The sequence below is a fragment of the Sphingomonas endophytica genome, from assembly GCF_001476895.1.
In the GTDB taxonomy this organism is placed as follows: domain Bacteria; phylum Pseudomonadota; class Alphaproteobacteria; order Sphingomonadales; family Sphingomonadaceae; genus Sphingomonas; species Sphingomonas endophytica_A.
Genome location: NZ_LDTB01000010.1, coordinates 114,100 through 204,088 on the forward strand (window position 1 = coordinate 114,100; position 89,989 = coordinate 204,088).

At 68.2% G+C, this 89,989-nt stretch carries 110 protein-coding genes and 2 tRNA genes (1 of these 112 cut by a window edge); 36 read left to right on the forward strand and 76 right to left on the reverse strand.

Going from position 1 to position 89,989, the window contains the following annotated elements:
- Together NS334_RS04630 and NS334_RS04635 are read left to right on the forward strand one after the other, a co-directional pair.
- Nucleotides 1-630, forward strand: the 3' portion of a protein-coding gene (locus tag NS334_RS04630) for a hypothetical protein (RefSeq protein ID WP_058754807.1). It extends 57 nt beyond the left edge of the window; the window shows 630 of its 687 coding nt (coding positions 58-687); the start codon falls outside the window, past its left edge; it ends in the stop codon at nucleotides 628-630.
- Nucleotides 631-657: 27 nt separating this feature from the next.
- Complete coding sequence (locus NS334_RS04635) at nucleotides 658-1,458, forward strand: hypothetical protein (RefSeq protein ID WP_058754808.1); 801 nt, start codon at nucleotides 658-660, stop codon at nucleotides 1,456-1,458.
- A gap of 393 nt (nucleotides 1,459-1,851) precedes the next feature.
- Here NS334_RS04635 and NS334_RS04640 read toward each other — a convergent pair.
- Nucleotides 1,852-1,928: transfer RNA gene (locus tag NS334_RS04640), tRNA-Arg, on the reverse strand.
- A gap of 83 nt (nucleotides 1,929-2,011) precedes the next feature.
- Between NS334_RS04640 and NS334_RS04645 the strand changes: the two genes are divergently transcribed.
- Nucleotides 2,012-2,512, forward strand: a complete 501-nt coding sequence (locus tag NS334_RS04645) for a hypothetical protein (protein WP_058754809.1) — start codon at nucleotides 2,012-2,014, stop codon at nucleotides 2,510-2,512.
- Nucleotides 2,513-2,516: 4 nt separating this feature from the next.
- Here NS334_RS04645 and NS334_RS04650 read toward each other — a convergent pair whose 3' ends face one another.
- The 4 genes from NS334_RS04650 to hemB are packed head-to-tail and all read right to left on the reverse strand — an operon-like array spanning nucleotide 2,517 to nucleotide 6,748.
- Nucleotides 2,517-4,712, reverse strand: coding sequence for a fused MFS/spermidine synthase (locus NS334_RS04650; protein WP_058754810.1), 2,196 nt, complete (start codon nucleotides 4,710-4,712; stop codon nucleotides 2,517-2,519).
- On the reverse strand, nucleotides 4,705-5,241 hold the full coding sequence (locus tag NS334_RS04655) for a GNAT family N-acetyltransferase (RefSeq protein WP_058754811.1): 537 nt from the start codon (nucleotides 5,239-5,241) through the stop codon (nucleotides 4,705-4,707). Before NS334_RS04655 ends, NS334_RS04650 begins: the two co-directional genes overlap by 8 nt.
- Nucleotides 5,238-5,759 carry a GNAT family N-acetyltransferase gene (locus tag NS334_RS04660; RefSeq protein ID WP_058754812.1) on the reverse strand — a complete coding sequence of 174 codons (522 nt, stop codon included), beginning with the start codon at nucleotides 5,757-5,759 and terminating at the stop codon, nucleotides 5,238-5,240. Before NS334_RS04660 ends, NS334_RS04655 begins: the two co-directional genes overlap by 4 nt.
- Nucleotides 5,756-6,748, reverse strand: a complete 993-nt coding sequence (gene hemB / locus NS334_RS04665; RefSeq protein ID WP_058754813.1) for a porphobilinogen synthase — start codon at nucleotides 6,746-6,748, stop codon at nucleotides 5,756-5,758. Before hemB ends, NS334_RS04660 begins: the two co-directional genes overlap by 4 nt.
- A 78-nt stretch (nucleotides 6,749-6,826) precedes the next feature.
- On the opposite strand from hemB, the gene NS334_RS04670 reads away from it, so the two are divergent.
- Nucleotides 6,827-7,708, forward strand: coding sequence for a diacylglycerol/lipid kinase family protein (locus NS334_RS04670; RefSeq protein ID WP_058754814.1), 882 nt, complete (start codon nucleotides 6,827-6,829; stop codon nucleotides 7,706-7,708).
- Between the two features lie 205 nt (nucleotides 7,709-7,913).
- Here the strand turns inward: NS334_RS04670 and NS334_RS04675 are convergent, their stop codons facing one another.
- The 3 genes from NS334_RS04675 to xseA are packed head-to-tail and all read right to left on the reverse strand — an operon-like array spanning nucleotide 7,914 to nucleotide 10,416.
- On the reverse strand, nucleotides 7,914-8,798 hold the full coding sequence (locus tag NS334_RS04675) for a M23 family metallopeptidase (RefSeq protein WP_083500253.1): 885 nt from the start codon (nucleotides 8,796-8,798) through the stop codon (nucleotides 7,914-7,916).
- Complete coding sequence (locus tag NS334_RS04680) at nucleotides 8,798-8,998, reverse strand: DUF2093 domain-containing protein (protein WP_058754905.1); 201 nt, start codon at nucleotides 8,996-8,998, stop codon at nucleotides 8,798-8,800. The genes NS334_RS04675 and NS334_RS04680 overlap by 1 nt, the downstream gene beginning before the upstream one ends.
- A 14-nt stretch (nucleotides 8,999-9,012) precedes the next feature.
- Nucleotides 9,013-10,416, reverse strand: a complete 1,404-nt coding sequence (gene xseA / locus NS334_RS04685; RefSeq protein ID WP_058754815.1) for an exodeoxyribonuclease VII large subunit — start codon at nucleotides 10,414-10,416, stop codon at nucleotides 9,013-9,015.
- Between xseA and purD the strand changes: the two genes are divergently transcribed.
- From purD to NS334_RS04700, 3 genes are read left to right on the forward strand one after another with little or no spacing between them, the layout of a single operon-like run.
- Nucleotides 10,415-11,674, forward strand: coding sequence for a phosphoribosylamine--glycine ligase (gene purD, locus NS334_RS04690; protein WP_058754816.1), 1,260 nt, complete (start codon nucleotides 10,415-10,417; stop codon nucleotides 11,672-11,674). The two genes, xseA and purD, sit on opposite strands and share 2 nt — an antisense overlap.
- A 31-nt stretch (nucleotides 11,675-11,705) precedes the next feature.
- Entirely contained in the window at nucleotides 11,706-12,374 is a 669-nt protein-coding gene (locus NS334_RS04695) for a hypothetical protein (protein ID WP_058754817.1), read from the forward strand.
- Entirely contained in the window at nucleotides 12,371-12,835 is a 465-nt protein-coding gene (locus NS334_RS04700; RefSeq protein ID WP_058754818.1) for a GreA/GreB family elongation factor, read from the forward strand. Before NS334_RS04695 ends, NS334_RS04700 begins: the two co-directional genes overlap by 4 nt.
- 689 nt (nucleotides 12,836-13,524) lie before the next feature.
- Here the strand turns inward: NS334_RS04700 and NS334_RS04705 are convergent.
- A complete protein-coding gene (locus NS334_RS04705) occupies nucleotides 13,525-14,820 on the reverse strand; it encodes a hemolysin family protein (RefSeq protein WP_058754819.1) in 1,296 nt (431 codons plus the stop codon).
- Nucleotides 14,821-14,965: 145 nt separating this feature from the next.
- On the opposite strand from NS334_RS04705, the gene NS334_RS04710 reads away from it, so the two are divergent.
- Entirely contained in the window at nucleotides 14,966-15,649 is a 684-nt protein-coding gene (locus tag NS334_RS04710; RefSeq protein ID WP_058754820.1) for an OmpA family protein, read from the forward strand.
- Between the two features lie 174 nt (nucleotides 15,650-15,823).
- Here the strand turns inward: NS334_RS04710 and NS334_RS04715 are convergent, their stop codons facing one another.
- Complete coding sequence (locus NS334_RS04715) at nucleotides 15,824-16,252, reverse strand: nucleoside deaminase (RefSeq protein ID WP_058754906.1); 429 nt, start codon at nucleotides 16,250-16,252, stop codon at nucleotides 15,824-15,826.
- Nucleotides 16,253-16,311: 59 nt separating this feature from the next.
- On the reverse strand, nucleotides 16,312-16,539 hold the full coding sequence (locus NS334_RS04720) for a hypothetical protein (RefSeq protein ID WP_058754821.1): 228 nt from the start codon (nucleotides 16,537-16,539) through the stop codon (nucleotides 16,312-16,314).
- A 138-nt stretch (nucleotides 16,540-16,677) separates the two neighbouring features.
- On the opposite strand from NS334_RS04720, the gene rpmB reads away from it, so the two are divergent.
- The gene (rpmB, locus tag NS334_RS04725) at nucleotides 16,678-16,974 is read left to right on the forward strand and encodes a 50S ribosomal protein L28 (RefSeq protein WP_058754822.1); all 297 of its coding nucleotides are present in this window, start codon (nucleotides 16,678-16,680) and stop codon (nucleotides 16,972-16,974) included.
- A gap of 69 nt (nucleotides 16,975-17,043) precedes the next feature.
- Here the strand turns inward: rpmB and NS334_RS04730 are convergent, their stop codons facing one another.
- On the reverse strand, nucleotides 17,044-18,006 hold the full coding sequence (locus tag NS334_RS04730; RefSeq protein ID WP_058754823.1) for an esterase-like activity of phytase family protein: 963 nt from the start codon (nucleotides 18,004-18,006) through the stop codon (nucleotides 17,044-17,046).
- A gap of 147 nt (nucleotides 18,007-18,153) precedes the next feature.
- On the opposite strand from NS334_RS04730, the gene NS334_RS04735 reads away from it, so the two are divergent.
- On the forward strand, nucleotides 18,154-18,507 hold the full coding sequence (locus NS334_RS04735; protein WP_058754824.1) for a glycine zipper 2TM domain-containing protein: 354 nt from the start codon (nucleotides 18,154-18,156) through the stop codon (nucleotides 18,505-18,507).
- 173 nt (nucleotides 18,508-18,680) lie between these two features.
- Here NS334_RS04735 and phbB read toward each other — a convergent pair whose 3' ends face one another.
- From phbB to NS334_RS04755, 4 genes are all read right to left on the reverse strand, one after another.
- Nucleotides 18,681-19,403, reverse strand: a complete 723-nt coding sequence (gene phbB, locus NS334_RS04740) for an acetoacetyl-CoA reductase (RefSeq protein WP_058754825.1) — start codon at nucleotides 19,401-19,403, stop codon at nucleotides 18,681-18,683.
- A gap of 58 nt (nucleotides 19,404-19,461) precedes the next feature.
- Nucleotides 19,462-20,466, reverse strand: coding sequence for a ferrochelatase (gene hemH / locus NS334_RS04745; RefSeq protein WP_058754907.1), 1,005 nt, complete (start codon nucleotides 20,464-20,466; stop codon nucleotides 19,462-19,464).
- Complete coding sequence (locus NS334_RS04750; RefSeq protein ID WP_058754826.1) at nucleotides 20,466-22,682, reverse strand: xanthine dehydrogenase family protein molybdopterin-binding subunit; 2,217 nt, start codon at nucleotides 22,680-22,682, stop codon at nucleotides 20,466-20,468. Before NS334_RS04750 ends, hemH begins: the two co-directional genes overlap by 1 nt.
- A 124-nt stretch (nucleotides 22,683-22,806) precedes the next feature.
- On the reverse strand, nucleotides 22,807-24,486 hold the full coding sequence (locus NS334_RS04755) for a class I adenylate-forming enzyme family protein (RefSeq protein ID WP_058754827.1): 1,680 nt from the start codon (nucleotides 24,484-24,486) through the stop codon (nucleotides 22,807-22,809).
- A 65-nt stretch (nucleotides 24,487-24,551) separates the two neighbouring features.
- On the opposite strand from NS334_RS04755, the gene lgt reads away from it, so the two are divergent.
- From lgt to NS334_RS18540, 5 genes are read left to right on the forward strand one after another with little or no spacing between them, the layout of a single operon-like run.
- Entirely contained in the window at nucleotides 24,552-25,439 is an 888-nt protein-coding gene (lgt, locus tag NS334_RS04760) for a prolipoprotein diacylglyceryl transferase (protein ID WP_241491807.1), read from the forward strand.
- Nucleotides 25,439-26,461, forward strand: a complete 1,023-nt coding sequence (locus tag NS334_RS04765) for a class I SAM-dependent methyltransferase (RefSeq protein WP_058754829.1) — start codon at nucleotides 25,439-25,441, stop codon at nucleotides 26,459-26,461. The genes lgt and NS334_RS04765 overlap by 1 nt, the downstream gene beginning before the upstream one ends.
- The gene (locus NS334_RS04770; protein ID WP_241491808.1) at nucleotides 26,461-26,973 is read left to right on the forward strand and encodes a GNAT family N-acetyltransferase; all 513 of its coding nucleotides are present in this window, start codon (nucleotides 26,461-26,463) and stop codon (nucleotides 26,971-26,973) included. Before NS334_RS04765 ends, NS334_RS04770 begins: the two co-directional genes overlap by 1 nt.
- 38 nt (nucleotides 26,974-27,011) lie before the next feature.
- Nucleotides 27,012-27,734 (forward strand): peptidoglycan editing factor PgeF, encoded by a 723-nt coding sequence (gene pgeF / locus NS334_RS04775; protein WP_058754909.1) that lies wholly within the window; start codon nucleotides 27,012-27,014, stop codon nucleotides 27,732-27,734.
- Nucleotides 27,735-27,786: 52 nt separating this feature from the next.
- Nucleotides 27,787-27,936 carry a hypothetical protein gene (locus NS334_RS18540; RefSeq protein ID WP_193753001.1) on the forward strand — a complete coding sequence of 50 codons (150 nt, stop codon included), beginning with the start codon at nucleotides 27,787-27,789 and terminating at the stop codon, nucleotides 27,934-27,936.
- A 9-nt stretch (nucleotides 27,937-27,945) separates the two neighbouring features.
- On the opposite strand, the gene NS334_RS04780 is transcribed toward NS334_RS18540, so the two are convergent.
- The 5 genes from NS334_RS04780 to hslV all read right to left on the reverse strand — a co-directional run bounded on the left by NS334_RS04780 (nucleotide 27,946) and on the right by hslV (nucleotide 32,387).
- On the reverse strand, nucleotides 27,946-28,188 hold the full coding sequence (locus NS334_RS04780; RefSeq protein WP_193753002.1) for a hypothetical protein: 243 nt from the start codon (nucleotides 28,186-28,188) through the stop codon (nucleotides 27,946-27,948).
- A gap of 112 nt (nucleotides 28,189-28,300) precedes the next feature.
- Complete coding sequence (locus NS334_RS19035; protein ID WP_058754831.1) at nucleotides 28,301-29,143, reverse strand: PEPxxWA-CTERM sorting domain-containing protein; 843 nt, start codon at nucleotides 29,141-29,143, stop codon at nucleotides 28,301-28,303.
- Nucleotides 29,144-29,244: 101 nt separating this feature from the next.
- A complete protein-coding gene (locus tag NS334_RS04790) occupies nucleotides 29,245-30,354 on the reverse strand; it encodes a helix-turn-helix transcriptional regulator (RefSeq protein WP_058754832.1) in 1,110 nt (369 codons plus the stop codon).
- A 37-nt stretch (nucleotides 30,355-30,391) separates the two neighbouring features.
- Nucleotides 30,392-31,693, reverse strand: coding sequence for an ATP-dependent protease ATPase subunit HslU (hslU, locus tag NS334_RS04795; RefSeq protein ID WP_058754833.1), 1,302 nt, complete (start codon nucleotides 31,691-31,693; stop codon nucleotides 30,392-30,394).
- Nucleotides 31,694-31,844: 151 nt separating this feature from the next.
- Nucleotides 31,845-32,387 (reverse strand): ATP-dependent protease subunit HslV, encoded by a 543-nt coding sequence (gene hslV / locus NS334_RS04800; RefSeq protein WP_083500255.1) that lies wholly within the window; start codon nucleotides 32,385-32,387, stop codon nucleotides 31,845-31,847.
- A 155-nt stretch (nucleotides 32,388-32,542) separates the two neighbouring features.
- Here hslV and NS334_RS04805 point away from each other — a divergent pair, with 155 nt between their 5' ends.
- The gene (locus tag NS334_RS04805; protein ID WP_058754835.1) at nucleotides 32,543-32,728 is read left to right on the forward strand and encodes a hypothetical protein; all 186 of its coding nucleotides are present in this window, start codon (nucleotides 32,543-32,545) and stop codon (nucleotides 32,726-32,728) included.
- A 139-nt stretch (nucleotides 32,729-32,867) separates the two neighbouring features.
- Here the strand turns inward: NS334_RS04805 and NS334_RS04810 are convergent, their stop codons facing one another.
- The 5 genes from NS334_RS04810 to folE form a co-directional block, all read right to left on the reverse strand.
- On the reverse strand, nucleotides 32,868-33,275 hold the full coding sequence (locus NS334_RS04810) for a holin family protein (protein ID WP_058754836.1): 408 nt from the start codon (nucleotides 33,273-33,275) through the stop codon (nucleotides 32,868-32,870).
- Between the two features lie 4 nt (nucleotides 33,276-33,279).
- Entirely contained in the window at nucleotides 33,280-33,819 is a 540-nt protein-coding gene (locus tag NS334_RS04815; RefSeq protein ID WP_058754837.1) for a glycoside hydrolase family 108 protein, read from the reverse strand.
- Between the two features lie 203 nt (nucleotides 33,820-34,022).
- Nucleotides 34,023-34,376, reverse strand: a complete 354-nt coding sequence (locus NS334_RS04820; protein ID WP_058754838.1) for a dihydroneopterin aldolase — start codon at nucleotides 34,374-34,376, stop codon at nucleotides 34,023-34,025.
- Nucleotides 34,369-35,100, reverse strand: coding sequence for an SDR family oxidoreductase (locus tag NS334_RS04825; RefSeq protein WP_058754839.1), 732 nt, complete (start codon nucleotides 35,098-35,100; stop codon nucleotides 34,369-34,371). The genes NS334_RS04820 and NS334_RS04825 overlap by 8 nt, the downstream gene beginning before the upstream one ends.
- 5 nt (nucleotides 35,101-35,105) lie before the next feature.
- A complete protein-coding gene (gene folE / locus NS334_RS04830; protein WP_058754840.1) occupies nucleotides 35,106-35,732 on the reverse strand; it encodes a GTP cyclohydrolase I FolE in 627 nt (208 codons plus the stop codon).
- Nucleotides 35,733-35,834: 102 nt separating this feature from the next.
- On the opposite strand from folE, the gene NS334_RS04835 reads away from it, so the two are divergent.
- Both NS334_RS04835 and NS334_RS04840 read left to right on the forward strand, forming a co-directional pair.
- Nucleotides 35,835-36,041 (forward strand): DUF2945 domain-containing protein, encoded by a 207-nt coding sequence (locus NS334_RS04835; protein WP_058754841.1) that lies wholly within the window; start codon nucleotides 35,835-35,837, stop codon nucleotides 36,039-36,041.
- 46 nt (nucleotides 36,042-36,087) lie between these two features.
- Entirely contained in the window at nucleotides 36,088-36,348 is a 261-nt protein-coding gene (locus tag NS334_RS04840; protein WP_058754842.1) for an SWIB/MDM2 domain-containing protein, read from the forward strand.
- Between the two features lie 117 nt (nucleotides 36,349-36,465).
- On the opposite strand, the gene pncB is transcribed toward NS334_RS04840, so the two are convergent.
- Nucleotides 36,466-37,770: a nicotinate phosphoribosyltransferase gene (pncB, locus tag NS334_RS04845; protein WP_058754843.1), complete on the reverse strand. Its 1,305-nt coding sequence runs from the start codon at nucleotides 37,768-37,770 to the stop codon at nucleotides 36,466-36,468.
- Between the two features lie 6 nt (nucleotides 37,771-37,776).
- Nucleotides 37,777-39,081 carry an Hsp70 family protein gene (locus tag NS334_RS04850; protein WP_058754844.1) on the reverse strand — a complete coding sequence of 435 codons (1,305 nt, stop codon included), beginning with the start codon at nucleotides 39,079-39,081 and terminating at the stop codon, nucleotides 37,777-37,779.
- A gap of 157 nt (nucleotides 39,082-39,238) precedes the next feature.
- On the opposite strand from NS334_RS04850, the gene mgrA reads away from it, so the two are divergent.
- Entirely contained in the window at nucleotides 39,239-40,315 is a 1,077-nt protein-coding gene (mgrA, locus tag NS334_RS04855) for an L-glyceraldehyde 3-phosphate reductase (protein ID WP_058754845.1), read from the forward strand.
- A 1-nt stretch (nucleotide 40,316) separates the two neighbouring features.
- Nucleotides 40,317-41,351: a Gfo/Idh/MocA family protein gene (locus tag NS334_RS04860; RefSeq protein WP_058754846.1), complete on the forward strand. Its 1,035-nt coding sequence runs from the start codon at nucleotides 40,317-40,319 to the stop codon at nucleotides 41,349-41,351.
- Nucleotides 41,352-41,358: 7 nt separating this feature from the next.
- Here the strand turns inward: NS334_RS04860 and NS334_RS04865 are convergent.
- Nucleotides 41,359-41,435, reverse strand: a tRNA-Arg gene (locus NS334_RS04865).
- Between the two features lie 494 nt (nucleotides 41,436-41,929).
- Between NS334_RS04865 and NS334_RS04870 the strand changes: the two genes are divergently transcribed.
- Together NS334_RS04870 and NS334_RS04875 are read left to right on the forward strand one after the other, a co-directional pair.
- Complete coding sequence (locus NS334_RS04870; RefSeq protein WP_058754847.1) at nucleotides 41,930-42,928, forward strand: ATP-binding protein; 999 nt, start codon at nucleotides 41,930-41,932, stop codon at nucleotides 42,926-42,928.
- Complete coding sequence (locus NS334_RS04875; RefSeq protein ID WP_153002589.1) at nucleotides 42,925-43,872, forward strand: helix-turn-helix transcriptional regulator; 948 nt, start codon at nucleotides 42,925-42,927, stop codon at nucleotides 43,870-43,872. Before NS334_RS04870 ends, NS334_RS04875 begins: the two co-directional genes overlap by 4 nt.
- On the opposite strand, the gene NS334_RS04880 is transcribed toward NS334_RS04875, so the two are convergent.
- The 40 genes from NS334_RS04880 to NS334_RS05075 form a co-directional block, all read right to left on the reverse strand.
- The gene (locus tag NS334_RS04880) at nucleotides 43,851-44,198 is read right to left on the reverse strand and encodes an arsenate reductase (protein WP_058754849.1); all 348 of its coding nucleotides are present in this window, start codon (nucleotides 44,196-44,198) and stop codon (nucleotides 43,851-43,853) included. The two genes, NS334_RS04875 and NS334_RS04880, sit on opposite strands and share 22 nt — an antisense overlap.
- A gap of 90 nt (nucleotides 44,199-44,288) precedes the next feature.
- Nucleotides 44,289-44,864, reverse strand: a complete 576-nt coding sequence (locus NS334_RS04885; protein WP_058754850.1) for a hypothetical protein — start codon at nucleotides 44,862-44,864, stop codon at nucleotides 44,289-44,291.
- A gap of 253 nt (nucleotides 44,865-45,117) precedes the next feature.
- Nucleotides 45,118-46,671 carry a glutamine-hydrolyzing GMP synthase gene (gene guaA, locus NS334_RS04890; RefSeq protein WP_058754851.1) on the reverse strand — a complete coding sequence of 518 codons (1,554 nt, stop codon included), beginning with the start codon at nucleotides 46,669-46,671 and terminating at the stop codon, nucleotides 45,118-45,120.
- 119 nt (nucleotides 46,672-46,790) lie between these two features.
- A complete protein-coding gene (map, locus tag NS334_RS04895; protein WP_275044673.1) occupies nucleotides 46,791-47,576 on the reverse strand; it encodes a type I methionyl aminopeptidase in 786 nt (261 codons plus the stop codon).
- The gene (locus NS334_RS04900) at nucleotides 47,573-47,755 is read right to left on the reverse strand and encodes a ParD-like family protein (RefSeq protein WP_058754852.1); all 183 of its coding nucleotides are present in this window, start codon (nucleotides 47,753-47,755) and stop codon (nucleotides 47,573-47,575) included. The genes map (NS334_RS04895) and NS334_RS04900 overlap by 4 nt, the downstream gene beginning before the upstream one ends.
- 174 nt (nucleotides 47,756-47,929) lie before the next feature.
- Nucleotides 47,930-48,355: a 50S ribosomal protein L17 gene (gene rplQ, locus NS334_RS04905; protein ID WP_058754853.1), complete on the reverse strand. Its 426-nt coding sequence runs from the start codon at nucleotides 48,353-48,355 to the stop codon at nucleotides 47,930-47,932.
- A gap of 258 nt (nucleotides 48,356-48,613) precedes the next feature.
- Entirely contained in the window at nucleotides 48,614-49,678 is a 1,065-nt protein-coding gene (locus tag NS334_RS04910) for a DNA-directed RNA polymerase subunit alpha (protein ID WP_058754854.1), read from the reverse strand.
- A 94-nt stretch (nucleotides 49,679-49,772) separates the two neighbouring features.
- Nucleotides 49,773-50,162, reverse strand: coding sequence for a 30S ribosomal protein S11 (rpsK, locus tag NS334_RS04915; RefSeq protein ID WP_019516037.1), 390 nt, complete (start codon nucleotides 50,160-50,162; stop codon nucleotides 49,773-49,775).
- 106 nt (nucleotides 50,163-50,268) lie between these two features.
- Nucleotides 50,269-50,637, reverse strand: a complete 369-nt coding sequence (gene rpsM, locus NS334_RS04920) for a 30S ribosomal protein S13 (RefSeq protein ID WP_056637528.1) — start codon at nucleotides 50,635-50,637, stop codon at nucleotides 50,269-50,271.
- Between the two features lie 182 nt (nucleotides 50,638-50,819).
- The gene (locus NS334_RS04925) at nucleotides 50,820-51,056 is read right to left on the reverse strand and encodes a hypothetical protein (RefSeq protein WP_058754855.1); all 237 of its coding nucleotides are present in this window, start codon (nucleotides 51,054-51,056) and stop codon (nucleotides 50,820-50,822) included.
- A 380-nt stretch (nucleotides 51,057-51,436) separates the two neighbouring features.
- Nucleotides 51,437-52,093, reverse strand: a complete 657-nt coding sequence (locus NS334_RS04930; RefSeq protein ID WP_058754856.1) for an adenylate kinase — start codon at nucleotides 52,091-52,093, stop codon at nucleotides 51,437-51,439.
- Nucleotides 52,094-52,136: 43 nt separating this feature from the next.
- Entirely contained in the window at nucleotides 52,137-53,483 is a 1,347-nt protein-coding gene (secY, locus tag NS334_RS04935; protein ID WP_058754857.1) for a preprotein translocase subunit SecY, read from the reverse strand.
- A 221-nt stretch (nucleotides 53,484-53,704) separates the two neighbouring features.
- Nucleotides 53,705-54,226 (reverse strand): 50S ribosomal protein L15, encoded by a 522-nt coding sequence (rplO, locus tag NS334_RS04940; RefSeq protein WP_058754858.1) that lies wholly within the window; start codon nucleotides 54,224-54,226, stop codon nucleotides 53,705-53,707.
- 110 nt (nucleotides 54,227-54,336) lie between these two features.
- Complete coding sequence (rpmD, locus tag NS334_RS04945; RefSeq protein ID WP_022687048.1) at nucleotides 54,337-54,516, reverse strand: 50S ribosomal protein L30; 180 nt, start codon at nucleotides 54,514-54,516, stop codon at nucleotides 54,337-54,339.
- Nucleotides 54,517-54,522: 6 nt separating this feature from the next.
- Nucleotides 54,523-55,290: a 30S ribosomal protein S5 gene (gene rpsE, locus NS334_RS04950; RefSeq protein WP_083500256.1), complete on the reverse strand. Its 768-nt coding sequence runs from the start codon at nucleotides 55,288-55,290 to the stop codon at nucleotides 54,523-54,525.
- A 3-nt stretch (nucleotides 55,291-55,293) separates the two neighbouring features.
- Nucleotides 55,294-55,644, reverse strand: a complete 351-nt coding sequence (gene rplR / locus NS334_RS04955) for a 50S ribosomal protein L18 (RefSeq protein ID WP_058754859.1) — start codon at nucleotides 55,642-55,644, stop codon at nucleotides 55,294-55,296.
- Nucleotides 55,641-56,174, reverse strand: coding sequence for a 50S ribosomal protein L6 (rplF, locus tag NS334_RS04960; protein WP_058754860.1), 534 nt, complete (start codon nucleotides 56,172-56,174; stop codon nucleotides 55,641-55,643). The genes rplR and rplF overlap by 4 nt, the downstream gene beginning before the upstream one ends.
- Entirely contained in the window at nucleotides 56,174-56,569 is a 396-nt protein-coding gene (rpsH, locus tag NS334_RS04965; protein WP_028966610.1) for a 30S ribosomal protein S8, read from the reverse strand. The genes rplF and rpsH overlap by 1 nt, the downstream gene beginning before the upstream one ends.
- Nucleotides 56,570-56,578: 9 nt before the next feature.
- Nucleotides 56,579-56,884 (reverse strand): 30S ribosomal protein S14, encoded by a 306-nt coding sequence (gene rpsN, locus NS334_RS04970; RefSeq protein ID WP_028966611.1) that lies wholly within the window; start codon nucleotides 56,882-56,884, stop codon nucleotides 56,579-56,581.
- Nucleotides 56,885-56,902: 18 nt separating this feature from the next.
- Nucleotides 56,903-57,493, reverse strand: a complete 591-nt coding sequence (gene rplE / locus NS334_RS04975) for a 50S ribosomal protein L5 (RefSeq protein WP_058754861.1) — start codon at nucleotides 57,491-57,493, stop codon at nucleotides 56,903-56,905.
- A complete protein-coding gene (rplX, locus tag NS334_RS04980) occupies nucleotides 57,486-57,803 on the reverse strand; it encodes a 50S ribosomal protein L24 (protein ID WP_058754862.1) in 318 nt (105 codons plus the stop codon). The genes rplE and rplX overlap by 8 nt, the downstream gene beginning before the upstream one ends.
- Nucleotides 57,803-58,171, reverse strand: a complete 369-nt coding sequence (gene rplN / locus NS334_RS04985) for a 50S ribosomal protein L14 (RefSeq protein WP_007406105.1) — start codon at nucleotides 58,169-58,171, stop codon at nucleotides 57,803-57,805. Before rplN ends, rplX begins: the two co-directional genes overlap by 1 nt.
- A 225-nt stretch (nucleotides 58,172-58,396) precedes the next feature.
- Entirely contained in the window at nucleotides 58,397-58,669 is a 273-nt protein-coding gene (gene rpsQ / locus NS334_RS04990) for a 30S ribosomal protein S17 (protein ID WP_028966614.1), read from the reverse strand.
- A 13-nt stretch (nucleotides 58,670-58,682) separates the two neighbouring features.
- The gene (gene rpmC, locus NS334_RS04995) at nucleotides 58,683-58,889 is read right to left on the reverse strand and encodes a 50S ribosomal protein L29 (protein WP_058754863.1); all 207 of its coding nucleotides are present in this window, start codon (nucleotides 58,887-58,889) and stop codon (nucleotides 58,683-58,685) included.
- 1 nt (nucleotide 58,890) lies between these two features.
- Nucleotides 58,891-59,325: a 50S ribosomal protein L16 gene (gene rplP / locus NS334_RS05000; RefSeq protein ID WP_022687059.1), complete on the reverse strand. Its 435-nt coding sequence runs from the start codon at nucleotides 59,323-59,325 to the stop codon at nucleotides 58,891-58,893.
- A 12-nt stretch (nucleotides 59,326-59,337) separates the two neighbouring features.
- Complete coding sequence (gene rpsC / locus NS334_RS05005) at nucleotides 59,338-60,045, reverse strand: 30S ribosomal protein S3 (protein ID WP_058754864.1); 708 nt, start codon at nucleotides 60,043-60,045, stop codon at nucleotides 59,338-59,340.
- The gene (rplV, locus tag NS334_RS05010) at nucleotides 60,045-60,422 is read right to left on the reverse strand and encodes a 50S ribosomal protein L22 (protein ID WP_058754865.1); all 378 of its coding nucleotides are present in this window, start codon (nucleotides 60,420-60,422) and stop codon (nucleotides 60,045-60,047) included. Before rplV ends, rpsC begins: the two co-directional genes overlap by 1 nt.
- Entirely contained in the window at nucleotides 60,422-60,697 is a 276-nt protein-coding gene (rpsS, locus tag NS334_RS05015; protein WP_028966618.1) for a 30S ribosomal protein S19, read from the reverse strand. The genes rplV and rpsS overlap by 1 nt, the downstream gene beginning before the upstream one ends.
- Entirely contained in the window at nucleotides 60,697-61,530 is an 834-nt protein-coding gene (gene rplB, locus NS334_RS05020) for a 50S ribosomal protein L2 (protein ID WP_058754866.1), read from the reverse strand. Before rplB ends, rpsS begins: the two co-directional genes overlap by 1 nt.
- A gap of 1 nt (nucleotide 61,531) precedes the next feature.
- Complete coding sequence (locus NS334_RS05025; RefSeq protein ID WP_022687064.1) at nucleotides 61,532-61,846, reverse strand: 50S ribosomal protein L23; 315 nt, start codon at nucleotides 61,844-61,846, stop codon at nucleotides 61,532-61,534.
- Nucleotides 61,839-62,453, reverse strand: coding sequence for a 50S ribosomal protein L4 (gene rplD, locus NS334_RS05030; protein ID WP_058754867.1), 615 nt, complete (start codon nucleotides 62,451-62,453; stop codon nucleotides 61,839-61,841). Before rplD ends, NS334_RS05025 begins: the two co-directional genes overlap by 8 nt.
- Nucleotides 62,454-62,456: 3 nt before the next feature.
- Nucleotides 62,457-63,188 carry a 50S ribosomal protein L3 gene (gene rplC, locus NS334_RS05035; protein ID WP_058754868.1) on the reverse strand — a complete coding sequence of 244 codons (732 nt, stop codon included), beginning with the start codon at nucleotides 63,186-63,188 and terminating at the stop codon, nucleotides 62,457-62,459.
- A gap of 295 nt (nucleotides 63,189-63,483) precedes the next feature.
- Nucleotides 63,484-63,792 carry a 30S ribosomal protein S10 gene (rpsJ, locus tag NS334_RS05040; protein WP_007406109.1) on the reverse strand — a complete coding sequence of 103 codons (309 nt, stop codon included), beginning with the start codon at nucleotides 63,790-63,792 and terminating at the stop codon, nucleotides 63,484-63,486.
- A 215-nt stretch (nucleotides 63,793-64,007) separates the two neighbouring features.
- Complete coding sequence (gene tuf / locus NS334_RS05045; protein ID WP_058754869.1) at nucleotides 64,008-65,204, reverse strand: elongation factor Tu; 1,197 nt, start codon at nucleotides 65,202-65,204, stop codon at nucleotides 64,008-64,010.
- A gap of 220 nt (nucleotides 65,205-65,424) precedes the next feature.
- Nucleotides 65,425-67,518, reverse strand: a complete 2,094-nt coding sequence (fusA, locus tag NS334_RS05050; RefSeq protein WP_058754870.1) for an elongation factor G — start codon at nucleotides 67,516-67,518, stop codon at nucleotides 65,425-65,427.
- A gap of 108 nt (nucleotides 67,519-67,626) precedes the next feature.
- Nucleotides 67,627-68,097, reverse strand: a complete 471-nt coding sequence (rpsG, locus tag NS334_RS05055; RefSeq protein WP_058754871.1) for a 30S ribosomal protein S7 — start codon at nucleotides 68,095-68,097, stop codon at nucleotides 67,627-67,629.
- A gap of 43 nt (nucleotides 68,098-68,140) precedes the next feature.
- Nucleotides 68,141-68,512, reverse strand: coding sequence for a 30S ribosomal protein S12 (rpsL, locus tag NS334_RS05060; RefSeq protein ID WP_022691828.1), 372 nt, complete (start codon nucleotides 68,510-68,512; stop codon nucleotides 68,141-68,143).
- Between the two features lie 202 nt (nucleotides 68,513-68,714).
- A complete protein-coding gene (locus NS334_RS05065; protein ID WP_058754872.1) occupies nucleotides 68,715-69,062 on the reverse strand; it encodes a DUF3140 domain-containing protein in 348 nt (115 codons plus the stop codon).
- Between the two features lie 44 nt (nucleotides 69,063-69,106).
- On the reverse strand, nucleotides 69,107-70,384 hold the full coding sequence (locus tag NS334_RS05070) for a metal-dependent hydrolase family protein (RefSeq protein ID WP_058754912.1): 1,278 nt from the start codon (nucleotides 70,382-70,384) through the stop codon (nucleotides 69,107-69,109).
- Nucleotides 70,385-70,585: 201 nt separating this feature from the next.
- Nucleotides 70,586-71,473, reverse strand: a complete 888-nt coding sequence (locus NS334_RS05075; RefSeq protein WP_058754873.1) for a LysR family transcriptional regulator — start codon at nucleotides 71,471-71,473, stop codon at nucleotides 70,586-70,588.
- A 99-nt stretch (nucleotides 71,474-71,572) separates the two neighbouring features.
- Here NS334_RS05075 and NS334_RS05080 point away from each other — a divergent pair, with 99 nt between their 5' ends.
- Both NS334_RS05080 and wrbA read left to right on the forward strand, forming a co-directional pair.
- Nucleotides 71,573-72,313: a pirin family protein gene (locus NS334_RS05080; RefSeq protein ID WP_058754874.1), complete on the forward strand. Its 741-nt coding sequence runs from the start codon at nucleotides 71,573-71,575 to the stop codon at nucleotides 72,311-72,313.
- A 24-nt stretch (nucleotides 72,314-72,337) separates the two neighbouring features.
- Nucleotides 72,338-72,940: an NAD(P)H:quinone oxidoreductase gene (gene wrbA / locus NS334_RS05085; protein ID WP_058754875.1), complete on the forward strand. Its 603-nt coding sequence runs from the start codon at nucleotides 72,338-72,340 to the stop codon at nucleotides 72,938-72,940.
- A 93-nt stretch (nucleotides 72,941-73,033) separates the two neighbouring features.
- Here wrbA and NS334_RS05090 read toward each other — a convergent pair whose 3' ends face one another.
- On the reverse strand, nucleotides 73,034-73,789 hold the full coding sequence (locus NS334_RS05090; RefSeq protein ID WP_241491810.1) for a M15 family metallopeptidase: 756 nt from the start codon (nucleotides 73,787-73,789) through the stop codon (nucleotides 73,034-73,036).
- Between the two features lie 46 nt (nucleotides 73,790-73,835).
- Between NS334_RS05090 and NS334_RS05095 the strand changes: the two genes are divergently transcribed.
- Nucleotides 73,836-74,489, forward strand: coding sequence for an RluA family pseudouridine synthase (locus NS334_RS05095; RefSeq protein WP_058754876.1), 654 nt, complete (start codon nucleotides 73,836-73,838; stop codon nucleotides 74,487-74,489).
- Between the two features lie 85 nt (nucleotides 74,490-74,574).
- Here NS334_RS05095 and arfB read toward each other — a convergent pair whose 3' ends face one another.
- Together arfB and NS334_RS05105 are read right to left on the reverse strand one after the other, a co-directional pair.
- Nucleotides 74,575-74,997 carry an alternative ribosome rescue aminoacyl-tRNA hydrolase ArfB gene (gene arfB / locus NS334_RS05100; RefSeq protein ID WP_058754877.1) on the reverse strand — a complete coding sequence of 141 codons (423 nt, stop codon included), beginning with the start codon at nucleotides 74,995-74,997 and terminating at the stop codon, nucleotides 74,575-74,577.
- 91 nt (nucleotides 74,998-75,088) lie between these two features.
- Nucleotides 75,089-76,324 (reverse strand): DUF1996 domain-containing protein, encoded by a 1,236-nt coding sequence (locus tag NS334_RS05105; RefSeq protein WP_193753003.1) that lies wholly within the window; start codon nucleotides 76,322-76,324, stop codon nucleotides 75,089-75,091.
- Between the two features lie 308 nt (nucleotides 76,325-76,632).
- Here NS334_RS05105 and NS334_RS05110 point away from each other — a divergent pair, with 308 nt between their 5' ends.
- Nucleotides 76,633-77,112 carry a GAF domain-containing protein gene (locus tag NS334_RS05110; protein ID WP_058754879.1) on the forward strand — a complete coding sequence of 160 codons (480 nt, stop codon included), beginning with the start codon at nucleotides 76,633-76,635 and terminating at the stop codon, nucleotides 77,110-77,112.
- A gap of 25 nt (nucleotides 77,113-77,137) precedes the next feature.
- On the opposite strand, the gene NS334_RS05115 is transcribed toward NS334_RS05110, so the two are convergent.
- Both NS334_RS05115 and NS334_RS05120 read right to left on the reverse strand, forming a co-directional pair.
- The gene (locus NS334_RS05115) at nucleotides 77,138-78,421 is read right to left on the reverse strand and encodes a M20/M25/M40 family metallo-hydrolase (RefSeq protein WP_058754880.1); all 1,284 of its coding nucleotides are present in this window, start codon (nucleotides 78,419-78,421) and stop codon (nucleotides 77,138-77,140) included.
- A gap of 44 nt (nucleotides 78,422-78,465) precedes the next feature.
- Nucleotides 78,466-78,918: a universal stress protein gene (locus tag NS334_RS05120; protein ID WP_058754881.1), complete on the reverse strand. Its 453-nt coding sequence runs from the start codon at nucleotides 78,916-78,918 to the stop codon at nucleotides 78,466-78,468.
- A gap of 141 nt (nucleotides 78,919-79,059) precedes the next feature.
- Here NS334_RS05120 and NS334_RS05125 point away from each other — a divergent pair, with 141 nt between their 5' ends.
- The 8 genes from NS334_RS05125 to NS334_RS05160 all read left to right on the forward strand — a co-directional run bounded on the left by NS334_RS05125 (nucleotide 79,060) and on the right by NS334_RS05160 (nucleotide 86,847).
- Nucleotides 79,060-80,337, forward strand: a complete 1,278-nt coding sequence (locus NS334_RS05125) for a pyruvate dehydrogenase complex dihydrolipoamide acetyltransferase (protein ID WP_058754882.1) — start codon at nucleotides 79,060-79,062, stop codon at nucleotides 80,335-80,337.
- A gap of 11 nt (nucleotides 80,338-80,348) precedes the next feature.
- Entirely contained in the window at nucleotides 80,349-80,561 is a 213-nt protein-coding gene (locus tag NS334_RS05130) for a hypothetical protein (protein WP_058754883.1), read from the forward strand.
- Complete coding sequence (locus NS334_RS05135; protein ID WP_058754884.1) at nucleotides 80,558-80,944, forward strand: acyl-CoA thioesterase; 387 nt, start codon at nucleotides 80,558-80,560, stop codon at nucleotides 80,942-80,944. The genes NS334_RS05130 and NS334_RS05135 overlap by 4 nt, the downstream gene beginning before the upstream one ends.
- Before the next feature lie 67 nt (nucleotides 80,945-81,011).
- Entirely contained in the window at nucleotides 81,012-82,406 is a 1,395-nt protein-coding gene (gene lpdA / locus NS334_RS05140) for a dihydrolipoyl dehydrogenase (protein WP_058754885.1), read from the forward strand.
- A gap of 697 nt (nucleotides 82,407-83,103) precedes the next feature.
- Entirely contained in the window at nucleotides 83,104-84,525 is a 1,422-nt protein-coding gene (locus NS334_RS05145; protein ID WP_058754886.1) for a hypothetical protein, read from the forward strand.
- A gap of 78 nt (nucleotides 84,526-84,603) precedes the next feature.
- On the forward strand, nucleotides 84,604-85,722 hold the full coding sequence (locus NS334_RS05150) for an AI-2E family transporter (RefSeq protein ID WP_058754887.1): 1,119 nt from the start codon (nucleotides 84,604-84,606) through the stop codon (nucleotides 85,720-85,722).
- Nucleotides 85,723-85,822: 100 nt separating this feature from the next.
- Nucleotides 85,823-86,518: a response regulator transcription factor CtrA gene (gene ctrA / locus NS334_RS05155; RefSeq protein ID WP_058754888.1), complete on the forward strand. Its 696-nt coding sequence runs from the start codon at nucleotides 85,823-85,825 to the stop codon at nucleotides 86,516-86,518.
- A gap of 68 nt (nucleotides 86,519-86,586) precedes the next feature.
- A complete protein-coding gene (locus tag NS334_RS05160) occupies nucleotides 86,587-86,847 on the forward strand; it encodes a DUF6356 family protein (RefSeq protein WP_241491811.1) in 261 nt (86 codons plus the stop codon).
- 325 nt (nucleotides 86,848-87,172) lie between these two features.
- Here NS334_RS05160 and NS334_RS05165 read toward each other — a convergent pair whose 3' ends face one another.
- Entirely contained in the window at nucleotides 87,173-87,943 is a 771-nt protein-coding gene (locus tag NS334_RS05165) for a competence/damage-inducible protein A (RefSeq protein ID WP_058754890.1), read from the reverse strand.
- A gap of 51 nt (nucleotides 87,944-87,994) precedes the next feature.
- Here NS334_RS05165 and map (NS334_RS05170) point away from each other — a divergent pair, with 51 nt between their 5' ends.
- Nucleotides 87,995-88,819 carry a type I methionyl aminopeptidase gene (map, locus tag NS334_RS05170; RefSeq protein ID WP_058754891.1) on the forward strand — a complete coding sequence of 275 codons (825 nt, stop codon included), beginning with the start codon at nucleotides 87,995-87,997 and terminating at the stop codon, nucleotides 88,817-88,819.
- A 27-nt stretch (nucleotides 88,820-88,846) separates the two neighbouring features.
- On the opposite strand, the gene NS334_RS05175 is transcribed toward map (NS334_RS05170), so the two are convergent.
- Nucleotides 88,847-89,689, reverse strand: a complete 843-nt coding sequence (locus tag NS334_RS05175; RefSeq protein ID WP_193753004.1) for a CAP domain-containing protein — start codon at nucleotides 89,687-89,689, stop codon at nucleotides 88,847-88,849.
- Here NS334_RS05175 and NS334_RS18110 point away from each other — a divergent pair.
- On the forward strand, nucleotides 89,679-89,975 hold the full coding sequence (locus tag NS334_RS18110; protein ID WP_193753005.1) for a hypothetical protein: 297 nt from the start codon (nucleotides 89,679-89,681) through the stop codon (nucleotides 89,973-89,975). The genes NS334_RS05175 and NS334_RS18110 overlap by 11 nt on opposite strands.
- The last annotated feature ends 14 nt before the right edge of the window (nucleotides 89,976-89,989 follow it).

Genomic DNA, 89,989 nt, shown 5'->3' on the forward strand with positions numbered 1-89,989 from the left:
CCTGCCCTGGGACAATCCGCCGCCTCGCAGGCGGAGCCCGCCGCCACCGCCCCGTTGACCCCGGAGATGCTCGGCGATGCGCTGTCCTGCCGGTCGCGCGACGCGCTCTGGGCCTTCGCCGACGCGCTATTCCGCGATCCCGGATCGCCAGCCTGGATGCAGGAGATGCCGGACGACCCCGCGACGAAGGGGATGCTGGGCGTCGCGGGATACAAGCTCGCCATGCCGGTCCTGCTGCTGGGGCAGCGGGTCGATCGCGTCTACTTCCTGAACGACTGGATCGTGACGCTCTGGCCGCGCAAGGTCGCGGAGGCGTTCGTCGCGGCGCAGTCGATGAAACGCGCCCCGATCACGGTCACCGAGCAATATTATCGCTTCATCGATCCCGACGACGGCCCGATGCTGGGCGCGTTCGCGCCGACCGGCAACACCACCGCCGCGTTGCTGGCCAAGGCGCTCGGCGCGAAGACATCCCCGCCACCGCCCGCCACAAGCCTGTTCGTCGGCTGCAATTACGCCGCGGTGTCGGAGGCGAAGTTCCTCGATCTCGCGCGTCGCGCATCGGGGCTGGCCACGGACGCAAGCCGCGACGTGGCCGACGACGTCCGTGCGATCGTGCCGCCGAAGTAACCGCACCTTCATCTCCGGGATACAGGGATGACCGACGGCAATTCCCAACTGGCCAGCCGCTATGCGGACCGCGTCCTGGCGCTCGTCCGTCATTGCCCCGCCGGCAAGTCGCTGAACGTGCGCGACAAGGACCGCTTCGTCCAATGCGTGCGCCGGGGCGACCGCGCGGTACTGGACCTGAAGATGGGGCTGCGTTCCGACGTATCGGGGGCGGCGCTGCTCCATGCGCGGTTCCGCCTCCACATCCCGCCGGACGGTGAGCCCAGCCTGTCGCTGCACCATCTCGAAGGGCGACGGGAGACCGCGCACCTGACCGGACGGCAGGAAAAGTATCTCTCTGCGCTGATGGCCTGGGCCGGGCAGGCTCTGCCCGGAGCGTCGCCGGTGGCGCAAAGCCCGCGAGTACCGCTTTGGCAGCGGCAGTTCGCCGACCTCTACCACCTGTTGTCCGATGTTCCGGTCGCGCTCGCCCGACGACGGCTTCGCGAGGCGTTTTTCGTCGATCAGCAGGATGCGACGGAATCGACGCGCATGGAGGCCTTCCTCGACATGATGCGCGACGAGGGCTGGATCGCGCTGGTCGACGGGAAAGAGGAAACCGTCGACGACATCATCCTCCAGCTCGTCGAACAACGGCTTCCAGGGTCGACGGACGCGTGCGATTCCACCGCGCTGGCGGAAAGCGGGCACGACCTCGTCCTGCTGGACGACGGTAGCGACCAGTCCGCGATTGCCGTTCTGGCGCGCGGGAGCGTCACGACCGTCGGACAACTGCTGGCCGACCTTGCTCCGCAGATGACCGTTCGGAGGTTCGACGTCCCCGCCTAGACGTTTGACGGCGCCCCGGCATCGGCGATGAGAGGAGGCGCTCCGCACCGCCGGGTCCCGAGAGCCAAAACCACGCCGCTCGACAGCCGCCGATCATCGGCACGCGACCGGCCAGGGCTCCGCGATGACGGATGCCGCCTGTCCCGCCTGGCGCCATCACGCGGGTAGACGATCCCGCGCGGCGCCGACCGGCGCTGCTCGCTGCTATCCTGACGGACAGCAAACCACATGCCCCCGACGCGAACGCGCGCTTCGACAGGGAAAGGGCATAATGTTGGGAGCACGCCAAGCGCCTCACCGAAGACGTCGCGCGAACGAACGCCAGATGTCGAAACAAACCACCAAAAACAAACCCCCGCCAGCACTTGGCTGGCGGGGGTTGGTGTTCCACAATGGCGCGCCCGGAACGATTCGAACGTCCGACCCTCAGATTCGTAGTCTGATGCTCTATCCAGCTGAGCTACGGGCGCGTTGTGGAGCGGCGCTGTTAGCCGGCGAATCGGAGGCGTGCAAGTGCATTGCGTCATTTTTTTCGGCCCTCTAGGCAAAAAACATGATCCGCCCGCTTTTCCCGCTCGTCCTGCTGACGCTCGCCACCGCCTGTGCCGCCGATCCGACCGTCTATCCGTCGCTGGCGCCGCGACCGGTGGAGAAGCTGGGGTTCGAGGAACCGGCGCCTCCGCCCCCGCCCCCGGCCGTGGCCGACCCGGCGCTCGACACCCGGCTGGCCGCGCTGCGGGCGACGGCGGGGGCGGCAGCGCGCGATTTCGACCGGGCGGCGGAACGCGCCGCGACCCTGGCGACGGCGGCACGTGGCGCGGCCGTCGGCAGCGACCGCTGGATCGCGGCGCAGACCGCGATCGCCGAACTCGACGCGCTCCGCTCCGCCTATGGCGACACGGTCGGGGAACTGGACGAGCTGGCGAGCGCACGCGCGCAGGCGTTGCAGCCCGGCTACGCGCCGCTGGAGCGCGCGCTGGCAACCGCGCGGGAGACGGCCGCCGCGCAAAGCCGCCGGATCGACGCGCTGACCGCGATGCTGAAGACTGCCTGACCGCTCAGAGCGTCAGCAGCGGCACGATGCTGGCATAATCGTCGGTCCATGGCCGAAAGCCGGGGCGCGGTCGTAGCGCGCGCCAGTCACCGCGCCCGGTCGCGATCGCCAGCGCCCACGGATCGCGCGTCATCACCACCCAGGACGACGGCGTCTCCTCCTCCTGCAACAGCGACGGCGCGTGATCGAGGACCAGCGCCTGCCACCCGCCGGCCCGCGCCGCCGCCGCGATGACCGGGCGCAGATTGACGAAGCGGTTGGAGATATGGACCGCCAGCACGCCATGCCGCGACAGTACGCGCGCATAGAGCGCGAACGCCTCGCGGGTCAGCAGGTGCATCGGCACGGCATCGGACGAAAAGGCATCGAGCGCGAGCAGGTCGAGACTGGCGGCGGGCGCGCGTTCCAGCGAGCGGCGCGCATCGCCCAGCACGATCGCGGCGTGCGGCGCACAATCGGCCAGGAAGGTGAAGCGCCGCGCGCGGCTGAGCGCCGCCATCGCCGGATCGATCTCGTAGAAGGTCCAGTGCTGCCCCGGTTGCGCGTAACAGGCCAGCGTCCCGGTCCCCAGCCCCACGACGCCGATCCGCGCACCCGGACCGAACAGCAGGGGCGCGGCGCGCATCGCGTGACCCACGCCGGAATCGGGCGTGTAATAGGTGGTCGGCCTCCGCTCTCGCGCCGGGGATCCGGTGAGCTGCACGCCGTGCAGCGTGGTGCCGTGGGTCAGCGTGCGACGCCGCGCTTCCTGCGCGACGGTATAGACCCCGAAATAGCTCCGCAGCCGTGCGCCCGGCTCCAGCGACAGCGACACCGACCGCAGCCCGCCGAACAGCAGCAGCCCGCTCGCCAGCACCAGCATGTACGGCGCGCGCGCGCCGAGCGTCAGCAGGCCGGCCAGCGCGATCGCCGTGAAGATCGGGACCGGATGCCGCAGCTCCCGCCATCCCCCCGGCTCCCCCGCCGTGATCGATGCTGCGATCACCAGCACGACCGCGATCGCGATCGACGCGCCGACGATCACGCCGCGCCGATGCCAGAACGCGCGCAGCCCCGCGCTCAGATAGGTTTGCGGCACCAGCAACCCGCTGGCGAGGATCAGCAGCGGATATTCCCACGTCCAGTCGAACAGCGCCGGCGCGATCAGCCCCGCGAACACGCCGCCCAGCGCCCCGCCGAACGACATCGCCAGATAGAAGCCGGTCAGCCGCGCCGGCTCGGGGCGCAGGCGATACAAGCGCGTGTGGAGCGCGACCGCGATCATGAACAGCAGCAGCAGCGCCATGATCGCGCTCAGCGTCGCCCGATCCGCGAAGCCGCCCATCATGACGCCGCCGAACAGCACGATCGTGATCGGCGCGGCGGAGGTCAGCATGTCCGCCAGATCGCGCCGCGCGGCAAAGGCGATCGAGAAGCTGAGCAGGTACAGGCCGAGCGGGATCACCCAGAGCAGCGGCATCGCGACCAGATCGGTGCTGACGAACGTGCTGGTCGCCAGCATCATCCCCGACGGCACGAAGCCGAGCACGATCCAGCGCGCGACCATCGCGCGGGTCGGCGCCGGTTGTCGCGCCGCCGCGATCGCCGGTGCGCGCCCTGCCGGCAGCCGCAGCGCGCAGCCGACGACCAGCGCGATGAGCAGCACATAGCCGCCGCTCCACGCCCAGCGCTGCCGCGTGACGCTCAGCATCGGCTCCATGAGCAGCGGAAAGGCGAGCAGCCCGGCGAAGCTTCCCAGATTCGACGCCGCGTACAGCGCATAGGGGTCGGCCCCCGGCCGCACCGTCGCGAACCACCGTTGCAACAGCGGCGCCTGCGCGGAGACGGCGAAGAACAACGGCCCGATCGAGATCGCGAACAGATACGGCACCCATAGCGCCGGCTCGGCATCGGCGGGCAGCACCCGGTCGGTCAGCCCGATCGGCAGGAAGGCGCAGGCGGCGAGCAGCACGCCGAGATGGACGATGCCCTGCCGCCGCGGCGCGACGCGGCCGAGCAGATGCGCATAGCCATACCCGCCGAGCAGCAGCGCCTGATAGACCAGCATCGCCGAATTCCACACCGCCGGCGCGCCGCCCAGCCGTGGCAGCGCGATCCGCGCGATCATCGGCTGGACCAGGAACAGCAGGAACGATCCGGTCAGGATCGTCAGCACGAACAGCGCCCGCATCCCGCCGCGTGCGGGTCCGGCGTCAGTCATCCGCCGGGCGGGCGATTCGGTAGAGGATGTGGCGTCGCAAGGCGCTGTCCGGCGGGAGGTCGGGGTGATCGAAGTCGCCATCGTGAACGCGCGACATGCCCAGCCGCTCCATCAACCCCCGGCTCCGCCGATTGGCGGGAACGGTCACCGCGAACACCCGATCGGTGCCGCGCCGCCATTCGTCGGCAAGCACGGCGCGCGCCGCCTCTTCGGCATAGCCCTGTCCCCAGGCATCGCGCACCAGCCGCCATCCGATCTCCGGCAGGCCGGCGATCGGGCTGCGCGCTGGGCCGGGCTCGACCCCGCAGAAGCCGAGGAACGCGCCATCGTCGCGCCGCTCGACCACCCAGAAGCAGCGCCCGAAGCGCGCCGCCGTCCCGCGCTGTTCGCCGACCATCGCCTCGGCGCCGGCCATGCTGGTCAGGCCGCCGAGATAGCGCATGACCTCCGTATCCTGCCCCATCGCGTGGAAGGGCGCGATGTCGTCATCCCGCCACCCGCGCAGCCTCAGCCGCGTCGTGTCGATCACGCGCGGTCGAGCCGATAGGTGACGGTATCGGCCCCTTCGGACCCCGCAGGATATTTCGGATGCTGGAAATCCATTGCGGCGATGTGCCGCATCCCCAGCCGCTCCATGAGCGCGCGACTGGCGACGTTGCGCCGCGCGGTGATCGCGTGGATCGCGGGTTCCGGGCGATGCGCCCACGCCCAGTCGCGCCACGCGCTCGCCGCCTCGCGGGCATAGCCGCCGCCCCACCACGGGCGGCCGATCATCCAGCCGATCTCCAACAGGCCCTCGATCGGCGTACCGGGCGCTCCCGGCTTCAGCCCGACATGCCCGATCACCGCGCCCTCGCCGCGCAATTCGACCACGCCGAAGCCCAGCGGCGCATAACCGGCATGGCGTTCCAGCACCGCCAGGCACGCCGCCTCATCCTTCGGCCCGCCCAGATCGGCGGTGACGAGCGGATCGGCCCACATCGCGAACAGCGCCGCATGATCCGCCGCCACCGGCGGACGCAGGATCAGGCGTTCGGTTGCGATCACGCGGCCAGCAACCGCGCGGCATGCGCGGCATGGTACGTCAGCACGCCCGAACAGCCCGCGCGCTTGAACGCCAGCAACGTCTCCAGCACCATCGCGTCGCGGTCCGCCGCGCCGGCCGCGACCGCCGCCTCGATCATCGCATATTCGCCCGAGACCTGATAGGCGAAGACCGGCACTGCGAACGCCTGTTTCACCTTCGCGACGATGTCCAGATACGGCAGACCCGGCTTGACCATCACGCTGTCGGCGCCCTCGGCCAGGTCGAGCGCGACCTCGCGCAGCGCCTCCTCGGCATTGGACGGGTCCATCTGATAGGTGGTCTTGTCGCCCTTCAGCAGCCCGCGACTGCCCACCGCATCGCGGAACGGGCCGTAGAAGGCGGAAGCATATTTGGCGGCATAGGCCATGATCTGGGTGTTGACGAACCCCTCGCGCTCCAGCGCGGCACGGATCAGCCCGACACGCCCGTCCATCATGTCGCTGGGCGCGATCACATCGGCCCCGGCGCGCGCCTGATTGAGCGATTGTTCGACCAGCAGCTCGACGGTCGCGTCGTTGCGGACATAGCCGCGATCGTCGACCAGCCCGTCATGCCCGTGCGCGGTATAGGGATCGAGCGCGACGTCGGTCAGCAAGCCGATCTCCGGCACCGCCTCGCGGATCGCGCGCAGCGCGCGGCACATGAGGTTGTCGGGGTTCAGCGCCTCCGCACCGTCGTCGCTGCGCCGGTCGCGCGGCGTGTTGGGGAACAGCGCCAGGCACGGAATGCCCAGATCGCGCGCCTCCTTCGCGCGGTGGACGATCATGTCGACCGACCAGCGCGAGACGCCCGGCAGGGTCGCGATCGGCTCCTCGACGCCCGCGCCGTCGGTGACGAACAGCGGCCAGATCAGGTCGGCGGGGGTGAGGACATTCTCGGCATGGAGCCTGCGGCTCCATGCGGCGGCACGGGTGCGGCGCAAGCGCAACGCGGGAAAAGCAGCGTGCATGGCCGCGTATCTCCCGCAAAGCGCACGACGACGCAAGCGTTACGGAAGCGGAACGCCCTGTCGTGCGTTAAGGCGCGCATGAGAGAGATCCGCTCCGCCGCCCTGATCGTCAACGCCCGTTCACGCCGGGGCCGCAAATTGTTCAAGCGTGCGTGCCTGCGCCTGCGCGACCTGCCGTTCAGCGTCGTGCCCTATGCGGTGAAGGATCCCGCGCACCTCGACCGCACGGTCCGCAAGGCGCTGGAGCGCAAGCCCGATCTGGTGATCCTGGGCGGCGGCGACGGCACGATCAGCGGGCTGGTCGACCTGCTGGTCGGGCACGACGTGATCCTCGGCGTCCTGCCGCTCGGCACCGCGAACAGCTTCGCGCGCTCGCTGGGGCTGCCGCTCGACATCGACGGGGCGATCGACGTGCTGCGCGACGGCGTGCCGAAGCGGATCGACCTGGGCATGATCGACGACGATTATTTCGCCAATTGCGCCGCGATGGGGCTCAGCCCGCAGATCGCCGAGACGGTGCCGCACAATCTGAAGAAGGTGCTGGGGCGCGTCGGCTATCTCGGCTGGGCGGGGTATCAGCTGTCGCGCTTCAAGCCGTTCACGCTCTACGTCGACAATGGCGAGGGCGAGAAGAAGCTGCGCGTGGTCGAGGTCCGCATCTCCAACGGCCCCTACCACGGCGGCACGTGGCTGGTGGACGAGGCGGGAATCGCGTCGGGCGAGATCGTCGTTCAGGCGGTACGCGGCCATTACAAGCGGCGGCTGGTCCGCAACTGGGCGTACAGCTTCCTGGGCCGCAGTGAGCGGCATCACGATACGGTCAGCTTCTCGGGCACGTCGATCAGGATCCGCACCGATCCGCCGCTGCCGATCTCGATCGACGGAGAGGTGCTGGCGCAGACCCCCGTCACCGCGCATGTCGCGCCCGGGGTGATCGAGGTAATGGTGCCGAAGGGGTGATCGCCCCCGCGACGGTCCGAACTACCGTCGCCGTGCCGGACGTGATCGCAACCTCTGAGGAAGCCGGATCCTCTGCCGTGCTCCATACGTAACCCCGGCGTAGGCCGGGGTGACGTATGGAAAAGAGGCGGGAACACCGACCTTCGCACACGCCTCAGTAAAGCTCCGCGCCACGGAGCAACCGGCGCGATCCCACCCGCAGCCCCTATCGCATCGCCCCCGCTACCGGCTGTGGATCGATCCGCGCGCCGTTCCAGGTCATCGCCCAGTGCAGATGCGGCCCTGTCGCCCGCCCGGTCCGCCCGACCAGCCCGATCGGCTCACCCTGCCGCACATGCTGCCCGACCGCCACATCGATCCGCGACAGATGCAGGAACGCGCTGGTCAGCCCGTGCCCGTGGTCGAGGATCAGCAGCCGCCCCTCCAGCGTGAACGGCGGATCGGCGGCCAGCGTCACGACCCCGTCCGCCGGCGCGATCACGCGCGCGCCCTCCGGCTTAGCGACGTCGACGCCGCCGTGATAGCTGCCCGGCTCCCCGGCGTAGATCCGCTGCGCGCCGAACAATCCGGAGATGCGCCCGGTCGCCGGCCAGACGAAATGCTGGCGCCAGCCGTCGGCATCACTGCCGACGTTCCGCGCCGCGACGATCCGCGCCATTTCGCCGGCCCGGCGACGCGCGAACTCCGCGCTGGGCACCGGCACCTTGCGAAGCGTCGGCAACCGCTCGATCCGCCACGTCCCCGGCGCGACCGGCAGCGTGGCAGCCAGCGTTGTCCCGTCCGCCGATTCCGCGACCAGCAGCGCCCGCGGCCCCGCGTCCCGGTCGAAGGCGATCACGAACCGTCCATCCGGCGCGACCGCGACCGGCTTGCCGTCGAGCGTCAGCGACCGCGTGCCCGCCGGCACCGTTCCCAACGCCAGTCCGCCCTGCCGCATTCCGTCGCCCAGCCCGAAACGCTCCGGCGGCACGGCCGGCGGCGGCGGTGTGGTCAGCATCGGCGCGGCTGCCGCGACGGCCGGCGGCGCGACGACCAGCGCGTCCACGCACGCCACCGCCAGCGACGACCACGCCATCTTCACCGACCGCATCACCGCGGCGCCATTTCCTCCATCGCCACCGCACCGCTGGCGAACGGGCGTTGCGTGGTGACGTCCCAATAGCGGAGGTCCTCCAGCGCGATCCGCGCGCCCGTCACCGCGCAGACGACATGATCGCCGGGCGACAGGACCCGGAAGCCATTGGCCATGTAATGCAACTTGGCGGCACGGTCGGTATGGGACATCAACATCGGGCTCGGCACTTTCAGATCAGGCGCGGCTGTTCGGGCTTCTCAGGATAGGCGCGGCGCGGCTTCGGCTCAACCTTCGGCGCGGGGGCGGGCGCATCCTCGACCCGCACCCCGACCGCCCCGTCGCGGAAGCGAAGCGTCAGCGCACCCGCCGCGCGCGCCGCATCGGCGGTGGTGACGGTGCCGCCGCCCGCCGCCTCGACCCGCGCATAGCCGCGCTCCAGGATGCGATCCGGGTTCAGGCTGTCGATCAGCCGCCCGGTATCCGCCAGCCGCCGCCGCGCCGTCTCCAGCCGGCGCTCCAGCGTCGCCGGGCGGATCGCGCCCGCCGCGTGGTGTAGTTCACCGCGCGCACGCGCCACGCGCCGCTCCAGCGCACGATCGCCGCGCATCCCGAGGTCATCGAGCCGCTGCCGCTGCGGCCCCAGCAGCCGGTCGCGCGTCGGCATCACCCGCACCAGCGCCGCCAGTCGCTCGCGCCCGCGCTCGACATAGCGGCGCGCGCAGCGCTGCGTCCGGTTCGCCATCACGTCCAGCGTCAGCCGCAGTTCGGCCAGCACCGGCACCGCGATCTCCGCCGCCGCCGTTGGGGTCGGCGCGCGCAGATCGGCGGCATGATCGCAGAGCGTCGTGTCGGTCTCATGCCCGACCGCCGATATGATCGGGATGGAGCAGCCCGCGACCGCGCGCACCACCACTTCCTCGTTGAACGCCCACAGATCCTCGATCGAGCCGCCGCCGCGCGCGACGATCACCAGGTCGGGGCGCGGCACCGCGCCGCCCGGCGCCAGCGCGTCGAACCCGCGCACCGCCGCTGCCACTTCCTCCGCCGCGCCCGCGCCCTGCACCTTCACCGGCCAGACCAGCACATGCGTCGGGCAGCGATCCTCCAGCCGGTGCAGGATGTCGCGTATCACCGCGCCGGTCGGCGAGGTGACGACCCCGATCACGCGCGGCATGAACGGCAGTGGCTTCTTTGTCGCGGGGTCGAACAGTCCCTCCCCCGCCAGCTTGGCCTTCAGCTTCTCCAGCAGCGCCATCAGCGCGCCGGCGCCCGCCAGCTCCATCTTCTCGATGACGATCTGATATTTCGACCGCCCCGGATAGGTCGTCAGCCGCCCCGTCGCGACCACTTCCACGCCGTCCTCGGGCCGGAACGCCAACCCCGCCGCGCTGCCCTTCCACATCACCCCGTCGATGACCGCGCTCTCATCCTTCAGACACAGATAGACATGGCCGGAGGTCGCGCGCTTGTACCCCGAAATCTCGCCGCGCAGCCGGACGTGGCCGAACTCGCCCTCCACCATCCGCTTCAGCCGGCCGGAGAGTTCGCCGACGCTCAGCGCCATCGCATTGTCGCCGGGCGTCGGCTCGGCTACCAGCCGCCCCGCCTGGGTATCGAAGAAGGGGTCGGCCATGAACATCCTGCTGGTGGGTTCGGGGGGGCGCGAACATGCGCTCGCGTGGAAGCTCGCGCAGTCGCCGACGCTGGATACGCTGTTCGCCGCGCCGGGCAACCCCGGCATCGCGCAGCATGCGACGATCGCCGACCTGGACGTGACGGATCACCGCGCGGTCGTGGATTTCGTGCGTCGTCAACAGATTGCGCTGGTCGTGATCGGTCCGGAGGCGCCGCTGGTCGACGGGCTGGCCGACAATATCCGTGCGATCGGCGTCGCGGTGTTCGGCCCCGGCCGCGCGGCGGCGCAGCTGGAAGGGTCGAAGGGCTTTACCAAGGATCTGTGCGCGCGCGTCGGCATCCCGACCGCGCGCTACTTCCGAGTCACGTCGAAGGACGGCGCGCTCGCCTGCCTCGACGATTTCGGTGAGCGGTGCGTCATCAAGGCCGATGGCCTCGCGGCGGGCAAGGGCGTGGTCGTCGCGACGACCAGCGCCGAGGCGGAGGCGGCGATCGACCACCTCTTCGCGGACGGCCCCGCCGAGGCGGTGATCGAGGAGATGCTCGAAGGGCCGGAGGCCAGCCTGTTCGTCCTGTCGGACGGCACCACCACCGCCGCCTTCGGCTCCGCGCAGGACCACAAGCGGGTCGGCGACGGCGACACCGGCCCCAACACCGGCGGCATGGGCGCGTACAGCCCGGCATGGGTGCTGACGCCCGATCTGGAGGAGCGCGCGCTGGGCGAGATCGTCCGCCCGACGATCGATGCGCTGGCCGCGGCGGGCACGCCCTATGTCGGCGTCCTCTACGCCGGGCTGATGCTGACCGCCGAGGGGCCGAAGCTGATCGAATATAACGTCCGCTTCGGCGATCCCGAATGCCAGGTGCTGATGATGCGCTACACCGGCGACCTCGCCGCGCTGCTGCTGGCGGTCGCCGAGGGGCGGCTGGCGGACGAACCCGCGCCCGCGTTCAGCGACGACGTCGCGCTGACGGTGGTGATGGCGGCGCAGGGCTATCCGGGCACGCCGCGCACCGGCGGCGCGATCGGCGCGCTGGACGCGGCCGAAGCGGACGGCGCGGTCGTCTTCCAAGCCGGAACCGCGCTGAAGGACGGGCAACTGGTGTCCAGCGGCGGGCGCGTGCTGGCCGTGACCGCGCGTGGCGCCGACGTCGCCGCCGCGCAGCGCGCCGCCTATGCCGCCGTCGAACGGGTCGATTTCCCCACCGGCTTCTTCCGCCGCGATATCGGAGCCAAGGCGCTCATCGACGGTTGATCCCCCCGATAACGAACACAGGATAGCGCTCATGGATTCAGGCTCGGGCGGATTCACGCTGGAACCGATCTCGCAGGACAATCTGCTCGTCACGCTGTCGCTGGCGCTGGTCGCGGTGCTGGCGATCCTGACCGTGATCGCGATGATCTGGGGCGCGCGGCTGAAGCGCCAGCGCCGCGCCGCCGAGGAGGAGGAACAGCGCCGGATCGAGGCGCTGAAGGCCGACGGGGTCGAGATCACCAACACCGGCGACGGGATCCCCCCGCTGGTGAGCGAGCGCCGGGCCGAGGTCGCCGCTCCGGCACCGCGCCCGGCACCGTCGCCCGCTTCCGCCCCCGCCCCCGTCGAAACGGATCATCAGGCCGCGATGCCTGACGAACCGATCGCCGCCGCCGCGCCGATGGACGCCACCCCCGCCAGCGTGGCGGCTGATGCCCCGTCCGGGGACGCGGCTCCCGGCGCCGAGTCGGTGACGATCCTCAAGGGACTCGGCCCGAAGATCGCGACGCGGCTGGCCGAACTGGGCATCACGCGCCTCGACCAGCTCGCCTGGCTCGACGATGCCGAGGCCGCGCAGCTCGACGCGCAGCTCGGCGTATTCCAGGGTCGCATGGAACGCGACCGCTGGCGCGAACAGGCGCGTCTTCTCGCGAAGGGCGATCGCGCCGGCTACGAGGCGCAATTCGGAAAGCTGGGATGAGCGTCGCCTTCCGCCGCGAGAGCGACGACGAACATCTCGAACCGCGTTTCGAGCTGCCGATCCCGCCCGGCCCGAATCTCGTCACCCCGCGCGGCCGCGCGCTGATCGAGGAGCGCATCGTCGCGCTGGAGGCGGCGCTGGCCGCCGCCGCGGACGATGAAGCCGCCAAGCCGATCGCACGCGACCTGCGCTATTGGAAGACCCGCCGCGCCACCGCAATCGAAACCGCGCCGCGCGCCGATGGCGTCGTCGGCTTCGGCAGCCATGTCCGGTTCGCGCTCGGCGGAAAGGAGCGCGCGGTGACGCTGGTCGGCGACGACGAGGCCGATCCGGCGGCGGGGCTGCTGTCCTTCTCCGCCCCGCTCGCCCGCGCGCTGATGGGCGCGGAGGCGGGCGAAGCGGTCGCCTTCAACGGCAAGGAGGATGCGATCGAGGTGCTGGTGGTCGGCAAGGAGGGCTGAGGCACACCTACGCCATTCCCCGTCACCCCGGCGCAGGCCGGGGTCCAGCCACGCAACGGCAACGACGACACGCATCGCCTCCCACGCCGCTCCGTCATGCCGGGCCCGTTCCGGCATCCACCGCGCCACACACCCACCGGCCACCGCTCGTGCGGAAACGCGGAAAGGAGGATGCGGTCGAGGTGCCGGTGCCGACGAAGGCCACTGACGCACCCTCACCCCCTCTCCCGTCACCCCGGCGCAGGCCGGGGTCCAGCCACGCAACGGCAACGACGACACGCATCGCCGCCCACCCCGCTCCGTCATGCCGGACCCGTTCCGGCATCCACCGCGCCACACACCCACCGGCTACCGCTCGTGCGGAAACGCGGAAAGGGGGATGCGGTCGAGGTGCCGGCGCCGACGAAGGCGACTGACGCACCCTTACGCCATTCCCCGTCACCCCGGCACAGGCCGGGGTCCAGCCACGCAACGGCAACGACGACACGCATCGCCGCCCACCCCTATCCGTCATGCCGGACCCGTTCCGGCATCCACCGCGCCACACACCCACCGGCCACCGCTCGTGCGGAAACATGGACCCCGGCCTGCGCCGGGGTGACGATCTGACGGCGTAACGCAGGGTCACGACACCGGAAGCCCGCAAAACTGCCGTTTGCAGGCCGCCAAAACCAAATGTCGATCCGGCGCTAAACCTCGCTCACCAGCAGCTTGTCGATGCGCCGCCCGTCCAGGTCGACCACCTCGAACCGCCAGCCCTGCTCCTCGAAACTTTCGCCTTCCGCCGGCAGCTTGCGAAACGCCGCCAGCGCCAGGCCCGCGACCGTCGCGTAATCGCGGTCCTCGGGCAGATCGATGCCCAGCCGCTCAGCCAGCGCGTCCGCGGCCATCGTACCGGCGACCAGCAGCGAGCCGTCATCGCGCTCCACGACGTTCGGGCTTTCGTCGGGATCGGCGTCGGAGACGAACTCGCCCGCGATCGCCGCCAGCAGGTTCGCCGGGGTTACGATCCCCTCGAAATGGCCATATTCGTCGTGGATCAGCGCCATCGGCACCTCGGCGCGGCGCAGCGCGTCCAATGCGTCCATCGCGTCGATCTGGTCGATCACCACCGGCGCCTTGCGCACCAGTCGCGTCAGGTCGAGCGTCTCGCCCCGGAACAGCGCCGCCGCGACGTCGCGCGCCTGCACCACGCCCACCACCGCGTCGATCGATCCCTGCGCCACCGGCAGCCGGCTGTGCGGCGTGTCGAGCAACTTGGCGCGGATCGCGGCATCGTCGAGCGCGATGTCGAGCCAGTCGACCTCGGTACGCGGCGTCATCACCTCGCGCACCGGACGATCCGCCAGCCGCACCACGCCGGAGATGATCGAGCGCTCATGCTCCTCGATCACGCCCGATTTGCTCGCCTCCGCGACGATCAGGTGCAGTTCCTCGGCCGTCACCTGATCCTCGTTCTCGCGATTGAGGCCCAGCAGCCTGAACAGCAGCGCGCTGCTGGCGTCCAGCACCCAGACGATCGGCTTGGTCAGCTTCGACAGCCACAGCATCGGCACCGCGACCAGCGCGGCGACCGCCTCCGGCTTGCGCAGCGCGAACTGCTTGGGCACCAGTTCGCCGACGATCAACGAGGCATAGGTGGTCAGCGCGATCACCAGCGCAAAGCCGATGCTCTCGGCCGTGGCATGAGTGACGCCCAGCGCCTCGATCCGCGCGGCGACCGGCGTGCCCAGGCTCGCGCCCGAATAGGCACCGGTGCCGACGCCGATCAGCGTGATGCCGATCTGGACGGTGGACAGGAACTTGCCGGGGTCGGCCGCCAGGTCCAGCGCGGTGGCCGGGCCGCGCCGGCCGGAACGCGCCATCGCCTCCAGCCGCGCCTTGCGGGCGGACACGATCGCAAGCTCACTCATCGCGAAGACGCCATTCAGCGCCACCAGCGCCAGAATGATGACGACGTCGATCCAGGGGAACGGCGGTAACATGGTTCGGAAACCCTCTTGGCGGCAAAGCGCCACCGCGACAATCCGCAAAATGACGCCCGCCCGCTTCATCCCCGATTCAGTCCGGTTGCGGAACAATCCACATCAGGATCGGGTTGACCGGTCGAATGGTACGAGAGGGAAGACAATGAAGGTTTCGTCCAAGCTGGCGGCCGCTCTGGCCTGCGTATCGCTGGTCGCGGTGTCGGCCTGCACCACCGATCCGGAGACGGGCGACCGCCGCCTGTCGAAGACCGCGATCGGCGGCATCGGCGGCGCACTGGGCGGCTACCTGCTGGGCGATCTGGTCGGCGGCCGCCGCGATCGGGCCGAAAAGATCCTGGGCGCGGGCATCGGCGGCATCGCGGGCGCGGCGGTCGGATCGTACATGGACAAGCAGGAGCGCGAGCTGCGCGAACGCACGCGCGGCACCGACGTGCAGGTCACGCGCCAGGGCGACGACCTGCTGCTCAACATCCCGTCGGGGATCAACTTCGCCTACAATTCGGCGACGGTGCAGCCGCAGTTCCGCGCGACACTCGACAAGGTCGCGTCGATCCTGTCCGAATATAACCAGACCTATATCGACGTGTACGGCTTCACCGATTCGACCGGCAGCGAGGAATATAATCTCGACCTGTCGCAGCGCCGCGCGCTGGCGGTGGCCGATTATCTGTCGAGCCGTGGCGTCCAGCCGGCGCGCATCGCGACGCGCGGCTTCGGCGAGGCCGAGCCGATCGCTTCGAACGAGACCGATGCCGGTCGCGCGGCGAATCGCCGCGTCGAGATCAAGATCGTGCCGGTGTCGCAGAACGACCTGCCGCCGCGCTGATCGCCGCTCCGACCGCGCACGCCGCCGTTGGGCGATGCGGGGCACGCGGAGATGACGGGGGCGCGAAGGCGCCCCCGTTCCTGCCTCCATCGACATCGGCAGGCGAGGCCTTCGGCGGCCACGACACCTCCGCGTCGTCCCGCGACCCTATCGTCCACTGCGGCGCTAACGCCGCTAACGGCGCGCGGCGAAGAACGCCCGCAGCAGCGCCGCTGCCTCCGTCGCCCCGATGCCGGCGAACAATTCCGGCCGATGATGACAGGTCGGCTGCGCAAAGAAGCGCGGACCGTGTTCGACCGCCCCGCCCTTCATGTCATCGGCGCCATAGTATAGCCGGGCGATCCGCGCATGGGCGATCGCGCCCGCGCACATCGCGCAGGGCTCCAGCGTGACCCACAGATCGCAATCCTCCAGTCGGTCGCGTGCCAGCGCCGTCGCCGCCGCCCGCAACGCCAGGATCTCGGCATGGGCGGTCGGATCGCACAAGGTGCGCGGCGCATTGGCCGCGACCGCGATCACCTCGCCCCCGCGCACCACGACCGCGCCGACCGGCACCTCGCCCGCCGCCGCCGCCGCTCGCGCGGCATCCAGGGCGGCACGCATCGGGGACGGCAGCGGGATCATCCCCGCCGCCTAGCCCGCTGCTCCCGGCGATGCCAGCATCAGCGCTGCTCGCCGGGCTTCTGCACCTTGATATCCGGCACCGCGACGGTCTTGTTCTCGGTGCCGACCGACACCTTCGCCACATCGGCGTCGAATTTCGGCGCGCGCCCGCCCTCGAGTCGCGGCAGCTGCGCCGTCTGCGTCTGGTCGAACTTGACGAAACCCAGCATCATGGCGGCCAGCACCACCAGCGCCACCACCCCGATCAGCACCAAAAGACTACGCATCCTCTGTCTCCCGCCTTGATTCGCTGCCGGAACAACGCGTGCTGGAGACGGCGGTTGCAGCAGTCGCGACTTGACCGATCGGCCGTGGGGGGTTATCGGCGCGCACTTTCCGGGCAACCGAAATCAGGATTAGTCACCATGTCGCGCATCTGCGAGCTGACCGGCAAGGGCCGGCAGGTGGGAAACAACGTTTCCCACGCCAATAACAAGACCAAGCGCACGTTCCTGCCGAACCTGCAGAACGTCACGCTGCTCTCGGACGCGCTGGAGCGTTCCATCCGCCTGCGCGTGTCGACGCACGGCCTGCGCTCGGTGGAGCACAATGGCGGCTTGGACAACTGGCTGGTCAAGACCTCGGACGACAAGCTGTCGCTCAAGGCGCGCCGCCTGAAGCGTGACGTCGTGAAGAAGCTGTCGGCCGCCGCCGCGGCCTGACACCTTCATCCTGCCCGTACCGATACGGCCCGCCGTCCATGACGACGGCGGGCCGCGTCGTGTTCTCGGTCAGTCGATCAGACGGAACTTGGCGAGGATCGTCTTCCGCCACGCATATCCGTCGTTGTCGGTGATCAGCCAGATCATCGTCACGCCCCGCTCTCGCGACACCGCCACGCCTTCGGCATTTTCATTGCCCAGCGTCGCCCCGAGTCGCGCCACGACCGGTCCGTGAAGCAACGCGCCCGGCCGGATGCTTGCTGCGGCGATTCGCACCAGCGCGGCCTCGAATCGCAGCGGCACCCGCCAGCGCCGGTTCAGCACCAGAACGTCTCCATCCGGCAGCACCGCCGCGTCGCTCGGCGCAAAGCCGGCGGGGGGCAGGTATCGCAAGGTGGCGACAGCCGTGCCCGGTTGGGTGGGGTCGCCCGCGAACAGCAGCGCCGGCCGCGCGCCGACCTGCCGCAGACCGCCCTCACGCAACGTCAGGAAGCGCCCGTCGACGAGTCGCACCAGCGATTCAGGCCCGCTGTTCTCGCCCCACCCCCGCATCGCCGCCGGGCGCGCCCAGCCTTCCGCGTGCGCAAGCCCGGAAGCATAGCGCCAGATCTCGTTGACCCGCTCATAGCCGATCCACGTCCGGCCGCTCGCGGGATCGACAACCATCGATTCGGTATCGCGCGCCTGTCGCCGCCAGCCGGTTTCCGGTCCGTCGTCGAGCATGCTGCCCGGCAACGTCCGGACTGTGCCACCCGCGATCCGCAGCCGCACGACCAGCCCGCCATCGGTCAGCAGAACCGCCTGCCCACGATGCAGCGCCAACGCTGAGAACCCGCCGAAACCGGCCTGATCGGCGCTGAGCACTACCGCCCCGACCGGCCGGAGCACGCCGATCCGGCGCGGCCATCCGCCGGGTGGTACGAAGCGGGTGGCGCGCACCGTCAGGTCGTGACGGTACAGCGCGCGTCGCGGCTCACCGCTCCACGGCGGTACCAGCAACACCGTCATCATCAGCGCTATCGGCCATCGCATGCCGCGTCCGTAGCCCGCTTTACGGCCGCCGCCAGCATGAACCCCCGATAACGGACGCATTCAGGCTCGGCTCAATGCGAATCACCCATAAGCCTAGTCATCGACGGGAAGCCCCGCCGACCGGAACAGCAGAACGGGAGATAGATGATGTTCAAGAATCTCGCCCTTGCCGGTGCCGCGCTCGCGATGGGTGCCGCCGCCATGGCTCCGACCGCCGCCCAGGCGCAGCGTTACTATGGCAGCCGCTATGATCGCAGCTATGACGATCGCGGCTACTATGACCGGCGCGACTATCGCGGTTCGGATCGGCGCTACAATTACAACCGCCGCTGCTCGAACGGCACGACCGGCACCGTGGTCGGCGCGATCGCCGGCGGTCTGCTTGGCCGGGTGATCGACTCGCGCGGCGACCGGACGCTCGGCACGGTGCTGGGCGGCGTCGGCGGCGCGGTCGCGGGCAATGCGATCGAGAAGTCGAACAACCCTCGCTACTGCCGCTGACGCGGCGGGGCCGGGAGTCAGGGCTTCCGGCGAGCGACAGAGTTCCCTCGCGTAGCGTTTGAGGGCGCGGGCCCGGTGCCAAATGGCGCCGGGCCCGTGTTTGGTTGCGGCAACTCGCTTCGAAATTTGTACGAAAACAAGGCGTCGCGGACTTCAGGGCGGCCCCGCGGCCGTCAGTACATGTGCTGCCCGCCGTTGATGCTCAGCGTCGATCCCGTCACGAACCCCGCCTCTTCCGAGCACAGGAACGCCACGCCGCGCGCGATCTCCTGCGCCTGGCCCAGCCGCCCGACCGGGATCTTGGCGACGATCTTCTCCAGGACCTCGGGCGGGACCGCCGCGACCATGTCCGTGTCGATATAACCCGGCGCGATCGCATTCACGGTGACGCCGGCCCGCGCCCCTTCCTGCGACAAAGCCTTCGTGAAGCCATGGATGCCGCTCTTCGCCGCGGCATAGTTCACCTGCCCGTACTGGCCCGCCTGGCCGTTGATTGAGCCGATATTGACGATTCGCCCCCATTTGCGGTCGCGCATGCCCGCAAACACGGCCTTGGCCATGTTGAAGCAACCGCCCAAATTGGTGTCCATGACCTCCTTCCACATCTCGTAGGTCATCTTCAGGATCGTACCGTCGCGGGTGATGCCGGCGTTGTTGACCAGCACGTCGACCGGCCCCAGTTCGGCCGCCACCTTCGCGACACCCTCCTGACAGGCATCATAGCCCGCGACGTCCCATTTGAACGCGGCGATGCCCGTCCGCGCGGTGAAGTCGCGCGCGCGCTCGTCGTTGCCGGCGTAATTGGCGGCAACGGTCATTCCCGCCTCCTTCAACGCGACGCTGATCGCCTCGCCGATGCCGCGCGTACCACCCGTGACGATCGCCACCCGTGCCATAAGACCCTCTCCCGAACGCCGGCCCGGACATGGGACGGTTTACAAAAACGCAATCAGCCTATTCGGCACGGCGCCAGCCTTCAAGTTCACGTGCAAGTAATGCACGCAACATCGCGACGCCTTCTGCACTATCGTTCAAACATGGCAGGTACGTGAAATGCGTCCCGCCCGCCGCCAGGAAGCTCTCCCGCCCACGGATCGCCAATTCCTCCAGCGTTTCCAGGCAGTCGGCGGAGAAACCGGGCGCCAGGATCGCGACCTTGCGGATCCCCTGCGCCGGCATCGCCTCCAATGTGGTGTCGGTCGCCGGTTCCAGCCACTTCGCGCGGCCGAAGCGCGACTGGAAGGCGACCGTCAGCGGCCGCTCCAACGCCTCGCCCAACAATCGGGCGGTCTTGCGACAATGGCAATGATAGGGGTCGCCCAGTTCCAGCGTCCGTTGCGGCATCCCGTGGAAGCTGGCGATCACCGCATCCGGCGCGAAGTCGAGTGTCTCCAGCGCGCCGCGAACGTTTGCCGCGAGCGCCGCGATATAGGCCGGATCATCATAATAGGGCGGCAGTGTGCGGATCGCCGGTTGCCAGCGCATTCCGGCCAGCGCGACAAACGCCTTGTCGTTGGCGGTCGCGGTCGTCGCCGCGCAATATTGCGGATAGAGCGGGGCGAGCAGGATACGCTCGCATCCCGCGGCCTTCATCGCGCGCAGGCGATCGTCGATCGACGGATTGCCATAACGCATCGCCCAGTCGACCAGCACGTCGGCGCCGAATGCCTCCTTCAGCGCCACCGCCTGCGCGCGCGTCACCGCCGCCAGTGGCGAGCCGTCGTCGGTCCACACCTGCTGATAGGCATGCGCGGACTTCTTCGGACGGGTGGTCAGCACCACGCCGCGCAGGATCGGCTGCCAGAGCAGCTTCGGAATCTCCACGACGCGGGGATCGGACAGGAACTCCGCCAGATAGCGGCGGACCGCGCGCGTGTCGGCGGCATCGGGCGTACCGAGGTTGATGAGCAGCACGCCGATCGTCGGGCGCGGAACGGTGGGGTGGTCGGGGGGTAGCATCACGCGCTCCTGAACGGCAGGTTGCGCCACCGCGTTCCGCCGGCGGCGAACAGCGCATTGGCGATGGCGGGGGCGACGGCGGGGACGCCCAGATCGCCGACCCCGCCGGGGTCTTCGGTGGAGGGGATCAGTTCGATCGTCACCTCCGGCACATCGGCCAGTCGTGGCAGATTGAGCTCGCCATAACGGCGCAGGCTGGCCAGACCGTCAGCGAAATGCGCCGCCGATCCGCGCGCCATCGCGACACCGAACAGCAGCCCGCCCTCGATCTGCTGGCGGACGACATCGGGGTTGATCGTCCGCCCGACATCGACCGCCGCGACCAGCCTGTCGACGCGCGGACGTCCGCCGGCATCGACCCCCGCCTCCGCCAGTACCGCGATCGCGCTGCCGGCCATGCGGTGACAGGCGATCCCCTGCCCGCTGCCCGGCACGCCGCCACTCCATCCGCCCAGTGCGGCGACCGTGGTCAGGCAGCGCGCCAGCCGCACGTCGCCGCCCAGCATGCCGATGCGATACGACATCGGCTCGCTGCCGGCCGCGCGCGCCACTTCGTCCAGGAAGCTCTCGGTGAAGAACGCATTATACCCGTCCGCCCCGCCGCGCAGATGCCCCGTCGACAACTCGATCGCGAGCGGATGATGATCGATCGCGAGCGCCGGCAGGCGATAGGGCGGCGTCGCGCCGCGCATCGCATAGGTGTCCGCCCCAGCCGGCAGCACCGCCGCCATCCGCCGCAGCGGGTCGTCGGGCAAGAGCCGCGCCGACAGGTCGCGCCCGGTTCGCGCGGCGGCGATCCGTGCCCGCCAGCCGAGGATCGCACCGTTGACCGCCAGCCGCGCGCTCATCCGCGCCCTGGCGGGAGAGCGCACGCGATCGTGGAGCAGCGCCTCGCCGCGCGACCAGCAAAGCTGCACGGGGCGGCGCAGTTCCTTCGCGAGGATCGCGGCCTGTCGCACCACCTCCACCTCCAGCGCGGCGCCGAACGAGCCTCCGACCAGCATCGGATGGATCACCACCTGATCCGCCGCGACACCGATCGCGTCGGCGGCCGCCGCCCGCGCCAGCGACGGCGCCTGCGTCGCGGCCCAGAGTTCGAGCCGATCGTTCTGCCACTGGGCGGTGGCGGCCGGCGGTTCGACGGCGGCGTGAAGCCCGGGCAGCACGGCATAGTCCGCCTCGACCAGCCGTCCGCCCGCCATCGCGCCATCGATATCGCCGACCGCAGCGACGAGACGCCCATCGGCTTTCAGCGCCGCGTCCAGCGCCGCCGTGATCGTCGCATCGTCGGGCAGTGCCGCCGGCCCCTCGAAACGCGGGGCGAGCGCGGCGAGCGCCCAATTCGCCGCCCACCAGCTGTTCGCGACCGCCGCAATCCAATGATCGTGACGTACCACCTGCACCAGCCCCGGTACGCGCTCCGCCGCCGCAAGATTCGCGGACCGCAGGCGCGCCGCCGGATGCGGCGCCTGCCGGATGCTCGCGAACACCATGTCGGGCAGCCGGATATCGGCCACGAAATTGGCCGATCCGTCGACCTTCGCCGGCACGTCGAGGCGCGGCAGCGTCGTGCCGGTGAGCCGCCCATCGTCACCGATCCGCAGCGGCAGCTCATCTGGCAGTGCGCCGCCCGCCGCGCCCTCCGCCAGTTCGCCGAAGCGCAGTCGCTGCTTGCCCTGCACGACGAAGCCGTCCGCGGTGGTGCAATCGCGCCAGTCGACGTCCCAACACTTGGCCGCCGCCTGACAGAGCAGCACCCGCGCCGCTGCTCCCGCTTCGCGCAGCGGTGCCTCGAACCGCCGCACGGATGTCGAGCCGGCGGTCAGCATCAACGCGTCGCGCGTCCAGAGCTCGTCACGCACCCGCTCCGGCACGCCGGAGAAGCCGTCGCCGAACAGCATGCCGGCGGCGAGCGGATTGGCGTACAGCGGCGAGACGGGAGCCGCCTCCACGCCGACCGTCCGCCAGTCCGCTCCAAGTTCGTCCGCGACGATCTGCGCCAGCGTGGTGTAGACGCCCTGCCCGTGCTCGCATTGCGGAACGGCCACGGTCACGCGGCCGTCGCGCGCGATCTTCACGAAGGCGTTCAACACCCGCTCGTCCGGTGCGGCGGCCAGATTGGGACGATAGGTCCGCGGCCAGACGCCCCACGCCACCAGCAGCCCGACGCCGAGACCACCGGACACGAGAAGCCTGCGTCGGGTGATCTCCGCCATGACCGCCGGTTAGCCGGACGCGCGGTCCGGCGGAAGGGGGATCGCGTCGGGAGCTGCAGGCGATCAGTTGACCTGCGCCATGGCGCCCAAACTCACCCCGGATCGTTCCGGCGACGGGCCGCGACTATCCGTCGACCAGTTCGCCGTAGCTACGGCGCATCGACACCTTGTCGATCTTCTCGGTCCCCAGACGCGGCAGCGGCGCGGCGCTCAGCCAGAGCCGATGCGGCACCTTGAACGCGGCGAGATGGTCGGCAAGGAAGCCCAGCAACTCTGCCGGCGTCGCCTGCTCGCCCTCGCTCAGATGGACGACGGCGCACGGCACCTCGCCCAGCCGCTCATCGGGCAGACCGAACACCGCCGCCTCGGCCACCGCCGGATGGGTGTAGAGCGCCGCCTCCACCTCCTGGCAGCTGATGTTCTCGCCACCGCGGATGATGATGTCCTTCTTGCGATCGACGATGAAGAGATAGCCGTCGGCGTCCAGATAGCCGATGTCGCCGGTTCGGAAGAATCCCTCGGCGGTGAAGCAGGCGGCGGTATCCTCGGGGCGATTCCAGTAACCTTCGAAATTGGCGGCCGAACGAATGCCGATCTCGCCTACGCCGCCCTGGCGCACCTGCCGCCCCGCGTCGTCCAGGATGCCGAGTTCGACCAGTGGCGGCGAGGCGCGTCCCGTCGACGTGGGCTTGGCAAGATAGTTGCTCCGCCAGTTGCCGCAGCCGATCGCATTCGTCTCGGTGAGGCCGTATCCGATCAGGGGCGAGCCCGGCAGCTCGGCGTCGAGCCGGCGGACGTGCTCGACCGGGCGCGGCGCACCACCCGCCGCGAAATCGGTGACGGTCGACAGGTCGTACTCCCCACGCCGGGGATGATTGAGCATCTCGAAACTCATCAGCGGCACGCCGACGAAATAGGTCACCTTCTCGCGCTCGATCAACCGCATGGCCTCCTCGGCGTCCCAGCGTGGCATCAACACCAGCTTGCGCCCCATCGCGAAGCTTTGAAGGAAGGTCGGCACCTCGGCGGTGACGTGGAACAGCGGCACGTTCAGCAGCGTCGCGTGCTGGAGCGTCGCGACAACGCCGTTCTGCGCCGATATCGCCTGCATCATCAGCGCGGACGCCAGGAAGTTGAACGTGCCCTGCATGACCTGGAAATGCGTCGACAGCGCGCCGCGCGCGCGGCCGGTCGAACCGGAGGTGAACAGGATCGTCGCCGGCGCGTCGCCCGTCAGCGCGGGCAGTGTCCCGCCCTTCGCACGCGCCAGCACCGTATCCAGCGCGACCTCCAGCGGCTCGGCATCGTCGCAGACCTCGACCGGCGTGCCGATCCCGTGAAGCCGTTTCGCACGCGGCGGATCGGCGAAGATCACGCGCGGTGCGACCTCCGCGACCGCTGCCGCCAGTTCCTCGCTTTGCCACCAGCCGTTGAGCAGCGTCGCGATCCCGCCGGCCATCAGGATGCCCATGTAGAGCACGATCCACGACGGCGAGTTGCGCGCCGCGATCGCCACCCGGTCGCCGGGCCGAACGCCATAGCCGTCGACCAGCGCGTGCGCGACGCGCGTGGCGGCATCATGAACCTGTCCGAACGTCAACCGCTCCTCGCCCGCCACCAGAAAGGTCAGATCGCGGTGCTGGGCGCAGAAGTGCGCGAAATAGGCCGGGAGCGTTGGCGGTGCGGCGGCGATACACGGCAGGTCGCGACCGAAGCGCGTGACGGTACCGAGCGGCAGCGGACCACCCTCCCCCGTCAACGCCGCCATCGTGGCATCCATGCGCGCATCAAGCTCGGTCCGCATCACTCTCTCCGCTTGGGTTTATGCTCTGTGCATCTTATGGAGGCGCGATTCACGAGGGGAAAGCCTTGATCCTGCCCGCTCTCACGGCTGCCGTAGCGGCAAGCCACATACATTTTTCCGATCTGGGCCTGCACCCCGACGTCTTCTCGATCGGGGTGTTCACGCTGCGGTGGTACAGCCTGGCGTATATCGCCGGAATCGTCATCGGCTGGTGGTATCTGCTGAAGCTGCTCGACCAGCCCGGCGCGCCGATGGCGCGGCGACACGCCGACGATCTGGTGTTCTACGCCACGCTGGGCATCATCCTTGGTGGTCGGATCGGCTACGTCCTGTTCTACGCGCCGGAAATGCTGACCCGCCCGCTGTCGATCCTGCGGCTGTGGGACGGCGGCATGTCGTTCCATGGCGGGGTGATCGGCACGTCGCTCGGCCTGATATGGTTCGCCCGCAAGCATGGGCTGAACTGGCTGCGCGTGCATGATTACGTCGCCTGCTGCGTGCCGTTCGGACTGTTCTTCGGCCGGCTCGCCAACTTCGTGAACGGTGAATTGTGGGGCAAGCCGGCCGACGTGCCCTGGGCGATCGTGTTCGAGCGCACGGTGCCGTTCGGCATTCCCGAGCCCGCGCGTCACCCCAGCCAGCTTTACGAGGCCGGGCTGGAAGGTATCGCGCTGGCGCTGCTGCTGTGGTTCTTCTTCTGGCGGACGAATGCGCGATATCAACCCGGCAAGCTGGTGGGCGTGTTCCTCGCCGGCTACGGGCTGGCGCGCTTCACCGTCGAGTTCTTCCGCGAACCTGACGCGCAACTGCGTCAGTTCGCCGAGGCGACCGGGCTGCACATGGGCCAATGGCTGTGCGTGCCGATGGTGGTCGCGGGCGCCTATCTGATCGCGACCGCGCCGGGACGGCGGCAGCGGGTGGAGCCGGTCGCTGGACCGGACGCGGTCGCCTGATGACCGAACCGCTGCTCGCCGAGCGACTGGCGCGCGCCATCGCGCTGGGCGGGCCGATCCCGGTCAGCCAGTATATGGCCGCCGCCAACGCGCATTATTACGCGACCCGCGATCCGCTCGGCAGCGGCGGCGACTTCACGACCGCGCCGGAGATCAGCCAGATGTTCGGCGAGCTGATCGGCGCCTGGGCCGCCGATCTGTGGGATCGCGCCGGGCGCCCGGACGATGCCGTGTGGGTGGAGCTGGGGCCGGGGCGCGGGACGCTGACCGCCGATGCGTTGCGCGTGATGGCCCGTGCCGGCTTTCGTCCGCCGGTCCATTTCGTCGAGACCAGCCCGACGCTGCGCACGGCGCAAGGAGAGCGGGTGCCGCAGGCGACCTGGCACGACGCGCTGACGACCCTGCCCGACGACCGGCCGCTGATCGTCGTCGCCAACGAATTCTTCGACGCGCTGCCGATCCGGCAGCTCGTCCGGCGCGGCGAGACCTGGCACGAGCGGCTGGTGGCGTGCCAGGACACGCTGTTCCTGCCGATCGCGGGCGCCAGCGTGCCGGACACGATCATCCCGGCGCATCTGGCCGATGCCGCGCCGGGATCGATCATCGAGACGTCGCCGGCCAGCGTCGCGATCATGGCGGATCTGTCGGCGCGGATCGTGGCGCAGGGGGGCGCGGCGCTGGTGATCGACTATGGTTATGACGGCCCGGCGGCGGGGGAGACATTGCAGGCGGTGCGCGGGCACGCCTTCGCCAACCCGTTCGAGGCGCCGGGCGAACAGGATCTGACCGCGCACGTCGATATGGCGACGCTGCGGCTGGTGGCGGCGGCGTCGGGCGCTCGCTCGTGGGGTACGGTTGGACAGGGCACGTTCCTGCGCGCACTCGGCATCGATCAGCGCGCCGCCGCGCTGGGGGAAGAGGTCGCGGGCGATCGCGCGCGGCTGGTGGAGGACATGGGGGAGTTGTTCAAGGTGATCGCACTGACGCATAATGACTGGCCGCAACCGGCGGGGTTCGCATGATGCCCAAGCCGATGCTGCGCCGCGCAACCGTCGCGGATGCCGACGCGTTGGCCGGGGTCGCGCGCGCGACCTTCGAGGAGACGTTCGGCACCCTTTATTCCGCAGCCGATCTCGCCACGTTCCTGGAGCAGCATAACGCGCGCGACTGGGCGGCGGAGGTCGCCGATCCGGCCTTTGCCGTGCTGGTGGTGGAACTGGGGCATACGCTGGTCGGCTATGTAAAGCTGGGCCCGCCGCGCCTGCCGTTCACGCCGAAGACGAACGCGATCGAACTGCGCCAATTCTACCTGCTGAAACCGTGGCAGGGTTCCGGGCTGGGGCCGCGCATGATGGACTGGGCGCTGGACGAGGCACGGACGCGCGGCGTGGCGGAAATCTATCTCTCCGTTTTCATCGACAACGAACGCGCGCGGCGTTTCTACGTCAAATACGGGTTCAAGGACGTCGGCAAATACGCCTTCATGGTCGGCAATCACGCCGACCAGGATATCGTCATGCGCAAGACGTTGTGAGCGCGCCCGAGGTCATTCGGGCCGGCGTGCTGGGTGCGATGCCGCACGGTTTCCTCGGGCGGCGTGGGGGCGTGTCGACCGGGATCCACGCCGGGCTGAACGTCGGACTGGGCTCCGACGACGATGCCGACGCGGTCCGCGCCAACCGCGCGAGGGCGTTGACGGCGGTCAGGCCGGGCGCGGTGCTGCTGACACCGTATCAGGTCCACTCCGCCACCTGCGTCACGGTCGATGCGCCGTTCGCGGGGGCACGACCGGAGGCGGACGCGCTCGTCACCGATCGGCCCGGCCTCGCGATCGGCGTTATCACCGCCGACTGCGCACCGGTGCTGCTGGCCGACGCGGAGGCCGGGGTCGTCGGCGCGGCTCATGCCGGGTGGAAGGGGGCGCTGGGCGGCGTCACCGATGCGACGATCACCGCCATGATCGCGAAGGGCGCGCGGGCGGAGCGAATCGTCGCGGCGGTCGGCCCCTGCATCGCGCGCGCCAGCTACGAGGTCGACGACGCCTTCCGCCGTCGCTTCGAGGAGGCGGACGCCGCCAATGAGCGGTTCTTCGTCGATGCGCGCACGGGGCATCATCGCTTCGATCTGGAGGGCTATGTCGTCCACCGCCTTGCCGCCGCCGGCGTGACGCGCGTCGCGGCGCTGGGGCTGGACACCTATGCCGACGAGGCGCGATTTTTCTCCTATCGCCGTGCCACGCATCGCGGCGAGCCGGGTTACGGTCGGCAGATCGCGATCATCGCGCCGGCGGGCTGAGCGGATCGTTCTCCCGTGCCGCTGGTTAGTGCGCGACACGGGAGAGACGATCATGGCCGAGAATATCGTTCGCGAGGAGCTACGCGAGGGCGAGGTCTTCGACCGCAAGGCGAAACGACCGATCAAGGGCGGGCTCTTCTACCTCGCCTTCCTGCTGGTCGCCGCGATCCTGATCCTGTTCTACGCCGGCAATCTGATCTGACCCCGCAGATCAATCCCCCGGATTTGCGGGCACATCGTACGGGCGCATCCGCCGCGCGACGACCAGCGCGACCAGGACCAGCACGACCGCCTGGATCGGGCGGTAAGGATCGACCGGGGAGCGATCGTTTTCAACCGGCGACAGCAGCGATGGCGGAACGGCGTCGAGTTCGACTGCGGACAACGGCGCACCGTCGCTCACCCACGCCGCCGCTGCACACGGTGTCGTACACAGCACCGCCGCCAGGATCATCCCATAGCGCCATGCCCGTCGAATCGTCACACCCTCATCTGCTCGATGTCACGATATCGCGTCCGGCGGCGAGAGCCATCCTCCGTCTGAAGGAGGAGGAACAGGCCCGCCGTCACGCGACCGATGGACCGTGTGCAGGCGCACGCCGCCGCCGCAACGCCGCGCCGGCCACGCCGAAGCCAAGGATCATCATCGCCCAGGTCGCGGGTTCGGGAACGACGGCGGTGGCGCCCGCAGCACTGAACGCGAAGTTGATCCGACGTTCGTATTTGATGGCGCTCGTGTCGACGCCCGTCACCAGCGCGGCGGTGCCACGCGACAACGTTTCTTCACTATTCGGACCGGCCAGGACAATATTGTATGCGACGTCGGGACGCAGGACCACGTTTCGTCCGCCGCCGTTCGCATAATCCGCAACCGTGCCCCTGAAGATGGGTGAAAATTGATCCGCGCTCGAAATGGTAAGCAAATCAAGGCCGGATTGAAACTCTCCAGGCGGCGATAGATAATTGACGCCCAATACGGTGTCCTGGGTCACAGAGAAGAAAGTCCGCACCTGATGACCAGCGGTGGCGTACGCGAAGCCATCGGCGGACACCGACCACGCCGCCAAATTTCCGACGAACGCCATCGTCCATCGATCTCCCGAGGTGTACCCCGAAAGTGATGTGCTGGCATAGCCGCCGGCGCCGGCCTTTCCATCGTCACCGGATTGTGCAGACGTCGTGAGCGACGCACCGCCGAAGCTCGGCCCATAGCTGGCCGTCTCCGTTGAGCGCTGGAAGCTGCTGGGGGACGCTTTCGCTCGTCCGGCCTCCGTATTGGATGCCAGCGATGCGGCGGTCACTTCCGTCTTCAGCGCGAAAGACTGGATCGACACCAGCGATGCCGCACCCGCCTGCCCGGCCATCAGCGTCGTCGCGCCGACAAGCGACAGCCCCCAACCGTACTTCATTGCCCCGTTTTCCCCGTTAGCTATTGTCAAACGGACGCTAACCGATCCCGTGCGGCATCGCGTCACCCAAATGGGTTAGACCCCGGCCCCGTCACGCCGACCTATCCGAAACGGGACAATAGGCCGATCAACTCGGCCTGCCGCGTCGTCTGCGTCTTCGCGAAAATCTGTCGCAGGTGGACGCGCGCCGTGTTGAGGGCGATGCCCAGCCCCGCCGCCGCCTCGTCGGGGGTCCTGCCCGCCAGCAGCGCGGCGGCGATTTCCGCCTCGCGCGGGGTCAGTCCGAAGGCGGCGCGCCACAGCGAAGCGGCGGGTGCGGGACCGGCCAGCGGATCGATCAGCGTCACCAGCGCGGCGGCATGGTCCACCACCAGCGCCCGCCGCTCCCGCGCCAGCGGCCAGACGCACAACACATAGGGCGGACGCTCACCGTCGCGCTCGATCCGGGTGGCGTCCGCGCTGCCGCCCCTCGTCGCGGTCGCGGCCGCGATCAACGTCGCGAGCCGCCGCTGGCTGGCCGGATCGGTCGCGATCAGTCCTCCCTGCAGCGCGCCCAGCCCATCGCCGCGCCGCAGCACCGCCTCGAAATCGGATGTGGCGCGCAGGATCGTGCCGCGTTCGTCGAGCAACGCCGCCGGTTCCCCCACCACCTCAAGCCGCGCGCTCCACCACCGTTCGCGCAGTTTCTCGGCATGGAGGACGCCGAATTCCAGCGCGCGCTCCAGCGTGCCCGTCAGCGAGGCGAGCCGCCGCCATTGCGCGTCGCTGGTCACCCCCTGCCCGACCGCATTGTGGAACGACAGGCCGCCCACCCAGCGCCCGTCGCCGATCACCGAGGCGGCGGTGACGAAATGTTCCATCCCGCCTTCGCGTGCCATCCATTCGCAATGGAACCGCGTGTCGGCATCGTCGGGGTCGAGCACGTCGACGTCGCGGTACATGCGCGAGCCGGTCAATTGCGCGACGACGCGGACCTGCGGATCGCGCAGGTAAACTCCCTCCGCCCTGTAGCGCTCAAAGCGCTGCGGATCGGGATGGTGGATCGTGTCCCACGCCAGCACCTGCTGCTGACGATCGACCATGCCGAGATAGGCGGCCCTTCCGCCGATCCAGTCCGAGGCCCGCCGCAGCCACGGCACCCAGCCGTCCGCGCCTTCGTCCATCGCCGCCAGATAGGCGCCATGAATCAACGCATCGCGTTCGTCGTCCAAGCCGCCCCCTTCGCGCCGTACCGCAGGCAAGCCTATGTTACAGCACAAAACGGCTCAAGTCGGAGTTGCGCGCGACACTGGCCAGTTGCTGCTCGACATACGCCGCATCGACGGTCAGCGCCCCGCCCTGCCGGTCCTCGGCATCGAAGCTGACCTCCTCCAGCAGTTTCTCCATGACCGTCTGGAGACGGCGGGCGCCGATATTCTCGATCTCGCCGTTCACCTCCGCCGCGATGCGCGCGATGGCGCGGATGCCGTCGTCGGTGAAGGTCACGTCGACACCCTCGGTCGCGATCAGCGCCTTGTATTGCGCGGGCAGCGACGCCTTGGTGTCGGACAGGATCGCGACGAAATCGTCCTCGGCCAGCCCCTTCAGCTCGACGCGGATCGGCAGGCGGCCCTGAAGCTCCGGCAGCAGGTCGCTCGGCTTGGCGACGTGGAAGGCGCCGCTCGCGATGAACAGGATATGGTCGGTCTTCATCGGGCCGTACTTCGTCGAGACGGTCGTGCCCTCGATCAGCGGCAACAGGTCGCGCTGCACGCCCTCGCGGCTGACCGAGCCGCCGCGCACGTCGCTGACCGCGATCTTGTCGATCTCGTCGAGGAAGACGATGCCATTCTCCTCGGCATCCTGGAGCGCGACACGGCTGACCTCATCCTGGTCGAGGCGCTTGTCGGCTTCCTCCTCGACCAGCTTCTCCCATGCGGCGGGGACCAGCAGCTTGCGGCGCTGCTTCGGGCCGCCACCGAACGCCTTGCCCATCATCTCGGACAGGTTGATCATCCCGACCGAACCTTGCCCGCCGGGCAGCTCGAACGGCATCTGCGGCGCCTGTTGCAGTTCCAGCTCGACTTCCTTGTCGGCGAGATGGCCTTCGTGGAAGCGGTTGCGGAAGCTGTCGCGGGTCGCCTGGCTGGCGTCCTTGCCGACCAAAGCGTCGAGCAGGCGGTCCATCGCGGCGGCCTCCGCCTTGTCCTTCACCGCGAGGCGGCGGCGTTCCTTTTCCAGCCGCACCGCTTCCTCGACCAGATCGCGCGCGATCTGCTCCACGTCGCGGCCGACATAGCCGACCTCGGTGAACTTGGTCGCCTCGACCTTCACGAACGGCGCGTCGGCCAGCTTGGCCAAGCGGCGGCTGATCTCGGTTTTGCCGCAGCCGGTCGGCCCGATCATCAGGATGTTCTTCGGCGTCACCTCGTCGCGCAGATCGGGAGCGAGCTGCTGCCGCCGCCAGCGGTTGCGCAGCGCGACGGCGACCGCGCGCTTGGCGTCCTTCTGCCCGATGATATGCGCGTCGAGCGCGGCGACGATCGCCTTGGGGGTCAAATTATCGTTCATGGTTTTTCAAAGCCTTGGTCGGCGAATGTTGTGAATGTTGAGACGGTGGAAGGGTCCGTCGGGAGGTCTGACACGTGGGCGTCGGACCTGTGTCAGACGATGCGCGCAACGCGACAGACATGGGCCCCTGCCTGCGCAGGGGCGACGGACGTCATGTGGTGCTCTCCAACGTCTCGATCGTCACGCGGTCGTTGGTATAGACGCAGACCTCGGCGGCGATCTTCATCGCCTTGCGGCACAGCACCTCGGCATCGTCCTCATATTCGACCAGCGCACGCGCGGCGGCGAGTGCGTAATTGCCGCCCGAGCCGATCGCGGCGACGCCCGCTTCCGGTTCCAGCACGTCGCCGTTGCCGGTCAGGATCAGCGTCACTTCCTTGTCGGCGACGATCATCATCGCCTCCAGGTTGCGCAGGAACTTGTCGGTGCGCCAGTCCTTCGCCAGCTCCACCGCCGCGCGCATCAGGTGATAGCCGTGGCGCTCCAGCTTCGCCTCCAGCCGCTCGAACAGGGTGAACGCGTCGGCGGTCGCGCCCGCGAAGCCGGCGATGACCTTGCCATCACCCAGCGTGCGAACCTTGCGCGCGTTGGGCTTCATGACGGTCTGACCCATCGAGACCTGGCCGTCGCCGATGACGACGACCTTGCCGCCGCGTCGGACCGAGAGGATGGTGGTGCCATGCCAGACGGGCATGGAATGGGGATCGTTACCGCTCATAGCGCCGCGATTTGGGGCGCGGGCGGGCGACAGGCAAGGGCAGCGGCCGACACCGCGCAAATTGGTAACGCAGGCGATGGTATCCGCGCGCGACAAGGACCATATCGCGCGCGGGAGAGTGAGTAGCGTCAATGATTACCGACAAGGACCGCCTGTATTTCCAGACCCGCGCCGAGGCCGAACTGAAACTGGCGGCGGAAGCCGAAGACCCGGCGGTGTGCCAGGCGCATTATGCGATGGCGACGGAGTATCTCGAGGCCGCGCATGGCGCGCATATGCGGTTGCCGCCGGATCCGCAGCGGCTGCGGCGGGGGTAGTGCGGGCGTAACGCTCCCTCATTCCCGCCTCCCGTCGTCATTGCCGCGAAGGCGGGGATCCAGACACGCCGACGTGGCGATTCGTTCGCGACGACCTGGGTTCTGGATTCCCGCCTTCGCGGGGATGACATGATGGGGATTATCTCGCCTTCGCCTTCCCCCATTCCCGCGCGACGGTGTAGCCGAGATAGCCGGTGCCGAAGAGCGCGTAGAGCGGTTCGGGCAGGCCGTTCAAATAGGCGTTCATCCCGTGCGCGATCGCCAGCGCAGCGTCGGGTTTGACCGCCGCGATCAGGCCCATCGGAATGCTCCAGAGCAAGAGGGCGTACATGACGTACAGGAAGCTGGGGCGCGCGCGGCTGGTCCAGGGGTCGGCTGAACCCGCTTCGGCCAGCACCGCCGCCATCTGCGCCTTGACGCGCTCCAGTTCCTGCGTCCCTTCCAGCCGCAGCAGTTCGCGCTGCGCCGCCTCCCGCGCGCGCGGATCGGGGATCAGCTTGTCGAGCAGCCCGGCGACCGGGCCGATGATCGTGTCCAGCATCGCCATGTCCTCACCCGATCCGCTGCGCGAGCCAGCCATACAGGAAAGCCTCGTTGGCGGGGCGCTGTTCCGCGAGCGAGAGATAGCGTTCGCCCTGCAACGCCTCGACCGCCTTGACCAGCACCGTCTCCGCGCCCGCCCCGCGCGTGGCGAGGAACGCGTCCAGCGCGGCGAGCGTCCGCGCGCCGATGCGGCCGTCCGGCACGACGTCGGGGTAATCGCGCCCGCCCCGGTTCAGCGCATTGAGCGCGCGCTGAAAGAAGCCGGTCGCAACCGCCGGCCCCATGTTGACGCCGGTGTCGAACAGTTCGGCCGCCAGCGCGGGCGCGCGATCCGCGACGCGATCCAAGCCCGGGCGCGACCAATAGAGCTGACGGTAGATGGCGACCGCCGCGGGGCGCGCGAAATGGCGCATATCACCCGTATAGCCGTTGGCGCGGGCGACCGCCTCGGTGATGCCGAAGCGGGTGGCGCCGCCGCGATCGGCCGGATGGTGGATATACCCGCCCTCGCGGTCGATCACGCCGTCGATGAGATCGTCGATCATGATTGTGTTCTCCCATTACTGATAGAGAACATATCGCGAACTAATGGGTGTAGGACAGCGTGTTCTTACGAGCCGTTCTCGTCATTCCCGCGCGGGCTGATGGGAATCCATGACCTTTGACGTTCCGGCCCGGGGTTCAGTGGCGGGCGGATCAAGTGATGCGGGAAGGTGCCCAGAACAGGCCCCGGCCTCCGCCGGGGCGGCAGCTATCGGCGCCGCCGCACGATCTCGCAGCCGACACGGGCGTCGGGGAAGACGTCGGGCTTCATCGAGCGCACTCTTACCTCGCGGACGCGCGGATCAGCGAGGCACAGTGCCGCGACGCGCTCGACCAGCGTCTCCTGCAACGCGAAGCCCCCGCCCGCCGCGAGCGCATGGATGCCGTCGCGGATGCCGTCGTAATCGAGCACTTCGGCGATATCGTCCGCCTCGGGCGTCCGGCCATAAGCCACGGTGAGGTGCACCGACAGCAGCACCCGCTGCGGTGTCGCCTCATGCGGGTGGATGCCGAGGCGCATCGCGACCGCCAGATCGTCGAGGATGATCGTGTATTCAGCCATCGCTGCGGCCCTCGAACATCACGTCGCGGTCGCGCTTCACGAATCGCTGACCGCTGTCGACGTACAGATTCTGTCCGGTCACGCTGCGCGCCTCCAGCAGATAGACGACCGCCGCCGCCACCTGGTTCGCGCCCACCGGACGGCGGAGCAGATTGGCGCGCGCCACGGCATCGAACTCGGCGTCGCTCTGGTCGCCGCTGGGCAATGTCAGGCCGGGCGAGACCGCGTTGACCCGGATGCGCGGCGCAAACGCCTGCGCCATCAGCACCGTCGCGCTGGCGAGCGCGGCCTTGGTCAGCGTGTAGCTGTAGAAATCGGGATTGGGATTGGCGAGCTTCTGATCGAGCAGGTTGACGATCGCACCGTCGCGTCCCTGCCCCGCCAGCGCGGCGGCGAGCAGCGACGGCGCGACGACGTTGACCGCGTGGAGCCGCGCCGCCAGCGCGGCATCGGGCGCGGCGGGCACGTCATATTCGAACAGCGAGGCGCTGTTGACCAGACCGTCGACTGGCCCGCCCGCGCAGGCCCGCGCGAACAGCGCCGGCACGTCCGACGGATCGGCGAGATCGCCCGCGACGCACTCCCCGCCCAGTTCCGCCGCCAGCGCCTCGGCCTCCGCGCGCGACCGGCCGTAATGGATTACCGGGACATGCCCGGCCGCGGCGACCGCACGCGCGATCGCCGCGCCGAGCCGTCTGGCCGCCCCGGTCACCAGCACGCGCATCGCGCTCAGGCCATGCCCATCAGCGACAGCACTTCCTTGCGGCTGCGGTCGTCGTCGCGGAAGACGCCCATCATCCGGCTGGTCACCATGCCGACGCCGGAGGTGCGGACGCCGCGCGCGGTCATGCACGCATGGCTCGCCTCGATCACCACCGCGACGCCCAGCGGTTTCAGCCCGTGCCAGATGCAGTCGGCGACCTCGGCGGTCAGCCGTTCCTGCACCTGCAACCGCCGGGCATAGCCGTGGAGCACGCGCGCCAGTTTCGAGATGCCGACGACATGGTTGCGCGGCAGATAGGCGATATGCGCCTTGCCGATGATCGGCGCCATGTGATGCTCGCAATGCGACTGGAACGGAATGTCCTTGAGCAACACGATCTCGTCATAGCCGCCGACTTCCTCGAACACGCGCGACAGATGCACGCCGGGATCCTCGCCGTAACCGGCGCAATATTCCTTCCAGGCGCGCGCCACGCGGCGGGGCGTATCGACCAATCCCTCGCGCGTCGGATCGTCTCCGGCCCAGCGCAGCAGCGTGCGGACCGCCTCCGCCACCTCGTCGGGCACCGCGATCTTGCCGTCCGCCGCCACCAGATCGCCGTCGTCGGGCGTGCCCTGACCCTTGTCGCTCATCCCAGTCCCCGTTCGTGTCGCGCGTGGCTGTAGCACGAATTGATACGGCGCAACCCCGAACCTGTCCTGCGGGTTGCACCTCGACACAACAGGAGACGGACGATGGCAAGCGATCTGAAGAAGGGCGACGAGGTGACCTGGAAGTCGCATGGCGGCACCGCGCACGGCACGGTGGAGAAGAAGCTGACCTCCGAAACCTCGATCAAGGGTCACAAGGTCAAGGCGACGAAGGACGAGCCGCAATATCTGGTAGAGAGTGACAATGGCGGAAAGGCAGCGCACAAGCGCGCCGCGCTCAAGAAGGCGTGATTCCGCGAAGGCCGAGTACGCGGCCGGTGCAACAGGAAGGAATGGAATGGCTACCACGACCAAGACCGGCGGCATCCATGCCCCCGTTCAGCCCTCGGCCGAGCTGGGTGCGATCGTCGGCAACGAGAAGCTGCCGCGCAGCCAGGTCATCAGCAAGGTGTGGGACTATATCAAGTCGAACAACCTGCAAAACCCGGAAAACAAGCGGGAAATCCTGGCCGACGACAAGCTGAAGAAGGTGTTCGGCAAGGACAAGTGCACGATGTTCGAGATGAACAAGTACATCTCGCAGCACGTCAAGGCCTGACCCCGCGAGGCTGCCGGCGCGCCGTGACGGCCCCGGCAGCCAGCGGTCCGCGCGCCGCCGCCCAGAACCGGCGGCGCGTCGTTCCGGGTGCGAATCGGTTGGGCGCCGGGCCGGTGGTCAGACTTCCACCGCCGCCGCCTGACGCCCCGCCGCCCCGAACACGCGCAGATAGCGTTCGATTTCGGCCGGCTCGCCGGTCGCCTTGGCCGGATTGTCGGACAGCTTCACCGCCGGGCGCCCGTCGGCGCTGATCACCTTGCAGACCAGCGAGATCGGCTCCAGCCCCGCCGCGCCGTCCGGGTCGCAGCCGCGAAAGTCGTTGGTCAGGTTCGTGCCCCAGCCGAAGCTGGTCCGCACCCGGCCATGAAAGTGACGGTAGGTTTCGGCGATCGAGGCGACATCCATGCCGTCGGAAAAGATCAGCAGCTTCTCGCACGGGTCGCGGTCGTGCGCGCGCCACCAGTCGATGATCCGCTCGCCCGCCGCGATCGGCGGTGCGCTGTCGGGGCGGAAGCCCGTCCAGTCCGCCACCCAGTCGGGCGCGTCGCGCAGAAAGGCGGCGGTGCCGAACGCGTCGGGTAGCGCGATCAGCAGGTTGCCGCCATAGGCCTGCCGCCATTCGTCGAGCACCCGGTAGGGCGCCGCCGCCAGCGCGGCATCGTCGGGTGCCAGCGCGGCGGCGACCATCGGCAGTTCGTGCGCGTTGGTGCCGATCGCCTCCAGATCGTGGTCCATCGCCAGCAGCACGTTGGACGTGCCGATGAAGCGCGCGCCCAGCCCCTCCTTCAGCGCCTCGACGCACCAGCGTTGCCAGAGAAAGCCGTGGCGGCGGCGCGTGCCGAAGTCCGACAGCGCCAGATCGGGCAGCGCGCGCAGCCGCTCGACCTTCTCCCACAATTTCGCCTTGGCGCGCGCGTACAGCACATCCAGCGTGAAGCGCCCCTTGCCGCGCAACGCAGCCCGCGCGCGCAGTTCGTTGACGATCGCCAGCGCCGGAATCTCCCACATCGTCGTGTCGGTCCACGCCCCGGCAAAGCGCAGCTCATACTGACCGTCGACGCGGCGCAGTTCATAGTCGGGCAGCTGGAAGTCGGCGAGCCACGCCAGGAAATCCGGCGCGAACATTCGCGCCTCGCCGTAGAAGCTGTTGCCCGCCAGCCAGATCAGCTCCTTCTTGGTGAAGCGCAGGCCCCGCGCATGGTCGAGTTGCGCGCGCAGTTCGCCCTCGTCGATCACCTCCGCCAGCCGCACGGTGCGCGTGCGGTTTATGAGCGCGAAGGTTGCCTGCGTGGTCGGATGCCGCCGCCAGATCAGCTGGAGCATCAGCAGCTTGTAGAAGTCGGTATCCAGCAGGCTGCGCACGATCGGGTCGAGCCGCCAGCCGTGATCCCAGGTGCGCGTCGCGATATCGGTATAGACCATCGGCGCTCACGCCTCCCAGGGGGTGATGTCCGGCTCCGCCCCGATCAGCGCGAGGCCGTGCGCGATCGAGGTCAGCTCGCCGCCGGTCGCGATCCGATCCTCGCCGAAGCGGCGGAAGAACAAGGCGCGGATCGCCGGGATCAGCGACGATCCGCCGGTCAGGAACACGCGATCGATCGCCTCCGCCGCCACGCCCGCGCGCGCCAGCGCGGTATCGAGTGCCGTCTCGATCCGCGCCAGATCATCGGCGATCCAGCGCTCGAAATCGGCGCGCGCCACCTCCGCCTCGATCCGCACCCCGCCGCCGTCGAAGGTGAAGGGCGCATGATCCGCCCCCGACAGGGCGCGCTTCAATTTGCCGACCGCGTCATAGAGCGGAAAGCCCTGCTCATGCTCGATCAGCGCGATCATCCGCCCGATCGCCGCCGGGTCCAGCGCGTCGCGTTGCAGCTTGCGCAGTTCCTCCAGCGTCTTGCGGTTGCGCATCAGCGCCAGCCGCGACCAGTCCGCGACGTCGGTGAAATAGCCGCCCGGTATCTCCAGCACCTTGCCGAACGAACGATACCGACCGCCCTTGCCGAGCATCGGAAGCACCAGTTGCGTGACGATCCGCTGGTCGAAACGGTCGCCCGCGATCCCGACACCGCCCGACGCCAGCGGCACGCAGCGCCGCGCCGCGCCCGGTTCGGCGACGCGCACCAGCGAGAAGTCGGTCGTGCCGCCGCCGAAATCCGCGACCAGGATCGTCGCCGGCTCGGTCAGGCGCGTGGCGAAGCTGTGCGCCGCGCCCAGCGGCTCATAGACGTAGTGCACCTCCGCGCCGAACTCGCGCAGCATCAGGTCGTAGCGTTCGCGCGCCAGCGCCGGATCGGGGCGCGCCCCCGCATATTCGACCGGACGCCCGACGACCACGCGCCGAGGCCGATCATCGAGCTGCCCGCCGGCGTGCCGCACCAGCTTCTGCAACAGCAGCCGCCCGAAATCCTCGAACCGGAACGGCTTGTTGAAGATCATCGCCCGCTCGAACAGCGGGCTGGCGGCCACGGTCTTGAACGACTGGACGAAGCGGCTGTCGAGCGGCGCGTCGAGATATTCGGCGATCGCCCATGGCCCCGCCTCATGCGCGACGCCGTTCCAGCCGCGCTCATCCTCCCAGAAGCACAGCGCCGAACGAAAGACAGCGCCGGTCGCCTCGTCACCCGCGAACTCGATCAACCGTGCCTCGCCGTCGCCGCCATCCGCCCGCGCGACCACGGTATTGGTGGTGCCGAAATCCAGCCCGAGCGCCGAAATGTCCGCTGCGCCTGCCACGCTCTGCTCCGTCGCTTCAGGAAAGGGACGGACGCCTATGGCATCGCGGACGGGGCGCGGCAATGGACCGGGCGATCCTGATCCAGCTTCATCGGTCCGCCATTGGCGGTGGCGGCCGGCGTGGCTAAATCCGCACCCGACCCCACGGAGATCATCGATGCCCTTCCCCGCCCCCTATGTCGCCGATGCCGAGCGTTACGACGGCCGGATGCCCTATCGCCGTACCGGACGCAGCGGGCTGCGCCTGCCCGCGATCAGCCTGGGGCTGTGGCAGAATTTCGGCGGCACGGACGTGTTCGAGACCGGCCGCGCGATCCTGCGCCGCGCCTTCGACCGCGGCGTCACGCATTTCGACCTCGCGAACAACTACGGCCCGCCCTATGGCTCGGCGGAGGAAAATTTCGGTCGCGTGATGGCCACCGACTTCGCCACGCACCGCGACGAGTTGATCGTGTCGACCAAGGCCGGGTGGGACATGTGGCCGGGGCCGTATGGCGACATCGGTTCGTCGAAGAAATATCTGATCGCCAGTTGCGAGCAGAGCCTGAAGCGGATGGGCCTCGACTATGTCGACATCTTCTATTCGCACCGCGTCGATCCCAACACGCCGCTGGAGGAAACGATGGGCGCGCTGGTGCAGCTGCACCGGCAGGGCAAGGCGCTGTATATCGGGATCTCCTCCTACGAGCCGGGGCTGACCGCGCGCGCGGCGGCGATCCTGGCCGAGGAGAAGGTGCCGCTGTTCATTCACCAGCCGAGCTACTCGATCCTCAATCGCTGGATCGAGCGCGAGCTGCTGGCGACGCTGGAGTCGCTCGGCACCGGCTGCATCGCCTTCTCGCCGCTGGCACAGGGGATGCTGAGCGACAAATATCTGCGCGGCGTGCCGGACGGCGCACGCGCAGCGCGCGGCGGGTCGCTGTCACAATCGATGCTGACCGAGCAGAATCTCGACGCGATCCGCGCGCTCGACGCGATCGCGAGGGGGCGCGGGCAGTCGCTGGCGCAGATGGCGATCGCCTGGGTGCTGCGCGATCCGCGCGTCACCTCGGCGCTGATCGGTGCGCGGACGGTCGAGCAGCTGGACGATTCGCTCGACGCGGTGAAGCGGCTCGACTTCGCCGCCGACGAACTGGCGGCGATCGACGCGGCGGCCGCCGATGGCGGCATCAACCTCTGGGCGACGTCGAGCGATATCGCGGAACTGCCCGCCGCGCAGGGCGTGCCCGTCTGAGATGGCGCCGATCGGGGTCGGGCTGATCGGCTTCGGCCTGGCCGGCGCGCGGCTGCACGCGCCGGTCATCGCCGCCGTCGCGGGATTGCGGATCGCGGCGATCATGACCTCGCGGGTTGCGGAAGCGCAAGCGGCCTTCCCCGATGCGGCGGTGGTCGCCGCACCGGACGCGCTGCTGACGCGCGACGATGTGGAACTGGTGGTGGTCGCCAGCCCGAACCCCAGTCATGCGCCGCTCGCCCGCGCGGCGCTGGCAGCCGGAAAACATGTCGTGGTCGACAAGCCGTTCGTCACCGATCCGGCCGATGGCGACGCGCTGATCGCGGACGCCCGCGCGGCGGGGCGGGTGCTGAGCGTCTATCACAACCGGCGCTGGGACGCCGATTTCCTGACCGTGCGCGAACTGCTGGCAAGCGGACGGCTGGGCGAGATCGCCCTGGCGGAATTCTGCTGGGACCGCCTGCGCCCCGCGATCAAGCCGGGCTGGCGCGAGGAGCCGGGTGACGGCAGCGGCGTACTCGCCGATCTCGCGCCGCACATGATCGACCAGATGCTGGCGCTGTTCGGCATGCCCGACACCGTGGCCGCCGATATCGTCCGCCAGCGCGCGGCGGCACGGGTGGACGATTATTTCGACCTGACCTTCCGTTACGGCACGCGGCGGGTGCGGATCGCCTCGTCGACGCTGGTCGCCGCACCGCGCCCGCGCTTTGCGCTGCACGGGGAAAACGGCAGCTTCGTCAAGCACGGCATCGACCCGCAGGAGGCGATGTTGCGGGCAGGCGGGCTGGACCCGGCGACCTTCGGTGTCGAGGCGGCATCGGCCTGGGGCGTGCTGACCGATGCGGACGGGCAGGCGCGGGCGATCCCGTCGGCGCGCGGCGACTGGCGCGGCTTCTACCGCGCGATGATCGCCGCGATCCGCACCGCCGCCCCGCCCCCGGTCGACCCCGCGGACGCACTCGCCGGCCTGCGGCTGATCGCCCATGCGCGCGCGGCGGCGGATACCGGATTGCGGGTGTGCGCGACCGCCTAGCGACGGCTGGTGCCCCCGGCGAGATTCGAACTCACGACCTGCGGTTTAGGAAACCGTCGCTCTATCCTGCTGAGCTACGGGGGCACGGGCGGTTTTCCTAGGTTTGCGGAAGCCGGCGGTCAACGCCGATCGCGGACACCGGGAGCGCGCCCGGCGCGATATTCGCCGTTCCTGACGCATGTCATTTGATAAGCGCCACCAAGTGTGCGCTAATATCCGAATGGTCGGGTGGCGCGTGTCGATCGCGGCGGCGCTACCCCGTCGAGAGGGAGGCGGAAGGACGCATGGAACGTTGTCGCGGAACGTTCCCCGAAGACGACGAAACGCCCGCAGCGGGCGCGTCGTCCGCGCCATTTCCCGCCCCCACGTCGCCCGGCGCGTGCGCGTCGGGTGCTGGATGCCCGATCGGGTCGCACCGTCGGCACGCCTTTCAGGGATTTGCCGGCGCATGACGTGACGATGGTTCGAGGGGGACAAGACATGATCGTCGATCGCCGCATTCCGACCACATCCGCCTCGGCGGGCTCCGGCCTGACCTCCATGGGGCGGCCCCGCCGCGTTCCACCAGCGGTGCGGGCATGACGACGCTGCGCCGTGACGCCGACGCGCGCGCCGGGGGTTTTCCGACCGGCGCCGCGCTCACCGCCTTCAACGACAGCTACCGCGACACGCCCGCGCGCCTGTGGGATGCGTTCAGCGTCGCGGCCAGCGCCGGCTGCGGCGCCAGCGCGGCGGGGGTCGTGCTCGGCCCCTTCCAGAGCCGGCGGGGGCAGACCGGGCCGGTCGATGTGCTGAGCGACGGGGACATCATGTTCCTGCACCAGGGCCTGCACCGCACGCCCGGGCTGGTGAGCTGGACCCCGACCGGCGCGCGCCGTCATGTCGCGGCGACCGCGATCGGCGAGGATCCGGACATCGGCTTCCTGTGGATCATGGAGCCGGGCGACGGACTGGGCGACACCGCCTTGTCCACATTGCGCGCCCTGGGCGTGTTCGCGACGCTGCTCTACCGGCTGGACGCCGCGCGCGGACAGGGCGCGTTGCTGCTGGAGGCGGAGCGCCACCGACAGCGCCGCGACCTGCGGTTGCTGGGCGAACGGCTGCATGACGACGGCGGCGCGGCGCTCGCCGCCGCCCGGGTGGCGGCGTTGGCCGGCGCACGCACCGATCGGGGCGACTTCGCGACGCGCTGGGAGGCGGCGCTCGCCGGACTGGCGGCGCAGATCGACGAGCGCCGCGTCGCCTTGTGCGTGGTCTGCGAACAGCCGGTATCGGACGTGCCGGAGCCGTGCGCGACGATCGTGCTGCTCGCGCTGGACGAGTTGGTCGCCAATGCGATCCGCCACGCCTTTCCCGATAGCCGACAGGGCACGATCGCGGTGCGGCTGGACGGCGCCCCCGGCGTGCTGCGACTGGAGGTGGGCAACGACGGTGTTCCGCCCGCCGCCGGAGGCACCGCGATGCGCGACGGCTCGGGGCTCGACATTCTGGCGCGGTTGTTGGCCGGGGTGCGGGGGCGGCTGTCGCTGACGTCCGAACCGGGGACGACGACCTATGCCGCAGAGGTGCGGTGGTGATCGCGATCGACGATCGCCCCGCCGGCGTCCCTCACCCGCCTCCGCCGATGCCGGGCGACGAGGTCGCGGCGATCGCGGACGCGCTGGCGCTACTGCTGGGTGCGGCGGCGGTGAACGTCACCTGGGAAGCCGCCGGGAGCCAGCAGCCGCCGACGTCGTTCGGGCAGCCGGGCACCTCGCCCGCGCACGGCCTGGCGTCCAGCCTCACCGCCACCGGCGGCGGCCGATGCGTGACCGGCACGCTTTCCGCCACCGGTGGCACCATCACCATCGACGCCCGCTTCGCCGACGAAGGCGCACCCGAGGGCGGCGGCGCCCCCGTTACCACGGCCGACATGCCGCCACTGACCCGCGCCCTGGCGGCGGCGATGGATCAGGCCGACGTCGCCGTGCTGCTGATCGACGGACACGCGCGACTGATGTTCGCCAACGCCGCCGCACGGGCGATACTCGACCGCGGCGGTGGTCTGCGCCGCGTTGGCGCGCATATCGCCGCCGCACGGCCGACCGATACGCTGCGCCTTCACGCCGCCATCGCGCGGGTGGTGGACGGCGCCAGCGACAAGGAGCCGCCGGTGGCGATCACCCGCCCCGACCGTCGCCCGCTGCTGGTCGCGATCGTCGCCAGCGGCATCGCGTGCACGCACCCGGCGGAATGCGCGGCGATCGTCCATGTCGTCGATCCGGAGCAGGCGCCGCAGGTGTCGATCGAGCCGACCTGCCGCTTGTACGGCCTGTCGCCGGTCGAGGCCCGCCTCGCCTCGCTGCTGGCCGACGGCATCAGCCTGGCGGGGGCGGCGAAGGCGATGCACGTCCGTCCCCAGACCGCGCGCTCCTATCTGAAGCAGATCTTCCTGAAAACCGACACCCACCGTCAGGCCGAGCTGGTATGGCTGCTGCTCAGGAGCGCGGTGCGCACGCCTCAGCCGAACAATGCGGCATAACGCTCCGGCTTGAACCCCACCTCCACGCCGCCGCCATGCACCAGCACCGGGCGCTTGATGGCCGAGGGATGCGCGATCATCACCGTGCGTGCCTTCGCCGCGTCGAGATCGGCCTTGTCCGCGTCGGGCAGTTTGCGGAAGGTGGTGCCCGCGCGGTTGAGCAGCACCTCCCACCCGAGCCGCGCGATCCACGCATCCAGCGCGGTTGGATCGACGCCGAGCTTCTTGAAATCATAGAAGGTGTAGGCGACCTCGTGATCGGTCAACCACGTGCGGGCCTTCTTCACGGTGTCGCAATTCGGGATGCCGTACAGGCAGATCGTCATGACGTTCCTCCGGTCGCTGATCCGCGCCCGTCATAGCGTCGGCACCGTCCTGCACCATAGCGCGCGGCGACCCGTCGTGACGATCGGCGCCTACCGCGCGGCGGGGACGATCAACTGGCGCACCATGCGGAGTTCGACGCCGTAATTGGGATGCCTGACGGGATCGATCGGCGTGGTGCGGAACAGATAAAGGGCTTCGGCGCCGCCCTCGGGGCGTTGCTTCTGGATACCGCTGATCTCCGAACGGACATTGCCGAAGGTCGCGCTGCGCACCGGTACGGCGACGAACCCACCCCCGCCGCGTGCCTCCGCCGCCGTCAGCAGCCGCTTCCACGCACGCTCGTCGACGCGTCCGTCCGTATGGGTCACGCGGACGGCGCAGGCGTGATAGGGTGGCGCCTCGATCGTGACGATCATCCGGCTGCCGTCCGTCATGGGAATGTCCCAGCCGCGACCGGGATCGTCCTTCAGATAGATGCGCAGCTCCGCCGCGGTCAGCGCACGTGCGCCGGGAAGTTTCGCCATCGCCGCCTCGACCTGCGCATCGTCCGGGAACAGGCGGTTGCAGAGCATGTCGAAGACGCGCATCTGCCCATCGCCGGGAGCGGCCGGGGCGGCGGGCACATCAGCGGATTGCAGCGCGATGGCGAACAGGGCGGCGATCATCGGTCATGTCCATCGGCGAAAGGAAGGCGCGAAAGTGACACGGTTCGCCGCGTGCCGCCAGTGGGGGACGGCATGAGCCCTTGCCCCTCACGCGGAGCGGCGACGATCCGATGCGGTGCCTGGGGGCGCTATGGCCACATCACGCGAGGTGGCCGCGACGATGCCGCGCCAACCTCACACCCTGCGGCCCAACGGCGTCTCGCGACGCCGAATGATCCGGCCGCGACCATGCCCGCACGGTCGCGGGTCCGGATCATTCCCACTCGATCGTGCCGGGCGGCTTGGAGGTGTAGTCGTAGGTCACGCGGTTGATGCCCTTCACCTCGTTGATGATCCGCGTCGCCACCCGCGGCAGGAAGCCGCCCGGGAACTCGAACGCCTCTGCGGTCATCCCGTCGACCGAGGTCACCGCGCGGAGCGCCAGCACGCTGTCATAGGTCCGCCCGTCGCCCATCACGCCGACCGAGCGCACCGGCAGCAGCACCGCAAACGCCTGCCAGATCGTGTCGTAAAGCCCGGCGTTGCGGATTTCCTCCAGATAGATGGCATCCGCCTTGCGCAGGATGTCGCAGCGCTCGCGCGTCACCTCGCCGGGGATACGGATCGCCAGGCCGGGTCCGGGGAACGGATGGCGGCCGACGAACACGTCCGGCAGCCCCAACTCGCGGCCCAGTGCGCGCACCTCGTCCTTGAACAATTCGCGCAGCGGCTCGACGAGCTTCATGTTCATCCGCTCGGGCAGGCCGCCGACATTGTGATGGCTCTTGATCGTCACCGACGGGCCGCCGGTAAAGCTGACGCTCTCGATCACGTCGGGGTAGAGCGTCCCCTGCGCCAGGAAGTCCGCGCCGCCGATCTTCTTCGCCTCCGCTTCGAACACGTCGATGAAGGTCTTGCCGATGAACTTGCGCTTCGCCTCCGGGTCGGTGACGCCGGCCAGGCCGTCCATGAACAGGTCCTGCGCCTGCACATGCACCAGCGGGATGTTGTAGGCGCCGCGGAACAGGCCCACGACCTGCTCGGCCTCGCCCTCGCGCAGGATGCCGCCATCGACGAACACGCAGGTCAGCTGCTCGCCGATCGCCTCGTGAATCAGCACCGCCGCGACCGCCGAATCGACGCCGCCGGACAGGCCGCAGATCACGCGCTTGTCGCCGACCTGTTCGCGGATCTCCGCGATCTTGACGCTGCGGAACTCGGCCATCGTCCAGTCGCCCGCCAGCCCGCAGACGTGGCGTGCGAAATTGGCGATCAGCTTCGCGCCATCGGGGGTATGGACGACCTCCGGGTGGAACTGCATCCCGTAGAAGCGTCGCGCCTCGTCGGCGGTGATCGCGAACGGCGCGCCCGGGGAGGAGGCGACCGGCGCGAACCCGGGCGCGAGCGCCGCGACGTGATCGCCGTGGCTCATCCACACCTGATGCTTTTCGCCCGACTGCCACAAACCGTCGAACAGCGCGCAGGTCTGGTCGACCTCGACGAAGGCCAGGCCGAACTCACCCGACATGCCCTTTTCAACGCGCCCGCCGAGCTGGGTGTTCATCACCTGCTGGCCATAGCAGATGCCGAGGACCGGGATCCCGGCCTCGAAGATCGCCTGCGGCGCGCGCGGGCTATTATGATCGACGACCGAGGCCGGGCCACCGGACAGGATCACGCCTTTGGGCCGCAACCGCGCGAAGGCGTCGGCGGCGGACTGGAAGGGCACGACCTCGCTATAGACGCCCGCCTCGCGCACGCGACGCGCGATCAGCTGAGTCACCTGGCTGCCGAAATCGACGATGAGGATGTTGTCGGGATGCTCCATGGCGAGCCTGTAGCGGGATGGTGCGCGGCGGGAAAGACCCCCTTTCCCCTGACAATCTGCCCGGTTCCTACCCGCCGTCCCTGCGCAGGGAGCGACGGCTGCGAGCGGACGGATGGGGGTTATCCCCGCACGCCCTTCGGCACCGCCTCCCCCTCGCGTAGCGTCAGCACCTCGACGCCCGTCGCGGTCACGGCCACGGTATGCTCGAACTGCGCCGACAGTTTCCCGTCGCCGGTCACGACGGTCCACCCGTCGTCGCGGGTCGCGACCTTGCGGGTGCCCTGATTGACCATCGGCTCGACCGTGAAGGTCATCCCCTCGCGCAGCGTGCCGCCCGTTCCCGGGCGACCATAATTGAGCACCTCGGGCGACTCGTGCATCTCGCGCCCGATGCCATGGCCGCAAAAGTCGCGGACGACCGAATAGCCGTTCTGCTTGGCGTGCCGGTCGATCGCCGCACCGACATCGCCCAGCCGCGCGCCGGGGCGGACCTGCGCGATCCCCTGCCACATCGCCTCCTGCGCCACGCGGACCAGCCGCCGGGCGGCGGCACCGACCGCACCGACGACATAGGTCTTGCTGGAATCGGCGATGAACCCATTCTTCTCCAGCGTGATGTCCAGGTTCACGATATCGCCGTCCCGGACGATATCGCCGGCGGCGGGCACGCCGTGGCAGACGACCTGATTGATCGAGCTGTTGAGGACATAGGCGAAGCCATATTGCCCCTTGCTGGCGGGCCGGGCGTGGCAATCGTCGACGATATAGCGCTCGACCATGTCGTTGATCGCCAGCGTCGACATGCCTGCAAGCGGCTGACGGTCGAGCATCGTGAACACGGAGGCGAGCAGCCGGCCCGATTCGCGCATCAGGTCGAGTTCGGCGGGCGTCTTGATCGGGATCACGCGGCGTGTGCCGTGCGCTCGCGGGCGACGATCTCGTTGAACGAGAGCGTCGGGCTGGCCTCGGCGAGCATCCCGATCTTCATCCAGAACTCCGCCTGCGAATTGATCGAGCGGCACATCACCGCACTGGCACGACGCGCTTCCTCGTGCAGCCGCTCGTCGATCTTCACAATGCCCACACGGCTTCTCCACGACATTATCAACATACGAAACGTATATGGTTTGCACTGTCGATTGTCACGCCGCCGTCCTTGGCCTTCTATCCCGCCATCGAAGGAATGACCGGTCGCGAAGGGCACGAAAAAGGCCGCCCCGTTTCCGGAGCGGCCTCTTCACTCGGCGCTGGCGCCCGATCAGGCGGCGGCGTCGAAATCCTCGTCGTCGTTCACGACCGGGCCCGAATCCTGGCCCTTGGCCGAGACGTCACGATCGACGAACTCGATGATCGCCATCGGCGAGGCGTCCGACGCGCGGATGCCGGCCTTGATGATGCGGGTGTAGCCGCCGTTGCGGTCGGCATAGCGCTTGGCCAGCACGTCGAACAGCTTCACGAGCTGCGCGTCGTCCAGCAGCCGCGCGTGCGCCAGACGGCGGTTCGACAGGCCGCCCTTCTTGCCCAGCGTCACCAGCTTCTCGATGTACGGGCGCAGTTCCTTCGCCTTGGCGACGGTCGTGGTGATCTGCTCATGCTTGATGAGCGCGGCCGACATGTTGCGGAACAGCGCGATGCGATGTGCCGAGGTACGCTGCAGCTTACGACCGCCTACACGATGGCGCATGATAGTCTTCCTTCTCGTTCGTCAGGGGGCCGTTTGACGGAAACCCCGGGACAGGTGGGGACGGCAGGCCCACCCGGATAACCGTCGCCCCTGCGAAGGCAGGGGCCCTTGTCTTGGTCGGCGTGCGGGACGCCGGTTGGTAGCAGAAGGTGACCGGGTGGCGACGCGGCGGAGCCGCGTCGTCGGTCGGGGCGGCTTGCCGTCCCGCCGGCCGGGCTTACGCCGTCTCGCGGATAGCTCGCGCCATCCGCGTGCGGCTTAGCCCATAATCTCCTGCTCGAGCTTCTTGGCGACTTCCTCGATGTTCTCGGGCGGCCAGCCGGGGATTTCCATGCCCAGCCGCAGCCCCATCGAGGACAGCACTTCCTTGATCTCGTTGAGCGACTTGCGGCCGAAATTCGGCGTGCGCAGCATCTCGGCCTCGGTCTTGCCGACCAGATCGCCGATGTAGATGATGTTGTCGTTCTTGAGACAGTTGGCCGAACGGACCGACAGTTCCAGCTCGTCGACCTTCTTGAGCAGGTAACGGTTGATCTGCGCGGTGTCGCTGGGCGCTTCGCCACCCGTCGCCGCCGGGGCCGCGACGCCGATCGGTGCCGAGCGCGTGACCGACGAGTCGTCGAAGTGGACGAACAGCGCCAGCTGGTCCTGAAGGATGCGTCCGGCATAGCCGACCGCGTCTTCCGGGGTCACGGTGCCGTCGGTCTCGATCGTCAGCGTCAGCTTGTCATAGTCCAGATCCTGCCCGACGCGGGTCGGATCGACCTTGTACGACACCTGGCGTACCGGCGAGTAGAGCGCGTCAACCGGGATCAGGCCGATCGGCGCATCCGCCGGACGGTTGTTCACCGCCGCGACATAGCCCTTGCCGACGTCGGCGGTCAGTTCCATGTTGAACGTCGCGCCGTCGTCGAGGTGGCAGATGACCAGATCGGGGTTCATCACCTCGATATCGCCCGACACCGCGATGTCGCCCGCCTTCACCTCGGCCGGACCGGTGGCGGACAGCTGGAGGCGCTTCGGGCCCTCGCCCTGCATCTTGAGCGCGATCTGCTTCACGTTCAGGACGATGTCGGTCACGTCCTCGCGAACGCCCGCCAGCGAGCTGAATTCGTGCAGCACGTTCTCGATCTTGATCGACGTCACCGCCGCGCCTTGCAGCGACGACAGCAGCACGCGACGCAGCGCGTTGCCCAGCGTCAGGCCGAAGCCCCGCTCCAGCGGCTCGGCGATGAAGGTCGCCTTGCGCTTGCCGTCACCGCTCTTCTTCTCGAGCTGGTTGGGCTTCTTCAGTTCTTGCCAGTTCTTTGCGTTGACAGACAAGCTCTCGTCCCCTGGGGTTGGGCTCCCCCGCACGAGCGGGAGCGCCGGAGTATAAGACGCGACCGCTCGTCAGCGGTCGCGCGAAGAAGAACGATCAGACGCGACGACGCTTGGACGGACGCACGCCGTTGTGCGGGATCGAGGTCACGTCGCGGATCGACGTGATCTGGAAACCGACCGCCTGCAGCGCGCGCAGCGCCGACTCGCGGCCCGATCCCGGACCCTTCACCTCGACCTCCAGCGTGCGGACGCCGTGCTCGGCGGCCTTCTTGCCCGCGTCCTCGGCCGCGACCTGCGCCGCGTACGGCGTCGACTTGCGGCTGCCCTTGAAGCCCATCATGCCGGCCGACGACCAGCTGATCGCATTGCCCTGCGCATCGGTGATGGTGATCATGGTGTTGTTGAAGCTGGCGTTCACGTGCGCGACGCCCGCGGTGATGTTCTTGCGCTCGCGCCGACGAATGCGCTGCGGTGCCTGTGCCATATGGTATTCCTGACCCTAGATTCCAGTACGGAGGGCGGCGGGCTGTCAGCCCCAAGCCTGCCTTCCGGCGGAGAAGATGACGAAAACAATCCCCCGGATTGTTTTCTTACTTCTTCTTGCCCGCGATCGGCTTCGCCTTGCCCTTGCGGGTGCGCGCGTTGGTGTGCGTGCGCTGACCGCGGACCGGCAGGCCCTTGCGGTGACGCAGGCCGCGATAGCAGGCCAGGTCCATCAGGCGCTTGATGTTCATCGCGGTCTCGCGGCGCAGATCGCCCTCGACCGTGTGATCGGCGTCGATCGTCTCGCGGATCTGCAGCACTTCCTGATCGCTCAGGTCCTGTACGCGGCGATCGGCGGCGATGTTCAGCTTCGTGGTGATCTCCAGCGCCTTGGCCGGACCGATGCCGTGGATATAGGTCAGCGCGATCAGAACGCGCTTGTTGGTCGGGATATTGACACCCGCGATACGTGCCATGAACTTGTTCTCCTGTGCTCCACGGGATGCGGCATGGCTGCCACGCACCCCATCTCGTCGCATTGACCTCCCGCCTCGCCTTCTCCCCCTTGCCGGACGCAAGGAAACGGCGAGCACGAAGACATGCCGCCGGGAATCGGTGATATGGGAACGGAAGCCGTTAAGCGCGCCGCAACGCACTGTCAAGCGAGCGGTTCCTGCACCGCACGCCGAAGGATCGCCCAGCGCCGCAGCGCGACCACGAACCACGCCAGTTCGACCAATCCGAACGGCCACGCCCCCTGAAGGAAACCATAGGCCGAGCCGAGCAGGCAACCGAGCGCGAACAGGAACGTCCACACCGGCGCGCGCTCCTCCAGCGCATAGCAGACAAGCGTAAACGAAACCGCGAACAGGCCGAAGGCGTCGAGAGCGTTCATCCATGGGCTTGTGGCGGATGCGGCGGCCGTGGCCAAGACACGAAAGGGCCGGCGGAGGACAGGGAACCTCCGCCGGCCATCGACGCCCTTCGGGAGTTCAGGCGGCGATCTCGATGATCGTGTCACCGCTCGTGGGGCGTGAGCGGCGGTGGCGGCGACGGTTCGTCGCTGCCGACCGGATCGTCTCTACACCCGCGATCCCGACGATCGCGTGACGCCGTCATGAACTTTCGGTCATGTGGGAAAAGGCTAGGTACGAGCCTACCGTCCCCCCGCCGCAAGCCGGGGTCCAGTCCGACGATGATGAAAGAGCGCAACCGTAGTCTTATGCGGACGGCGCGGAACTGGACCCCGGCCTTCACCGGGGTGACGCCAAGAGCTTACTTCGACGCCCGTGCGTCGAGGATCGCGGCGATCTGCGCCGTCACCGCGTCCATATCGGCCATGCCATCGACCCGCGCGACCAGGCCACGCGCTTCGTAGATCGGGATGATCGGTGCCGTCTTGGCACGATATTCCGCCATCCGGGTCCGAACCGTCGCCTCGTTATCATCCGGGCGACGCTTGAACTCGTGCGCGCCGCAGACGTCGCAGGTGTCGGCGACCTTCGGCCGCTTGAACGTGTCGTGATAGCCCGCGCCGCAATTGCCGCAGGTGAAGCGCCCGACGATTCGCTCGACCAGCGCATCCTCGTTCACGTCGAGCTCGATCACCGCATCGAGCCGCTGCCCGCGCTCGGCAAGCAAGCCATCGAGCGACTCGGCCTGCGCAGCCGTGCGCGGATAGCCGTCGAAGATCGCACCGTTGCCAGTACCCGCATCAAGCCGCTCGCCGATCAGGGCCGAGACGATCGCGTCCGACACCAGCTCGCCGGCTTCCATCACCGCCTTGGCCTGAAGCCCGACCGGAGTGCCGGCCTTGACCGCCGCGCGCAGCATGTCGCCGGTGGAAAGCTGCGCCATGCCGCGCTGCTCGACCAGACGCTGCGCCTGGGTGCCCTTGCCCGCCCCCGGCGGCCCCAGCAGAATGATGTTCACTGAACGCCTCCCTTGTCGCCCGTCCCTGTGCGGGCGTTCCTGCTTAGCGACGCCGCGCGCCCTTCAGCTTCGACTTCTTGATGAGATCGCCATACTGGTGCGCCAGCAGGTGCGACTGGATCTGCGTCACCGTGTCCATCGTCACGTTGACGACGATCAACAGGCTGGTCCCGCCCAGGTAGAAAGGTATCGACAGCGCCGACACCAGATATTCCGGCACCACGCAGATGAAGGTCAGATACGCCGCCCCGATCACGGTGATGCGCGTCAACACGTAATCGAAGTAGTTCTCGGTGTTCTTGCCCGGGCGGATGCCGGGGATGAACCCGCCATAACGCTTCAGATTCTCCGCCGTCTCTTCCGGGTTGAACACCACCGCGGTGTAGAAGAACGAGAAGAAGATGATGCCCGCGGCATAGAGCGCCATATAGATCGGCGAGCCGTGCTGCAGATACTGGTTCAGCCCGATCAGGATGTCGCCGAAGCGGCTCTCCCCCGCGACGCGGTTGCCCGCGAACTGCGTGATCGTCAGCGGCAGCAACAGCAGCGACGAAGCGAAGATCGGAGGGATCACGCCGGCGGTGTTGATCTTCAGCGGCAAATGGCTGCGATCGGCCTGCATCCCGCGCTGCGTCTGGCGCTTGGGATACTGGATCAGGATCCGCCGCTGTGCACGCTCCATGAAGCAGATCAGCAGGATCAGCCCGACGACGACGAGCACGATCGCGACGATCGACACCGCGCTGGTCGTGCCCGAACGGCCGCCCTCGAGCAGGTTGAGCAACGTCGTCGGCAGATGCGCGACGATGCCCGCCATGATGATGAGGCTGACACCGTTGCCGATACCGCGGCTGGTGATCTGCTCGCCCAGCCACATCAGGAACATCGTGCCGCCGATCAGCGAGATGACCGCGCCGACGCGGAACAGCATCCCCGGCTCGATCACCGCACCGCCGGCCTCCAGGCCGCGCGCGATGAAATAGCCCTGCACGGCGGTCAGCGCGACCGTGCCGTAGCGGGTATACTGGTTCAGGCGCTTGCGCCCCGATTCGCCGTCCTTCTTGATCGCGGCGAGCTGCGGGCTGAGCGAGGTCGCGAGCTGCACGACGATCGACGCCGTGATGTACGGCATCACGCCCAATGCGATCAGCGACGCGCGCGACAGCGAGCCGCCCGAGAAGGTGTTGAAGAAGTCGAGAACGCCGCCCTTCATCCGCTCGGCCAGCACGCCGAGCTGCGTCGGGTCAATTCCCGGCAGCGGCACGTAGCTGAGCAGCCGGAAGACGATCAGCGCGCCGATCGTGAACCACAACCGCTTCTTGAGGTCGGTAGCCTGCGAAAACTTCGCGAGGCTGATGCTCTGCGCCATCTGGTCGGCTGCGGATGCCATCGTATCGGTGTATCCTGGAAACGAAAAACGGCGGGATGCGTTTGCCCCGCCCCGCCGCTCATATAGGCGCTTGGTGCGCCTTGTCTAACCCGGTCGGGGGCGAACGGTCGGAAAGCCGGGTCGCGAACCGTCGGGGCGAGCGCCAAACGCCCGGGCACCCGCACACGGCCCGAAAACGAGAAAGGGGCGCGGACCTTGCCCGCACCCCCTTCGAATCGGCGTTACGCCTGCTTGCGCGCGGCCTGCGCGGTGCGGTGCTTGGCCTTCGCCTTCTCCGCCGCCGGCACGATCTCCGGCACGGTGACCGAGCCCCCCGCCTTCTCGACCGCCTCGCGCGCCGAGGCCGAGACGCCCGCGACCGTGAAGTTCAGCTTGGCCGAATACTCGCCCTTGGCGAGCAGACGGACGCCGTCCTTGCCGCCACGGGCCAGGCCGGCGGCCTTCAGCGCCGCATGATCGATGTCGGTGCCGGTCAGCTTGCCCGAATCGATCGCCTTCTGGATCGCGCCCAGGTTCACCTCGGCATAATCCTTGGCGAAGATGTTGTTGAAGCCGCGCTTCGGCAGACGCATGTGGAGCGGCATCTGGCCGCCCTCGAAGCCGGCGATCGACACGCCTTCGCGGCTCTTCTGACCCTTGACGCCGCGACCACCGGTCTTGCCCTTGCCCGAGCCGATGCCGCGACCGACGCGGATCTTGCGGTGGCGGGCGCCCTGGTTGTCGCTGAGTTCGTTGAGCTTCATGATATGCACTCGCTTTCGCTTTTTTCGCGCTGAGAAAAGATCGGGGAAATAAGGAAGGGGGCCGATTAGCCCCCTTGCCTCATTTTGTCACCAGTGAAGTGATGAAGGGCTCAGCCCTCCAGCACCTCGACCATGTGCTGCACCTTGCGGATCATGCCGCGGACCGACTCAGTATCCTCGAGTTCGGACACCTTGTGCATCTTGTTCAGGCCCAGCCCGACGAGGGTCGCGCGCTGGTCCTTGGTGCGCCGGATCGGCGATCCGGTCTGCTTCACCTTGATGGTCGCCATGTCGCCTTACTCCACCACGGCCGCGGCTTCCGCCTCGGCAGTCTGCGCATCGGCACCGTGGGCGCGGCCCAGCAGGTCGGCGATCTTCTTGCCGCGACGCTGTGCCACCGCCTTCGGCGAGGTCTGGTTGCCCAGCGCCTCGAACGTCGCGCGGATCATGTTGTAGGGGTTCGACGTACCGACCGACTTGGTCACCACGTCGTGAACGCCCAGGCTCTCGAAGACGGCCCGCATCGGGCCACCCGCGATGATCCCGGTGCCCTGCGGCGCCGACCGGACGGTGACGCGGCCGGCGCCGAAGTGACCGTTGCCGTCATGGTGCAGCGTGCGGCCTTCCTTGAGCGGCACGCGCATCATCTTCTTCTTGGCGGCGGCGGTCGCCTTGGAGATCGCCTCCGGCACTTCGCGCGCCTTGCCATGACCGAAACCGACGCGGCCCTTGCCGTCGCCCACCACGACCAGCGCCGCGAAGCCGAAGCGCTTGCCGCCCTTCACCGTCTTCGAGACGCGGTTGATGTGGACCAGCTTCTCGATCAGCTCTTCGCCGCCGTCGTCCTGGCCACCGCGACGGTCGTCACGACGACCGCCACGGCCGTCACGACCGCCGCCACGATTGCCACCGGGGCCGCCGCGACCGCCACCCGGACCGCCGCGACCACGGCCGCCGCGCGCACCGCGCTCACCGCCCTGATGACCGCCGGCGTTGCCGTCCTGCGGCGCCGCTGCGGCCTCGTTCTCCACAGCCTGCGGCTGCTGGTTGTTCTCGTCAGCCATCTCTTAGAACTCCAGTCCGGCTTCGCGCGCCGCCTCGGCCAGCGCCTTCACGCGGCCGTGGAAAAGGAAGCCGCCACGATCGAAGACGACCTGCGTGACACCGGCGGCCTTGGCGGCCTCCGCCACGCGCTTGCCGACGGCGGCAGCCGCCTCGGCATTGGCGGTCTTGCCCTCGTGCCCGGCCAGCGTCGACGCCGAGGCCACGGTGCGGCCCTGCGCGTCGTCGATGACCTGCGCATAGATGTGCTTGCCCGAGCGATGCACGGACAGGCGCGGACGGGTGCCGGCACGCGCACGCAGCGCGGTGCGGTTGCGGCGACGCCGCTTCTCGAAAAGCGAAAGACCCTTGGTCACTTCTTCTTCCCTTCCTTGCGGAAGATGAACTCGCCCGCGTACTTGATACCCTTGCCCTTGTACGGCTCGGGCTTGCGCCAGCGGCGGATCTCGGCGGCCAGCTGGCCAACGCGCTGCTTGTCCGCACCGCTGATCTCGACGGTGGTGGCGTCCGGGGTCTTCACCTCGATGCCTTCCGGCACGTCGATGTTGACATCGTGGCTGTAGCCGAGCTGCAGCTTCAGGGTCTTGCCCTGGGCCGCCGCACGATAGCCGACGCCGGTGATGAGCAGCTTCTTGCTGAAGCCTTCGGTCACGCCGGTCACCAGGTTCTGCACCAGCGTACGCTGCATGCCCCAGAAGGCACGGGCGCGCTTGGTGTCGTTCGCCGGCTGCACGCCGATCGAATCCGACTGGACGTCATAGGTGATGAGGTCCGACAGCGGCATCGACAGGGTGCCCTTGGGGCCCTTGACCGACAGCTCGTTGCCGTTGCGGGTCGCGGTCACGCCCGACGGAATGGCGACCGCCTTCTTGCCGATACGGCTCATCAGAACACCTCCGCCAGCACTTCGCCACCGACGTTCTGCTCGCGCGCTTCCGCGTCGGACAGCACGCCGCGCGGCGTCGAGACGATGGTGATGCCCAGGCCGTTCATCACGCGCGGCAGGTCCTGCGACCCGCTGTAGATGCGGCGGCCGGGCTTGGAGACGCGCGCGACATGCTTGATCGCGGGCTGGCCCTCGAAATACTTCAGCTCGATGCGCACGCCGGCGGCGGGGCCCATCTGCTCCTCGGAATAGCCACGGATGTAGCCTTCGCGCTGGAGCACGTCGAGCACACGAACGCGCAGCTTCGACGACGGCGAAAGGACGCTGTCCTTGCGCGCGCGCTGGCCGTTGCGGATACGGGTGAGCAGGTCACCCAGGGGATCGGTCACTGCCATCTTACGTCCTTACCAGCTCGACTTGGTGAGACCCGGGATCAGGCCCTTGTTGGCCAGATCGCGCAGCATCACACGGGCAAGCCCGAACTTGCGGTAATACGCACGCGGACGACCGGTCAGCGCGCAGCGGTTGCGGATACGCGTGGGGTTCGCGTTGCGCGGCAGCTCGGCCATCTTCAGGCGCGCGATGAGACGCTCGGTCTCGTCGAGCGACTGGTCGTTGGCCTGCGCCTTCAGCTTCGCCAGCTTGGGCGCATATTGCGCCACCAGCTTCTTGCGACGCTCGTTCTTGTTCACGGAACTCAGTTTCGCCATGGACTTAAGCTCTCTTTGTTACGCAGCCTGACGCGGCGCGTCGGCCGTCGCCTCTTCCTGCGGGAACGGGAAGCCGAACAGACGGAGCAGCTCGCGCGCCTCGTCATCGGTCTTCGCGGTCGTGGTCACGATCACGTCCATGCCGCGCACCTTGTCGATGCGGTCATAGTTGATCTCCGGAAACACGATCTGCTCCTTGATGCCGCAGGCATAATTGCCGCGGCCGTCGAAGCTCTTCGGGTTCAGCCCGCGGAAGTCGCGGACGCGCGGGAGCGCGATGGTGATGAAGCGGTCGAGGAACTCGTACATGCGCTCGCGACGCAGCGTCACCTTGACGCCGATCGGCATGCCCTCACGCAGCTTGAACTGCGCGATCGACTTCTTCGCCTTGGTGATCACCGGCTTCTGGCCCGCGATCAGCTCCATTTCCGACGCGGCCTGGTCGACGCGCTTCTTGTCCTGCGTCGCTTCGCCCACGCCCATGTTGAGCACGATCTTCTCGATGCGCGGGATCTCCAGCGCATTCTTGTAACCGAACTTCTCGGTCATCGCCGCGACGATGCGATCGTCATAGATCGCCTTCATGCGGGGCTTGTAGGCGTCAGCCATCGATCTTCTCCCCGGTCTTGACGGCCACGCGGACCTTCTTGCCATCCTGCGTCTCGAAACGGACGCGGGTCGGCTTGCCGTCGGCGGTGACATGCGCCACCTTCGAGATGTGCAGCGGCGCCTCGATGCGCTCGAGACCGCCCTGCGGGTTCGCCTGGCTGGGCTTGCGGTGACGGGTCGCGACGTTCACGCCGCCCACGATCACCTTGCCGTCGCGCGGCATCGACTGCGTGACGGTGCCGGTCTTGCCCTTGTCCTTGCCGGACAGGACGATGACCTGATCGCCCTTCTTGATCTTCGCAGCGGCCATTACAGCACCTCCGGAGCCAGCGAGATGATCTTCATGTGCTTCTTGCCACGAAGTTCGCGCACCACCGGCCCGAAGATACGGGTGCCGATCGGCTCCTCGTTCTTGTTGACCAGCACCGCGGCGTTGCCGTCGAAACGGATCACCGAACCGTCGGCGCGACGGATGTCCTTGGCGGTCCGCACGATCACCGCGCGGTGGACGTCGCCCTTCTTCACGCGGCCACGCGGCTGCGCTTCCTTGACGCTGACGACGATGATGTCGCCGACGCTGGCCGTGCGGCGCTTGGACCCGCCAAGCACCTTGATGCACTGCACCCGCTTCGCGCCGCTGTTGTCAGCGACGTCGAGATTGGATTGCATCTGGATCATCGATCCGCTTCCTTCTCGCTCATGGGGTGGATACCGACCCAACCCCGCCTATAAAAAACGACCCCCGGCGGCGGGCATGACCCGCGCCAGGGGGAGCGGTCCGGTAACCGCTCCTCGGATGGAACGCAAGCCCCATCCCACGTCGCCCCTCGCACGCTCATGTGGTCTCCGGCGTCAGCCGCCGGACCCTGCACGAAACGGAGCGAGGCACTCGGTCACCGACGCTTACGCGTCGACGTCGACCCGTTCCGGTGCCACGTGCGTGTTCACACGATCCAGCACCTTCCAGTTCTTCAGCTTCGACATCGGCGCGATCTCTTCGATACGCACCGTTTCGCCAGCCTTGTACTCGTTCGCCTCGTCATGGGCGTGGTACTTCTTCGAACGGCGGATGATCTTGCCGTAGAGCGGGTGCTTGACCTTGCGCTCCACGTTCACGACCACCGTCTTCTCGCCCTTGTCGGAGACGATCACTCCGGTCAGCACGCGCTTCGGCATGTGCGTCGTCCTCTTACTTGGCCGCGGCGGCAGCGTTGCGCTGCGCCTGCAGGGTCTTGATGCGGGCGATGTCCTTGCGGACCTCGCGCACGCGGCTCGGCTTCTCGAGCTGGCTGGTCGCCGCCTGGAAGCGCAGGTTGAACTGCTCGCGCTTCAGGTTGCCCAGGCTCTCGACGAGCTGGTCGTCGCTCTGGCCGTTATAGTCGATCTTGTTCGCCATCTTACTCGCCTCCCAGGTGCGAGGTGTCGCCGAGGCGCGCCACGACCTTGGTCTTGATCGGCAGCTTCATCGCGGCGCGCTCGAACGCCTCCGCGGCCAGCGGCCCTTCGACGCCGTCGAGCTCGAACAGGATCCGGCCCGGCTTGACGCGCGCGGCCCAGAATTCCGGCGAACCCTTGCCCGAGCCCATGCGGACTTCGGCGGGCTTGCTCGACACCGGCACGTCCGGGAACACGCGGATCCACAGACGCCCCTGGCGCTTGATGTGACGCGTGATCGCGCGGCGGGCCGCCTCGATCTGACGCGCGGTGATACGATCCGGCTCCATCGCCTTGAGGCCGTAGGAGCCGAAGTTCAGCGACGTGCCGCCCTTGGCGTCGCCGTGGATACGGCCCTTGAACGCCTTGCGGAACTTGGTGCGCTTCGGTTGCAACATGTCCGTTATTCCTTAGCGACGGTCGTCGCGCGCGGGGCGCACGCCGGAGGTCTGGGCCTCCATCATGAGACGATCGGTGGCGAACGGGTCGTGGCCGAGGATCTCGCCCTTGAACACCCACACCTTCACGCCGCAGACGCCATAAGCGGTGTGCGCTTCGGCCTCGGCATAGTCGATGTTCGCGCGCAGCGTATGGAGCGGCACGCGGCCCTCACGGTAGCTCTCCGAGCGCGCGATTTCCGCACCGCCCAGACGACCACCGCAATACACCTTGATGCCATCGGCGCCGAGGCGCATCGCGGACTGCACCGCGCGCTTCATGGCGCGGCGGAACGCGATACGACGCTCCAGCTGGTCGGCGATACCCTGCGCGACGAGCTTGGCATCGACTTCCGGCTTGCGGATCTCGACGATGTTCAGCGACACGTCCGAGCTGGTCATCGCGCCGAGCGTCTTGCGCAGCTTCTCGATGTCCGAGCCCTTCTTGCCGATGATGACACCGGGGCGCGCCGCAAAGATCGAGATGCGGCACAGTTTGGCCGGACGCTCGATCACCACCTTGGAGATCGCCGCCTGCGGCAGCGTCTTCAGGATGTACTGGCGGATCTTCAGATCCTCCAGCAGCAGCTTCTTGTAATCCGCGCCTTCGGCGAACCAGCGGCTGTCCCAGGTGCGGTTGATCTGCAGACGCAGACCGATCGGGTTGCTCTTGTGACCCATTACGCTTCTTCCTGCTCGCGCACGACGATCCGCAGCCGCGAGAACGGCTTCAGGATGCGCGTGGACTTGCCGCGGCCGCGCGTGGCGAACCGCTTCATGGTGATCGACTTGCCGACCGACGCCTCGGCGACGACCAAAGCGTCGACGTCGAGGTTGTGGTTGTTCTCGGCATTGGCGATGGCCGAGGCCAGCACCTTGCGCGCGTCGACCGCCATCGACTTCTTGGAGAAGGCGAGGATGTTCATCGCGTCGGCCGCCGAACGGCCACGGATCAGCGCCGCGACCAGACCCAGCTTCTGGGCCGAACCGCGAATCTGCGTGCCGACCGACAAGGCTTCCTTGTCGCCGACCTTGCGGGGGGATGCAGGCTTGCTCATCAGCGCTTGCCCTTCTTGTCAGCCGCGTGACCCGGGAAATAGCGGGTCGGCGCGAATTCGCCGAGCTTCATGCCGACCATGTCCTCGTTCACCGTCACCGGCACGAACTTGCGGCCGTTATAGACGGTGAAGGTCAGGCCGATGAACTGCGGCAGGATGGTGGAGCGACGCGACCAGGTCTTGATCGGCGCGCGGCCGCCCGAATCCTGTGCGACTTCGGCCTTCTTGAGCAGGCTCAGTTCAACGAACGGGCCCTTCCAGACGGAGCGCGCCATTACTTCTTCCTCGCGTGACGGCTACGGATGATCATCTTGTCCGTCGCCTTGTTGTGGCGCGTGCGCGCACCCTTGGTCGGCTTGCCCCACGGCGTCACCGGATGGCGACCGCCCGAGGTCCGGCCTTCACCACCGCCGTGCGGGTGGTCGACCGGGTTCTTCGCCACGCCACGCGTCAGCGGGCGCGAGCCCAGCCAGCGCGAACGACCGGCCTTGCCGAGGTTCTGGTTCTGGTTGTCCGGGTTGGACACCGCACCGACCGTCGCCATGCAGTCGCCATGGATGTAGCGCTGCTCGCCCGAGTTCAGGCGGACGATGACCATGCCGCGGTCACGACCGACGACCTGGACATAGGTGCCCGCCGAACGCGCGATCTGACCACCCTTGCCGGGCTTCATCTCGACGTTGTGGACGATGGTGCCGACCGGCATCTGCGCCAGTTCCATCGCGTTGCCCGGCTTCACGTCGGTCTTCTTGCCCGCGACGACCTTGTCGCCGACGGCCAGACGCTGCGGCGCGATGATATACGCCTGCTCGCCGTCCGGATAAGAGATCAGCGCGATGAACGCCGTGCGGTTGGGATCATATTCCAGCCGCTCGACGGTGCCGTCGACGTCCCACTTCCGACGCTTGAAGTCGATGAAGCGGTACCGCTGCTTGTGGCCGCCCGCGATGCCGCGCGAGGTCACATGGCCCTTGTTGTTGCGGCCGCCGGTCTTGCGCTTGCCTTCGGTCAGCGCCTTGACGGGCTTGCCCTTCCACAGCGACGACTTGTCGACGAGGATCAGGCCGCGCTGCGCCGGCGAGGTCGGGTTATAATGCTTGAGTGCCATCTTACTTGGCCCCCTCGGTGACGTCGATCGATTGCCCCTCGCGGAGCGTGACGATCGCCTTCTTCATGTCGGACCGCTGGTAGGGCGCACCCTTCCAACGCTTGGTCTTGCCCTTCTGGACGATCGTGTTGACGCTGACGACGCTGACGTCGAACAGCGCTTCCACGGCCGCCTTGATCTCGGGCTTGGTCGCCTTGTTGGCGACCTTGAAGACCACCGCGTTCTGCTCGGAGAGCAGGGTCGCCTTCTCGGTGATGTGCGGCGCGACAATCACGTCGTAATGACGGTTGTCGATCGCCTTTGCCGGCTTAGCCATTGAAGCGCGCCTCCAGCTTCTCGACCGCCGCGCGCGTCAGCACCAGCGTGTCAGCCTTGATGATATCGTAGACGTTCGCGCCCACGGCCGGGAGCAGGTTCACGCCCGGCAGGTTGCGACCGGCACGGAAGCCTTCGCCCGCCTCGCCGTCGATCACCAGCGTCCGCTTGCCCGTGTTCAGGCCCGCGAAATGGCCCTTCAGTTCCTTGGTCTTGGCGACCTCGAAACCTTCCAGGACGATCAGCGACCCCGCCTTGGCGTGGCTGCTGAGCGCCATCTTCAGGCCCAGCGCGCGGATCTTCTTGTTCAGGCCCGGATTGAAATCGCGGACGCGGGCGCCGTGCGCCTTGCCACCGCCGATGAACACCGGAGCGCGACGATCGCCGTGACGGGCGACGCCGCCGCCCTTCTGACGACCGAGCTTCTTGCCCGACCGCGCCACATCCGAACGCTCACGAGTGCCGCGCGCGGTCGCGCGACGCTTCTCGAGCTGCCAGGTCACGACGCGGTGCAGGATGTCGGCGCGCGGATCGAGGCCGAAGACCTCGTCGTTGAGCTCGACTTCGCCCGTGTCGGTGCCGGCGAAGGAAGAAACCTTGACCTTCACTTCTTAGCCCTCCTGGCTCTCGGCAGCTGCCGGAGCAGGCTCTGCGGAAACATTGTTGTTGGCCGCCTTGATCGACGCCGGGAACGGCGCGCTCTCGTGACGGGCCTGCTTGACGGCGTCCTTGACGAACAGCCAGCCACCCTTGGAGCCGGGGACCGAACCCTTCACGAAGATCAGGCCACGCTCGACGTCGGTGCCGACGATCTCGAGGTTCTGCTGCGTGCGGTTCTTGTCGCCCATGTGGCCGGCCATCTTCTTGTTCTTGAAGACGCGACCCGGATCCTGACGGTTACCCGTCGAACCATGCGAACGGTGACTGACCGACACGCCGTGCGTGGCGCGCAGACCGCCGAAGTTCCAGCGCTTCATCGCGCCGGCGAAACCCTTACCCTGGGTACGGCCCTGAATGTCGACCAGCTGGCCGGCGACATAATGGTCCGCCGAGAGCTCGGCACCGACGTCGAGGAGGTTCTCTTCGCTCACGCGGAATTCGTGAACGATCGCCTTCGGCTCGACCTCGGCCTTGCCGAAGTGGCCGCGCTGCGGCTTGGCAACGTTCTTGGCCTTGGCGACACCTGCGCCAAGCTGGACGGCCGTATAGCCATCCCGGTCATTCTCGCGACGGGCGACGACCTGTAGCGCCTCGATCTGCAGGACGGTGACCGGCACGTGGCGGCCGTCGTCCTGGAACAGGCGGGTCATCCCCATTTTCTTCGCGATCACGCCAGTACGCATGATCCCTTGCTCCTTGACAGAGGCACCCTGAAGCCCATCCCCAGGGTGCGTGCGACCGGCGACTTCCATCGCCGATCAGTCCAGCCCGGAATAGCGAAGCGTGCCCCCGTCCCGGGCTAGGCGCCCCCATGAACGGGGGCAGACGGGAGACGCTGGACCCGGTCACCCGAGAGCGACCGGCGGTATCTCATGGTCGTCGGGGCACCCGCTCAGGCGGGCCGCCCGTCCGTTTCGTGCGATCCGACACGAAACGACAAACCCGCGGGACTTGAGGTCGACCGCGGGATGCCGGCCATTAGGCCAGCTTGATCTCGACGTCAACACCGGCCGCCAGGTCGAGCTTCATCAGCGCGTCGACGGTCTGCGGGGTCGGCTGGACGATGTCGAGCATCCGCTTGTAGGTGCGGACCTCGAACTGCTCGCGCGACTTCTTGTCGATGTGCGGCCCACGGTTGACCGTGAACTTCTCGATGCGGGTCGGGAGCGGAATGGGACCACGGATGAGCGCGCCGGTGCGGCGCGCGGTGTCGGCGATGTCGCCGGTCGCCTGATCGAGCACGCGATGATCGAACGCCTTCAGGCGAATGCGGATGTTGCTGTCCATAGTCCCTACCAATGCGAAAGAGCGGGGCCCTGCCCTAACCCGTCGTGCCGGAAACCGGCCCGACGCGAATCGGGAGCACCTCTTGCTGTTCTCGAACCGAAAACCGAAGGGGCGGCATTACGTCCGCCCTCATAAAAAGGCAACCGCCCGGTGCACCTTTCGGCGCACCGGGCGGAACCTTTTTCATCCCGAGCCGCTTGCGCGACCCGAAACGCTTACTTGGTGATGCCGCTGACGACACCCGCGCCGACGGTCCGGCCACCCTCGCGGATGGTGAAGCGCTGGCCGACGTCCATCGCGATCGGGGCGATCAGCTTGATGCCCAGCGCGACGTTGTCGCCCGGCATGACCATCTCGGTGCCCTCGGGCAGCTCGACGGTGCCGGTCACGTCGGTCGTGCGGAAGTAGAACTGCGGACGATAGTTCGCGAAGAACGGCGTGTGACGGCCACCTTCGTCCTTCGACAGCACGTACACTTCCGACGAGAAGTCGGTGTGCGGCTTGATCGAGCCCGGCTTGCAGAGCACCTGGCCACGCTCGACCTCGTCACGGGCGACGCCACGGATCAGCGCGCCGACGTTGTCGCCCGCCTGACCCTGGTCGAGCAGCTTGCGGAACATTTCGACGCCGGTGACGGTGGTCTTGCGGACTTCCGGGTGGATGCCGACAATCTCGACTTCCTCACCGACCTTGATGATGCCGGTCTCGACGCGGCCGGTAACGACCGTACCACGACCCGAGATCGAGAACACGTCTTCGATCGGCATCATGAACGGCTTGTCCAGCGGACGCTCCGGCTGCGGGATGTACTCGTCGACCGCCTTCATCAGCTCGAGCACCGCATCCGGACCCAGCTTCTGGTTCGAACCCGACAGTGCGCAGGTCGCCGAACCCTTGATGATCGGAATGTCGTCACCCGGGAACTCGTACGAGCTCAGCAGCTCGCGGACTTCCAGCTCGACCAGCTCGAGGATTTCTTCGTCGTCGACCAGATCGACCTTGTTCATGAACACGACCATCGCCGGCACGCCGACCTGACGGGCGAGCAGGATGTGCTCGCGGGTCTGCGGCATCGGGCCGTCGGTGGCCGACACGACCAGGATCGCGCCGTCCATCTGCGCCGCGCCGGTGATCATGTTCTTCACATAGTCGGCGTGGCCCGGGCAGTCGACGTGCGCATAGTGGCGGTTCGCCGTCTCATACTCGACGTGCGCGGTCGAGATGGTGATGCCGCGCTCGCGCTCTTCCGGCGCCTTGTCGATGTTCGCGAAGTCCACCGCCGCGTTGCCCGCGACGTTCTCCGCCAGCACCTTGGTGATCGCCGCGGTCAGCGACGTCTTGCCATGGTCGACGTGACCGATGGTGCCGATGTTCAGGTGCGGCTTGGTCCGCTCAAACTTAGCCTTAGCCATTGTTTCCCTACCTTCTGGATTTCACATGCAAGCCGCACGAGGACTCGCGTGAAGGCGAGCCCCATAGCGGCTGTTGAACCGTTGTGCAAACCCTCCGGGGCTCCTGAGAGCCGACGCAGGAGTAAATCCTGCGTCGTCGGACGGGTTCGGCAAAGCCGACCCGCCGGCCGGCTTCCTCGCGTCTCGGAGCCAGTCAGCGACTGGCCCCGTGCGCTTCGGCTCAGGCCAGTTTGGCCTTCACCTCGTCAGCCACGTTCTGCGGCACTTCGTCATAGTGCGAGAACTGCATCGAGTAGCTGGCGCGACCCTGCGTGAACGAGCGGAGCGAGTTCACATAGCCGAACATGTTCGCCAGCGGGACCATCGCGGTCACCGCCTGCGCGTTGCCGCGCGTGTCGGTGCCCTGGATCTGGCCACGGCGGCTGTTCATGTCGCCGATCACGTCGCCGAGGTAATCCTCGGGGGTCACGACCTCGACCTTCATCACCGGCTCAAGCAGCGTGATGCCGGCCTTCTGCGCGCCTTCGCGCATCGCACCCCGCGCGGTGATTTCGAACGCCAGCGCCGACGAGTCGACGTCGTGGTACGCACCGTCGTACAGCGTGATCTCGAAGTCGATGATCGGGAAGCCGACCAGCGAGCCCGTGGCCGCCGTCTCGCGGAAGCCCTTTTCGATCGCCGGGATGTACTCGCGCGGAATGTTGCCGCCCTTGATCTCATCCTTGAAGATGATGCCCGCGCCGCGCTCGCCCGGCGTCAGCTTCACCTTCACGCGACCGAACTGGCCGGTGCCGCCCGACTGCTTCTTGTGGGTGTAGTCGATGTCGACCGGCTTCTTCAGATACTCGCGATACGCCACCTGCGGCGCACCGACGTTCGCCTCGACCTTGAACTCGCGCTTCATGCGGTCGACGAGGATCTCGAGGTGGAGCTCGCCCATCCCCTTGATGATCGTCTGGCCCGATTCGTGATCGGTCGACACGCGGAACGAGGGATCCTCGGCGGCCAGGCGGTTGAGCGCGATGCCCATCTTCTCCTGGTCGGCCTTGGTCTTCGGCTCCACCGACAGCTCGATCACCGGCTCCGGGAATTCCATGCGCTCCAGGATGATGGGGTGCGCCGGATCACAGAGCGTGTCGCCGGTCGTCGTTTCCTTCAGGCCCGCGATCGCGACGATGTCGCCCGCACGCGCCTCTTCGATGTCCTCACGCGAGTTCGCGTGCATGAGGAGCATACGACCGATCTTTTCCTTCTTGTCCTTCACCGAGTTCAGGTAGCCGCCCTTGGTCAGGACACCCGAATAGATGCGCGCGAAGGTCAGCGAGCCGACGAACGGGTCGTTCATGATCTTGAACGCCAGCGCCGAGAACGGCGCCTCGTCCGACGACGGGCGCTCGTCCGGCGTCTCGCCGTCCAGCTTCACGCCCTTGATCGCCGGCACGTCGAGCGGCGACGGCAGGAAGTCGACCACCGCGTCGAGCAGCGGCTGTACGCCCTTGTTCTTGAACGCCGAACCGCACACGACCGGAACGAACGCCATGTTCAGCGTGCCCTTGCGGATCAGCGCCTTCAGCGTCTTCGTATCCGGCTCGTTGCCTTCCAGATACGCCTCCATCGCCGCGTCGTCCTGCTCGACGGCCAGCTCGATCAGGTCGTTGCGATACTTCGCCGCCTTCTCGACCATGTCGTCGGGGATCGGCTGATACTCGAACTTCGCGCCCAGCGACTCTTCGAGCCAGATGATCGCGCGGTTCTCGACCAGATCGACCAGGCCCTTGAAGCCGCCCTCGATGCCGATCGGGAGATACAGCACCGCCGGCTTCGCGCCCAGACGCTCGATGATCGAGTTCACGCAGAAGTAGAAGTCGGCGCCGGTGCGGTCGAGCTTGTTGACGAAGCACATGCGCGGCACGCCGTACTTGTCGGCCTGACGCCACACGGTTTCCGACTGCGGCTCCACGCCCGCGACGCCGTCGAAGCACGCGACCGCGCCGTCGAGGACGCGCAGCGAACGCTCGACCTCGATCGTGAAGTCGACGTGGCCGGGCGTGTCGATGATGTTGATGAGATGCTCGGGGCCCTTGCCCTCTTCAGCCTTCCACTTGCAGGTGGTGGCAGCCGACGTGATCGTGATCCCGCGCTCCTGCTCCTGCTCCATCCAGTCCATCGTGGCGGTGCCCTCATGGACTTCGCCGATCTTGTAGGACTTGCCGGTGTAATAGAGAATACGCTCGGTCGTCGTCGTCTTGCCGGCGTCGATGTGCGCCATGATGCCGATATTGCGGTAGAGTTCGAGCGGATGGCTGCGGGCCATGATCGGGCTTCCTTAACGATGTGGGGAGCGCAGCGCATCGGCCGGCTCCCCACGATATAGGTCAGATTTGCGACGCTTCCAAGACAGGCAGCGTCCGCATCGCCGGTGTTACCAGCGGTAGTGCGAGAAGGCGCGGTTCGCTTCCGCCATGCGGTGCGTGTCCTCGCGCTTCTTCACCGCGTTGCCGCGGTTGTTCGACGCGTCGAGCAGCTCGCCCGACAGACGCGCCGACATCGTGTTCTCGCTACGCGCGCGCGCGGCGCTGATCAGCCAGCGGATCGCCAGCGCCTGCGCACGCTCGGGGCGAACCTCGACCGGCACCTGGTAGGTGGCGCCGCCGACGCGGCGGCTGCGGACCTCGATGCCCGGCTTGATGTTGTTCAGCGCGTCGTGGAACACGCCGATCGGCTCGCGCTTCGCGCGGGTCTCGACGGTATTGAGCGCCGAATAGACGATGCCTTCCGCGACGGACTTCTTGCCGTCCAGCATCACCGAATTCATGAACTTGGAGAGAACCTCATCCCCGTACACGGGATCAGGCAGAATTTCCCGCTTCTCGGGACGACGACGACGCGCCATGATCTGTTACCTTTCAATCAGCTGGTGAGAATACGGGAGCGGCTTACTTCGGCCGCTTCGCACCGTACTTCGACCGCGACTGCTTGCGGTCCTTGACGCCCTGCGTGTCGAGCACGCCGCGCAGCACGTGGTAACGCACACCCGGAAGGTCGCGCACACGGCCGCCGCGGATCAGCACCACCGAGTGCTCCTGCAGGTTGTGGCCTTCGCCCGGGATGTAGCTGATGACTTCGCGCTGGTTCGTCAGGCGGACCTTGGCCACCTTGCGAAGCGCCGAGTTCGGCTTCTTCGGGGTCGTGGTGTAAACACGGGTGCAGACGCCGCGCTTCTGCGGGTTCTGCTCCATCGCAGGGACCTTGCTCTTGGCCTTCTGCGGGTCGCGGCCCTTGCGGACCAGCTGGTTGATCGTCGGCATTGAAGCCTTCACCTTTCCGATAGGTTACTTTGCTGGAGCCCTAAAACACAGACTTGGAATACGAAAAGGACCGCGGCGCCACCGCATGGGCGGCGACCGGATGGCCCTTGATGCATCCAGCAATGTTCAAGCTGCCCGCCGGAGTCGCCTCCTCGCGGACCGGCGGTCTATAGGCGTCCCGGCCCGATCGGTCAACGCCCGCTCATTTCAGCGGGTCGTGTCCCCAGTTCATCAGCGAATAGCGCCAGTCGGAATGCGCCTTGTCCTTCGCCGGGCCGCCCTGCGACAGGTGGCGGTGCACGTAGCCGACCACCTTCTTCATATGCGCATAATCGGCGTCGGTCAGGTCGGCCTTCTTCGTCCGTTTGATCGCGACGATCCGCCGCCCCGATTCGTGCCCGACGCTCTCACCCTTTCCTTTGCCGTCCTCACCCTTCCACCCGACACGCTTGCTGTCGTCGGTATCGAGGAACTTCTCCAGTTCGGCCGGGGCCATGTTGACCGCCTCGGCGAAGTCCTTGGCGATCTGATCCTTGTCGTCGTCGGTCATGCGTCTCTCCTGTCGCGGGGAGACGCGCGACGCGGGCGCGGGGTTCAATCGACCTTCACGCCGCCCTTCACCACCGCGACCGGATGCTCCAGCACGGTGACGTCGCGGAGCGGATCGCCCGCCACCGCCACCATGTCGCCATAGCGCCCGACCGCGATCGCGCCGACGTCGCCCTCGCGTCCCAGCGCCTGCGCCGCGCTGACCGTGGCGGCGCGGATCGCCTGCAACGGCGTCATCCCCCATTGCACCATCTTGGCGAACTGCTTGGCGTTGTCGCCATGCGGATAGACGCCCCCATCGGTGCCGAAGATCATCGGCACGCCCATCCTGAACGCGCGCTGGAAGGTCTGGCGCTGCTTCAGACCGATCGCCTTTTCCTTGTCGAGGCTCTCCTGCTCGGTGCCGTTGGCGGTGCCGGTCGCCAGAATGTAGTCGTCGTTGTAGATATCCATGTCGAACCAGGTCTTGTGCTCGACCGCCAGCTTCATCGCCTCGTCGGAGGCCAGGCTGGCATGTTCGATCGTGTCGATCCCGGCGCGGATTGCCGCCTTGATCCCCTCGTCGCCATGCGCGTGCGCGGCGACCTTCATGTGGAGCATGTGCGCCTCGTCGGCGATCGCGCGCATCTCCTCCTCGCTCAACTGCTGCCCGCCGACCGAATCACCCAGCGAGAAGACGCCGCCGGTCGCGCAGATCTTGACGACCTCCGCGCCGTATTTGTGCAGCCAGCGCACCTTGGCGCGGGCTTCCTCCGGCGAGTTGACGACGGACGGCAGCTTCTTGTCCCATGACGGCGGCAGCGCATTGTCGTCGCAGTGACCGCCGGTCGCCCCGATCGCGTAGCCGGCGGGGACGATCCGCGGGCCGACCAGCCAGCCGCCGTCGATCGCCTCCTTGATTCCGACGTCCTGGAAATCCGCCGCGCCGACGTTGCGAACGGTGGTGAAGCCCGCCCGCAACGTCTTCAGCGCATTGGCCACCCCGACCGCTCCCCAGAAGCTGTCGGTGTACTTGAGCGTCTTGTACCCGCCGACCTCCGCCAGCGAGGTCAGGTGGACGTGCATGTCGATCAAGCCGGGGACGAGCGTCACGTCGCCCAGATCGACGCGCTTCGCTCCGCCCGGGATCGCCGCGCCGCGTCCGGTGCCGACCGACACGATCCGCCCGTCGGTGACGGTGACGACCGGATCGGCGACGATCGTGCCCTTCTCCACGTCCAGCATCCGCGCGGCGGTGATGACGCTGGTGTCGGCCAGCGCGGGTGCGGCCACGGTCAGCGACGCGGCCAGAGCGGCGGCGCGAAGGCCGGCGAGCGATGTCATGATCTTGATCCCCTTTTCGCGCATCATGGCGCGGATGCCGGCGAACGCAAGCGGGAGAGAAGGCCCGTACCGCCCTCCCTCCAACGTCATCCCCGCAAAGGCGGGGATCCAGACCCGCTGCCGTCTCGCCTTTATCGATGAACCTGCGCGTTCGGACTCCCGCCCGCGCGGAAATGACCGAAAGAGGCAAAGGCAGGCACGCTAATCGCGCAGCCGTTCGGTCAGGAAGGTGATCAGCGCATCGACGCGCGCCGGGCGCAGCGCGCTGGGCGGGGTCAGCAGGTGGAGTCCGATCGGCGCGGGCGTCCAGTCGTGGAGGATCGCGACCAGCCGGCCCGCCGCCAGCGATTCGCCGACGATGAAGCCGGGCAGCCGCGCGACGCCCAGCCCCGCCTCCAGCGCGGGCACCAGCGCCTCACCGCTGTTCGCCGCCAGCGGCCCCTGCGCGCGCACCGACACTTCCGCGCCGTCGCGCCCCCTGAACCGCCACGGCCCGGTGACGTTGGTGTAACCCAGCAGCCGATGCTCGCCGAGCTGCGCCGGGTGCGTCGGAATGCCGTGCCGCGCCAGATAGGCGGGCGCGGCGACCAGATGCGTCGTCACCGAGCACAGCCGTCGCGCGCGCAATGAACTGTCGGGCAGGTCGGCGATCCGCAACGCGACATCGAAACCTTCCGCGACGATATCCACCCGCGCGTCGGACAGGTGCAGTTCGATCTCGACCTGCGGATGCGCGACCAGAAAGTCGGCGACGATCGGCGCGACGTTCTTCACCCCGAAGCTCATCGGCGCGGCCAGCCGCACGCGCCCGCTCGGCACGCTCGCCCCGACCCGCGCCGCCTCTTCGGCGGCATGCGCCTCGGCCACGATCCGCGCCGCGTGATCGGCCAGCGGCCGTCCCGCCTCCGTCAACGCCAGTCGCCGCGACGTGCGATGGAACAGCGACACCCCCAGATGCGTCTCCAGCCGCGACACCGCCTTGGAAACCGTCGCCTTGCTCAACCCGATCGCATCCGCCGCGCCGCTGAACGAGCGCTGCTCGGCCACCGCCGCGAAGATCGCCCAGGCCTCCAGATCGGGGAGCCGCATCCTGTCCTCCGGCATAAACGAAACGATCCGTTTCAATCGTTTCGATTTTTCATCGAGTCAATCGTCCCTAGCTTGGCGGCAACGAAACGGAGGTTGACCATGACCGACACGCTGACCCGCACCGCCACCGGGATCGAACGCCGCCCCTTCGACACCTTGGGGCACGCCAACCATGGCTGGCTCGACGCGCGGCATCATTTCTCGTTCGCCAATTACTATGAGCCCGCCCGGATGAGCTGGGGTGCGATCCGCGTCTGGAACGACGACACGATCGCGCCGAACAGCGGGTTTCCGCCGCACCCGCACCGCGACATGGAGATCATCACCTATGTCCGCAGCGGTGCGATCACGCACCAGGATTCGATGGGCAACCAGGGTCGTACCGGCGCCGGCGACGTGCAGGTGATGAGCGCGGGCTCCGGCGTCCGGCACGCCGAATACAATCTGGAGGCCGAGCCGACGACGCTCTTCCAGATCTGGATCGAGCCGACCCGCAGCGGCGGCGCGCCGAGCTGGGGGGCGAAGCCGTTCCCGAAGGGCGACCGTTCCGGCAAGTTCGTGACGCTGGCCAGCGGCTATGACGCGGACGTCGGCGGCGAACAGGCCGCGCTGCCGATCCGGGCCGAGGCCCGCGTGCTGGCGGCGACGCTGGCCGCGGGCGAGACGCTGACCCATGCCGTCGGTGAGGGGCGCCACGCCTATCTCGTCCCCGCGACCGGCGCGATCACGATCGATGGCCAGCGTTTCGACGCGCGCGACGGTGCCGCGATCACCGGCGGGCGCACCATCACCATCACCGCGATCGACGAGGCCGAACTGGTGCTCGTCGACGCCGACTGACTTTCATCGAAGGGAGATATCGTCATGACCAAGGTCCTCGTTCTCTATTACTCGTCCTACGGCCATATCGAGCAGATGGCCGACGCCATCGCCGAGGGCGCGCGCACCGGCGGCGCGGATGTGGACATCCGCCGCGTCGCGGAAACCGCCCCCGCCGAGGTGGTGAAGGCCGCCGGCTTCAAGACCGACACCGCCCACCCGGAGATCGAGGGGCCGGACGCGCTGGCGAACTATGACGCGATCATCGTCGGCGCGCCGACCCGCTATGGCCGGATGCCGAGCCAGATGGCGGCGTTCTGGGACACGACCGGCGGGCTGTGGATGAAGGGCGCGCTGATCGGCAAGGTCGGCGGCGCGTTCACCTCTACCGCCAGCCAGCACGGCGGGCAGGAGACGACGCTGTTCTCGATCCTGACCAACCTGCTGCACCACGGCATGACGATCGTGGGGCTCGACTATGGCTATCAGGGGCAGATGGGTCTGGACGAGGTCAAGGGCGGCACCCCCTATGGCGCCAGCACGCTCGCCGATGGTGACGGCAGCCGCCAGCCCTCGTCGGTCGAACTGGACGGCGCGCGCTATCAGGGCAAGCGCATCGCCGAAACCGCTGCGAAGCTGAAGGGGTAAGAAGCGCGACCGTCATTGCGAGCGCAGCGAAGCAATCCAGGGCGTCCTGATTTGGCCCTGGATTGCTTCGCGAGGCTCGCAACGACGAACCGATCACCGCCGCTTCGCCACCCTGCACTTTCCCTTGCGGCATTCCGGCGGCGGAATCGCCCCCAGATAGACCGGCGGCGGCACCACCGCCGCAATCACCACCGCATCGCGCGGCACCGCCGGATCGGCCGGAAACCGGCCCCGCGCCCGCCCGAACAGCGCCCGCGCCCTCGCCGCACCCGGCACCTTCGCATTCGCCCCGACCCAGCGCCAGTGCCACGGCTCCCATTTCACCTGCTGCCGGTTGCCGGCCGGGAACGACATCTCGAACCCGTATCGCGCGGCATTCGCGACCAGCCAGCGAAACGCCGGAGTCGCCGCGACGCACGCCTCCGCATCCGGACAGCCGTTGCGGCGGGGGCGGAACGCGAAATCGAGCGCGAAGCCGGTCGCATGTTCGCTATGCCCGGGCGGCGCGACCGACAGCGCGCGCGCCGCCGCGTCGCCGCCATCCTCGCGACAGAAGACCGCCTCCTGATAGCTGACCGAGCGGTGGCAGGACAAAGCGAGGATCTCCCCGCCCGCCGCCGTCAGCAGCCGTTCGAGGTCCGGCAGCATCTCGCGCCGCACCAGGCACGGATGGATGGTCAGCGCCGATGCGACCGGCACCAGCTCGCCCGGCGCCACGTCGCCATAGGGAAAATGGCCCAGCACCCGCCCGTCGGCGGCGACCGGCGCGCGGCTTCCGGCGCAGGATTGCGCATGAGCGGGGGCGGCGATGAGCGCGAACAGCGCGGACAGGATCAGGATCGGACGCACCCGCGCCCTCTGGCCTTGTCGGGTCGCAACTGGCAAGAGCGCGCGGATGTTGGGCCAACACGTTCTCTTCCTCGATGGCGAGGCACTGGTGATCGACAAGCCCGCCGGGCTGGCGGTCGATCCGCCGCGCGCCGGCGGAATCAGTCTCGAGAACCATCTGGCATCGCTGACCTTCGGCTTCCGCCGCTGGCCGGTCGCGGTCCACCGGCTCGACCGCGACACCAGCGGTTGCCTGCTCCTGTCGCGCAACCCGAAGGCGCACGCCCGCTTCCAGCAGGCGTTCGAGGCGCATCAGGTGACGAAGCGCTATGTCGCGATCCTCGATGGCGTGCCCGACGCCGCCGAGGGCGTCGTCGACCTGCCGCTCGCCAAGGTGTCCACCGCCGCGCACGGTTGGCGGATGACCGGCGATCCGCGCGGCAAGGCGTCGCGTACCGTCTGGCGCGTGCTGGCCGAACGCGATGGCCGTGCGCTGGTCGAGTTCCGTCCCGAAACCGGCCGCACGCATCAGATTCGCGTCCATGCGCTGGAGGGGGTGGGCCGTCCCGTGACCGGCGACCCCGTCTATGGCGCCGCGCATCCCGGCGGGATGATGCTCCACGCGATCGCGCTCACCGTGCCGCGTCCCGGCAAGCCCGATATCATCGCCGAGGCACCATGGCCGGACCGCTTCACCGCGATGGGTTTCGGCGCGCCCTGATCCGCGCCGGGGTGACAATCGCGCGCGGGGCGGGTTCGATGATCGGTTCCTCGGACGCGACGATCACCGCGACCGGCAACCCTACCTAATCGAACGCCGGCTTCCGCCGTCCCGATTTCACCGCCGATCGCCCCTTCTTGGCATCGACACGTCGCGTCTGCGAGGCGCGGGTCGGCTTGGTCGGGCGGCGCTTGGCCTGCACGATCGTCGCCTCGCGGATCAGCGCCAGCAATCGCTCGCGCACGTCGGCGCGGTTCACATGCTGCGAACGCGACCCTTCCGACCGCAACGTCAACACGCCGCCGTGCGTCATCCGCGTGCCCGCCAGTTCCGCCAGCCGGATCTTCACGCGTTCGGGAAGGTCGGAGCGTGCGACGTCGAAGCGCAGCAACACCGCCGAATCGGTGGTGTTGACGTGCTGACCGCCCGCACCGCCGCTGCGGGTGAAGCTTTCCTCGATCCAGTCGGGGTCGATGCTGATCGTGCGGGTGACGGGGATGCGCGCCATGGTCCGGCTATAGCCATGCGGCGCGCACAAAAGAAATCCGGCCGCACCCCGATGGATGCGACCGGATCCTGTTCGCCGTCAGGTTTCGGGATCAGGCGGCGGGAATGTCGACCAGCCGTGGCTTGGCGTCCCAGGAGAAGTCGGACCGCATCTTCATCTGCTTGCCGTTCCCCAGGTCGCCGCCCGAGCAGTTCAGCAGTTTGTTGATGCAGTTATCGGTCCACATCTTCATCACGTCGTCGTCCCACGCACCCAGCCAGTCGGCGTGGAAGGTGCTGCCCGGACGCATCATCGGCATGCCCGGCATCGTGTCGGAGGACAGCGACCAGGTCGAACGCGACCGGTCCCACTCGCCCGATTTGTCGAGATTGTCGTCGACCTTGTACCAGGCGCCCAGCGTGAAGGTCGGCAGGATGTACGGGTGCGTCTTGGGGCAGACGTACTGCCCATCCCAATTGTAGCTGCCGTAACCGACGTGGCTGCGGTGATCGGCGCTGTTGAGGTTGCGGCCGTCCCAGCAATCCGGGCCGGTGATGATCACGCCCAGGCTGTTGCCGGTCGGGCAGTTCTTCGCCGCCGCGACGATGTCCGGATAATGGCCCGGGGTGGCGGTCGGCCCGTCGCAGTTGAAGTAGAAGTGCCCGCCTTCACCGGTCTTCATGTTGTAGCCGAAGATGTAGCGCATCCCGCGCGGCAGCATGACGCAGGCCTTGCCCTGCTTCTGGCAGTTCGGGCTGCTTTCCGGCAGGCGCTTGTAGTAGATCGTCACGTAATCGGGGCGCACCACCTTGCCCTTGCCGTCCAGCATCGCCGGGATCCAGTAGGCGGACCGGTTCAGCATGTTGGTGCAGGTGCTGTCGCCCTTCAGCCGCAGGCTGCCATAGGTCGAATAGGCGTTGGCGCCGGTGTTGCCGAAGAACTGGTGCAGGTGGGACTTGCCCGGCTGACCCGGATAGACGATCGGGTCGTCGCGCAGGACCTGGCCCGGCATGCAGATGAAGCGGAAGGCGCCGACGACATCGGGAGCACCGCTGTTCGCCACCTGGCCGGTGCCCCAGCTCGGGATCAGCAGCGCGTTGGTGTTGAAATTGGTGGTCAGGCGCGGCAGCTGGCCCTGTCCCTGCTTCAGCCCGGTCGAGATCGCGCCCGGCACCGGCTCGATCGGCAGCGCGGCGAGCGCGGCGGCGGCGGCGGCATTGGCGGCGGCGGCGGCATCGGCCGTCGAGGTGACGGTCGACCCTGCGACGACGGTGACGCCCTTGCTGATCGTTTCGACGACACTGGTCGTGCTGGTGGCGGCGTAGGCAGTGGAGGCGGCCAGGATCATGGCGCCCGAAATCCAGATCTTTTTCATCATCGTCCCTGGCGTTTACAATGCGGGAACCAAATCGCTCCGCAATTGCTGTTTTCGACCGGCACGGCCGACGCCGCGCTGTTGGGACATGATTAGACGCGAAACCCTAACATAATCTAACACTTTTGCTTTATTTCTATTAACGTAAGAAATACTTAGGGGATCGCCTCAATGATGCGGGATACTTCCTGTTAACTACATTTACCAGCTTCTTAATTTCAGCTCGTCGCGCACTACACTCCCTCTGGCGCAGCGCAGCATGAACACCTACGTGCACGGACATGTACGATTTCCAGATCGAGGCCGAATCGAAGCCGGCGCTGTACCGCGAACTGCTGGGTGCGCTGGACGCGCTGACCACCGGGGAGCGCGACGCGATCGCGAACATGGCCAATGCCGCCGCGTTGATCGCACAATATCTGCCCGACCTGAACTGGAGCGGCTTCTACCGTCTGGTCGACGGCGAACTGGTGCTGGGGCCGTTCCAGGGCAAGGCGGCGTGTATCCGCATCCCGCTGGGCAAGGGCGTGTGCGGGACCGCCGCCGCCGAGCGGCGCACGCAGCTGGTCGCCGACGTCCATGCCTTTCCGGGACATATCGCCTGCGACGCGGCGAGCCGGTCGGAACTGGTGGTGCCGATCGTCCGCGATGGCGCGCTGCTGGGCGTGCTCGATCTCGACAGCCCGTCGCCCGCGCGCTTCGATGCGGAGGACGCGCGCGGCTGCGAGGCGCTGATGGAGCTGCTGGCCACGCGCCTGTAACCTGGGCCCGCGAGGCAGCCGGCGACTATTTCCGCTCGCGTCCCGCGAAGGTGACGAGGCTCTCCGCCCCGTCCGCCCCGATTGCCGCCACGCCGAAGAAATGATCGTCGACCGGCACGCCCGGCACGTTCAGGCTGGTGCCGGTCGCGTCGCGCGCATCCGTCCACGCCGTACCGTCCGCGCGCCGCCAATAGACCTTGTAGCGCGCCGCCCCCGGCACCGCCGCCCACGTCACCTTGGTGTCATAGGACAGCGCGCCGGAGATCGCCGCCATCGGCGGCGCGGCCGGGGCCTGCGCCAGCCGCGCGATCGTCGCGACGTTGATGGCCGTCACCTTGGCCAGATAGGCGAAGTCCATCCCCTCGATCGTGTCGGCGAAGACGCGGCCGTTCTCGGTCCGCACGTCCTGATGCTGGCGATCCCAGTTTTCGGCCGCGACCGAGAAGCGGACGGCCGGATAGCCCTGTCTCAGGAACGGCTCGTGATCGCCGCCGCGCCCGAAGCGGTCCGGGCGGCGATCGACGAACACGCCGAAGCCGCCGGGAAGGGTAGTGGCCACGCCGTCGATCGTCTTGGCGAGCGCGCGGCTGGGGCCGTCGTCCTCACCGCCGGTCGCGCGCCGCTCCTGCGCCTCGACCAGCGATTCGCTGCTGCGGATACCTTCGGAGAAGACGCGGACATAGCGGTCGATCGTCACGCCGCCCTGCCCCAGCGTGTTGCCGACGATATCGTTGTTGAGCATCGCATCGACCTGCCAGCCGCGCGCCTTCGCGGTCTCGGCCAGCAATGTCGCGCCCCACAATCCCTGCTCCTCGCCGGAGAAGGCGACATAGACGATGTTCGCGCGGAACCGCTCCTTCGACAGGATGCGTGCCGCCTCCAGCACCAGCGCCACGCCGCTGGCGTCGTCGTTCGCACCCGGTGCGTCGCTGGTCGCGTTCATCACGTCGGTGACGCGGCTGTCGATATGCGCGCCGACGATGACGTAGCGATTCGGGTCGCTGCCCTTCTGCACGCCCAGCACGTCCTCGATCACCACGCCGTCGGGCGCGCGCGGGCCGACGAAGCGCCGCGACAGCCGCTCGGTCGCGATGCAGCCGCCGCAGGCGCGCGACAATGCGCCGAACTCCTTCGCCACCCAGTCGCGCGCCGCGCCGATCCCGCGCTTCGGATCGGTCGTCGAGGACAGCGAGTGGCGGGTGCCGAACGACACCAGCTTCTCCACGGTCGCGCGTTGCCGCACGGGAGACGGCGCCTCGCGGGCGGCGGGAGCGAGCGGGGCGGCGGCGAGCATCAGCGGAAGGATCATGCCGCGACTGTGGCGGGCGAATCCTGCCGGCTCAAGCGCTTGTGTCAGCTTAGCCGGTCGATCGCCTCGGCGCTCAGCCCGCCCGGCACGATCATCAGCGGCACCGGCAGCGTGCCGACATCCGCCGCGAAGTGGCTGACCAGCGCCCCCGGCACACCGTCCGCCGCCGCGCCCAGCACCAATGCCGCGATCTGCGGATTCTCGGCGATCACCTCGCGGATCACCTTCGGCCCGTCGCCGCTGCGCACCGTGATCGACGGCCGCAGCCCCGATTCCTCCAGCAGCGTCCCCGCCGCACGCGCCACCAGCCCCTCGGCATGGCGTTGCTGCTCGTCCTCGATCGTCGCCTGTACGCTGCCGAAGGGAATGAACTCCTGCGGCGGCAGCAGCGCGAGGATCTCGACGCCCCCGCCCGTCTTCACCGCGCGCCGCGCGGCGAAGCGCAGCGCGATCAACGCCTCGGGCGTATCGTCGATGACGGTCAGATAGATACGCATGTCGGCCCCCGTTCGCACCCGGTGTACCGGCGGCCCCGGCGTCCGCGCAAGCAGGTGACGCAGGGGCATGGGCTTGACCGCCGCCGCCCCGTCCGCAAGAGACGGCCTCCTGTCTGTCCCACGAGCCTCTCGAGGATCACGATGCCGATCGAAATCAAGATGCCTGCCCTTTCGCCGACGATGGAGGAGGGCACGCTGGCCAAGTGGCTCGTGAAGGAAGGCGACGTCGTCAAGGCGGGCGACATCATGGCCGAGATCGAGACCGACAAGGCGACGATGGAGTTCGAGGCGGTCGACGAGGGCACGATCGGCAAGATCATGGTCGCCGAGGGATCGGACGGCGTGAAGGTCGGCACGGTCATCGCGCTTCTGAACGGCGACGACGAGGAAGCGGGCGACAGCACCCCCGCCCCGGCGCCCGCCGCCACGCCCGCGAAGGAAGAGGCCAAGCCGGCCCCCGCACCCGCCCAGGCACCGAAGCCCGCCGAACCGAAGGCCGCGCCGCGCGCCGCCGGCGACCGGATCAAGGCGAGCCCGCTCGCCCGCCGCCTCGCCGCCGACAAGGGCATCGACCTGTCGGGCGTCACCGGCAGCGGCCCGAACGGCCGCATCGTGAAGGCCGACCTCGACAAGGCGCCTGCCAAGGCCGCCGCACCGACCGCAGCCGCCGCCAGCGCCCCCGCCGCGACGCCCGCGCCGACGCCGACCCCGGCGCAGGTGCCGGACATCCCGCACGACGCGACCAAGCTCACCAACATGCGCAAGACGATCGCGCGCCGCCTGACCGAGTCGAAGCAGCAGGTTCCGCACATCTACCTCACGGTGGACGTGCAGCTCGACAAACTTCTGAAGCTGCGCGGGGAGCTGAACGCCGGCCTCGAATCGCGCGGCGTGAAGCTGTCGGTCAACGACCTGCTCATCAAGGCGCTGGCCGTCTCGCTGATCCAGGTGCCGAAGTGCAACGTGATGTTCACCCCGGACCAGCTCATCAGCTTCCAGCGCGCCGACATTTCGGTCGCGGTGTCGACGCCGGACGGCCTCATCACCCCGGTCATCACCGAAGCGGACAGCGCGTCGCTGTCGAGCATCTCGACCCGCATGAAGGATCTCGCCGCGCGCGCCCGCGACAAGAAGCTGAAGCCGGAGGAATTCGCCGGCGGCACCGCGTCGATCAGCAACATGGGCATGTTCGGGATCAAGCAGTTCGAGGCGGTCATCAACCCGCCGCAGGGCATGATCCTGGCGGTCGGCGCCGGCGAGAAGCGCCCGTGGGTCATGGGTGACGGGACGCTCGGCGTCGCGTCGATCATGTCGGCGACCGGCAGCTTCGATCACCGCGCGATCGACGGCGCGGACGGCGCGCAGTTGATGCAGGCGTTCCGCGACCTGGTCGAGAACCCGCTGGCGATGCTCGCCTGAGGCAGCGCGCCATGGCGCAGATGCAACTGCCGGCGGAACAGCGCGAGATCGGGTGGAGCGCCCTCGGTCTCGGCGTGACCACGCTCGTCTTCAAGGGTGCGGCGTGGAGCTATCCGCAGGGTGCCGACACGATCTGGCTGGTCGGCGCGGCCACCCTGGTCGTGGTCGGCGTACTCGGCGCGCGTGACGTGTGGCGCGTCCGCCGCGAAGGAGACAAGGCATGACCGCGACACCGCCCGACCGCGCGCCGACGATCCGCGTCACCGCGATGCCCGCCGACGCCAATGCGTACGGCGACATTTTCGGCGGCTGGCTGATGAGCCTGATGGACTCGGCCGCTGGCCTCACCGCCGCGCGCCGCTCGCGCGGGCGGGCGGTGACGATCGCGATGGACGGGATGCAATTCCACGCCCCCGTCCATGTCGGCGACGAAGTGTCGGTCTATGCGGAGATCGTGAAGATCGGGCGCACCTCCATCGCGATCCAGGTCGAAAGCTGGGCGCGCGACCGCCATGGCGAGGAATCGCGCAAGGTGACCGAAGCGCGCTTCACCTTCGTCGCGATCGACGAGGACCGCCGCCCGCGCGAAGTGCCGTCCGCGACATAACGACGATACCCGGGCCGACGCGCCCGCTCGATGACAACAGGGGGCTGCGGCTCCGGGGAGTGTTACCATGGCTGACACCTACGACCTTATCGTTCTCGGCTCCGGCCCCGGCGGCTATGTCGCCGCGATCCGCGGCGCACAGCTCGGCCTGAAGGTCGCGATCGTCGAGCGCGAGCGGCTGGGCGGCATCTGCCTCAACTGGGGCTGCATCCCGACCAAGGCGCTGCTGCGCACGTCGGAAATCTATCACTATATGACCCACGCCGCCGATTACGGACTGAAGGCGGAGAACATCGGCTTCGACCTGGGCAAGATCGTCGAGCGCAGCCGCAAGGTTTCCGGTCAGCTCAATGCCGGCGTCAAGGGGCTGATGAAGAAGAACAAGATCACCGTGGTCGAGGGCTTCGGCACGATCACGGCGAAGGGCAAGATGTCGGTCAAGCAGGGCAACGGCACCGTCGAGCTGGAGGCCAAGCACATCCTGGTCGCCACCGGCGCGCGTGCACGCGACCTGCCGTTCGCGAAGGCCGACGGCAAGCGCATCTGGACCTATCGCCACGCGATGGTGCCGGAGGTGATGCCGACCAAGCTGCTGGTGATCGGATCGGGCGCGATCGGGGTCGAGTTCGCCAGCTTCTACAACGACATGGGCGCGGACGTGACCATCGTCGAGATGCTGCCGCGCATCCTGCCGGTCGAGGACGAGGAGGTCAGCGCCTTCATGGAGAAGCGCCTGACCAAGGACGGGATCAAGATCGTCACCGGCGCGGGCGTCGAGAAGATCGACACCGGCGCGGACGGCGTGAAGGCGACCATCAAGGGCAAGGACGGCGCGTCCACCACCGAGGACTACAGCCACGTCATCGTCGCGATCGGCATCGTGCCGAACACCGAGGAGATCGGGCTGGAGAAGCTGGGCGTCGCCACCGATCGCGGCCATATCAAGGTCGACGGCTTCGGCCGCACGAACGTCGAGGGCATCTATGCGATCGGCGACGTCACCGGCGCGCCGTGGCTGGCGCACAAGGCGAGCCACGAGGGCATCGTCTGCGTCGAGAAGCTGGCGGGCGGCAATCCGCATGCGTTCGAGACGTGGAACATCCCGGGCTGCACCTACAGCCGCCCGCAGGTCGCCAGCGTCGGCCTGACCGAGGCGAAGGCGAAGGAAGCGGGCCGCGATATCAAGGTCGGCAAGTTCCCGTTCATCGGCAACGGCAAGGCGATCGCACTGGGCGAGGCGGACGGCTTCATCAAGACGGTGTTCGACGCCAAGACCGGCGAGCTGCTGGGCGCGCACATGGTCGGCGCGGAAGTGACCGAGCTGATCCAGGGCTATGTCGTCGCCCGCCAGCTGGAGACGACCGAGCACGAGCTGATGGAGACGGTGTTCGCGCACCCGACGCTCAGCGAGATGATGCACGAAAGCGTGCTGGGCGCTTACGGCCGCGCGATCCACTTCTAGGCGGCGGCGGGTGCGATCGTCGTGACACCGATCGCACCCGGGATGACCGATGCGGCGGGAGCCACCGGTCGCCTTGCCGGTGCCGCGCCGGTCTGCCGTCGCAGGTGCAACGATCATCGCGGGCGACCGGGCCTGCCCCGTCCTGCCGGTCCCCCGCCGCCGAACAGAGTCCAGCCGTCCGCGCGATCGCGGCCCCCCGCGCTCGCGGCACCATGGATCCCGGCCGTCGCCGGTATGACGGGCACGACCTTCCCTATTGCGCGCGCCTCCTCCACCGTTCCCCCGACGCGGGCTGCGATCCATCCTTCCGCGAACGCCCCGACCTCGGGCCCTGCCATCCCATCGCCCCGCGCTAGCGGAAGCGCTCACCCCTCCTTGACGGTCACCCCGGCGAAGGCCGGGGTCCATCCGTCCGCAAACGCAATCGCCACGAATCCTGCCGCACCATCAGCACCCACGAGCGCCGAAAGGACCAGTCCGGCCCCTGCGATAACCCCATCGTCATGGCGACACCCGTCCGACCTCCGTCGAACCGCACAACGACATGCCATGGCGCACCCGGCACTACCGCCAGCAGAATCTGCCCACGGCGACGACCGTATGCCGCTCCCGCATCGCCGTCGTCACGCCCGGGCCGCTCCCCGAACTGCGCCCCCGGCCAAGGCACCCCTGCCACGATCGTAGCGTTGCACCGCCGGTGACGCCCGCCCGCCCTGCCCCGCAAATTCTGGCCGCCGCAGGTCTCGCGCTGGCGACCCTCGTGCTGTTCTGGCCGGGCGTCGCCGAATATGACACGCTGGTCCAGTATCGGCAGATCGTCACCGGCCGGTTCGACGACTGGCACCCACCCGTCATGGCGCGGCTCTGGCAGGCGCTGCTCCCGCTTGGCGGCGGCACCGCGCCGCTGCTGGTGGTCCAGCTCGCCGGTTACTGGCTGGGGCTGGGGCTGATCGCCGAGGCGCTCGCCCGCACCGGTCGCGCCCGCACCGGCTGGGCGGTGCTGCTGGTCGGTCTGCTGCCGCCGCTGCTCGGGTGGCAGGGCGTGGTGCTCAAGGATGCGCAGATGGTCGGGGCGGCACTCGCCGCGACCGGCGTGATCGCGCGCTATCGACTGCGCGGCGCTCCCGTCCCGCTGCCCGCCGCCGCGCTGGCCGGGCTGCTGTTCGGCTATGCGCTGCTGGTCCGCGCCAATGCGGTTTTCGCTCTTGCGCCGCTGATCGCGGCACTATGTGCCCGGCGCCGTCCGCTGATCGCCACCATGGCGATCGTCGTCGCGGTCCTCGCCCTCTCCGGCCCGATCAATCATGGCCTGCTCGGTGCGGCGCGCAGCGACGTCACCAAGACCCAGCCGCTGTACGACCTTGCCGGCATCGCCGCGCGCACGCCCGGTCGATCGGTCGCGGGGCTGCCACCGGCGGCCGGCGACCGGCTGCGCGCGGCCGGATGCGTCACGCCGTATTTCTGGGATCCGCTGGGCGACGTGCCGGTGTGCGCCGCCGTCATCGCGCCGCTGAGCGCGCGCCCTGCCGCGCCGCTGTACCGCGCGCTCGCGCTCGAAATCGCCCGCCACCCACTCGCCTACCTGATGCAGCGTGCCGCGCACCTCAACATGACATGGCGCTGGCTGGTGCCCGCCGACCTGCCCGGCGCCGACCCGCCATCGGGCGGCGAGCCGAACGACGATGGCTTTCGCAATCCCGGCAAGCTGGCCGATGCGTGGCAGCGACTGGCCGCGCTGACCGTGCTCACCCCGCTGGGCTGGCCGATCGCGTGGCTGGCGCTGGCGATCGTGCTGCTCGACGTCACCCGCCACCAATCCCCGTCTCCGACACGCCGGCTGGCGATCGGCCTGCTCGGCTCCGCGCTGCTGCTGGAGGCCAGCTTCGCCGGCATCTCGCCCGCGACCGACCTGCGCTATCACCTCTGGCCGATCGTCGCGATTGCGCTGGCGGGCGTGTTGCTGGCGCGCGCGATTCGCCCGCGCGCGCCCCTCATCGCCGCCGCGCTGGCGCTGGTCTGCGTTCCCGCGATCGTCGCGCGCGTCGTCCTGTCGCCTGCCCCGCAGGATTACGACGCCCTGCTGCGCTGGCGATCGCCCGTGGCACTGCTGCCACAATGATGCGGATTCGCGCGCACCCGCGCGCCTTTTTCCGCGACAGCGCGTTGTGCCGCTCGTGAAACGTTCCGCCCTTCCCGCATGAACCGGCTGACCCCGGACGCCGACGACGCGCGCTTCATCCGGCGCGTGCTCTGGGTCTTCCTGCTCACCGCGCTGCTCACCGCCGTCTATCTGGCGCGACATCTGCTGATCCTGGCGTTCGGATCGGTGCTGATCGCGATCGTGATCCACGCCATCGCCGAACAATATGCGACACGCCTGCGGCTCGGCGGGAAGCGCGCGATGACCGCCGCGATCTTCACGCTGCTGGGCTTCCTCGGATTGCTCGGCTGGTTGTTCGGTGTCGAATTCCGGTCGCAGGTCAATACCCTGGTCGTCGCGCTACCGGGGCTGGTCGATCAGTTGCAGGCCTATATGTCGCAAAGCCCGGTCGGCGCGAAGGTCGCCGATGCGGTGCGCGCCGCCTTTGCCGGCAGCCGGGTGGCGCAGGACATCGGGGAGATCGTGCGCGGCGCGGGCGAGCTGCTGCTGAACACGGTGATCGTGCTGTTCGGCGCGATCTTCTTCGCGGTCGATCCGAAGATCTACGAGCGCGGCGTGCTGCTGCTCGTCCCGCCGTCGCGCCGCGCCGCGATGGAGGATGCGCTGGGCGATGTCGGATCGACGTTGCTGCTGTGGCTGCGCGCGCAGCTGATCCAGATGACGGTGATGGGCACGATGGTGGGCATCGGGCTCTGGATCGCGGGCGTGCCCTCGCCCGCGATGCTGGGCCTGCTGACCGGGCTCAGCGAGTTCATCCCCTATGTCGGTCCGGTCGCCGCGATGCTGCCCGCGCTCGGCCTAGCCGCGACCGCCGGCACCGGCCAGCTGCTCTGGGCGCTGGGCGTGTTCGCGATCGTGCGGGTCGTCCAGACCAATTTCGTCACACCCTTTGTCACGAGTCGCGTGGTCGCGATTCCCCCGGCGCTCAGCCTGTTCGCGATCATCGGCACTGGCGCGGTGTTCGGGCTGTTCGGGCTGTTCTTCTCCGGCGGGATCCTGGTCGTGACGTTCACGCTGGTGCGCAGCCTGTACCTGCGCGAGATGCTGGGCGAGGACATTCCCCGCTCGCGTGAGCGCACGCTCTTCACCGCGATGGGCACCGCCCGTAACGCGCAGATTTACAATGACGGTGAAAAAGAGGAACAGGTCGATTAAGTGGCGGTTAACCTTTCTACGTCAGATGCCGTCAGGTAAACGAATGCGATGAACCGGGCCGATGCGACCGCGGCCCGTTCCAGGAACCGGGGAACTGCCGATGCGCGTGCTGCTGATCGAGGACGAGCCGACCACCGCCAAGGCGATCGAGCTGATGCTGTCGACGGAAGGGTTCAACGTCTACAACACCGACCTGGGCGAGGAAGGCCTCGATCTGGGCAAGCTGTACGACTACGACATCATCCTGCTCGACCTGAACCTGCCCGACATGCACGGCTATGACGTCCTCAAGAAGCTGCGCGTCGCCCGCGTCCAGACGCCGGTGCTGATCCTCAGCGGGATCAACGAAATGGATTCCAAGGTCCGCAGCTTCGGCTTCGGTGCGGATGATTACGTGACCAAGCCGTTCCACCGCGAGGAACTGATCGCGCGTATCCACGCCGTCGTCCGCCGCTCGAAGGGACATTCGCAGTCGGTGATCCGCACCGGCAAGCTGTCGGTCAATCTGGACGCGAAGACCGTCGAGGTCGACGGCGCGCGCGTCCACCTGACCGGCAAGGAATATGCGATGCTGGAGCTGCTGTCGCTCCGCAAGGGCACGACGCTGACCAAGGAAATGTTCCTCAACCATTTGTATGGCGGGATGGACGAGCCCGAGTTGAAGATCATCGACGTCTTCATCTGCAAGCTCCGCAAGAAGCTGAGCCTCGCCTGCGACGGCGAGAATTATATCGAGACCGTCTGGGGCCGCGGCTATGTGCTGCGCGAGCCGGAGGAGGCCGCGCAGGTCGCGTGAATCCGCCTCGCTCTCCGGTTGCAGGCGGGCCGCGACGTGCGGTAGCCTGACCCGGCGAGGAGATCATGATGCGCCGTCTGACTGCGTTGCTCGACACCGCCTTCATCGCCCACCCGCGCGTGATGGGCGAAAGCTATCTGGCCCATGCCCGCACCGCCGCCGGCTTCGGCCTGACGATGATCGCCGGCGGCGCGGCGTGCGTCGTCCACGGCCTCGTCCCGGCGCTGTTCACCACCACCGGCAGCGACACCGTCCGCCGCCTCCATGCGCGGATGAGCAACCGGGCACGGCAGGCGCGCGAGGCCGGGATCTTCTGCTATGAGATCTGATCGCGCGCACGTTAGCGGAACGCGCCCGTCATCCCCGCCTTCGACTTCCCGCACGGCAGGCGCTCAGGATCCACGTTGACCGCAGGTCAAAAGCGGGTGTCCAGCACGTGCGAAAACCTGCGCGTCCGTGGCGTCGCAGTCTCGATCACGCCGCGACACGCCAGCCGTCATGCCGGACCTGTTCCGGCATCCATGGTTCCGCAAGCGCTTCAAGCGCTTGTGTTCGCGGCACCACGGCCCCTGCCCCCACCGGGGTGACGAAGCCTTCGGAACCATGTCGCGACGTTCGCAAACGTCTCGTCTCCCGCAGGGCTGACACCGGTGGCTAGATCCCGCCCGCCGTCACCGCATGGCCCGCCGCCTCCAGTCCCTTCGTCAACTCCGCGACGCACCGATCGACCAGCGCCTGATCGGGCGAGCGCACGACGAAATTCGCCCCCGTCCGCCCCTCGCGGAAGAACGGATAGCTGCCGATCGCGACCCCCTCATGCGCCTTCTCGGTGGCGCGCAGCAGGTCGGCGATCTCGCTTTCCGCCACCCAGCAACCGATCGTCGCGCTCACCACCGGGCGCCCCCCTTCCAGCGTCCCGGTCAGCGAATCGAGCATCCCGGCGGTGATGTGCGGCACGCCGGCCATGATGAAGACGTTGCCGACACGGATCCCCGGCGCACCCGAGACGCGATTCTCGATCAGCGACGCTCCGGCGGGCACCCGCGCCATCCGCCGCCGCGCGTCGGTCAGCCCGCCGCGCGTCGCGTAATGCCGCTCCAGCACCGCGATGGCGTCAGGATGCTCGACCACCGCGACATTCAGCGCCGCCGCGATCGCATCGACGGTGATATCGTCATGGGTCGGCCCGATCCCGCCGGTCGTGAACAGATAATCGTTGCGTGCCCGCAAGCGGTTGACCGCCTCGCCGATCGCCTCCGTCCGGTCGGGCACCACGTGCACCTCCACCAGCCGGATGCCCTGCACGTTCAGCCACGTCGCGAGTTGCGCGATATTGCGATCCTGCGTCCGTCCCGACAGGATCTCGTCACCGATCACCACCAGCGCGGCGGTCCAGATGCGGTCGTGGTTCGTGGCGCTCTCCATGGGGATGGCATAACCTCGCAATCGCCGCCGGGTCACGCTATATCGGCGCCTATGACCGAATATGTGACCGTCACCAGCGATGCGCCGCTGCCGCGCACCGGCGCCATCAAGCTGCATGGGCCCGAGGCTTTCGCGGGGATGCACAAGGCGGGGCAACTCGCCGCCGCGACGCTGGACATGCTGGTGCCGCACATGGTCCCGGGCGTGACCACCGCCGAAATCGACCGGCTGATCTACGATTTCGTGAAGGCCGGCGGCGGCGTGCCGGCGACGCTCGGCTATCGCGGCTATACGCATTCCAGCTGCATCTCGATCAACCATGTCGTCTGCCACGGCATCCCATCGGACAAGGCGCTGAAATCGGGCGACATCGTCAATGTCGACGTCACCCTGATCGTCGACGGATGGCATGGCGACACCAGCCGCATGTACCTGATCGGCGACGTGCCGCTGAAGGCGAAGCGGCTGGTCGAGGTCACCTATGAATGCCTGATGCTGGGCATCGAACAGGCGCGTCCCGGCAATCACATGGGCGACGTCGCGCACGCGATCCAGCGCCATGCCGAGTCGCACCGCTTCGGCGTCGTCCGCGATTTCTGCGGACACGGCGTCGGGCGGCTGTTCCATGACGCGCCGGAGGTGGTGCATGTCGGCCGGCCCGGCACCGGGCCGGAACTGCGCCCCGGCATGATCTTCACGATCGAGCCGATGATCAACATCGGCCGCCCCGACGTGAAGCTGCTCGACGACGGCTGGACCGCGGTCACCCGCGATCGTTCGCTATCCGCCCAGTTCGAACATTCGATCGGCATCACCGAAACCGGTTGCGAAATCTTCACCGGCTCGCCGGCCGGGTTCCACAAGCCGCCTTACTGACCGGACCGGCCGTCCCGGCGGGACGGCTTATTGCACGATCCGGAACGTGTACGAGTAATCGGCGGTCTTCCCGCGCACCACGACCCCGGTGATCGTCACGGTATAGGTGACGCCGGGCTTCAGTTCCGCGACATTGAACTGCAGGTTGTTCGGCACGGCATAGCCGGCGTTGTCGTAGCTGACGTTCGACACCGCCAGTTGCGTCGCGCCGTTGCTGACCGCGATCGCCGCTTTCGAAAAATCGACCGTCGCGTTCGCGCCGCCACGCTGCGTGGTGTCGGCCACCACCGTAAACGACAGCAGCGCCGCCGCATCGAAGTAGCGCGCCGGATAATCGCCGTACGGATAGGCGACGAACGGCGGCAGGTTGGCCGGCACCGCCACGCCGCCGGTGAACGACACCACCTTCATCGCGGCGGCATCGGTACGGCTGCCGTCCGCCAGCACCTGCGCGACGCGGCCATAGGCGATCTTGCCCAGGAACGGATCGAGCATCCAGCGACGATGCCCGACATTGTTGGCGACCAGGTTCGACACCTCCGTCAACCAGCCCCCCAGGTACATATCCTCGGTATAATAAGCGAGATACGGGGAGATCAGCCCGCCATACAGGTTGCTGGTCCCCGCCCCGGTCGCCCCCGCCGACGTATAGCATTTCCACGTCGTTGGCGGCGTATGGGTCAACTGGCCGTTCGCGGCCATCATCAGCGCGCCTTGCGTCGCCTGGTCCTCGTCGGCGCTGGCATAAGCCACCGCCGGCAAACGGTGCAGCGCGCGGATCGCGTTCAATCGCGCCAGCAGGTCGTCGCGCACCCCCTGCGCCAGGACGCCGGGTCGGCAATTGGCGACGTCGGGCTGGGTGGTGAACAAGGCGGCGGCATTGGTCGCCCAGTTGTTCGAAACCGGCGTCGATGGCGGCAAGGTCGCCGAAGGCGTCGGCGTCGGCGATGGCGACGGGCTCGGACTTGGACTGGGGCTGGGCGCTGGGGTCGGGGACGGCGTCGGGGCGGGCGCAGGCGCGACCTGGATGCCGCCGCTGGTCGGGGCCGCCGCCGTGCCGTCGCTGCCCCCGCCGCCGCATCCTGCGAGCAACAGTGACGATGCCGAGACGGCGGCGATCCAGGGGACGCGGGACATTCGCATGACGCCCGCATAATCCTGCCACTGTTA

Excerpts from the sequence above, each read along its gene's own strand:
- rpsC (WP_058754864.1), bottom strand. The coding sequence starts at position 60,045 with ATGGGTCACAAGAGCAACCCGATCGGTCTGCGTCTGCAGATCAACCGC.
- rplE (WP_058754861.1), bottom strand. The coding sequence starts at position 57,493 with ATGGCTGACGCCTACAAGCCCCGCATGAAGGCGATCTATGACGATCGC.
- mgrA (WP_058754845.1), top strand. The coding sequence starts at position 39,239 with ATGCCCTTCCCCGCCCCCTATGTCGCCGATGCCGAGCGTTACGACGGC.
- hemB (WP_058754813.1), bottom strand. The coding sequence starts at position 6,748 with ATGCACGCTGCTTTTCCCGCGTTGCGCTTGCGCCGCACCCGTGCCGCC.
- NS334_RS04860 (WP_058754846.1), top strand. The coding sequence starts at position 40,317 with ATGGCGCCGATCGGGGTCGGGCTGATCGGCTTCGGCCTGGCCGGCGCG.
- pncB (WP_058754843.1), bottom strand. The coding sequence starts at position 37,770 with ATGGTCTATACCGATATCGCGACGCGCACCTGGGATCACGGCTGGCGG.
- rplF (WP_058754860.1), bottom strand. The coding sequence starts at position 56,174 with ATGAGCCGTATCGGCAAGAAGGCGGTCGCCATTCCGTCGGGCGTGACC.
- NS334_RS04805 (WP_058754835.1), top strand. The coding sequence starts at position 32,543 with ATGATTACCGACAAGGACCGCCTGTATTTCCAGACCCGCGCCGAGGCC.
- rpsS (WP_028966618.1), bottom strand. The coding sequence starts at position 60,697 with ATGGCGCGCTCCGTCTGGAAGGGCCCGTTCGTTGAACTGAGCCTGCTC.
- NS334_RS04735 (WP_058754824.1), top strand. The coding sequence starts at position 18,154 with ATGTTCAAGAATCTCGCCCTTGCCGGTGCCGCGCTCGCGATGGGTGCC.
- NS334_RS04700 (WP_058754818.1), top strand. The coding sequence starts at position 12,371 with ATGAGCGTCGCCTTCCGCCGCGAGAGCGACGACGAACATCTCGAACCG.
- rpsE (WP_083500256.1), bottom strand. The coding sequence starts at position 55,290 with ATGGCTGACGAGAACAACCAGCAGCCGCAGGCTGTGGAGAACGAGGCC.
- NS334_RS05105 (WP_193753003.1), bottom strand. The coding sequence starts at position 76,324 with ATGATCCTGGCCGCCTCCACTGCCTACGCCGCCACCAGCACGACCAGT.
- rpsN (WP_028966611.1), bottom strand. The coding sequence starts at position 56,884 with ATGGCGAAACTGAGTTCCGTGAACAAGAACGAGCGTCGCAAGAAGCTG.
- rpmB (WP_058754822.1), top strand. The coding sequence starts at position 16,678 with ATGTCGCGCATCTGCGAGCTGACCGGCAAGGGCCGGCAGGTGGGAAAC.
- NS334_RS05130 (WP_058754883.1), top strand. The coding sequence starts at position 80,349 with ATGGCGCAGATGCAACTGCCGGCGGAACAGCGCGAGATCGGGTGGAGC.
- rplC (WP_058754868.1), bottom strand. The coding sequence starts at position 63,188 with ATGCGTACTGGCGTGATCGCGAAGAAAATGGGGATGACCCGCCTGTTC.
- NS334_RS05160 (WP_241491811.1), top strand. The coding sequence starts at position 86,587 with ATGCGCCGTCTGACTGCGTTGCTCGACACCGCCTTCATCGCCCACCCG.
- NS334_RS05110 (WP_058754879.1), top strand. The coding sequence starts at position 76,633 with ATGTACGATTTCCAGATCGAGGCCGAATCGAAGCCGGCGCTGTACCGC.
- NS334_RS04825 (WP_058754839.1), bottom strand. The coding sequence starts at position 35,100 with ATGCGCGTGCTGGTGACCGGGGCGGCCAGACGGCTCGGCGCGGCGATC.
- NS334_RS04885 (WP_058754850.1), bottom strand. The coding sequence starts at position 44,864 with ATGATCGCCGCCCTGTTCGCCATCGCGCTGCAATCCGCTGATGTGCCC.
- NS334_RS04810 (WP_058754836.1), bottom strand. The coding sequence starts at position 33,275 with ATGGCGATGCTGGACACGATCATCGGCCCGGTCGCCGGGCTGCTCGAC.
- wrbA (WP_058754875.1), top strand. The coding sequence starts at position 72,338 with ATGACCAAGGTCCTCGTTCTCTATTACTCGTCCTACGGCCATATCGAG.
- NS334_RS05125 (WP_058754882.1), top strand. The coding sequence starts at position 79,060 with ATGCCGATCGAAATCAAGATGCCTGCCCTTTCGCCGACGATGGAGGAG.
- arfB (WP_058754877.1), bottom strand. The coding sequence starts at position 74,997 with ATGGCGCGCATCCCCGTCACCCGCACGATCAGCATCGACCCCGACTGG.
- NS334_RS05165 (WP_058754890.1), bottom strand. The coding sequence starts at position 87,943 with ATGGAGAGCGCCACGAACCACGACCGCATCTGGACCGCCGCGCTGGTG.
- rpsJ (WP_007406109.1), bottom strand. The coding sequence starts at position 63,792 with ATGGACAGCAACATCCGCATTCGCCTGAAGGCGTTCGATCATCGCGTG.
- rplN (WP_007406105.1), bottom strand. The coding sequence starts at position 58,171 with ATGATCCAGATGCAATCCAATCTCGACGTCGCTGACAACAGCGGCGCG.
- NS334_RS04635 (WP_058754808.1), top strand. The coding sequence starts at position 658 with ATGACCGACGGCAATTCCCAACTGGCCAGCCGCTATGCGGACCGCGTC.
- NS334_RS04730 (WP_058754823.1), bottom strand. The coding sequence starts at position 18,006 with ATGCGATGGCCGATAGCGCTGATGATGACGGTGTTGCTGGTACCGCCG.
- ctrA (WP_058754888.1), top strand. The coding sequence starts at position 85,823 with ATGCGCGTGCTGCTGATCGAGGACGAGCCGACCACCGCCAAGGCGATC.
- rpsM (WP_056637528.1), bottom strand. The coding sequence starts at position 50,637 with ATGGCACGTATCGCGGGTGTCAATATCCCGACCAACAAGCGCGTTCTG.
- purD (WP_058754816.1), top strand. The coding sequence starts at position 10,415 with ATGAACATCCTGCTGGTGGGTTCGGGGGGGCGCGAACATGCGCTCGCG.
- tuf (WP_058754869.1), bottom strand. The coding sequence starts at position 65,204 with ATGGCTAAGGCTAAGTTTGAGCGGACCAAGCCGCACCTGAACATCGGC.
- NS334_RS04820 (WP_058754838.1), bottom strand. The coding sequence starts at position 34,376 with ATGGCTGAATACACGATCATCCTCGACGATCTGGCGGTCGCGATGCGC.
- NS334_RS04840 (WP_058754842.1), top strand. The coding sequence starts at position 36,088 with ATGGCTACCACGACCAAGACCGGCGGCATCCATGCCCCCGTTCAGCCC.
- hslV (WP_083500255.1), bottom strand. The coding sequence starts at position 32,387 with ATGCCCGTCTGGCATGGCACCACCATCCTCTCGGTCCGACGCGGCGGC.
- rpsH (WP_028966610.1), bottom strand. The coding sequence starts at position 56,569 with ATGGCAGTGACCGATCCCCTGGGTGACCTGCTCACCCGTATCCGCAAC.
- rplO (WP_058754858.1), bottom strand. The coding sequence starts at position 54,226 with ATGAAGCTCAACGAACTCAGCGACAACCAGGGCGCCCGCCACCGCAAG.
- guaA (WP_058754851.1), bottom strand. The coding sequence starts at position 46,671 with ATGGAGCATCCCGACAACATCCTCATCGTCGATTTCGGCAGCCAGGTG.
- rpsK (WP_019516037.1), bottom strand. The coding sequence starts at position 50,162 with ATGGCACAGGCACCGCAGCGCATTCGTCGGCGCGAGCGCAAGAACATC.
- xseA (WP_058754815.1), bottom strand. The coding sequence starts at position 10,416 with ATGGCCGACCCCTTCTTCGATACCCAGGCGGGGCGGCTGGTAGCCGAG.
- lpdA (WP_058754885.1), top strand. The coding sequence starts at position 81,012 with ATGGCTGACACCTACGACCTTATCGTTCTCGGCTCCGGCCCCGGCGGC.
- NS334_RS04675 (WP_083500253.1), bottom strand. The coding sequence starts at position 8,798 with ATGCGGTCGGTGAAGATGGCGTGGTCGTCGCTGGCGGTGGCGTGCGTG.
- NS334_RS04880 (WP_058754849.1), bottom strand. The coding sequence starts at position 44,198 with ATGACGATCTGCCTGTACGGCATCCCGAATTGCGACACCGTGAAGAAG.
- NS334_RS04870 (WP_058754847.1), top strand. The coding sequence starts at position 41,930 with ATGACGACGCTGCGCCGTGACGCCGACGCGCGCGCCGGGGGTTTTCCG.
- NS334_RS05075 (WP_058754873.1), bottom strand. The coding sequence starts at position 71,473 with ATGCGGCTCCCCGATCTGGAGGCCTGGGCGATCTTCGCGGCGGTGGCC.
- NS334_RS04750 (WP_058754826.1), bottom strand. The coding sequence starts at position 22,682 with ATGGCGGAGATCACCCGACGCAGGCTTCTCGTGTCCGGTGGTCTCGGC.
- rplQ (WP_058754853.1), bottom strand. The coding sequence starts at position 48,355 with ATGCGCCATCGTGTAGGCGGTCGTAAGCTGCAGCGTACCTCGGCACAT.
- pgeF (WP_058754909.1), top strand. The coding sequence starts at position 27,012 with ATGCCGCACGGTTTCCTCGGGCGGCGTGGGGGCGTGTCGACCGGGATC.
- NS334_RS04705 (WP_058754819.1), bottom strand. The coding sequence starts at position 14,820 with ATGTTACCGCCGTTCCCCTGGATCGACGTCGTCATCATTCTGGCGCTG.
- hemH (WP_058754907.1), bottom strand. The coding sequence starts at position 20,466 with ATGCTACCCCCCGACCACCCCACCGTTCCGCGCCCGACGATCGGCGTG.
- NS334_RS04680 (WP_058754905.1), bottom strand. The coding sequence starts at position 8,998 with ATGTTGATGTCCCATACCGACCGTGCCGCCAAGTTGCATTACATGGCC.
- NS334_RS04720 (WP_058754821.1), bottom strand. The coding sequence starts at position 16,539 with ATGCGTAGTCTTTTGGTGCTGATCGGGGTGGTGGCGCTGGTGGTGCTG.
- NS334_RS04755 (WP_058754827.1), bottom strand. The coding sequence starts at position 24,486 with ATGCGGACCGAGCTTGATGCGCGCATGGATGCCACGATGGCGGCGTTG.
- NS334_RS05115 (WP_058754880.1), bottom strand. The coding sequence starts at position 78,421 with ATGATCCTTCCGCTGATGCTCGCCGCCGCCCCGCTCGCTCCCGCCGCC.
- NS334_RS04835 (WP_058754841.1), top strand. The coding sequence starts at position 35,835 with ATGGCAAGCGATCTGAAGAAGGGCGACGAGGTGACCTGGAAGTCGCAT.
- NS334_RS05080 (WP_058754874.1), top strand. The coding sequence starts at position 71,573 with ATGACCGACACGCTGACCCGCACCGCCACCGGGATCGAACGCCGCCCC.
- rpsL (WP_022691828.1), bottom strand. The coding sequence starts at position 68,512 with ATGCCGACGATCAACCAGCTGGTCCGCAAGGGCCGCGACCCGCAGAAG.
- fusA (WP_058754870.1), bottom strand. The coding sequence starts at position 67,518 with ATGGCCCGCAGCCATCCGCTCGAACTCTACCGCAATATCGGCATCATG.
- NS334_RS19035 (WP_058754831.1), bottom strand. The coding sequence starts at position 29,143 with ATGAAGTACGGTTGGGGGCTGTCGCTTGTCGGCGCGACGACGCTGATG.
- NS334_RS04765 (WP_058754829.1), top strand. The coding sequence starts at position 25,439 with ATGACCGAACCGCTGCTCGCCGAGCGACTGGCGCGCGCCATCGCGCTG.
- NS334_RS04650 (WP_058754810.1), bottom strand. The coding sequence starts at position 4,712 with ATGACTGACGCCGGACCCGCACGCGGCGGGATGCGGGCGCTGTTCGTG.
- rpsQ (WP_028966614.1), bottom strand. The coding sequence starts at position 58,669 with ATGCCGAAGCGCGTGCTGACCGGAGTGATCGTCTCCGACAAGGGCGAG.
- NS334_RS05120 (WP_058754881.1), bottom strand. The coding sequence starts at position 78,918 with ATGCGTATCTATCTGACCGTCATCGACGATACGCCCGAGGCGTTGATC.
- rpmC (WP_058754863.1), bottom strand. The coding sequence starts at position 58,889 with ATGGCGAACAAGATCGACTATAACGGCCAGAGCGACGACCAGCTCGTC.
- NS334_RS05135 (WP_058754884.1), top strand. The coding sequence starts at position 80,558 with ATGACCGCGACACCGCCCGACCGCGCGCCGACGATCCGCGTCACCGCG.
- NS334_RS04645 (WP_058754809.1), top strand. The coding sequence starts at position 2,012 with ATGATCCGCCCGCTTTTCCCGCTCGTCCTGCTGACGCTCGCCACCGCC.
- NS334_RS18540 (WP_193753001.1), top strand. The coding sequence starts at position 27,787 with ATGGCCGAGAATATCGTTCGCGAGGAGCTACGCGAGGGCGAGGTCTTC.
- rpsG (WP_058754871.1), bottom strand. The coding sequence starts at position 68,097 with ATGGCGCGTCGTCGTCGTCCCGAGAAGCGGGAAATTCTGCCTGATCCC.
- NS334_RS04770 (WP_241491808.1), top strand. The coding sequence starts at position 26,461 with ATGCCCAAGCCGATGCTGCGCCGCGCAACCGTCGCGGATGCCGACGCG.
- folE (WP_058754840.1), bottom strand. The coding sequence starts at position 35,732 with ATGAGCGACAAGGGTCAGGGCACGCCCGACGACGGCGATCTGGTGGCG.
- NS334_RS04925 (WP_058754855.1), bottom strand. The coding sequence starts at position 51,056 with ATGAACGCTCTCGACGCCTTCGGCCTGTTCGCGGTTTCGTTTACGCTT.
- NS334_RS05070 (WP_058754912.1), bottom strand. The coding sequence starts at position 70,384 with ATGACATCGCTCGCCGGCCTTCGCGCCGCCGCTCTGGCCGCGTCGCTG.
- NS334_RS04695 (WP_058754817.1), top strand. The coding sequence starts at position 11,706 with ATGGATTCAGGCTCGGGCGGATTCACGCTGGAACCGATCTCGCAGGAC.
- NS334_RS04780 (WP_193753002.1), bottom strand. The coding sequence starts at position 28,188 with ATGATCCTGGCGGCGGTGCTGTGTACGACACCGTGTGCAGCGGCGGCG.
- map (WP_058754891.1), top strand. The coding sequence starts at position 87,995 with ATGACCGAATATGTGACCGTCACCAGCGATGCGCCGCTGCCGCGCACC.
- rplV (WP_058754865.1), bottom strand. The coding sequence starts at position 60,422 with ATGAGCAAGCCTGCATCCCCCCGCAAGGTCGGCGACAAGGAAGCCTTG.
- rpmD (WP_022687048.1), bottom strand. The coding sequence starts at position 54,516 with ATGGCGACCATCAAGGTGAAGCAGACCGGATCGCCGATCCGGCGCACC.
- NS334_RS04670 (WP_058754814.1), top strand. The coding sequence starts at position 6,827 with ATGAGAGAGATCCGCTCCGCCGCCCTGATCGTCAACGCCCGTTCACGC.
- secY (WP_058754857.1), bottom strand. The coding sequence starts at position 53,483 with ATGGCATCCGCAGCCGACCAGATGGCGCAGAGCATCAGCCTCGCGAAG.
- NS334_RS05065 (WP_058754872.1), bottom strand. The coding sequence starts at position 69,062 with ATGACCGACGACGACAAGGATCAGATCGCCAAGGACTTCGCCGAGGCG.
- NS334_RS04710 (WP_058754820.1), top strand. The coding sequence starts at position 14,966 with ATGAAGGTTTCGTCCAAGCTGGCGGCCGCTCTGGCCTGCGTATCGCTG.
- NS334_RS05025 (WP_022687064.1), bottom strand. The coding sequence starts at position 61,846 with ATGGCTAAGCCGGCAAAGGCGATCGACAACCGTCATTACGACGTGATT.
- phbB (WP_058754825.1), bottom strand. The coding sequence starts at position 19,403 with ATGGCACGGGTGGCGATCGTCACGGGTGGTACGCGCGGCATCGGCGAG.
- rplB (WP_058754866.1), bottom strand. The coding sequence starts at position 61,530 with ATGGCACTCAAGCATTATAACCCGACCTCGCCGGCGCAGCGCGGCCTG.
- hslU (WP_058754833.1), bottom strand. The coding sequence starts at position 31,693 with ATGAACGATAATTTGACCCCCAAGGCGATCGTCGCCGCGCTCGACGCG.
- NS334_RS04715 (WP_058754906.1), bottom strand. The coding sequence starts at position 16,252 with ATGCGTGCCGCCCTGGATGCCGCGCGAGCGGCGGCGGCGGCGGGCGAG.
- rplX (WP_058754862.1), bottom strand. The coding sequence starts at position 57,803 with ATGGCCGCTGCGAAGATCAAGAAGGGCGATCAGGTCATCGTCCTGTCC.
- NS334_RS05095 (WP_058754876.1), top strand. The coding sequence starts at position 73,836 with ATGTTGGGCCAACACGTTCTCTTCCTCGATGGCGAGGCACTGGTGATC.
- NS334_RS05150 (WP_058754887.1), top strand. The coding sequence starts at position 84,604 with ATGAACCGGCTGACCCCGGACGCCGACGACGCGCGCTTCATCCGGCGC.
- rplP (WP_022687059.1), bottom strand. The coding sequence starts at position 59,325 with ATGTTGCAACCGAAGCGCACCAAGTTCCGCAAGGCGTTCAAGGGCCGT.